Annotated in this window: 103 protein-coding genes (2 of these 103 only partly in view); 55 read left to right on the forward strand and 48 right to left on the reverse strand. The window is 66.3% G+C overall.

The genetic code is table 11. The features are described from left to right. Positions 1–502 carry the beginning of an MFS transporter gene (locus ACI0FO_RS21705; RefSeq protein ID WP_416030034.1) on the reverse strand. 1,031 nt of this gene lie to the left of the window's left edge, so the window shows 502 of its 1,533 coding nt (coding positions 1–502); it begins with the start codon at positions 500–502; its stop codon lies off the left edge, out of view. A gap of 146 nt (positions 503–648) precedes the next feature. On the opposite strand from ACI0FO_RS21705, the gene ACI0FO_RS21710 reads away from it, so the two are divergent. From ACI0FO_RS21710 to ACI0FO_RS21760, 11 genes are all read left to right on the forward strand, one after another. Continuing rightward, positions 649–1,533, forward strand: a complete 885-nt coding sequence (locus ACI0FO_RS21710; RefSeq protein ID WP_416030036.1) for a LysR family transcriptional regulator — start codon at positions 649–651, stop codon at positions 1,531–1,533. A 74-nt stretch (positions 1,534–1,607) separates the two neighbouring features. Continuing rightward, positions 1,608–2,201 (forward strand): TetR/AcrR family transcriptional regulator, encoded by a 594-nt coding sequence (locus tag ACI0FO_RS21715; RefSeq protein ID WP_416030038.1) that lies wholly within the window; start codon positions 1,608–1,610, stop codon positions 2,199–2,201. After that, positions 2,192–2,701, forward strand: coding sequence for a PaaI family thioesterase (locus ACI0FO_RS21720; protein ID WP_416030039.1), 510 nt, complete (start codon positions 2,192–2,194; stop codon positions 2,699–2,701). The genes ACI0FO_RS21715 and ACI0FO_RS21720 overlap by 10 nt, the downstream gene beginning before the upstream one ends. A 162-nt stretch (positions 2,702–2,863) precedes the next feature. Next, positions 2,864–4,345, forward strand: a complete 1,482-nt coding sequence (locus tag ACI0FO_RS21725; protein WP_416030041.1) for an amidase — start codon at positions 2,864–2,866, stop codon at positions 4,343–4,345. 259 nt (positions 4,346–4,604) lie between these two features. After that, positions 4,605–6,224: a methyl-accepting chemotaxis protein gene (locus tag ACI0FO_RS21730; protein WP_416030042.1), complete on the forward strand. Its 1,620-nt coding sequence runs from the start codon at positions 4,605–4,607 to the stop codon at positions 6,222–6,224. An 8-nt stretch (positions 6,225–6,232) separates the two neighbouring features. Further along, positions 6,233–6,775, forward strand: a complete 543-nt coding sequence (locus ACI0FO_RS21735; RefSeq protein WP_416030044.1) for a chemotaxis protein CheW — start codon at positions 6,233–6,235, stop codon at positions 6,773–6,775. Further along, positions 6,772–8,043 (forward strand): CheR family methyltransferase, encoded by a 1,272-nt coding sequence (locus ACI0FO_RS21740; RefSeq protein ID WP_416030046.1) that lies wholly within the window; start codon positions 6,772–6,774, stop codon positions 8,041–8,043. Before ACI0FO_RS21735 ends, ACI0FO_RS21740 begins: the two co-directional genes overlap by 4 nt. Further along, positions 8,036–8,695 (forward strand): chemotaxis protein CheW, encoded by a 660-nt coding sequence (locus ACI0FO_RS21745; RefSeq protein WP_416030048.1) that lies wholly within the window; start codon positions 8,036–8,038, stop codon positions 8,693–8,695. The genes ACI0FO_RS21740 and ACI0FO_RS21745 overlap by 8 nt, the downstream gene beginning before the upstream one ends. Beyond that, a complete protein-coding gene (locus tag ACI0FO_RS21750) occupies positions 8,692–11,010 on the forward strand; it encodes a hybrid sensor histidine kinase/response regulator (protein WP_416030050.1) in 2,319 nt (772 codons plus the stop codon). The genes ACI0FO_RS21745 and ACI0FO_RS21750 overlap by 4 nt, the downstream gene beginning before the upstream one ends. Then, complete coding sequence (locus tag ACI0FO_RS21755) at positions 11,007–12,017, forward strand: chemotaxis response regulator protein-glutamate methylesterase (RefSeq protein ID WP_416030051.1); 1,011 nt, start codon at positions 11,007–11,009, stop codon at positions 12,015–12,017. The genes ACI0FO_RS21750 and ACI0FO_RS21755 overlap by 4 nt, the downstream gene beginning before the upstream one ends. Before the next feature lie 34 nt (positions 12,018–12,051). Next, positions 12,052–13,080, forward strand: coding sequence for a diguanylate cyclase (locus tag ACI0FO_RS21760; RefSeq protein WP_416030053.1), 1,029 nt, complete (start codon positions 12,052–12,054; stop codon positions 13,078–13,080). A gap of 14 nt (positions 13,081–13,094) precedes the next feature. Here ACI0FO_RS21760 and ACI0FO_RS21765 read toward each other — a convergent pair whose 3' ends face one another. Next, positions 13,095–13,574: an Lrp/AsnC family transcriptional regulator gene (locus tag ACI0FO_RS21765; RefSeq protein WP_416030054.1), complete on the reverse strand. Its 480-nt coding sequence runs from the start codon at positions 13,572–13,574 to the stop codon at positions 13,095–13,097. Between the two features lie 179 nt (positions 13,575–13,753). On the opposite strand from ACI0FO_RS21765, the gene ACI0FO_RS21770 reads away from it, so the two are divergent. After that, positions 13,754–15,037, forward strand: coding sequence for a cystathionine gamma-synthase family protein (locus ACI0FO_RS21770; protein WP_416030056.1), 1,284 nt, complete (start codon positions 13,754–13,756; stop codon positions 15,035–15,037). Positions 15,038–15,092: 55 nt separating this feature from the next. Here ACI0FO_RS21770 and ACI0FO_RS21775 read toward each other — a convergent pair whose 3' ends face one another. Next, positions 15,093–16,613, reverse strand: coding sequence for an MFS transporter (locus ACI0FO_RS21775; RefSeq protein ID WP_416030058.1), 1,521 nt, complete (start codon positions 16,611–16,613; stop codon positions 15,093–15,095). 40 nt (positions 16,614–16,653) lie between these two features. Between ACI0FO_RS21775 and ACI0FO_RS21780 the strand changes: the two genes are divergently transcribed. Then, on the forward strand, positions 16,654–16,902 hold the full coding sequence (locus ACI0FO_RS21780; protein ID WP_416030059.1) for a hypothetical protein: 249 nt from the start codon (positions 16,654–16,656) through the stop codon (positions 16,900–16,902). Here the strand turns inward: ACI0FO_RS21780 and ACI0FO_RS21785 are convergent. The 7 genes from ACI0FO_RS21785 to ACI0FO_RS21815 all read right to left on the reverse strand — a co-directional run bounded on the left by ACI0FO_RS21785 (position 16,899) and on the right by ACI0FO_RS21815 (position 26,464). Beyond that, positions 16,899–17,585: a GntR family transcriptional regulator gene (locus tag ACI0FO_RS21785; RefSeq protein WP_416030060.1), complete on the reverse strand. Its 687-nt coding sequence runs from the start codon at positions 17,583–17,585 to the stop codon at positions 16,899–16,901. The two genes, ACI0FO_RS21780 and ACI0FO_RS21785, sit on opposite strands and share 4 nt — an antisense overlap. 180 nt (positions 17,586–17,765) lie before the next feature. Continuing rightward, the gene (locus ACI0FO_RS21790) at positions 17,766–18,752 is read right to left on the reverse strand and encodes a tripartite tricarboxylate transporter substrate binding protein (RefSeq protein ID WP_416030062.1); all 987 of its coding nucleotides are present in this window, start codon (positions 18,750–18,752) and stop codon (positions 17,766–17,768) included. 55 nt (positions 18,753–18,807) lie between these two features. Beyond that, positions 18,808–20,739: an acyl-CoA synthetase gene (locus ACI0FO_RS21795; protein WP_416030063.1), complete on the reverse strand. Its 1,932-nt coding sequence runs from the start codon at positions 20,737–20,739 to the stop codon at positions 18,808–18,810. A gap of 17 nt (positions 20,740–20,756) precedes the next feature. Beyond that, positions 20,757–21,890 carry an acyl-CoA dehydrogenase family protein gene (locus ACI0FO_RS21800; RefSeq protein ID WP_416030064.1) on the reverse strand — a complete coding sequence of 378 codons (1,134 nt, stop codon included), beginning with the start codon at positions 21,888–21,890 and terminating at the stop codon, positions 20,757–20,759. Positions 21,891–21,899: 9 nt separating this feature from the next. Continuing rightward, positions 21,900–23,096, reverse strand: coding sequence for an acyl-CoA dehydrogenase family protein (locus ACI0FO_RS21805; protein ID WP_416030066.1), 1,197 nt, complete (start codon positions 23,094–23,096; stop codon positions 21,900–21,902). A gap of 8 nt (positions 23,097–23,104) precedes the next feature. After that, positions 23,105–24,286 (reverse strand): acetyl-CoA C-acyltransferase, encoded by a 1,182-nt coding sequence (locus ACI0FO_RS21810; protein ID WP_416030068.1) that lies wholly within the window; start codon positions 24,284–24,286, stop codon positions 23,105–23,107. A gap of 54 nt (positions 24,287–24,340) precedes the next feature. Continuing rightward, entirely contained in the window at positions 24,341–26,464 is a 2,124-nt protein-coding gene (locus ACI0FO_RS21815) for a 3-hydroxyacyl-CoA dehydrogenase NAD-binding domain-containing protein (protein WP_416030069.1), read from the reverse strand. A 164-nt stretch (positions 26,465–26,628) separates the two neighbouring features. Here ACI0FO_RS21815 and ACI0FO_RS21820 point away from each other — a divergent pair, with 164 nt between their 5' ends. The 5 genes from ACI0FO_RS21820 (at position 26,629) to sodC (ending at position 32,224) form a co-directional block, all read left to right on the forward strand. Beyond that, positions 26,629–27,558 (forward strand): LysR family transcriptional regulator, encoded by a 930-nt coding sequence (locus ACI0FO_RS21820; protein ID WP_416030071.1) that lies wholly within the window; start codon positions 26,629–26,631, stop codon positions 27,556–27,558. Positions 27,559–27,612: 54 nt separating this feature from the next. Beyond that, positions 27,613–28,830: an AI-2E family transporter gene (locus tag ACI0FO_RS21825; RefSeq protein WP_416030072.1), complete on the forward strand. Its 1,218-nt coding sequence runs from the start codon at positions 27,613–27,615 to the stop codon at positions 28,828–28,830. Between the two features lie 3 nt (positions 28,831–28,833). Further along, positions 28,834–30,180 (forward strand): cation:proton antiporter, encoded by a 1,347-nt coding sequence (locus ACI0FO_RS21830; protein WP_416030074.1) that lies wholly within the window; start codon positions 28,834–28,836, stop codon positions 30,178–30,180. 43 nt (positions 30,181–30,223) lie between these two features. Beyond that, entirely contained in the window at positions 30,224–31,552 is a 1,329-nt protein-coding gene (locus ACI0FO_RS21835) for a DUF445 domain-containing protein (protein WP_416030076.1), read from the forward strand. Positions 31,553–31,699: 147 nt separating this feature from the next. Then, positions 31,700–32,224 carry a superoxide dismutase [Cu-Zn] SodC gene (gene sodC / locus ACI0FO_RS21840; RefSeq protein ID WP_416030078.1) on the forward strand — a complete coding sequence of 175 codons (525 nt, stop codon included), beginning with the start codon at positions 31,700–31,702 and terminating at the stop codon, positions 32,222–32,224. Between the two features lie 46 nt (positions 32,225–32,270). Here sodC and ACI0FO_RS21845 read toward each other — a convergent pair whose 3' ends face one another. From ACI0FO_RS21845 to ACI0FO_RS21880, 8 genes are all read right to left on the reverse strand, one after another. Then, positions 32,271–32,894: a glutathione S-transferase family protein gene (locus ACI0FO_RS21845; protein ID WP_416030080.1), complete on the reverse strand. Its 624-nt coding sequence runs from the start codon at positions 32,892–32,894 to the stop codon at positions 32,271–32,273. Between the two features lie 113 nt (positions 32,895–33,007). Beyond that, positions 33,008–34,228, reverse strand: coding sequence for an MFS transporter (locus tag ACI0FO_RS21850; RefSeq protein ID WP_416030082.1), 1,221 nt, complete (start codon positions 34,226–34,228; stop codon positions 33,008–33,010). A 119-nt stretch (positions 34,229–34,347) separates the two neighbouring features. Continuing rightward, on the reverse strand, positions 34,348–35,139 hold the full coding sequence (gene map / locus ACI0FO_RS21855; RefSeq protein WP_416030084.1) for a type I methionyl aminopeptidase: 792 nt from the start codon (positions 35,137–35,139) through the stop codon (positions 34,348–34,350). Next, on the reverse strand, positions 35,140–35,385 hold the full coding sequence (locus ACI0FO_RS21860) for a ParD-like family protein (RefSeq protein WP_416030086.1): 246 nt from the start codon (positions 35,383–35,385) through the stop codon (positions 35,140–35,142). 100 nt (positions 35,386–35,485) lie between these two features. Beyond that, positions 35,486–36,298, reverse strand: a complete 813-nt coding sequence (locus ACI0FO_RS21865; protein ID WP_416030088.1) for a DUF2894 domain-containing protein — start codon at positions 36,296–36,298, stop codon at positions 35,486–35,488. Then, entirely contained in the window at positions 36,270–36,920 is a 651-nt protein-coding gene (locus ACI0FO_RS21870) for an OmpA family protein (RefSeq protein ID WP_416030090.1), read from the reverse strand. Before ACI0FO_RS21870 ends, ACI0FO_RS21865 begins: the two co-directional genes overlap by 29 nt. Then, a complete protein-coding gene (locus ACI0FO_RS21875; protein WP_416030092.1) occupies positions 36,917–40,519 on the reverse strand; it encodes a DUF802 domain-containing protein in 3,603 nt (1,200 codons plus the stop codon). Before ACI0FO_RS21875 ends, ACI0FO_RS21870 begins: the two co-directional genes overlap by 4 nt. A gap of 10 nt (positions 40,520–40,529) precedes the next feature. Further along, on the reverse strand, positions 40,530–41,333 hold the full coding sequence (locus ACI0FO_RS21880) for a DUF3348 domain-containing protein (protein ID WP_416030094.1): 804 nt from the start codon (positions 41,331–41,333) through the stop codon (positions 40,530–40,532). 203 nt (positions 41,334–41,536) lie between these two features. On the opposite strand from ACI0FO_RS21880, the gene ACI0FO_RS21885 reads away from it, so the two are divergent. The 5 genes from ACI0FO_RS21885 (at position 41,537) to ACI0FO_RS21905 (ending at position 45,530) form a co-directional block, all read left to right on the forward strand. Further along, positions 41,537–42,766 carry a helix-turn-helix domain-containing protein gene (locus ACI0FO_RS21885; protein WP_416030096.1) on the forward strand — a complete coding sequence of 410 codons (1,230 nt, stop codon included), beginning with the start codon at positions 41,537–41,539 and terminating at the stop codon, positions 42,764–42,766. A gap of 31 nt (positions 42,767–42,797) precedes the next feature. Continuing rightward, positions 42,798–43,430: a glutamine cyclotransferase gene (locus ACI0FO_RS21890; RefSeq protein WP_416030098.1), complete on the forward strand. Its 633-nt coding sequence runs from the start codon at positions 42,798–42,800 to the stop codon at positions 43,428–43,430. Positions 43,431–43,500: 70 nt separating this feature from the next. Next, positions 43,501–43,872 (forward strand): hypothetical protein, encoded by a 372-nt coding sequence (locus ACI0FO_RS21895; protein ID WP_416030100.1) that lies wholly within the window; start codon positions 43,501–43,503, stop codon positions 43,870–43,872. Positions 43,873–43,876: 4 nt separating this feature from the next. Continuing rightward, positions 43,877–44,689, forward strand: coding sequence for an AraC family transcriptional regulator (locus ACI0FO_RS21900; RefSeq protein WP_416030102.1), 813 nt, complete (start codon positions 43,877–43,879; stop codon positions 44,687–44,689). A gap of 97 nt (positions 44,690–44,786) precedes the next feature. Continuing rightward, positions 44,787–45,530 carry a dienelactone hydrolase family protein gene (locus tag ACI0FO_RS21905; RefSeq protein ID WP_416030104.1) on the forward strand — a complete coding sequence of 248 codons (744 nt, stop codon included), beginning with the start codon at positions 44,787–44,789 and terminating at the stop codon, positions 45,528–45,530. Here the strand turns inward: ACI0FO_RS21905 and ACI0FO_RS21910 are convergent. Beyond that, positions 45,520–47,298: an NAD(P)H dependent flavin oxidoreductase family protein gene (locus tag ACI0FO_RS21910; RefSeq protein ID WP_416030106.1), complete on the reverse strand. Its 1,779-nt coding sequence runs from the start codon at positions 47,296–47,298 to the stop codon at positions 45,520–45,522. The two genes, ACI0FO_RS21905 and ACI0FO_RS21910, sit on opposite strands and share 11 nt — an antisense overlap. A 131-nt stretch (positions 47,299–47,429) precedes the next feature. Between ACI0FO_RS21910 and ACI0FO_RS21915 the strand changes: the two genes are divergently transcribed. From ACI0FO_RS21915 to ACI0FO_RS21930, 4 genes are all read left to right on the forward strand, one after another. Beyond that, entirely contained in the window at positions 47,430–48,938 is a 1,509-nt protein-coding gene (locus tag ACI0FO_RS21915; RefSeq protein ID WP_416030108.1) for a PLP-dependent aminotransferase family protein, read from the forward strand. Between the two features lie 205 nt (positions 48,939–49,143). Beyond that, positions 49,144–50,268 carry a TRAP transporter substrate-binding protein gene (locus tag ACI0FO_RS21920; RefSeq protein WP_105556745.1) on the forward strand — a complete coding sequence of 375 codons (1,125 nt, stop codon included), beginning with the start codon at positions 49,144–49,146 and terminating at the stop codon, positions 50,266–50,268. Between the two features lie 90 nt (positions 50,269–50,358). Beyond that, positions 50,359–50,982 (forward strand): TRAP transporter small permease subunit, encoded by a 624-nt coding sequence (locus ACI0FO_RS21925; RefSeq protein ID WP_416030111.1) that lies wholly within the window; start codon positions 50,359–50,361, stop codon positions 50,980–50,982. After that, the gene (locus ACI0FO_RS21930; RefSeq protein WP_416030113.1) at positions 50,982–52,943 is read left to right on the forward strand and encodes a TRAP transporter large permease; all 1,962 of its coding nucleotides are present in this window, start codon (positions 50,982–50,984) and stop codon (positions 52,941–52,943) included. The genes ACI0FO_RS21925 and ACI0FO_RS21930 overlap by 1 nt, the downstream gene beginning before the upstream one ends. Before the next feature lie 6 nt (positions 52,944–52,949). Here the strand turns inward: ACI0FO_RS21930 and ACI0FO_RS21935 are convergent, their stop codons facing one another. After that, a complete protein-coding gene (locus ACI0FO_RS21935; protein ID WP_416030115.1) occupies positions 52,950–54,218 on the reverse strand; it encodes a hypothetical protein in 1,269 nt (422 codons plus the stop codon). A gap of 7 nt (positions 54,219–54,225) precedes the next feature. Next, the gene (locus ACI0FO_RS21940; RefSeq protein WP_416030117.1) at positions 54,226–54,723 is read right to left on the reverse strand and encodes a DUF6882 domain-containing protein; all 498 of its coding nucleotides are present in this window, start codon (positions 54,721–54,723) and stop codon (positions 54,226–54,228) included. A 250-nt stretch (positions 54,724–54,973) separates the two neighbouring features. Between ACI0FO_RS21940 and ACI0FO_RS21945 the strand changes: the two genes are divergently transcribed. Both ACI0FO_RS21945 and ACI0FO_RS21950 read left to right on the forward strand, forming a co-directional pair. Continuing rightward, the gene (locus ACI0FO_RS21945; protein ID WP_416030119.1) at positions 54,974–55,486 is read left to right on the forward strand and encodes a MarR family winged helix-turn-helix transcriptional regulator; all 513 of its coding nucleotides are present in this window, start codon (positions 54,974–54,976) and stop codon (positions 55,484–55,486) included. Continuing rightward, positions 55,483–56,268, forward strand: a complete 786-nt coding sequence (locus ACI0FO_RS21950) for a DNA alkylation repair protein (protein ID WP_416030121.1) — start codon at positions 55,483–55,485, stop codon at positions 56,266–56,268. The genes ACI0FO_RS21945 and ACI0FO_RS21950 overlap by 4 nt, the downstream gene beginning before the upstream one ends. 11 nt (positions 56,269–56,279) lie before the next feature. Here ACI0FO_RS21950 and ACI0FO_RS21955 read toward each other — a convergent pair whose 3' ends face one another. After that, on the reverse strand, positions 56,280–57,029 hold the full coding sequence (locus tag ACI0FO_RS21955; protein WP_416030123.1) for an SDR family oxidoreductase: 750 nt from the start codon (positions 57,027–57,029) through the stop codon (positions 56,280–56,282). A 103-nt stretch (positions 57,030–57,132) separates the two neighbouring features. Between ACI0FO_RS21955 and ACI0FO_RS21960 the strand changes: the two genes are divergently transcribed. The 4 genes from ACI0FO_RS21960 to ACI0FO_RS21975 all read left to right on the forward strand — a co-directional run bounded on the left by ACI0FO_RS21960 (position 57,133) and on the right by ACI0FO_RS21975 (position 62,275). Then, positions 57,133–58,050, forward strand: a complete 918-nt coding sequence (locus ACI0FO_RS21960; protein ID WP_416030125.1) for a LysR substrate-binding domain-containing protein — start codon at positions 57,133–57,135, stop codon at positions 58,048–58,050. A gap of 112 nt (positions 58,051–58,162) precedes the next feature. Then, positions 58,163–58,678, forward strand: coding sequence for a sigma-70 family RNA polymerase sigma factor (locus tag ACI0FO_RS21965; protein ID WP_416030127.1), 516 nt, complete (start codon positions 58,163–58,165; stop codon positions 58,676–58,678). A 12-nt stretch (positions 58,679–58,690) separates the two neighbouring features. Further along, positions 58,691–59,677 carry a FecR domain-containing protein gene (locus ACI0FO_RS21970; RefSeq protein WP_416030129.1) on the forward strand — a complete coding sequence of 329 codons (987 nt, stop codon included), beginning with the start codon at positions 58,691–58,693 and terminating at the stop codon, positions 59,675–59,677. 120 nt (positions 59,678–59,797) lie between these two features. After that, positions 59,798–62,275: a TonB-dependent siderophore receptor gene (locus ACI0FO_RS21975; protein WP_416030131.1), complete on the forward strand. Its 2,478-nt coding sequence runs from the start codon at positions 59,798–59,800 to the stop codon at positions 62,273–62,275. Here the strand turns inward: ACI0FO_RS21975 and gstA are convergent. After that, the gene (gstA, locus tag ACI0FO_RS21980; RefSeq protein WP_416030133.1) at positions 62,259–62,873 is read right to left on the reverse strand and encodes a glutathione transferase GstA; all 615 of its coding nucleotides are present in this window, start codon (positions 62,871–62,873) and stop codon (positions 62,259–62,261) included. The two genes, ACI0FO_RS21975 and gstA, sit on opposite strands and share 17 nt — an antisense overlap. 98 nt (positions 62,874–62,971) lie before the next feature. Between gstA and ACI0FO_RS21985 the strand changes: the two genes are divergently transcribed. The 3 genes from ACI0FO_RS21985 (at position 62,972) to ACI0FO_RS21995 (ending at position 65,224) form a co-directional block, all read left to right on the forward strand. After that, a complete protein-coding gene (locus tag ACI0FO_RS21985; RefSeq protein ID WP_416030135.1) occupies positions 62,972–63,850 on the forward strand; it encodes a LysR family transcriptional regulator in 879 nt (292 codons plus the stop codon). 93 nt (positions 63,851–63,943) lie between these two features. Continuing rightward, positions 63,944–64,375 carry a GNAT family N-acetyltransferase gene (locus tag ACI0FO_RS21990; RefSeq protein WP_416030137.1) on the forward strand — a complete coding sequence of 144 codons (432 nt, stop codon included), beginning with the start codon at positions 63,944–63,946 and terminating at the stop codon, positions 64,373–64,375. A 54-nt stretch (positions 64,376–64,429) separates the two neighbouring features. Continuing rightward, positions 64,430–65,224, forward strand: coding sequence for a DUF169 domain-containing protein (locus tag ACI0FO_RS21995; protein ID WP_416030139.1), 795 nt, complete (start codon positions 64,430–64,432; stop codon positions 65,222–65,224). On the opposite strand, the gene ACI0FO_RS22000 is transcribed toward ACI0FO_RS21995, so the two are convergent. Further along, positions 65,221–66,126, reverse strand: coding sequence for a LysR family transcriptional regulator (locus ACI0FO_RS22000; RefSeq protein WP_416030141.1), 906 nt, complete (start codon positions 66,124–66,126; stop codon positions 65,221–65,223). The two genes, ACI0FO_RS21995 and ACI0FO_RS22000, sit on opposite strands and share 4 nt — an antisense overlap. 106 nt (positions 66,127–66,232) lie before the next feature. Here ACI0FO_RS22000 and ACI0FO_RS22005 point away from each other — a divergent pair, with 106 nt between their 5' ends. Further along, complete coding sequence (locus tag ACI0FO_RS22005) at positions 66,233–67,411, forward strand: CynX/NimT family MFS transporter (protein ID WP_416030143.1); 1,179 nt, start codon at positions 66,233–66,235, stop codon at positions 67,409–67,411. 85 nt (positions 67,412–67,496) lie between these two features. Beyond that, positions 67,497–68,165 (forward strand): HAD family hydrolase, encoded by a 669-nt coding sequence (locus ACI0FO_RS22010; protein ID WP_416030144.1) that lies wholly within the window; start codon positions 67,497–67,499, stop codon positions 68,163–68,165. A gap of 27 nt (positions 68,166–68,192) precedes the next feature. Here the strand turns inward: ACI0FO_RS22010 and ACI0FO_RS22015 are convergent, their stop codons facing one another. From ACI0FO_RS22015 to ACI0FO_RS22055, 9 genes are all read right to left on the reverse strand, one after another. Beyond that, a complete protein-coding gene (locus tag ACI0FO_RS22015; RefSeq protein ID WP_416030146.1) occupies positions 68,193–69,152 on the reverse strand; it encodes a DMT family transporter in 960 nt (319 codons plus the stop codon). Positions 69,153–69,231: 79 nt separating this feature from the next. After that, complete coding sequence (locus ACI0FO_RS22020) at positions 69,232–70,101, reverse strand: AraC family transcriptional regulator (protein WP_416030148.1); 870 nt, start codon at positions 70,099–70,101, stop codon at positions 69,232–69,234. Positions 70,102–70,185: 84 nt separating this feature from the next. Further along, positions 70,186–71,484, reverse strand: a complete 1,299-nt coding sequence (locus tag ACI0FO_RS22025) for an RNA polymerase sigma factor (protein WP_416030150.1) — start codon at positions 71,482–71,484, stop codon at positions 70,186–70,188. Then, positions 71,481–71,888 carry a VOC family protein gene (locus ACI0FO_RS22030; protein ID WP_105556763.1) on the reverse strand — a complete coding sequence of 136 codons (408 nt, stop codon included), beginning with the start codon at positions 71,886–71,888 and terminating at the stop codon, positions 71,481–71,483. The genes ACI0FO_RS22025 and ACI0FO_RS22030 overlap by 4 nt, the downstream gene beginning before the upstream one ends. A gap of 19 nt (positions 71,889–71,907) precedes the next feature. After that, positions 71,908–72,318 carry a YciI family protein gene (locus ACI0FO_RS22035; RefSeq protein ID WP_105556764.1) on the reverse strand — a complete coding sequence of 137 codons (411 nt, stop codon included), beginning with the start codon at positions 72,316–72,318 and terminating at the stop codon, positions 71,908–71,910. Positions 72,319–72,792: 474 nt separating this feature from the next. Further along, on the reverse strand, positions 72,793–73,146 hold the full coding sequence (locus ACI0FO_RS22040) for a YciI family protein (RefSeq protein ID WP_416030152.1): 354 nt from the start codon (positions 73,144–73,146) through the stop codon (positions 72,793–72,795). 130 nt (positions 73,147–73,276) lie between these two features. Continuing rightward, the gene (locus ACI0FO_RS22045) at positions 73,277–74,236 is read right to left on the reverse strand and encodes an OmpA/MotB family protein (RefSeq protein WP_416030154.1); all 960 of its coding nucleotides are present in this window, start codon (positions 74,234–74,236) and stop codon (positions 73,277–73,279) included. Then, on the reverse strand, positions 74,233–75,105 hold the full coding sequence (locus ACI0FO_RS22050; protein WP_416030156.1) for a motility protein A: 873 nt from the start codon (positions 75,103–75,105) through the stop codon (positions 74,233–74,235). Before ACI0FO_RS22050 ends, ACI0FO_RS22045 begins: the two co-directional genes overlap by 4 nt. A 179-nt stretch (positions 75,106–75,284) precedes the next feature. Continuing rightward, positions 75,285–75,842, reverse strand: a complete 558-nt coding sequence (locus ACI0FO_RS22055) for a GNAT family N-acetyltransferase (protein WP_416030158.1) — start codon at positions 75,840–75,842, stop codon at positions 75,285–75,287. Between the two features lie 126 nt (positions 75,843–75,968). On the opposite strand from ACI0FO_RS22055, the gene ACI0FO_RS22060 reads away from it, so the two are divergent. Beyond that, positions 75,969–77,792: an NYN domain-containing protein gene (locus tag ACI0FO_RS22060; RefSeq protein ID WP_416030160.1), complete on the forward strand. Its 1,824-nt coding sequence runs from the start codon at positions 75,969–75,971 to the stop codon at positions 77,790–77,792. A 12-nt stretch (positions 77,793–77,804) separates the two neighbouring features. On the opposite strand, the gene ACI0FO_RS22065 is transcribed toward ACI0FO_RS22060, so the two are convergent. Beyond that, positions 77,805–78,599 (reverse strand): AraC family transcriptional regulator, encoded by a 795-nt coding sequence (locus tag ACI0FO_RS22065; protein ID WP_416030162.1) that lies wholly within the window; start codon positions 78,597–78,599, stop codon positions 77,805–77,807. 98 nt (positions 78,600–78,697) lie between these two features. Between ACI0FO_RS22065 and ACI0FO_RS22070 the strand changes: the two genes are divergently transcribed. The 3 genes from ACI0FO_RS22070 to ACI0FO_RS22080 all read left to right on the forward strand — a co-directional run bounded on the left by ACI0FO_RS22070 (position 78,698) and on the right by ACI0FO_RS22080 (position 79,927). Then, on the forward strand, positions 78,698–78,991 hold the full coding sequence (locus ACI0FO_RS22070) for a hypothetical protein (protein ID WP_416030163.1): 294 nt from the start codon (positions 78,698–78,700) through the stop codon (positions 78,989–78,991). 98 nt (positions 78,992–79,089) lie between these two features. Then, positions 79,090–79,596: a DUF523 domain-containing protein gene (locus tag ACI0FO_RS22075; protein ID WP_416030165.1), complete on the forward strand. Its 507-nt coding sequence runs from the start codon at positions 79,090–79,092 to the stop codon at positions 79,594–79,596. Beyond that, entirely contained in the window at positions 79,586–79,927 is a 342-nt protein-coding gene (locus ACI0FO_RS22080) for a hypothetical protein (protein WP_416030167.1), read from the forward strand. Before ACI0FO_RS22075 ends, ACI0FO_RS22080 begins: the two co-directional genes overlap by 11 nt. 63 nt (positions 79,928–79,990) lie before the next feature. On the opposite strand, the gene ACI0FO_RS22085 is transcribed toward ACI0FO_RS22080, so the two are convergent. Both ACI0FO_RS22085 and ACI0FO_RS22090 read right to left on the reverse strand, forming a co-directional pair. Further along, entirely contained in the window at positions 79,991–80,968 is a 978-nt protein-coding gene (locus tag ACI0FO_RS22085) for a Bug family tripartite tricarboxylate transporter substrate binding protein (RefSeq protein WP_416030169.1), read from the reverse strand. A gap of 130 nt (positions 80,969–81,098) precedes the next feature. Then, positions 81,099–81,719 (reverse strand): hypothetical protein, encoded by a 621-nt coding sequence (locus tag ACI0FO_RS22090; RefSeq protein ID WP_416030171.1) that lies wholly within the window; start codon positions 81,717–81,719, stop codon positions 81,099–81,101. Positions 81,720–82,201: 482 nt separating this feature from the next. Between ACI0FO_RS22090 and ACI0FO_RS22095 the strand changes: the two genes are divergently transcribed. After that, complete coding sequence (locus ACI0FO_RS22095) at positions 82,202–82,783, forward strand: TetR/AcrR family transcriptional regulator (RefSeq protein ID WP_416030416.1); 582 nt, start codon at positions 82,202–82,204, stop codon at positions 82,781–82,783. Positions 82,784–82,832: 49 nt separating this feature from the next. Here ACI0FO_RS22095 and ACI0FO_RS22100 read toward each other — a convergent pair whose 3' ends face one another. Continuing rightward, positions 82,833–83,822: a Bug family tripartite tricarboxylate transporter substrate binding protein gene (locus tag ACI0FO_RS22100; RefSeq protein WP_416030173.1), complete on the reverse strand. Its 990-nt coding sequence runs from the start codon at positions 83,820–83,822 to the stop codon at positions 82,833–82,835. A 147-nt stretch (positions 83,823–83,969) separates the two neighbouring features. Beyond that, positions 83,970–84,365 carry a hypothetical protein gene (locus ACI0FO_RS22105; RefSeq protein WP_416030175.1) on the reverse strand — a complete coding sequence of 132 codons (396 nt, stop codon included), beginning with the start codon at positions 84,363–84,365 and terminating at the stop codon, positions 83,970–83,972. A gap of 109 nt (positions 84,366–84,474) precedes the next feature. Between ACI0FO_RS22105 and ACI0FO_RS22110 the strand changes: the two genes are divergently transcribed. Beyond that, a complete protein-coding gene (locus ACI0FO_RS22110; protein ID WP_416030177.1) occupies positions 84,475–85,359 on the forward strand; it encodes a LysR family transcriptional regulator in 885 nt (294 codons plus the stop codon). On the opposite strand, the gene ACI0FO_RS22115 is transcribed toward ACI0FO_RS22110, so the two are convergent. The 7 genes from ACI0FO_RS22115 to ACI0FO_RS22145 form a co-directional block, all read right to left on the reverse strand. Then, positions 85,356–86,750 (reverse strand): M20 family metallopeptidase, encoded by a 1,395-nt coding sequence (locus ACI0FO_RS22115; RefSeq protein WP_416030179.1) that lies wholly within the window; start codon positions 86,748–86,750, stop codon positions 85,356–85,358. The genes ACI0FO_RS22110 and ACI0FO_RS22115 overlap by 4 nt on opposite strands. Next, on the reverse strand, positions 86,747–87,727 hold the full coding sequence (locus ACI0FO_RS22120; protein WP_416030181.1) for an ABC transporter ATP-binding protein: 981 nt from the start codon (positions 87,725–87,727) through the stop codon (positions 86,747–86,749). Before ACI0FO_RS22120 ends, ACI0FO_RS22115 begins: the two co-directional genes overlap by 4 nt. Beyond that, complete coding sequence (locus ACI0FO_RS22125) at positions 87,724–88,713, reverse strand: ABC transporter ATP-binding protein (RefSeq protein WP_416030183.1); 990 nt, start codon at positions 88,711–88,713, stop codon at positions 87,724–87,726. The genes ACI0FO_RS22120 and ACI0FO_RS22125 overlap by 4 nt, the downstream gene beginning before the upstream one ends. Position 88,714: 1 nt before the next feature. Beyond that, a complete protein-coding gene (locus ACI0FO_RS22130) occupies positions 88,715–89,632 on the reverse strand; it encodes an ABC transporter permease (RefSeq protein ID WP_310029089.1) in 918 nt (305 codons plus the stop codon). Between the two features lies 1 nt (position 89,633). Next, positions 89,634–90,551 (reverse strand): ABC transporter permease, encoded by a 918-nt coding sequence (locus tag ACI0FO_RS22135; RefSeq protein ID WP_105556782.1) that lies wholly within the window; start codon positions 90,549–90,551, stop codon positions 89,634–89,636. 63 nt (positions 90,552–90,614) lie between these two features. Beyond that, positions 90,615–92,186 (reverse strand): ABC transporter substrate-binding protein, encoded by a 1,572-nt coding sequence (locus ACI0FO_RS22140; protein WP_416030186.1) that lies wholly within the window; start codon positions 92,184–92,186, stop codon positions 90,615–90,617. 107 nt (positions 92,187–92,293) lie between these two features. Continuing rightward, on the reverse strand, positions 92,294–93,088 hold the full coding sequence (locus tag ACI0FO_RS22145; RefSeq protein WP_416030188.1) for a GntR family transcriptional regulator: 795 nt from the start codon (positions 93,086–93,088) through the stop codon (positions 92,294–92,296). Positions 93,089–93,289: 201 nt separating this feature from the next. On the opposite strand from ACI0FO_RS22145, the gene ACI0FO_RS22150 reads away from it, so the two are divergent. The 3 genes from ACI0FO_RS22150 to ACI0FO_RS22160 all read left to right on the forward strand — a co-directional run bounded on the left by ACI0FO_RS22150 (position 93,290) and on the right by ACI0FO_RS22160 (position 96,922). Continuing rightward, positions 93,290–94,486: a pyridoxal-phosphate-dependent aminotransferase family protein gene (locus ACI0FO_RS22150; RefSeq protein ID WP_416030190.1), complete on the forward strand. Its 1,197-nt coding sequence runs from the start codon at positions 93,290–93,292 to the stop codon at positions 94,484–94,486. A gap of 24 nt (positions 94,487–94,510) precedes the next feature. Further along, positions 94,511–95,575 (forward strand): serine hydrolase domain-containing protein, encoded by a 1,065-nt coding sequence (locus ACI0FO_RS22155; RefSeq protein ID WP_416030192.1) that lies wholly within the window; start codon positions 94,511–94,513, stop codon positions 95,573–95,575. 336 nt (positions 95,576–95,911) lie between these two features. Next, positions 95,912–96,922 carry an aldo/keto reductase gene (locus tag ACI0FO_RS22160; protein WP_416030194.1) on the forward strand — a complete coding sequence of 337 codons (1,011 nt, stop codon included), beginning with the start codon at positions 95,912–95,914 and terminating at the stop codon, positions 96,920–96,922. Positions 96,923–96,945: 23 nt separating this feature from the next. Here the strand turns inward: ACI0FO_RS22160 and ACI0FO_RS22165 are convergent, their stop codons facing one another. Next, positions 96,946–97,518, reverse strand: coding sequence for a TetR/AcrR family transcriptional regulator (locus tag ACI0FO_RS22165; protein WP_416030196.1), 573 nt, complete (start codon positions 97,516–97,518; stop codon positions 96,946–96,948). Between the two features lie 214 nt (positions 97,519–97,732). Between ACI0FO_RS22165 and ACI0FO_RS22170 the strand changes: the two genes are divergently transcribed. From ACI0FO_RS22170 to ACI0FO_RS22190, 5 genes are all read left to right on the forward strand, one after another. After that, positions 97,733–98,911 carry an efflux RND transporter periplasmic adaptor subunit gene (locus ACI0FO_RS22170; protein ID WP_416030198.1) on the forward strand — a complete coding sequence of 393 codons (1,179 nt, stop codon included), beginning with the start codon at positions 97,733–97,735 and terminating at the stop codon, positions 98,909–98,911. A gap of 40 nt (positions 98,912–98,951) precedes the next feature. Next, positions 98,952–102,101: a multidrug efflux RND transporter permease subunit gene (locus ACI0FO_RS22175; protein WP_416030200.1), complete on the forward strand. Its 3,150-nt coding sequence runs from the start codon at positions 98,952–98,954 to the stop codon at positions 102,099–102,101. A gap of 5 nt (positions 102,102–102,106) precedes the next feature. Further along, entirely contained in the window at positions 102,107–103,606 is a 1,500-nt protein-coding gene (locus tag ACI0FO_RS22180) for an efflux transporter outer membrane subunit (RefSeq protein WP_416030201.1), read from the forward strand. A 141-nt stretch (positions 103,607–103,747) separates the two neighbouring features. Further along, a complete protein-coding gene (locus ACI0FO_RS22185; protein WP_416030202.1) occupies positions 103,748–104,821 on the forward strand; it encodes a Bug family tripartite tricarboxylate transporter substrate binding protein in 1,074 nt (357 codons plus the stop codon). 62 nt (positions 104,822–104,883) lie between these two features. Beyond that, positions 104,884–106,083, forward strand: coding sequence for a M20 aminoacylase family protein (locus ACI0FO_RS22190; RefSeq protein WP_416030203.1), 1,200 nt, complete (start codon positions 104,884–104,886; stop codon positions 106,081–106,083). Between the two features lie 76 nt (positions 106,084–106,159). Here the strand turns inward: ACI0FO_RS22190 and ACI0FO_RS22195 are convergent, their stop codons facing one another. Next, on the reverse strand, positions 106,160–107,500 hold the full coding sequence (locus tag ACI0FO_RS22195) for an MFS transporter (RefSeq protein WP_416030205.1): 1,341 nt from the start codon (positions 107,498–107,500) through the stop codon (positions 106,160–106,162). A 75-nt stretch (positions 107,501–107,575) separates the two neighbouring features. Next, positions 107,576–109,213, reverse strand: coding sequence for a GMC family oxidoreductase (locus ACI0FO_RS22200; RefSeq protein ID WP_416030207.1), 1,638 nt, complete (start codon positions 109,211–109,213; stop codon positions 107,576–107,578). 199 nt (positions 109,214–109,412) lie between these two features. On the opposite strand from ACI0FO_RS22200, the gene ACI0FO_RS22205 reads away from it, so the two are divergent. From ACI0FO_RS22205 to ACI0FO_RS22215, 3 genes are all read left to right on the forward strand, one after another. Beyond that, on the forward strand, positions 109,413–110,258 hold the full coding sequence (locus ACI0FO_RS22205; protein ID WP_416030209.1) for an IclR family transcriptional regulator: 846 nt from the start codon (positions 109,413–109,415) through the stop codon (positions 110,256–110,258). An 89-nt stretch (positions 110,259–110,347) separates the two neighbouring features. Then, the gene (locus tag ACI0FO_RS22210; protein WP_416030211.1) at positions 110,348–111,214 is read left to right on the forward strand and encodes a YihY/virulence factor BrkB family protein; all 867 of its coding nucleotides are present in this window, start codon (positions 110,348–110,350) and stop codon (positions 111,212–111,214) included. A 152-nt stretch (positions 111,215–111,366) separates the two neighbouring features. After that, positions 111,367–111,748, forward strand: the 5' portion of a protein-coding gene (locus tag ACI0FO_RS22215) for an alpha/beta hydrolase (RefSeq protein ID WP_416030213.1). 545 nt of this gene lie beyond the right edge of the window; 382 of the gene's 927 nt are visible here — the first part of the coding sequence; the start codon lies at positions 111,367–111,369; its stop codon lies off the right edge, out of view.

Here is a 111,748-nt window from a genome sequence, read left to right on the forward strand (position 1 = left end):
CCCAGCTGGCGGCCTGCACCAGCCAGCCGGATAGCAGCGGCCCGAACGACAGCCCGATGCCGAACGTGGTGCCCAGCAGGCTGAAGGCGCGGGTGCGCGCCACGCCGTGGAACAGCGGGGCCAGCGACGACATCGCGGCGGCGAATGCGGCCGCGCCGCCCATGCCTTGCATCAGGCGTAGCAAGTCGATCCAGCCCGCGGTGGGCATATAAGGAATGGCGAAAGTGGCGGCGCAGAACCCGGTCAGGCCCAGCAGCCAGATCCGGCGCGGGCCGTAGAGGTCGGTCAAACTGCCCGACACCATGATGACGCTGCCATACGCCAGGATGTAGCCGTTGAGGATCCAGTTCAGTTCCACCGGCGTGCCGCCCAGCGCCTGGCTGATCGAGGGCAGGACCACGGCGGGGCCGGTGAAGCACAGCGGAATAAGCAGGGCGGTGAGGCAAGCGGACAGTAGTTGCAGCCAGCGATGGCCGGTGGCGGGGGGTGGGGATAGATGCATGGGCGTGCCGATTGAAACAAGGACGCCGCCCGGCGGGATTGCGGGCGGCGAAGGGTGACGGCAAGCTTATGGGGCCTTGCATAAAAGAAAAATAGGCTAGGATTCCGAATATTCAGGACATAAATGTCCGTAGTGGGGGTGAGGGAATGGATAGCCTGGGAGGCATCGGCATCTTTGTGCTGGTGGCGGAAACACGCAGCTTTTCAGAGGCGGGCCGCGTGCTGGGGGTGTCCCCATCCGCGGTAGGCAAAAGCGTGGCGCGCATGGAAGAGCGCCTGAAGGTGCGGTTGTTTCATCGCAGCACGCGCCATATCGCACTGACGCCCGAGGGCGAGAAATTCCTGGAACGCTGCCGCCGCATTCTGTGCGAAGTCGAAGCGGCCGAGCTGGAACTGTCTGAAGCTGCCGACGCGCCCCGGGGCAAGCTGCGGGTCAGCCTGCCGCGCTACAGCGGGCTATTCGAAACCACCGTCGCCAGCTTCATGCGCCAGTACCCGGACGTGGAGCTGGACCTGGAGTTCACCGACCGCATGGTGGACGTGATTGGCGAAGGCTACGACGCCGTGGTCCGTACCGGCGACATGGACGATTCCGGCCTGAAGCGCCGTCGGCTGGGATCGTTCCGGCGCGTGCTGGCCGCCTCGCCCGATTACCTGCGCCAGCATGGCGCGCCCAAGCGCGCGGTCGATCTGCAACGCCACGCGTGCCTGCACTATCGCTATCCGGCCACGGGCCGGCTTGAGAAATGGCCGCTGAAGGCAGGTCCCGAGGCGCAATCGCCCGATTTGCCGCTGACGCTCGTCTGCAACAGCGTCGAAATGCGGATATCGCTAGCGGTGAGCGGGCAGGGCATTGTCTGCCTGCCGGATTTCACGATCCGCCGTGAACTGGCCGCCGGCCAATTGCAGATCGTGATGGATGAGCGCACGCGCGGCAACGGCACGATGTGGGCATTGTGGCCCGCCAGCCGCCATGCGTCGCCAAAGCTGCGGGTGTTCATCGACCATCTGGCGCACCATCTTTTTCCCTGAACGGGGCGGGTCGTATTTGTGGCATGATGCTCATCATATTAATATGACGATCATCATTTAATGGTGGGCTGGCCGTGCGCTACGACAACGGACACAAGCGGGAAACTCGGATTCGCATTCTGAAAACGGCCGCTGACGCAGTGCGCGCCGAGGGGCCCGACCGGGTCGGCGTGGCGGCGGTGATGCGTCAGGCGGGCATGACGCATGGCGGCTTCTACGCGCATTTTGATTCCAAGGCGGCGCTGGTCGAAGCCTCGATCCACCACATGTTCGACGAGGCCCTGGCGCGCGCCGAAAAACGCCTGGATGGGCGCACGCCGGCCGAAGGCCTTGCCGCTTACGTGGACGGCTACCTGTCGCCCGCCCATTGCGAGGCGCGGGCGCACGGTTGCCCGTTGGTCGCGTTGGCGTCCGATCTGCCGCGCCAGTCCGAGGGCTGCCGTCAGGCTTACGCCACGGGAATGCGCCGCCTGGTGCAAGCCCTGGCGGGCCGGTTGGCCGCGGCGGGCTACCCCGATCCGGAACCGCTGGCCCGTTCGGTCCTGTCCGAACTGGTCGGCACGGTTTCCCTGGCCCGTTGCGAAACCGATGCGCAACGGGCGAATGCCATGCTGGCGGATGCCCGCCGGCTCTTGAAGGCCCGGCTGGGCCTGGAGCAATGCCAATGACATCCCATTCGACCCCCCGCCGCGAACCCAGTCTTGTCGATGAGACCGGCGCGGGCCTGGACGGCCTGGCGCAGCTGCGCGCCTTGCTGGCTTCCGGCCGCAAGCCCGGCATCATGGTGACGCTGGATTTCGATTTCGTGGAAGTGGAAACAGGCCGCGCCGTGTTCGCCGGCACGCCCGGGCCCCAGGCGTACAACCCAATCGGCACGGTACACGGCGGGTACGCGGCCACGCTGCTGGATTCGGCTTGCGGCTGCGCCGCGCATTCGCAGCTGACGGCCGACCAGGCTTACACCACGCTGGAGTTGAAGGTGGCCTATCACAAGGCCATCACGCGCCACAGCGGTCTGCTGCGCGCGGAAGGCCGGGTGTTGTCGATGGGCCAGCGCGTGGCCTACGCCGAAGCCAAATTGACGGACGCGCAGGGCCGTCTGCTGGCGTCCGCCACGTCCACGTTGCTGGTGTTTGCGCGGCCGGCTGCTGCCGTTGCCGCAGGTTGAATAAGGCGCCCCCATGATCACGGCGGTGGCGATAGAACGGGTTAGACCGGGCAGCGGGCCGAGGGTCTTGCCGGGCAGGCGCATCCCGTTCGGTTTGCGTAGTATGTCGGTTGCGCCGGGCGGTTTGCCGCCGGCGTCCAAAACGACCTACCAGGAGACCGCATGCCCCCCGCCACGCCGGCCGCGCCCGCCAGCCTGAACCCCATTGTCGCCATGCCGGCGCACGCCCTGTCGGATGCGATCCGGCGGCGCGAAGTGTCCTGCGTCGAGGTCATGCGCGCCTATCTGGCGCACATCGACCGCGTCAACGCCAAGATCAACGCCATCGTCGCCCGCCGGGACCCGGAGGTCTTGCTGCGCGAGGCCGCCGAGCGCGACGCGCAACTGGACGCGGGCCAATGGCTGGGCTGGATGCACGGCATGCCGCAGGCCCCCAAAGACCTGACGGCGGTGCGCGGCATGGTTACCTCCATGGGGTCGCTGGTCTACAAGGATCTGGTGACGCCGCACGATTCCATCATGGTCGAGCGCATGCGGGCATCGGGCGCGATTTTCATTGGCCGCAGCAACGTGCCGGAATTCGGTCTGGGGTCGCATACCTATAACCAGGTCTACGGCACTACCGGCAACCCCTACGATCCCTCGAAGACGGCAGGCGGCAGCAGCGGTGGCGCGGCCGCCGCGCTGGCCGCCCGCATGTTGCCCGTGGCCGACGGCAGCGATTTCGGCGGATCGTTGCGCAACCCCGCGGCCTTCTGCAACGTCTACGGCATGCGCCCGTCGGCGGGGCGCGTGCCGTTTGGTCCGTCGCCCGAAGTGTTCTTGAAGCAGTTGTCATACGAAGGGCCGATGGGCAGGACGCCGCGCGACGTGGCGTTGCTGCTGTCCGTGATGGCGGGGCACGACAAGCGCTCGCCGCTGTCATTGCGCGACGACCCGGCTCAGTTCGCCGCCCCGTTGGACGCCGATATGCGCGGCAAGCGCATCGGCTGGCTGGGCGACTGGAACGGTTATCTGGCGATGGAGCCGGGCATTCTGGATTTGTGCGTGCAGGGCCTGGCCGCGCTGGGTTCCGCGGGTTGCGACGTCGTCGACTACCGGGTGCCTTTTGCCGGCGACAGGTTGTGGCGTATCTGGCTGGCGCACCGTCATTTGATGGTGGGCGGCCAATTCCATGCGCTGGTTGAAAACCCCGAAACCCGCAAGCTGGTGAAGCCGGCGCTGATCTGGGAAGTCGAGGGGCTGGAAGGCATGACGGCGCGGCAGGTCTATCAAGCCACGGAAGAGCGCAGCGCCTGGTATCAAACCGTTTTGCGCATGTTCGACGACGTGGATTTCCTGGCGGTGCCGTCGGCGCAGGTCTTTCCGTTCGACGCGTCGCTGGATTGGCCCAAGCAGATCGCCGGACGCCCGATGGACACCTATCACCGCTGGATGGAGACGGTGACCCCCTGGACGCTGGCGGGCTGCCCGGTGATCAGCGTGCCGGTGGGCTTCAATGCGCAGGGCTTGCCGATGGGCATGCAACTGGTCGGGCCGCCGCAGGCGGACGGCGATGTGCTGCGCCTGGCGCATGCCTACGAAAAGACCAGCGACTGGGTGCGTGCGCGGCAGCCGGAAACGTTATGGCGCGATGCCGTCTGATCAGGCGCCTTGGTACGCCCTGTCACCGTAAAATACAAGGCCGGGTAAGCAGACTTTGCAAATTTCCGACGAACCGGCCTTTCCAGCCGGTTTCCCTTGCAATTTCGTGGCTGACACGCCAAGCCTTTGCAATAATTGGCGAACTTACCCACATTCCGTCATAGACGGGCGTGGGCGCGCACCGCAGCGCATGCGATGAATCGTTCAGGGGCGTCCTTTGGGGCGTTGACACGTTGAACCAGCACAAAGGGCTCCCGGCATGAAGAATCTGACACTCCGCCAGCGCATCCTGGCCAGCTTCCTGGTCATTCTGGCCATCATGGCGTTGATGGTGGTGGTGGATTACCGGCGCTTGCTGCATATCGAGCAGGAAGTCGCCACGATCAATACCGACGCGGTTCCCGGTATTTACTACAGCACCTCGATCCGGGCTTCGTGGTTCGCGGGATTCGTGGTGGTGCAGGACGCCTACAACTCGGAAACCGAGCCAGACCGCCGTGTCGCGTTGGAAGCGCTGCCTAAGAACGATCAGCAGTTGGAAGAGAACATCGCCATGTACCGCCGCACGATCGCGCGCGAGGACGATCGTAAGATGTTCGAGGACTTCGAAAAGGAACTGGTGGAATACAAGCACATTCGTGCAGAGATTCTGTCAGCCGCCGCGGCGGGCGATGTGGCCCGGGCGCAGACCCGCATCAAGGCCGAGCTTCGGCCGGCTTTCGTCAAGGGCCGCGACATCCTGGCCGGGATGGTGGCCGAAAACAAGAAGCAGGCGGACGAGGCCGCGCTCAGCATCCAGAAGGCCGTGAACACGGCCGAGGCCGGCATGCTGGTTTCCCTGGGGCTGGCGATCGCCGCCGCCATCGTCTGCGGTTTTCTGCTGATGCGGGCCATCGCCAATCCGATGCGCGATATCGTCAAGACGCTGGAGTCCACCGGCGGGGGCGACCTGACCCGCCGCCTGTCGCTGGCGCGCAAGGATGAATTCAACGCCATTGAAACGGGTTTCAACGGCATGGTTGACGAATTGACGGGACTGGTGGGCAAGACCCAGCGATCGGCCGTGCAGGTTGCGACCTCGGTCACTGAAATCGCGGCGACGTCCAAGCAGCAGCAGGCTACGGCCTCTGAGGTGGCGGCCACCACGACCGAGATTGGCGCGACGTCGCGCGAGATCTCCGCGACCTCGCGCGAGTTGGTCCGCACCATGACCGAAGTATCCAGCGCCGCCGAACAGACGGCTTCGCTGGCGGGTAGCGGCCAGGTTGGCCTGGCGCGCATGGAAGACACCATGCGCAATGTGGTGGGCGCGGCCGGTTCGGTCAACGCCAAGCTGGCCATCCTGAACGAGAAGGCCAGCAATATCACGCAAGTGGTCACGACTATCACGAAAGTGGCGGACCAGACCAACCTGCTGTCGCTGAATGCGGCGATCGAAGCCGAGAAGGCGGGCGAGTACGGCCGCGGCTTCGTCGTGGTGGCGACCGAGATCCGCCGCCTGGCCGACCAGACCGCTGTCGCGACCTACGATATCGAGCAAATGGTGCGCGAGATCCAGTCGTCGGTGTCGGCCGGCGTGATGGGCATGGACAAGTTCTCGGAAGAAGTGCGCCGTGGCATGGCGGATATGCAGCAGGTGGGCGAACAGCTGTCGCAGATCATCCAGCAAGTGCAGACGCTGGCGCCGCGCGTGCAGATGGTCAACGAAGGCATGCAGGCGCAGGCGACCGGCGCGGAACAGATCAACCAGGCGTTGCAGCAACTGAGCGACGCCGCCCAGCAGACGGTGGAATCTCTGCGACAGTCCAGTCTGGCCATCGAAGAGTTGACGCTGGTCGCCAACGACCTGCGCAGTGGCGTCTCGCGCTTCAAGGTGTGAGCCCCGCCATGGCAGCGCTTGTCCCTTCTTCGCCCCAGCCGGATGCCGCGCTTGCCGCGGCCAGACGGCTGTACCTGCTGTTTCATATCGGCGAAGACCGCTATGCGCTGGACGTGGCGGACGTGGTCGAGGTGTTGGGTCTGCGCGCGCTGAAGCAGGTGCCCGGCACGCCGCCCTGGGTGGCCGGCATGTTTGACCGGCGCGGCGTGCCTGTGCCGGTGGTCGACATGAGCGCGCTGGCCGGCCGTGGGGGCGCGGTCATGGTCACCAGCACGCGTTTGGCGCTGGTGCGATTTTGCCCGGATACGGGCGGCGAAGGCCGCTTGCTGGGCCTGATCCTGGAGCAGGCGACCGAGACCGTGCATTACGACCCGGCGGCGTTCCGGCCATACGGCCTGGACAACACCGGTGCGCGCTACCTGGGGCCGGTGCTGAACGATGCGCGGGGCATGGTGCAGGCCGTCAATGTAGGCGACCTGTTGCCGGCCCCAGTCCGGGCGCTGCTGTTTCCAGCGGCCGACGGCCGCCATGACGGCGAGGCGTCGCCATGAGCCTGATCGATGAATTCAGCGCCTTGCTCAAGCGCAAGATGGGGCTGGACAGCGGCTCCATCGGCAAGGCTGCGGTCGAGCGCGCGGTGCGGCATCGGATAGGCGCCGTGAACGCGGCGGACGAACGCGACTATCTGATGCGCGTGCAGGCTTCGCCTGCCGAAATGCAGCAATTGATCGAAGCCGTGATCGTGCCGGAAACCTGGTTCTTCCGATATCCGGAATCGCAGGCCGCGATGGCGACGCTGGCAAGCGCGCGCTTGTTCGCGGCCACCGTGCCCGATGACCGCGTGCTGAGAGTTTTGAGCGTGCCGTGTTCCAGCGGCGAAGAGCCGCATTCCATCGCTATGGCGCTGCTGGACGCCGGCGTTCCTGCCAGCCGGTTTCTGGTGGATGCCGTGGACATCAGCGAGCGCATGGTCGAGTTCGCCCGGCGCGGCGTGTATGGCCGCAATTCCTTTCGAGGCGACGATCTGGCTTACCGCGATCGCCACTTCACCGAGACCCCCGACGGCTATCAGTTGTCGACGCTGGCAAGGGAACGGGTGCGGTTCCAGCAGGGCAATCTGTTCGACGCCAATTTGCTGCTGGGCGCCGCCCCTTACGACTTTGTGTTTTGCCGCAACTTGCTGATTTACTTTGATGCGGCTACGCAAGAGCGTGCGGTGCAGGTGCTGCGGCGTTTCACGCGGGGCGATGGCGTGCTCTTCGTGGGGCCCGCCGAGACCAGCCTGATGACGGCGCGCCGCCTGCCGGCCGTGCCGATCGCGCGGTCCTTTGCCTTTTCGGCGCAAGCGATGCCGCCGCCCGCCGAGACCTATTCGCCGCCTAAGCCGATCGTGCATGCCTGGACGCCGCCACGGCGGCCGGTTGCGCAACCGCCGGCAGCGCGGCTGCCGTTGCCGCATGCCGCCATCGCCCCGACCATGGCCGCGCCGGCGCCCGCCGCAGGCAGCGCCGCTTCGGCCTTGCGCAAAATCGAGGCAATGGCGGACCAGGGGCGCGTGAAAGATGCCCTGGCCGAGTGTCGCGCGCACCTTGCCGTCCATGGCGCCAGCGCCGACGGGCTGCATCTGCTGGGCCTGCTGCAAGACGCGGCGGGCGACGCGCGCGAGGCGCAGGCCGCCTATCGCAAGGCGCTGTACCTGGACCCAACCCACCGCGAAGCGCTGCTGCATCTGGCCGCGTTGATCGCGTCGGCAGGCGACGTGGAAGGCGCCCGCCGCCTGCAAGCGCGCGCGGCGCGACAGGAGGCTCGACGTGAGTGAATCCACTGCGCTGCTGTCCGATGTGGACGATTGCTGGAACCGCATAGGGATCCGGGGCGACAAAAGCTGCGAACAGCTGCCCGGGCATGTGCATTGCCGCAATTGTCCGGTGTACGCGATGGCGGCCAAACGCATCCTGGACCGGCTGCCGCCTCAGACGGAGGTGCAGGACCATGAACCGGAATCCGTCCAAAGCGCGCAGTTGTCGTCGCTGCTGGTGTTTCGTCTGGGCCGTGAATGGCTGGGGCTGCCCACCCGGGCGCTGGATGAAGTGGCCGCCACGCGCCCGGTGCTGACGCTGCCGCATCGCCGCGATCCCGCCGTGCTGGGAGTGACCAACGTGCGCGGCACGCTGACTGTCTGTGTCTCGCTGGCGCGCGTGCTGGGTCTTGACGCCGGGGTCGCGGACACGCGTGAGCGGGCCGCCGCCCGCATGCTGATTTTTGGCGGCGCCGGCCGCGCGCTGGTGCTGCCGGTGGATGAAGTGGAAGGCATTCATGCCCTGGACCTTGGGGCGCTGGAACCCTTGCCGGCCACGGTGGAAGGCGCAAGCTTGAAGTATTCGCGGGGCGTGGCGCGCTGCGGCGGCCGCAGCGTGGGCGTATTGGATGAACATCTGCTGATGCAAGCTCTGGAACGGAGTCTGGCGTGAATCCCGACGAGATGCGCGACGCGTCGCTGCTAGAGCTGTTCCAGCTCGAAACCCGCACGCAGGTGCAGGTGCTGAACAACGGCCTGCTCGCGCTGGAACACAACCCGACATCGGCGGCCCATCTGGAAGCCTGCATGCGCGCGGCGCATTCGCTGAAGGGGGCGGCCCGCATCGTGGACCTGCACCCCGCGGTACGCATCGCGCACGCCATGGAGGATTGTCTGGTGGCCGCGCAGGAAGGGCGCTTGCGCTTGCAAGCGACAGACATCGATGCGCTGCTGCTGGGCACGGACTTGCTGCAGCGCGTGGCGACGCCGGGCGTCGAATTGGGCGGCGAGATCGATGAACTGGTCGTCCGCCTGAGCAACGCGCCGAACGCGCCGCCGGCGCCGCCAGTCGTGCCGCCGCGGCCGCCGCGACCATCTGATTTCCTGCCGCCGATTCATCGTCCCGACGAACCGGCGGAGGCGCCGGCCGTGTCGCTTCCGCCGCCGTCGCCTGCGGCCGCGTCCGCGATGCCGACGCAAACGATGGCGCGTCGCAGCTCGGACCAGGGCTTATCCGACGGCGAACGCGTCTTGCGCGTAACGGCGGACACGCTGAATAAATTGTTGGGGCTGTCCAGCGAAACGTTGGTGGAGTCCCACTGGGTTGGACCGTTTGGCGCGTCGATGCTGCGTTTGCGGCGCATGCAGGCGGGCGCGGCGCAAGCGCTTGACGGCGTGCGGGCCGCGCTGGCCGGCCAACCGGTGGACGCGCGCGTCCAGGCCGCGCTGGACGACGCCCAACGCATTGTCGGCGAGTGCCAGCAGGAGCTTGCGCAGCGCACCAGCGAGGTCGATGAATTTGGATGGCGCATGAGCCATCTGGCGCAACGCTTGTACGACACGGCCCTGGCGTGCCGGATGCGGCCTTTCGGCGATGGGCTGGCCGGGATGGCCCGCATGGTGCGGGATCTGGGCCGTTCGCTGGGCAAGCAGGTGCGGCTGGAAATCGAAGGCGACGCGACGCAGGTGGACCGCGATATCCTGGAAAAACTGGACGCGCCGCTGATGCATTTGCTGCGCAACGCCGTGGACCACGGCATCGAAATGCCGATGGACCGCATGGACGCCGGCAAGTCGCCGGAGGGCTTGATCAAGCTGTCGGCGCGCCACGCGGCCGGCATGCTGCTGATCGAACTGAGCGACGACGGCGCGGGTATTTCGCTGGATCGCCTGCGCCTCGAAGTGGTGCAGCGCAAGCTGACGAACGCTGAAACCGCGGCGCGGCTGAGCGAGGCCGAACTGTTGGAGTTCCTGTTCCTGTCGGGTTTCAGCACGCGCGGCGAAGTCACCGAGATCTCGGGCCGGGGGGTGGGCCTGGACGTGGTGCAGACCATGGTGAGGCAGCTGCGCGGCGCCGTGCGCATCCATCAGACGACCGGGCAGGGCACGCGCTTCGTGCTGGAAATGCCCTTGTCGCTGTCGGTCGTGCGCAGTTTGCTGGTGGAGGTGCAGGGCGAGATCTATGCGTTTCCGCTGGCCTATGTCAGCCATGCCTTGCAGGTGCGTTCGGCAGACATCGAGCAACTGGAAGGCCACCAGCATTTTCGTTTCATGGACCGGCAGATCGGCCTGGTGTCGGCGCGTCAGATCCTGCGCGCGGGCGAGCCGGCGCCGTCGGCGGAATCCGTGGCCGTCGTGGTCGTGGGCGACCACGACAAGCTTTACGGCATTGCCGTGGACCGCTACGTCGGCGAGCGCACACTGGTGGTGCAGCCGCTGGACCCGCGCCTGGGCAAGGTGCAGGATGTGATGGCGGGCGCGTTGATGGACGACGGCACGCCGCTATTGATCCTGGACGTCGAAGACATGCTGTTGTCGGTCCAGAAGCTGATAGAAGGCGGACGCCTCACGCGCGTGGATGGCGGCGGGGCGGTTGTTCAGGCGCGCCGCCGCAAGCGCGTGCTGGTGGTGGACGATTCCCTGACGGTGCGCGAGCTGGAACGCAAGCTGCTGCTGAACCGGGGCTTCGAGGTGGCGGTGGCGGTAGATGGCATGGATGGCTGGAACATGCTGCGCGGCGAGGATTTCGACCTGGTCGTGACCGACGTCGACATGCCCCGCATGGACGGCATCGAACTGGTTTCCCGGATCAAGGCGGATCCCAGATTGCAAAGCGTGCCGGTGATGGTGGTGTCATACAAGGACCGGGAAGAAGACCGGCGGCGCGGGCTGGATGCCGGCGCCGACTACTATCTGGCCAAGGGCAGCTTCCATGATGATGCGCTGCTTGATGCCGTCGAAGACTTGATCGGAAAGGCACTCACGTGAGAATCGGGATCGTCAACGACTTGCAAATGGCGGTCGAGACCATGCGGCGCGCGATTGCGCTCGAGCCGGGGCTGGAAGTCGCCTGGGTGGCGTCCGACGGCGAGCAGGCGGTGGCGCAGTGTGCGCGCGATCGGCCCGACGTGGTGCTGATGGACTTGATCATGCCCGTCATGGACGGCGTCGAGGCCACGCGCCGCATCATGGCGGAGTCCCCGTGCGCCATCGTCGTGGTGACGGCCGATGTGGCCCGGCACACCGCGCGCGTGTTCGATGCGATGGGCCACGGCGCGCTGGACGCGGTGGACACGCCGGTGGTGGGCGACGCGGATATGCGCACCGCCGCCGCGCCGCTGCTGCGCAAAATCCGCAATATCGGCTGGTTGATCGGCCGGTACGGCAATCGTCCGGCGCTGACCCCCGTGGAAACGCCGATGCCCAGGCCGACGTCGCAACGGTTACTGGTGATTGGCGCCTCGGCCGGCGGCCCCGCGACGCTGGCGCAATTGCTGCGCGATGTGCCGCTGGATTTCCCTGCGGGGATCGTGCTGGTGCAGCACGTGGACGCGTCGTTCGCGGCGGGCATGGCGGACTGGCTCAACGATCAGGTACTGTTGCCGGTTCGGCTGGTGCGCGAAGGCGAACGGCCGCTGCCCGGGCAGATTCTGCTGGCGGGCACCGACGACCATCTGCATTTGCTGGCCGACGGCACGTTGCGCTACACCGAAGATCCGAAGGAAAGTCTGTACCGGCCGTCTATCGACGTGTTCTTCCATAGCGTGGCGCAACATTGGCGCGGCACCGCGGTCGGGGTGTTGCTGACCGGCATGGGGCAGGATGGCGCGCGCGGCTTGAAAGCGATGCGCGAACGCGGATGCCTCACCATCGCGCAAGACCAGGCCACCAGCGCCGTGTACGGCATGCCAAAGGCGGCGGCCGCCATGCAGGCAGCCGTGGAAATCAGACCATTGAACCAGATCGCTCCCCGCTTGGTCCAGGCGTTTGCCTGAGCGGCCCGATATCGCTAGACATCAAGGATTCACTATGCACCCTCCTATTGACAGCTCGGCCTTCGCGGACCTGAATTCGCATGCAGCCATGGTGCTGCTCGTTGACGACCAGGTGATGGTCGGCGAAGCGATCAGGCGCGCACTGGCCACGGAGGGCAATATTGATTTCCACTATTGCTCGGACCCCTACAAGGCGCTTACGGTGGCGATCCAGACGCGGCCCACCGTCATCCTGCAGGATCTGGTGCTGCCGGGCGTGGACGGCTTGAGCCTGGTACAGGAATACCGCAGCCATCCCGTCACGCGCGATATCCCGATCATTGTGCTGTCGACCAAGGAAGACCCGGCGATCAAGAGCGCGGCCTTCGCGGCAGGCGCCAATGACTATCTGGTGAAGCTGCCCGATTCCATCGAGCTGGTGGCGCGCATCCGCTACCATTCGCGGTCCTATCTGGCGCTGGTGCAGCGTGACGAGGCTTATCAGGCCTTGCGCCAGAGCCAGCAGCAGTTGCTGGAAAGCAATATGGAACTGCGCCGCCTGACAAACTCCGACGGCTTGACCGGCCTGGGCAACCGCCGCTATTTCGACGAATACCTTAACGCGGAATGGCAGCGCGCCCGCCGCGACGTCCGTGAGGTCAGCATGTTGATGATCGACGTGGACCACTTCAAGTCCTACAACGATACCTACGGCCACATCGCGGGCGACGAAGCGCTTAAGCGCGTGGCCAACACCATTTTCGCCAGCTGCGACCGGTCTACCGACCTGGCGGCGCGATTCGGCGGGGAAGAGTTTGCGCTGGTGTTGCCGGGCACGCCGGCCGGCAGCGCCAGGCTGGCCGCCGAGAAACTGCGTCGCGCCGTCGAAGCCATGCAGATTCCGCAGAAGGACGCGGGCTCCGGGCCTTGGCTGACGGTCAGCATCGGCACCGCCACGGCCGTGCCGACGGGGGAGCGGCCGTGCACCGACCTGATTCTGGTGGCCGACCGGGGGCTGTATCAAGCCAAGCGCCAGGGGCGCAACCGGGTCGTGCCGGGCCAGATGCCGCCCGCGACGGAGTAAGCGCCCCGCGCGGTCTACAGATGTAGTTTGGTCGACGACTTCACTTCGTGCATCGACAGCGTGCTTAGCAGTTCTTTCACGCCGGGCAGCGTCCGCAGGCGGTTGCGCACGAACTCGGAATAGGCATCGAAGTCGCGTGCCACGATGTGCAGCAGGTAGTCGTGCTGCCCGGTCGTGTTATGGCAGGCCAGGACTTCAGGCATGGCGGCAACAGAGGCCTCGAACGCGTGGCACAGCTTTTCCGTGTGGTTTTCCAGCGAAATGCTGACGAAGGCCACCACCCCCATCCCCAGCGCGCGACGGTCAAGAATGGCCTGATATCCCCGAATGACGCCCGACGTCTCCAGCCGCTTCAGCCGTTTCCAACACGGCGATGCCGATAGCGAGACGCGCTCGGCCAGCTCCGCGTTGCTGATGCGGCCATCTTCTTGAAGGATTTTCATGATTTTCCAATCGATCGCGTCAAGTTGATGTAACAAAGCAGTGTCTTTCATGAATTCGTTCTAGTGGGAAACAATGTTTCCTATTATCGCGGTCTTGTGATCAAAATGAAAAGAATATTGGGGCAGCCCGCGCTCATACTGCAAGACATCCCGAGGCGGCCGGCGCTATCGTCTTCGAATGCGAAACGCGCCTGCCCGGTCGGCTGGAACTCCAGAGCAAGAGGCACCCCATGACGTATTCGACGTATCACAAGAAAGAACTTTTTGGCCGTCCGCTGCATGCCGAGACGCAGATGATGTCTTACGGCTACGACCCCTTCCTGTCGGAAGGGGCGGTCAAGCCGCCGGTGTTCCTGACGTCCACGTTCGCGTTCCGCTCGGCCGAGGACGGCGCGGCGTTTTTCGATCTGGTGTCCGGACGCAAACCGTTGCCGCAGGGCGAATCGGCCGGGCTGGTGTACAGCAGGTTCAACCATCCCAACCTGGAAATCGTGGAAGACCGGCTGGCCTTGCTGGACGGATCCGAAGACGCCGCCGTGACCTCAAGCGGCATGGCCGCGATCAGCGCGGTGCTGATGGCTTTCCTGCGTCCCGGCGATCAATTGGTGCAGTCGCTGCCGCTGTATGGCGGCACCGAAACCTTGATCGCGAAGATCTTTCCGGAATGGGGCATTGGGTCGCATCCGATCCACGACGGCCTGTCGCCCAAGCACATGCGCGCCGCGCTGGAAGCCGCCGCGGCCAAGGGGCCGGTGCGTGTGTTCTATGTCGAGACGCCCGCCAACCCCACCAATTCCCTGATCGATTTCGAGGCCATGAAGAACGAGCTGGACGCGTTTGAAACGCGCCACGGTTACCGGCCGATCTCGGTATGCGACAACACGCTGCTGGGCCCCATCTTCCAAAAACCCGCCGAGCACGGCGTAGACCTGTGCGTGTATTCGCTGACGAAATACGTGGGCGGTCATAGCGACCTGGTCGCGGGCGCCGTGACGGGCACCAAGGATCTGATCAAAAGGGTGCGCGCGATCCGCAGCGCGTTCGGCTCGCAACTGGATCCGCATTCGTGCTGGATGATTACGCGGTCGATGGAAACGCTGGTGCTGCGCATGAAGCAGGCGGCGCGCACGGCTACCAAGGTAGCGCAGTGGCTGGCGGGCAACCCGTATGAAAAGGTGCGGCTCTTTCATCCCGAGGTGATGGCGGACCGCGCATACCAAGAGGTCTACAAGCGCCAGTGCACCGGGCCAGGGTCGACGTTCGCCTTTGTGTTGGACGGCGGACGCGAGCGTGCCTTCCGCTTCATCAACGCGCTGCACCTGTTCAAATCGGCGGTCAGCCTGGGCGGCACCGAATCGCTGGTCTGCCATCCGGCCTCGACCACGCATTCGGGCGTGCCGGCGGCCGAGCGCGACGCGGCGGGCGTGTCGGAAGGACTGATCCGCGTGTCGATCGGGCTGGAGCACGAAGAGGACCTGATCGCCGACATGGACAACGCCTTCCGCAAGCGCTGACCGGGCCGAGCGCCAGGCCAGGCCTGGCGCGCGCCGTCCGGCAGCCGGAAGACGCCTATGCGGTTTGCGGTGGCCGGCGCGTGCGGTTCAGCAGCACGAAGGCGGCGGTCGCCAGCAGCATCACCGTGGCGGTCGCAATCACCACCGCGTAGCCGGTATCGAAGGCGGACTTGGCCACCTGCGTCAGGGTCGCCGCCAGATCGGCCGGCAGGCCTTCTGCCACCATCAGCGCATCGTCCAGGCTGTCGCGCACGGTTGCGGCCTGTGTCACGCCCGCCGGTACGTCCAGCGTCTGCGCATAGACGCCGCTCAGGATCGAACCCATCAACGTCACGCCCAGCGCGCCGCCCAGTTCGTATGACACCTCTTCGATCGAGGCCGCCATGCCTGCGCGTTCCGGCGTGGCGCTTTGCATGATGGAGCTGGACGCCGCCGTCATGGTGGCGCCAATGCCCACGCCCAGCACGGTCAGGCTGGCCATTTGCGCCAGGAACGATCCGTCATAGCTCAACAGGTAGCCGCCCATGCCGGCGCCCGAGACGGTCAGCGCCAGGAACATCAGGCGGGGGCCGCGCATGTAGGCCAGCAGCCAGCCCGCCAGCGGGCCCGCGACGAAGGCGGCCAAGGGCAGCGGCAGGATGTAGAGCGCGGCCTCGATCGGCGACATGCCCAACACCAGTTGCAGGCGCTGGCTGAACACCAGTTCCATGCCGAACAGGGCGGCGCCCGCGAACAGCGCGGCAGCGACGCCCGAGCTGAACGTGGCGTTGCGGAAAATGGCGAAGTCGATCAGCGGATACGGGCGGCGGCGCTGGCGGCGCACGAACACCGTCAGCATCGCGACGCCCGCGACGCACGCCACGCCGGCGTGCAGCCAGGACGTGGTGGCCTTGCCCAGTTCCTTCAAAGCATAGGCGCAAAGGATCAGCCCGGCCATGACTTGCAACGAACCGGCCAGGTCCCAGGGACGCGCGGCGCTGGGCCGGCTGGCGGGAATGCAGCGCCAGGCCAGCGGCAGCGCCAGCAGCACGATCGGCACGTTGATCAGGAACACCGAACCCCACCAGAAATGCTCCAGCAGCACGCCGCCCACGACGGGGCCCAGCGCCGCGCCGCCCGAGGCGACCGAGGCCCAGATACCGATGGCGACCGCGCGTTCGCGTTCGTTGGCGAAGGTGAGGCGGATGATGGACAGCGTGGCCGGCATCATCATGGCGGCGCCCACCGCCAGCAGCACGCGCGCCGCGATCAACGCGGCGGCGGCGGGCGAGTAAGCGGCGGCCAGCGAGGCCACGCCGAACACGGCCAGGCCCATCATGAACAGGCGCTTGTGTCCCAGGCGATCGCCCAGCGTGCCCATGCCCAGCAGCAGGCCGGACACGACCAACGCATATACGTTCACGATCCACAATTTGGCCGACGCGCTGACGCCCAGGTCATGCGTGAGCCGGGGCAAGGCGGTGTACAGCACGGTCATGTCCACCACGATCAACAGCAAGGCGATGGACACGATGGCCAACACCAGCCAACGGCGGGGACCGGCCGTGGCGACAGCGTTGGAATGAATCCGCTGCATGGTTCTACTCCTGTGAGGCAACTGAAATCCGGGCTGCCACATGACAGCGCCGGTTTTCGAGGTAGGCATTATCCATCTGTATGTAGGGCAGGCCGTTTTCGTGGCGGCGGGGCATCCGCTGGCGGCGTTGGCCGAGGTGACGCGCAGCGATCTGGCGCGCTGCCGACAATTGGTCATGCAGAGGGAAGGCGTGGGCGACGTGGTTTTGAGCCCGGCCGTGTGGCGCACCGGCAGCTTCTATAGCATCGCCGGCATGGGCCAATTGCTGGGGGAACCTGGCGTGGCCTAGCTGAGCAAGGCGGTGACCAGGTCGCTGCCGGGCTGGCCGTCGTCGGTGAAGTTCAGCGCCGTCTGGACGTGTTCCAGGTGTTCGTCCATCAGCGCGCAGGCGCGTTCGGTGTCGCCCGCGCGGGCGGCCTCGATGAAGGCATGGTGTTCTTGCGACGAGCAACTGGCGTCGTGCGAGCTTTGGTACAGCACCGTGATGACGGCGCTGCGCGCGGAGAGTTCGCGCAGCATGCCCGTCAACACCGAATTGCCGACGGTTTCCGCCAGAAGGATATGGAAATGGCCCAGTAAATGGTTGCGCTTTTGCACGTCTCCGCTTTCCAGCGCGCGGCGCTCTTCGGCCAGGTGGGCGTCGATGCGGCGGTAGTCGGCAGCGGTGGCGGTGGCCACGAATTGCTTGGCCAAGGCGGCTTCAAGGATGCGGCGCACGGCGTAGACCTCGCGGGCCTCGTTGGCGTCCGGCTTGCTGACGAAGGCGCCCTTGTCGGGCACGATATTGATCAGCTTGTCTTTGGACAGCATCAGTAGCGCCGCGCGGATTTTGGTGCGGCTGACCTTGTAGACCCGCGCCAGCGCCTCTTCGCGCAGCCGGGTGCCGGGCGGAAGCTTGTGCGCCACGATGGCGGCGGCTACTTCGCGGGCGATGTCGTCGGCGCTGGGGTCTGGCTGAACTTCCTGGGGCATGGGGCGCGGCAACGGCTGCCGGGGGAAAACGATCGGGCACCCAGTCTATCAAAAAGCCGAACAGGAACGGCAGACATTTTTTGCATACAAAAAAGCCATACCGTCCTGCGCGGCAACCGTTATGCCGCCAGACCGCAAGGACGGTGGCCGGGACAGGCAGGCCCGGCCGCGCCCCGCGCTTTAGTTCTTTGCCATCAGCCCCAGGTATTCGATCAGGTCTTTTTCCTTGATGTAGGTGGCCTGGGCCCAGTCCTTGTAGTCCTGGCTATTGCGGTAGGCCGGTTGCTGGTTCAGCTGCTTCATGACTTCCACGCTGGCGGGGTCGAGCAAGGCCTTCTTGAAGGCGTCGTGCAGCGTCTTCACCACCGCCGGGTCCATGCCCTTGGGGCCGGCCAGGCCGTAAGGCGAGGTGGACACGACCTTGTAGCCCAGCTCTTGCGCCGTAGGCACATCGGGCCAGCGGGTGGTGCGTTTTTCGCCGAACGTCACCAGCAGCCGCATTTTGCCGGCATCCACGAACTGGTCCCAGCCCGTGGCGTCGCTTTGCGCCATGACGTGGCCGCCCAGCAGCGCCTGCTGCATGTCGGCATTGCCCTTGAAGGGCACATGGTTCAGCTTCACCTTGGCGTTGATGGCGATTTCTTCAATCAGCAGATGCGGCGACGAACCGATGCCGGTGGAGCCGTAATCGATCTTGCCGGGGTTCTGGCGCGCGGCCTCGATATATTCGTTAAACGTCTTGTATGGCGAATCCGAACGCACCGTGAAGCCGAAGGTGTAGCCCGACAGGCCGATGATGAAGCTGAAGTCGTTGATGGGATCCCAGCTGCTTTTTTGCATGTAGGGCATGCGCAGCATCGCCAGCGTGTAGAGCGTGATTGTGTAGCCGTCGGGTTTGGCGGTGCGGGCCATGGTGGCAGGGCCCAGGGTGCCGCCGGCGCCGGGACGGTTTTCGACGATGACCGGCTGCCCCAGGTACTTCGAGGCATCCTGCGCCACGATGCGCAGGTGGCGGTCGGTGGAGCCGCCGGCGGGGAACGGCACGATCAGCGTGATGGGTTTGCTGGGAAACGCGGATTCCGCGCTGGCGGCAAGCGGCAGCGCGGCGCCAGCGGCGGCGAACAGCAGGGCGCCCAGGCAGGCGCGTCGCAGAGGCTTCTTTAGCATGGGGTTGTCTCCAGTGATGTTGTTATGGCTTGTGATGGCGTGCGTCGGCGTCGGTTCAGTCGCGCAGGGCGACTTTCACCGGTAGCCGCGACAAGGCGTCGCGCAACTGCTCCTTCAGCGGCGCGGGCGTGTCGGGCGCCGCTTCGACAGCGACGTCCGGTTGCGCGTCGGCCAGCACGCGGAAGATCTTGCTGTCTTCCGTCAGGCCAGCCGCTTGCAGGGTGCGCGCCACCACGGCCTCTACCGACACGGCGGTGGCCAGGCGGCGCAAATCGGGTTTGTATATCTTGCCCACGTTGGTCATGGGCATGGCGTCCAGCACGATGACGCGCTTGGGCCGTGCCGGCCCCTCGTCCACATGCGCGGCGGCGTAGGCGACAAGCTCGGCTTCGGCGGCCTGGGCGCCCTCGGCAAGCGTCACGAAGGCCACGGGCAATTCGCCCGCATAGGCGTCCGGCGCCCCGACGGCGGCGCACAGTTGCACGGCGGGGTGGGTGGCCAGCGCGTCTTCGATCGTCTTGGGATCGATGTTGTGGCCGCCACGGATGATCAGGTCTTTGGCGCGGCCCTGTAGATGCAGCCGGCCCTGCTCGTCCATGAAACCCACGTCGCCGCTGATCAGCCAGCCGTCTTCGGTGAAGGCCCGCGCGGTGTCTTCGGCGTCAAGGAAGCCGGGGATCACGTTAGGCGCCTTGAACAGCACCATGCCTGCCACGCCCGTGGGCAGGTCGCGCGCTGCCTGGCCCGACGGGTCGTCCAGGCCAACGATCCGCACCTGCACATAGGGCAACGGGAATCCCACGCAGTTCACGGGAAATTCCGAACCCGGCGGCGTGATGGACGAAATGCCGGCCATTTCGGTCATGCCCAGGCTTTCGTTCACGTGCAGCCCGAACAGACGCTTGAAACGCGCGGCAAGCTCTGCGGGTAGCGGTGCCGCGCCGGTGCGGCAATAGCGCAACGACGAGATGTCGGCGCCGTCCAGCGGCACCTCCGCCAGCGCGGCCAGGATGGTCGGCACGCCTTGCAGTGACGTGGCGCGGTGCTTTTCCACCAGCCGCCAGTAGTTGCGCAGCACGTCGCGGTTGCGTAGCAGCATCGTGGTGGGAATGACGGTTTCCACGCCCGCCGACAACGCGGCCAGCGAAGCCGGCAGCACGCCCGCAACGTGAAATAGCGGGTAGCCGTTGATGACCACATCGCCCGGTCCGGCGTTCTGCAACTGCACGGCGGCCCAGGCCGTAAAGACCTGGTTGGCATGGGTGTGGATGGCGAGCTTGGGCGCGCCGGTGGTGCCGCCCGTGTGGAAGTACGCCGCGACGTCGCTGGCGCGGATCACGCGTTCGCTTACCAGGCGGTCGGCGGGCTGCGCCGACCGGTTGGCGTTGAAGTCCAGCGCATAGTCGGGCAGGGCGGGGCGGGCGGAAACTGGCTCGTCCAGCGGCGCCACGCGCAGCAGCGTTTGCAGCGTGGGGACGCGTTCGCACAGCCGCAGGGCCTTGGACCACGTGCCGCATTCCGCGTCGGAGCCGTAAGCGATCAGCACTTTGGCGCGCGCCGTCGTCATTAGCGACGCCAGTTTGTCTTCCGTCAGCAGCGGATTCAGCGGTTGGACGATGCCGGCGGCCTCGCCGCCCCACAGCGCCAGATGGTATTCCAGGCAACCGGGCAGCATCACGCCGACCGTGTCGCCCGCGCGCACGCCCAAATCATGCAGCAGGTTGGCGGTTTGGTGGATGCCGGCCAGCAGTTCCCGATAGCTCCAGCGCATGGCCTCGTCGTCCGGGTCGGCCGTGCGAAGGAAGGTCAACGCCGTCTTGTCGCCGAAGGCCGCGGCCGAATTGCGGAAGATCTCGTAGGTGCTTTGCACCGTCAGCGTTTCGGCCAGCGGCCGTGCTTGCAGCCGTTGGACGTCGGTGGCGGTACGCACGAGGAAGGGCGCCGCGAAGGGGCGCGACAAGGGCGGGGCGGTAGGGGCCTGCGTCATGTCCTGGCGTCCTCGGTTCAAGCCTGTCCCAGCGCGATATAGCGGCGCAGGTGATGGTCTTCGTCGCCCAACTGGTGGTCGATCATGACCAAACGCTTGGCGTAATGCGCCAGCGGCAGTTCCCAGGTCATGCCGATACCGCCATGCAATTGGATGCTCTCTTCAGCCACCAGCGTGCCGATGCGGCCGATGGTGTACTTGGCGGCCGACAACGCGCGTTCGCGGGTGACGCGGTCAGGGTGGTCGAGCGCGGCGGCGGCATTGATCACGGCCGAGCGCGCCTGCTCGATTTCCAGCAGCACATCCGCCATGCGGTGCTGTAGCGCCTGGAAGCTGCCGATGGGCGTGCCGAACTGGCGGCGCGTGCGCAGGTATTCCAGGGTGGCGTCGCGGGCGCATTCCATGGCGCCCACGGCTTCCGCGCACAGGGCCAGAATGCCGCGTCCCGTGGCGCGTTCCAGCAGCGCATGGCCCGCGCCGGCGTCGCCCAGCAGCGCCTCGGGGGCGAGTTGAACGTTGTCCAGGCTGACATCAGCCGCGCGTCCGCCGTCGATCAGGCCATAGCCGCGCACCGTGATGCCGGGGGTGCCGGCGCTGACCAGGAACAGGCTGATGCCGGCGACGTCGTCGTCCGAGCCCGCCGTGCGGGCCGATACCAGGAACAGGTCAGCGTGTTCGCCCGCGGTCACGACCGCCTTGGCGCCATTGAGCACCCAGCCGTCGGCCGTGCGTTCGGCGCGGGTGCGCACTTGCGCCAAGTCATAGCCGGATTCCGGTTCGGCGTGGGCCAGCGCGGCGGTGATGGCGCCCGCGATCAGGCCGTCCAGGGCCTCGCGTTGCGCCGGCGTGCCGGCTGCGGCGATGGCGCTGCCCACCATCAGCGCGTCCAGGAAGGGTTCCACGACCAGGCCGCGGCCCAGCGCTTCAAAGACCACCGAGATATCGAATCCCGCCCCGCCCAGGCCGCCGTCGGCTTCGGCGAACAACGCGCCAATGGCGCCTAGTTCGGCGTAACGGCGCCAGAAATCCACGCTGTAGCCCTGCGGCGATTGCGCGTGCCGTTCGCGGGTGACGAAGTCGTATTGCTCGGTGACAAAGCGGCGCAGCATGTCGGAAAGCATGCGCCGGTCTTCGGTGTGTTCAAAGTTCATGGCCGGCCCTTACAGTCCCAGGATCATCTTCGAGATGATGTTCTTCTGAATTTCATTGGAGCCGCCGAAGATCGACAGCTTGCGGTTGTTGAAGTACTGCGCCGCTGCGCTGTCCGCGCCTTCCGGGCCGATGGGCGGCGCGTCGTAGCCGTCATGCAACGCCTCGGGCACGAAGGGGCGCGCGTAAGGGCCCATGGCGCGTCGGTTCAACGCCGTGATTTCTTGCCGGATCTGCGTGCCGCGGATCTTCAACATGGAGCTCTCGGCGCCCGGCGCGCCGCCGCCGGCCACGGCTGCCACGACGCGCAGGTTGGTGGTGCGCATATTGGCCAGTTCGATTTCGACGCGCGCCAGGCGCGCCGCGAAATCCGGGTCTTCGGCCAGCGGGCGGCCGTGCTTCTTTTGCCGCGCGGCCAGGGCTTTCAGGCGCGCGAGCGCGGCGGTCGATTGGCCCACGCCGGCGATGTTGGTGCGTTCGTAGGTCAGCAGGTACTTGGCGCAGGTCCAGCCGCGGTTCTCTTCGCCCACCAGGTTTTCGACCGGCACGCGCACGTCCGAGAAGAACACTTCGTTGACTTCGTGTTCGCCGTCCAGCGTGATGATGGGGCGCACTTCCACGCCGGGGCTGTTCATGTCGATGAGCAGGAAGCTGATGCCTTCCTGGCGCCGGCCTTCTTGCGAGGTGCGCACCAGGCAGAAGATCATGTTGGCGTACTGGCCCAACGTGGTCCAGGTTTTCTGGCCGTTGACGATGTAGCTGTCGCCGTCGCGGACGGCGGTCGTCTTGACGGACGCCAGGTCCGAGCCCGCGCCGGGTTCGGAGTAGCCCTGGCACCACCAGTCGCTGCCGTCCAGGATGCGTGGCAGCCAGTAGCGGCGCTGCGCGTCGCTGCCGTACTTGATCAGCACCGGGCCCAGCATGCTTAGCCCGAAGGGCACGATGCGGGGCGCCGCCGCCAACGCGCATTCATTGTCGAAGATGAACTTCTGGGTGGCGCTCCAGCCGGTGCCGCCGTATTCGACCGGCCAGTGGCTGGCCAGCCAGCCTTGCTGGTTCAGGATCGCGTGCCATTCGACCATGTCGGCGCGCGTCAGCAGTTTTCCCTGCCCGACCTTGTCGGACAGGCGCCGGGGCAGCCTGGCTGCCAGGAACGCGCGCACGTCGTCGCGGAAGGCGTTTTCTTCGGGGGTGAATTCCAGGTCCATGTCGGTCCTTAATAGATTTCAAACAGGCCAGCCGCGCCCATGCCGCCGCCGATGCACATCGTGACGACGGCATAGCGGGCGCCGCGACGGCGGCCTTCGATCAGCACATGGCCGGCCAGCCGCGCGCCGGTGACGCCGAAGGGGTGGCCAAGCGCGATGGAGCCGCCGTCCACGTTCAGGCGGTCCATCGGGATGCCCAGTTTTTCCTGGCAGTACAGCGCTTGCGAGGCGAAGGCTTCGTTCAGTTCCCACAGATCGATGTCCTGCACCTTCAGCCCGTGGCGCGCCAGCAGCTTGGGCACGGCATAGACGGGGCCGATGCCCATTTCGTCGGGTTCGCAACCGGCGATGGCCAGGCCGCGGAAGGCGCCCAGGGGGCGGATGCCGGCGCGCTGCGCGTCGCCCGCTTCCATCAGCACGCAGGCCGCCGCGCCGTCGGACAGCTGCGATGCGTTGCCGGCGGTAACGAACTGGCCGTCGCCGCGCACCGGCGCAAGTCCGGCCAGGGCTTCATAGGTAGTGCCGGGGCGGTTGCAGGTGTCCTTGTCCACCGTCACTTCGCGTTCGCTGACGGCGCCGGTGGCGCGGTCGGTGACGGACATGGTGGTGGTGACGGCGATGATCTCTTCGCGGTAGCGGCCAGCGGCTTGGGCGGTTTCGGTGCGCGCCTGGCTTTGCGCGGCAAAGCGGTCCTGGGCTTCGCGGCTGATGCCATAGCGGGCCGCCACGATGTCCGCCGTTTCAATCATGGGCAGGTAGAGCGCGGGCTTGTTGGCCACGATCCAGGGGTCCATGCCGCTGACGCCATCGTCGCGGGTGCGGATCTGCGACACCAACTCCACGCCGCCGGCGATCGCGGCGGGCGCGCCGTCCATCACGATGCGCCCGGCGGCCGAGGCGATGGCTTGCAGGCCGGAGGCGCAATAGCGGTTGACGGTGGCGCCGCCGACGCTCACGGGCAAGCCCGCGCGGATTACGGCCTGGCGGCCGATGTTGCGGCCGGTGGCGCCTTCGGGGTAGCCGCAGCCGATGAAGGCGTCTTCGATCAGGGCGGGGTCGATGCCGGCGCGGTCGACGGCGGCGCGCACCGCGTGGGCGGCCAGCGTGGGGCCGGCGATCAGGTTGAATTCACCGCGCCCCGCCTTGGTGATGGGGGTGCGGGCGGTAGAGACGATAACGGCTTCGCGCATGGGATGTCCTGTGGGATAGGGTCGGATCGAAACTGGGAAAGCGGCGTCCGCGGATCAGTCCGCCTGGTTGAGGCTGGCGAAGTTGCGGCCGGACTCGGCCAACTGCACGAGCAGCGGCGACGGCTTCCAGAATGCGGGGTCTTCGCGGGCGTAGCTGCGGATGTCGGCCAACACCTGGTCCACGCCCACGCTGTCGGCGTAATGCAAGGGGCCGCCGCGGTAGCGCGGGAAGCCGTAGCCGGACAAAAACACCACGTCCACGTCGGAGGGGCGCAGCGCAATGCCCTGGTGCAGCACATTGGCCGCTTCGTTGATCATCGCGGCCAAATAGCGGCGCTGGATGTCTTCGTGCGTGAACGGGCGCGGCGTAACGCCGGCGCGGCGGCGTTCTTCATCGATGATGGCCAGCACTTCCGGGTCGGGCGCGCCGACGCGCGCGCCGTCGGCATACAGGTAGAAGCCGCGCCCCGTCTTCTGGCCGAACCAGCCGCGTTCGCATAGGCGGTCGGGAATCTGCACATAGCGCAGCGCCGGATCGCGCGTGGCGGCGCGGCGCTTGCGGGTGGCCCAGCCGATATCGCCGCCGGCCAGGTCCGCCATTTGGTAGGGACCCATCGGGTAGCCGAATTCGCGCACCGCGGCGTCGATGTCATAAGGCGATGCGCCGTCTTCCATCATCATGTCCGCCGCCTGGCGGTGCACGGCCAGGATCCGGTTGCCGATGAAGCCATCGCATACGCCAGCGCGCACGGGTGTTTTTCGCAGGCGCCGCGCCAGATCGAACCCGGTGGCCACCGTGTCGGCGGCAGTGTGTTCGCCGACCACGATTTCCAGCAGCTTCATGATGTTGGCGGGGGAAAAGAAGTGCAGCCCCAGGACGTTGCCCGGCACGCGCGTGGCGGAGGCGATGCGGTTCACGTCCAGGTAAGAGGTGTTCGTGGCCAGCACGGCGCCCGGCTTGGCCACGCGGTCCAGCTGCGCGAAGACGGCAAGCTTGACGTCCATGTCCTCGAACACGGCTTCGATGATCAGGTCGGCGTCGTTCAGCGCGTCATACGTGGTCGCGCCCGTGAAACGCGCCATCCGGCCGTCGCGTTCGCCGATAGTGATGCGGCCTTTCTTGACCAGCAGGTCGTAGACCTGGGCCACGCGCGCGCGGCCGCGTTCCAGCGCCGCTTCGTCCTGTTCGACCATCACGACGGGCAGGCCGGCGTCCAACACGGACACGGCAATGCCCGCGCCCATCGTGCCGCCGCCCACCACGCCGATCTTCTCCAGCCGGCGGGCGCGTGCTTCTTTCAGTTCAGGGATCTTGGTGGTCTCGCGTTCGGCAAAAAAAGCATGCACCAGGCCGGCCCGCTGCGGGCTTTCCAGGCATTGCAGGAACAGGGCGCGTTCGGTGCGCAGGCCCTCGTCGAAAGGTTGTTCGATGGCCGCGCGCACGGCTTCGACGATCTTCGCGGGCGAGTAAAGGCCGCGCAAGGTCTTGGCGACCTGCTCGGCGGCGGCGGACGCTTCCGCCAATGCCGCGGCCTTGTCGGCCAGCGCGGCGGTGGCATCGCGGCTGCGGCGGGGGCCGGCGCCCTCGGCCAGCAACTGTCGGGTGTAGGCCAGCCCCGCAGTCAAGGCGTCTTCACCTTCGCCGATAACGTCGACCAAGCCGGCCTTCAAGGCGGCGTCGGCGGACAAGTGCTTGCCCGACAGCATCAGATCCAGCGCCGCGCGGGCACCGATCAGGCGGGGCGTGCGCTGCGTGCCGCCCGCGCCCGGCAGCAGGCCCAGATTCACTTCCGGCAGGCCCAGCTTGGCGGTGGGCAGGGCCAGCCGGTAATGCGCGGCCAACGCCACTTCCAGTCCGCCGCCCAGGGCCGCGCCGTGCAGCACGGCCACCACGGGCTTGGCGCTGGCTTCAATCTGGTTGCACACGTCTGGCAGGGCGGGCGGCTTGGGCGGCTTGCCGAATTCACGGATGTCGGCGCCGGCGATGAAATTCTTGCCTGCGCCCACCAGCAGGATGGCGCGCACCTGCGCATCGGACTGGGCGGCCTGGATGCCGGCCGCGAGATCGCGGCGCACATCGGCGCTAAGCGCATTGACCGGGGGGTGATCCAGCGTGATGACCAGGATGTCTTCGTCGCGGCGCGCGTGGGCAGCGCCGGCAGGGCTCTTGTCCGTCATGGGACCTTGTCTCCAGTGGGGCGTCCGCCGTGGCGGCGCCTGGCGGGCCAGGAACGGCTCGTCTCTTATCTCCTTATTCTTTCCCAGTAAAGATGTCTTGACAATGGCATCTGGAATTGACATGGCGGATAATAAAATTTGACAATGACGGGGAAGGAGCTGCTATGGACACCAAATCTCTGACATTGCTGGTTGAAATCCTGGACGCCGGCAACCTTAGCGAGGCCGCGCGCCGCCTGAAAATGACGCGCGCCAACGTCAGCTATCACCTGAACCAGTTAGAGCGTTCGGTGGGCATGCAACTGGTGCGGCGCACCACGCGCCACGTTGAAGCGACCGAAATCGGCCTGAAGCTGTATCAGCATGGCCGCAGCATCCAGGACGAACTGGTGGCCGCCCGCGAGTCCGTTGAAACGCTGGGCAAGACGCCGCAAGGCAAAGTGCGCCTGAGCGTGCCCAGCGGCTATGGGCAGTTCGTGATGACGCCGTGGCTGCTGGAATTCAAGCAGGCGTATCCGGACATCGTGCTGGACGTGCTGTTCGAGAACAGCGTGGACGATCTGTTGCGCGATGAAGTCGATATCGCGGTGCGCATCATGTCGGAGCCGCCGCAAAATCTGGTGGCGCGCGAATTGGGCAAAGTCCGCTATATGGCATGCGCGTCCAAGGCCTACGCTGACTCCCGTGGCTTGCCGCGGCGCCCGGAGGATCTGGCGGGCACGCCGGTGATCAGCGCGGCGGTCATTGGGCGGCCGCTGCGGCTATCGGCCTACTACGGCGGCGAACCGCGTCAACAGGTGGTGCTGGAACCCACCGTGATATCACGCAATTACGCATTCCTGCGCGACGCGATCCGTGCGGGGCTGGGGGTGGGCGTCGTGCCCGACTACGTGGTGCACGAGGATATCGCCCGCGGCGACCTGCTGGCGGCGTTGACCGAATGGCGGCTGAGCATCTTTGGCCGCGGCATGTACATGCTCTATATGCCGAACCGGCACCATCCCCGGGCAATCTCCATGTTGATCGAGTTCATCCTGGAACGGGCCCAGCGGGGCCACGACGGCCAGCCGGGGCTGCTGGCGCCGGCCGGCTGACCCGTCAGGCACGAGACTTGCTGTCCCCGGTCCATTAGCGAATGCGGGGGCAAGATGGAGATTACGACACCGGTGCAGGGGGCGCCGGACGCGGCGGAGCGGGCGGAACCAACGGACGCCGCCGCCGCGGACGCTGCTGCCCCTGCTGCCCCCGATAAGGTGACGGCCCAGGACGCCGGGTTGATCCCGGATTCGCCGCCGGATACGCCGTATGTGTGGGCGCGCGGGGCATGTCTGACCACCTTGACCGTGCTGGCCGTGCTGTTCACGCTAAAGCTTGCGCAGGAATTCATCGTTCCCGTGGTGATGGCGATTGTCATCGCCTATGCGCTGGACCCCATCGTGAGCCTGTTGGCGCGCGCCCGCGTGCCGCGCGTGGTCGGGATTCTGATCCTGATGTTCGCGATCGCCACCGGGCTGGCCGGCCTGGCCTACGTCACGCAGGATCAGGTGGCCTCCATCGTGCAGGCGCTGCCGGAGATTTCCGGCAAGCTGTCGCGTATTTTGGCCGGCGTGTCCAGCGGTGACGGTTCCTTCTTTGAAAAACTGAAAGGCGCGGTCAGCGTGCTGCAGGACAACGGAGGGATCGTGCCCGGCCGGCAAGTGGTCGTGGCCAAGTCCGATTCCGGCCTCAGCGATTTCCTGTTGTGGGGTTCAAAGGGCGTGGCCGCCTTTATCGGGCAGGCGACGATGAGCGCCTTTCTGGTGTTCTTCCTGCTGCTGTCCGGCAATGCCTTCAAGCGCAAATTCGTGAAGGTGGCGGGAAAGACCTTGTCGCAGAAGAAGATCAGCGTGCACATGCTGGACCAGATAAACAGCGCCATTCACCGGTACATGGCAATGATGCTGGTGACGAATCTGGCATTGGGCCTGATGTCGTGGGTCGCATTCCGCCTGCTGGGGCTGGAAAACGCGGCGACCTGGGCGGTGGTGGCCGGCGCCTTGCACATCATCCCTTACTTCGGTCCGTTGCTGACGGCGGTAGGGACAGGCATCGCGGCGCTTATCCAATTTGGCGAGATCGGCCCGGCGCTGGCGGTGGCCGGCAGTTCGGTAGCTATCGCGCTGTTGATCGGCGTGGTGGTCACGACGTGGATGTCGGGCCGCATCGCCAAGATGAACGCCGTGGCGGTGTTCATGCTGCTGTTGTTGTTCACGTGGCTGTGGGGCGTGTGGGGGACGCTGTTGTCGGTGCCGCTTGCCTTCATCGCCAAGGTGGTCGCGGACCACGTCGAAGGGCTGGAGGCCGTGTCGGAGTTCCTGGGCGAATAAGGTATGAATATCGAAGCGGTCTGGTTTCTGCTGATGGGCGCGTTGTTCGTGTTGATGGCCGTGTCAAAGCGGATGATCGACGCGCTGCCCATGACCGGGGCGATGGTGTACTTGGGGGTGGGCTTCCTGATCGGCCCGGCGGGGTTGGGTCTGCTGAACCTGGACCTGTACGGCGATAGTCACTTGTTGCGGCTGGCGGCCGAGGCGGCATTGCCCGTGTCGCTGTTCGCCGTGGGCATGCATTTGCGCGTGGCGTGCGGACACGCGTTGTGGCGCCTGCCGTTGCGTCTGGCCGCGCCGGCCATGTTGCTCACCATCGGATTGATGATGGCGTTCGGGCTGGGTGTCTTGGGGCTGGATATGGGCGCGGCGCTGATCATGGCGGCGGCGTTGGCGCCGACGGACCCGGTGCTGGCCAATGAACTGCGACCGCGCGAGGCGGGCGATGACGAGCCGCTGCGCTTTGCCTTGTCGGGCGAAGGCGGCGCCAATGACGGGGCGGCGTTTCCCTTCGTGGTTCTGGGCATCGCGTTATGCAACGCGGGCCCGACGGGGCTGGCGCAGCCTTGGCCGCTGGCGGCCGCGCTGGTCTGGGGCGTGGCCGGGGCGGTGGCGATCGGCTGGTTGATGGGCACGTTGGGCGAACGGCTGATCGCCCTGCTACGGATCCGTTACGGCAACGCCTTGGGGCTGGACGAATTCCTGGCGCTGGGCTTGATGGCGCTGTGCTACGGGGCGACCGTGCTCGCCCACGGCTACGGCTTTCTTGCGGTCTTCTGTGCCGGGGTGGCCTTGCGCCAGCAGGAATTGCGCGCCACCGGCAGCGCGCGCACGCCCCGGGATGCCTTGCAGGAAGTGACGCTGGCCGAACAAGAAGCAAGCGAACAGGATCCGCGTCTGGCGCATGCGCAACTGGCCGAATCGATGATGGCGACGTCGGTGGGGCTGGAACGGTTCGCGGAGTTGGCGCTGATGCTGATCATCGGTTGCGTGGTGTCGGCGCATTGGCGCGAACTGCTGGGTTGGACGCCGCTGCTGGTGGCTGCCGTGCTCTTCGTGGTGGTGCGGCCGGCCAGCGTCATGCTGGCGCTGGCCGGCTCTACGCTGGATAGGCGGCAGCGTTGGCTGGCAAGCTGGCTGGGCATTCGCGGCGTTGGCACGTTCTACTATCTGCTGTTGGCGGTGGAGCAGGCGCCCGATGGGGTGGCCAAAGCGTTGGCGCCGCTCTTACTGGCCGCCATCGTCGGGTCCGTGTTCATGCATGGCATATCGGCCTCGCCTTTGATGGGGTGGTACGCGGCGCGGCTGTCGGCGCGAATGCGCCGCAGCAAGACATCGCGGCCGCTATAGACCTGGGGTTGGTATGCTGACGCCTTGCTTCGACGGAAACCCTATGCCCGATACGTCCCGATCCCCGACGCCGTCAGCCCCTCATTCCGCCTTGGCGTCCGATGCGCGCCGCACGCAATTGCGGCGTATGAAACTTGCCGCGCTGGCCTTGCTGGTTGCCATGATCAGTGGCTTCATCACCAGCCACGTGATGGGCGGGCAGGGCGTGTGGGCATGGGTGCGGGCATTCTGCGAAGCGGCCACGGTAGGCGCACTGGCGGACTGGTTCGCGGTGGTGGCGCTGTTTCGGCGGCCGATGGGCCTGCCGATCCCGCACACCGCCATCATCCCCAGCAACAAAGACCGCATCGGCGACAACCTGGCCGTATTCGTCCGCGACCATTTCCTGGACCCGGACACCTTGATGGAGAAGCTGCGGGTGTTTGATCCCGCAGCGCGCTTGTCCCGTTGGCTGGTGCGGCCGCGTCAGGCGCATGCGCTGAGCGATGGCGCCCGCCGGGTGGCCTTGCAGACGCTGGACCTGCTGGACGACCAGGCCGTGCGCGGTGTGATCCAGGAATTCGTGGTGAAGAACCTGCGCCGCTGGGACGCGGCGGGAACGGTGGGCGAGATCCTGGGTCTCTTGACCCGCGACGGGCGCCATCAGGAACTGCTGGATGCGGCCATGGAGCGGCTGGGCGGCTACCTGGGCGAAGACGACGTAAAGGAACGCGCGTCGACGCTGCTGGTGAAGTTTGCCCGGAAGGAATGGCCGCGCATCATCGCCGCGGTCGACGTCGTCAAGTCGGTGGACGGCATTGCCGACAATCTGGCCGACCGCCTGGCCCTGGCGCTGGTGCAAGAGGTGCGCGACGTGCTTTCCGAACCGGACCATCCCGTCAGGCGCGACTACGAGGCCTGGGTGTTGAACTACATCGAGCGGCTGAAGTCCGACCCGGCGCTGTCCGCGCAGGTTGAAGACCTGAAGCAGCGGGCCATCGACCATCCCAAAGTGCAGGAGTACGTGCAGGGTCTGTGGGACGACATCCACGCGGCGTTGCGGCGCGACCTGTCGGACGCGGATTCGGCGCTGGCCCGCCATCTGGAAAGCGCCTTGCTGGCGCTGGGCCGCAAACTGGGTGAAGACCCCGGGCTGCGCGACGCCATCAACAATCACGTTCTTGGCAGCGCCCGCCGCCTGACCGGCCGTCTGCGCGTCGGCGTGACGGAGCATATTTCGCGCACCGTGAAGCACTGGGACGAGCGCCACCTGGTTGACGAGCTGGAACTGAGCGTGGGACGCGATCTACAGTACATCCGCTTCAACGGCACCTTGGTCGGCGGGCTGATCGGCGTGGCGCTGCACGCACTGGTGCTGCTGGTCAATCGTTAACAAGCCTGATCGCTTGTATCAGGAATGAAGATTGCTGGCCGGCCGGGCGGCGCCGGTGCTATTGTCATTGGCGCCCAGGCGTGGCCGGCGCCGTCCGCGCCGTGCCGGGCACCCGCACTTCGCGTGCATGATTCCAGGAGGCACTTCATGAAGAAAATCTCGATGCTTGTCGCGGCGTTGGCACTGGCGGGCGCCTCGGGCGCGGCGCTGGCCGAAGACGTCTCGATGTCGTTCCTGACCGCCGACGGCCTAGGCAAGAGCGCCGGCACGATTTCGCTGAAGGACACCAAAGGCGGCTTGGAGATCACGCCCAACTTGACGGGCCTGCCTCCGGGCGAACATGGCTTTCACGTTCATGAAAAAGGTTCGTGCATGCCGGGTCCGGTGAACGGTCAGACGGCGCCCGGCGGCGCGGCCGGCGGCCATCTGGACCCGAAAGGCACCAAGGCCCACAAAGGCCCGATGGCGACCGATGGCCATCAGGGCGACCTGCCTTTCATCGTGGTGGCCGCCGATGGCACCGCGAAGAAAGCGGTCGTGGCGCCCCACTTGAAGTTGGCCGACGTGAAGGCGCGCGCGGTCATGGTGCATGTGGGCGGCGACAACTACAGCGACACGCCCGCGCCGCTGGGCGGCGGAGGCGGCCGTCTGGTTTGCGGCGTGGTGAAGTAGCCAGGGAACGTGCCGGGAGTGCGGCCGTCGTGACGGCGGCTGCCGTTCAGGCCGTGCCGTTGCGGCCGTGCTGGCGGTAGCCTTCCCGGCCGGCCAGCCGGTCGTAATAGGCGGCCACTGCCGGCAGGGCGGGCTTGTCGAAAGGCGTGGCGAACCACCGGTTCACTGATAGCCCCACGGGAATGTCCGCCAGCGAAAACGCATCGCCCGCCACATGGGCACCGGTCTGCGCCAATTGCTGTTCCAGAATGCCCATGAAGCGGGCCCAGTCCTGGCACGACGCCTGGATACGGGCCACGTCGCGGTGGTCGGGTGATTGCCGCGCCAGCGCCATGAAGGCGTAGCTCCAAGACCGATTCAGATCGGTCGCCTGCCAATCCATCCATTGATCCACGCGGGCGCGCAGCCGGGGTTCGGCGGGATACAAGTGCTGCCCGCCGTATTGCGCGGCCAGGTATCGGATGATGCTGTTGGATTCCCACAGCACGAAATCGCCGTCCTGGATCACGGGCACCATGGCATTGGGGTTCAGCGCGAGGAATCGCGGATCGCTGGTCGGCTGAAAGCCCGTGCCCCAATCTTCACGGGTGAAGGGCAGGTTTAGTTCAACGCAAGTCCAAAGCACCTTGCGCACGTTGATGGACGACGCTTTACCCAATATTTTCAGCATCTTGCCGCCTGGCCGGTGTGAAGGAATCCGGGCAGTCTAGCGGCCGCCCAGACCGTTCGCCAGATACAGATCCGCGTTGCGCCCTGCGTAACAGTTCAGGGGCAAGCGTGACGTCAGGCGCCCGCTGCCTGCGGCTGCTGGCGAAGCCGCCGCACGGGCGAGGCGAACAGCACGATAAATTGCACCACGAAGCCCGCCGTGGACACCCACAGGCAGGCGTCCAGCCCAACCCGGGCGGCAAGGGTCGCGCCGATCAGCGCGCCGACGGGACGGGCGCCGAACGTGGCGGTCAGGATCACGGCCGACACGCGTCCCAGCAGCGCGTTGGGCGTGACGGCCTGGCGCAAGGTCGTGGTGGTGATCGTCCATAGGATGGGGCCTGCGCCGAACAGGAAAAAGCCCACCGCCGCCCACACGCCGGATGGAAAGGCCAGTGTCGACAGCAGGATGCCGCTTGCCGCCAACGCCGACAGCGGGCCCGAGGCGATCATCGCGCCGAACGACAGCCGCCGCGCCAGCCACGGGGCGGCCAACGCGCCCGCCAGCATGCCGCCGCCATACACGCCCAGGGTGACGCCCACGCCGGCGGCCGACAAGCCCAGACGTTCGATGGCGTAGACCACATAGACAGCCTGCAGCACGAACCAGGCGGTATTGAAGAACACCGCGGTGGCAAGCACCGGGCGCAATAGCGGATGCGTGCCGACAAAGGCGGCGCCTTCGCGCAATTCGGCCAGCAAGCGGCGGCGGGCGGCAGGCGGGGGGGCGTCGGACGGCAGGCCTGCCAGCAGGGCTGCCGCCAGCAGCGACAGGGTGGTGGCGATCACATACGCGACCGGCGCGCCGATCCAGCCGACCAGCGCGCCGCCCGCCGCCGGGCCGGCTGAAAACGCGCTGCTGCGCGCCAGCTCCAGCCAGCGGTTGGCGCTGGCCAGCTCGCTGGCAGGCACCAGCCGGGGCACCAGCGCTGGCGCGGCCACGTTATAGGCGACCGTGCCGACCGCGCCCAGGAAACCCAGCGCTGCCAGCCAGGCCAGGCTTAGACCGCCCATTGCCAGCAGCGCCAGCAAGCCCAGCAAGCTGGCCGCGCGCACGCATTCGGCGACCGTCATCAGGGCCCGGCGCGACATCCGGTCCGCCAGCACGCCGGCGGGCAGGGACAGCAGCAGGAACGGCAGGGTCTGCGCGGTTTGAAGATAGCCGGTCTGCGCGGCCGTGGCGCCCAGCGCCAGCACGGCGACCAGCGGCGCCGCCGCCAAGGCCATTTGTTCGGAAAACTGGGCGGCCAGGTTCGAGACGGCCAGGCGGCGGAAAGCGGAGGGCAGGGCAGGCATGGGTGACGCCCGTTCGGGGCGCTGTAAACGGCAAGGGCACGATCATGATCGTGCCCTCTGCGGCCTGCACTCCGGTCCTTGCGGCCGGCCTCGCGTTTGCGCGGCCGACGCGCCGGGCGTCAGGGAATCGGCGGATAGTCGCCGTAGCCGTCCGGCCAGGGGGTCAGCACCTCGTACCCGGTTTCGGTCACGACGACCATGTGCTCCCATTGGGCCGACAGCGAGCGGTCTTTGGTGACCACCGTCCAGCCATCCGGCAACTGCTTGGTCGCGGGCTTGCCGGCGTTGATCATGGGCTCGATGGTGAACATCATGCCGGGTTGCAATACCAATCCTTCGCCAGGGCGACCGTAATGCAGCACTTGCGGTTCGTCGTGATAGATCTGGCCGATGCCGTGGCCGCAGTATTCGCGCACGATGCTGAAATGCTCGCGATGCGCGACCGTCTGGATGGCATGGCCGATATCGCCCAGCGTGGCGCCAGGCTTGACGGCCATGATGCCCGCGCGCGTGGCTTCGTAGGTGGTGTTGACCAGGCGGCGCGCCAGCGGGCTGGGCTGTCCCACGTAATACATGCGGCTGGTGTCGCCGAACCAGCCGTCCTTGATGACGGCCACGTCGATGTTCAGGATGTCGCCGTTCTTCAGCACCTTGGCTGACGGGATGCCGTGGCAGATCACATGGTTGACCGAGGCGCAGATCGTCTTGGGAAAGCCGTGATAGCCGACGTTGGCCGGAATCGCCTTCAGTACGTTCACGATGTACTCGTTACAGATGCGGTCCAGTTCATCAGTGGTGACGCCAGGGCGCACGTGTTCGCCGATCATGTGCAGCACTTCCGCCGCCATGGCGCCGGCCTTGCGGGCCATTTCGATGTCGGCGGCGGATTTGATGGAAACCTTCTTCGCCATTTACGCGGCCTCCTGTTGGGCTGCGTCGGGTAAGCGCCGGGATAGCGACGCGATGGTGAAGCCTTCGCCCTGTTCGATGCGGATCAGCAATTGGCAGATGTCCGCGTGGCGCAGGTCGGGGTAGAGTTCCGACAGCATGCCGATGCGCATCCAGTGTTCAGCTTGGGAATTGATCGAGCGGCTGAGCGCGCTGCTGGCGACGCGCAGATTTTCATGCATCTGCTCGGAGATTTTGACGAGGCCCATGGTGGGAATGATCCGTATATGGTTTGTATATGGATCGTATCTTACTGCGCGGCGAAAGCGGGCGCAAATCGGCCCTTGACGGGCAGGTACGCATCGGCCCCTAGCGTGTCTTGGCGCGCGTCGGCTTCTTGGCCGTTGCGGCCTTGGTTGTGCCTGTCTTAGTCGTGCCAGTCTTAGTCGTGCCAGCCTTGGCCGTGCCGGTTTTCGCCGGCGCAGTTTTGCCCGCGCCCGCGCGGCCGGCTTCTTTCGGGGCCGGCGCCGTGGCGACGTGGAGCTGCTCCATCCACATCAGCGCGTCCGTATACGACAGGAATTGCTGCAGATAGCCAGGCGACAGTTCGCGCATCAGCGATAGCGCGCGGTGCACCAGCTGATTAGAATTGAGCGGGCCGGCGTTCTTGTGGACTTGTTCCTGCGACTGCCGTACCTGACGGTCGGCGCTGACCCGCGACCAGACGCTGCGGAAATACTCCAGCATTTGCACATCGGGATAGGCGTCCCGCAGCCCCAAGGCGTCGCGGGTCCAGGCGGCGTCGCCTTCCGGCGCGTCGGGGCTGGCCAGGTAAGCGATCAGGTCCGCGAGGGCGCTGGGGGCTACACCCGGCTCGGCGGCGCCGGCCGCGGGGGTATCGTCGGCATCAACCAAGCATGCCCCCCCGGTTTCAGCCGGGTTGGCGAATGCCGTGTCCAGTTCATGTTCATAAGCCTGAAGCAAGGCCGCCAGCCTGTCGTCCAGCAATTGCCGCGCCGCGCCGTCGCGCGCGGCGGCGCGCCGGGCCATTGCGTCCAGGAACCGGAAGCGCACCGGGTCGACGCGGTCGGCGCCGCTTTCGCGCCAGGCGTTCAGCGTCGCCTGCGCGTCGCGCATGCCGCCAAAGGTGCCGTCACTGCCCACGCGGCTTTTCCGGGTCATTGGACGGCTTGGGGATCGGCGTGATTTCCACACGGCGGTTCTTGGCGCGTCCGGCTTCGTCGGCGTTCGACGCCACCGGCTGTTCGGAGCCGAATGCGGCCGCGAAAACGGTAGAGGCAGGCACGCCTTCGTCGATCAGCGCCCGCGTGACCGTCAGGGCGCGTTGCGCCGACAGATCCCAGTTGTCCGCGAAGCGGCGATTGCCTTCGCGCACCTGCTGGTCATCGGTATAGCCGCTGACCATCAGGATTTCATCGTGCGTCTTCAGATAGGCGGACAGCGGCTCGATCAGGGTTTTCAGAATCTCGCGGCCTTCGGGCTGCAGTTGATCGGAGTTCAGGGCGAACAGCACGCTGCCGCTGATGCCGATGCGCCCGTTGATCAGCGTGACGCGACCGGCCGCCAGCGGGCCCGCCAGTGCCTGCTCCAGCGTTTCGCGGCGTTGTGTTTCTTCCTGGCGCTGCTTGACCTCTTCTTCCAGCTGCGTCGACAGTTGCAGCTGCACGCCGATCACGCTGACCAGGATCAGCACGAAGGCGCCCAGCAGCACCGACATCAGGTCGCCGAAGACGGCCCAGACCGGTGCGGTCGCCTCTACGCCGCCGTCGATGTCCTCGCTCATGCGGCTTCGGCTCCGGCGATGGCGCGCTGGGCTGCCAGTTGCTGTAGATTTTCGATGATCTGCTTTTGCGACATCAGACTCAGGTCAACCACTTCACGGGCCTGCGCCACGTAGTAGGACAGTTGCTCGTCGCCGCGCGCGATGGACTTGTCCAGCGCCGCTTCGATGCGTTGCAGATGGGCCACGAGCTTGTCGTTGGATTCGCCGAACAGTTGCACCGCGACGCCGAACGATTCTCCCAAACTGGCCACTTCCACGGCGCTGCTGGTGACGTGCGCCGCCACGTCCGCCAGCTTGCCGGTTTCGGCTTCGACCCGGTCGGTGAATTGCGTGCCAACGCGCTCAAGCAATTCGGCCGACGAGGCGACCAGCGCGTCCACCGCCGTGCGCTGCTCGGCTGCCGTGTGGTTCACGGCGGTCAGCAAGGTGTCCAGCGTGTCGAGCAGGCGGTTGCGCTCTTCCAGCATATCGTTGTCGCGCACCATGCTGTCGGACAGCTTCTGGCGCAGCTCGCCGATGACGTCGGCGGCCGCCTTGGGCGCTTCCGACGCAGCTTGCACCAGGCGGCCGATCTCGGCGATGGTGTCGGCGGCGTGCGCTTGCGTCTGCGAGGTGATGTCGTGGGCGGTCTGGGCCAGCGTGTCGCAGATCTGCTGCTGTTGGCTCGCGGTGGCGGCGCAGGCCTGTTCCCATTCCTGGCGCAGCGCATCGGCCATGCCGGCCAGCTTGTCGGTCCAGGCGGCCAGGCGCGTTTCGTCGTTGGACGCCAGCGCGGCTTGCAGGTCGGCGTGCGATTGGTCCAAGGCCCGCAGCAGCGACGCGGCGTGCTGCTCGAACGTGGCCGCGGCGGTTTCCAGCGCTTGGCGGTTGCCTGCGGCCAATTGTTCGCCCACCTGTTCCTGGCGCGTCTGCGCATCGGTCCAGGCCCGGGTGACATGGCTTGCCGCCGTTTCCAGGCGCATGGATACGTCTTGCAGCAGGCTGGCCTGCGCCTCGGTCTGCGCGGTGATTTCGCGGGTGGCCTGGGTCAGCGTGTTGCTGAGGGCCTGTTGGCGGTCGGCTGCTTGCACGCCGGCCAGTTCCCATTCCTGGCCCAGCGCATCGGCCATCGCGGCCAGCTTGCCGGTCCAGGCGGACAAGCGTTCTTCGTCCTTCGCGGCCAATGCGGATTGCAGGTCCGCATGCGATTGGTCCAGCGTGCGCAGCAGCGCGGCCGAGTGCTCTCCGAAGGCGGCGGCGGCGCTGGACAGCGCTTGCTGGTTGTTCGCCGCCAACTGTTCGCCGACCTGTTCCTGGCGCGTCTGTGCGTCGGTCCAGGCTTGGGTGACCTCACGCGCGGCCGATTCAAGGCGGGCCGACACCGTGTCCAGCAGACGGGCTTGCGCCTCGTTTCGGGTGGCGACGTCTTCGGCCGTCAAGGCCAGCGTGTCGCTGATTTCCTGTTGGCGGGCGACGGTATGGTCGCCGGCGGCCTTCCATTCCTGGCCCAGCGCCGCGGCCATCGTGGCCAGCGTGCCGGTCCATGCGGACAAGCGTTGTTCGTCCTTCGCGGCCAGCGCGGCTTGCAGGTCCGCCTGTGACTGATCCAGCGTGCGCAAGAGCGACGCCGAGTGCTGCTCGAAGGTGGCCGCGGCAGCGCTCAGCGCTTGCTGGTTGTCGGCGGCCAGCTTTTCGCTGACCTGTTCCTGGCGGGACAACGCGGTGTTCCATTGGTCGGCCACGCGGGTGGCCGCCGTCTCCAGGCGGGTGGACACGCTGTCAAGCAGCAGGGCCTGGGCCTCGGTCTGGGTCGTGACATCCTGGGCTGTGCGGGCAAGCGCATCCGTCCAGGCGGCCAGGCGCTCGTGGTCCTTGGCGGCCAGGGCCGCCTGCAGCTCGGTGTGCGATTGCTCCAGGGTCCGCAAGAGCGACGCCGAATGCTGCTCGAACGCGGCGGCAGCGGTCGTCAGGGCTTGCTGGTTGTCCGTGGCGAGTTTTTCGCCGACCTGTTGTTGGCGGGAAAGCGCGGCTTCCCAGCGGTCGGACACGCCATTCGCGGCGGCTTCCATGCGCGCCGATACGCCTTCCAGCAGGCTGGCTTGCGTAGCCGCCTGAGCGTTGATGTCGCGCACGGCTTGCGCCAGCGCGTCGCTGATGGCCTGCTGGCGGTCGGCGGCTTGCGCGCCGGACTGCTGCCATTCCTGGCGCAGGGTGGCGCCCATTGCGCCCAGCGTTTCGGTCCATGCGGCCAGGCGTTGCTGGTCGCGCGACGCCAGCTCGGATTGCAGCAGCGAGTGCGATTGGTTCAAGGTGCGCAGCAGCGATGCGGAATGCTGCTCGAAGCTGGCGGCGGCGGCAGTCAGGGCTTGCAGGTTGTCGCCCGCCAGCTTTTCACTGACTCGTTCTTGCCGCGACAGCGCGGACGCCCAGGCGTCGGACATGTCGCCCGACGAAGCTTCCAGCCGCGCGGAGACGCCGTCCAGCAGGGCGGATGAGCGTTGTTCAAACGTCTGGGCAAAGCGGTCCAGCGACGCGCGCAGGTCCTGCGCCAGCGCCTCGCTTGCGCGCTGCTGGCCGGCCAGCGCCTGGTTCCAGATGTCGGCCACGGTGGCGGTGGATGCCTGGAAACCCGAGGTCAGGCTGGCCAACTGCTGCTGCACGGCCTGCGTCACCGTGTCTTGCAGGCTGGCGGTCTCGCGTGACAGGCTTTCCATCGTGGCCTGCACCACGGGCTGCAAGGCCACGCCGGCGGAACGCGCGCTTTCCGCCACGCCTTCCTTCATGGACTGTTCCATCACGGCAGCCAGCCGTGCGTAGGCGGCTTCCGCCTTGCCCTGGAACACGTCCTGGCTGGCCAATTGCCGCTCGTTGATGGCGTGGGTCTGCTTTTCCATGCTTTGCATCATGGCTTGCAGGCGGTCGACCAGCGTGGGCATGGCGTCGGCTTGCCGTTGCATCACTTCGGCCTGCCGTTGCAGCAGCTTGAAGGATTCTTCGCGTTGATAGCTTTGCGAATACACCCGCAGCGTCGTCGCGATCTTCGTGTCCAGCAGTTGCGCGGCCTGCACGCGTTCGCGGCGGCACAGCGCGGCCAGCAGGCCCAGCATGGCGGAAGTCGCCACGCCGGCGATGGACGTGCCGAACGCGAAACCCAATCCCTTGACCGGCGCGGCCAGCGACGCGCGGATGGCGCCCAGGTCGGTGGCGCTTTCCAGCGCCATGCCGGTACCGCGCAGGGTCACGACCATGCCCAGGAACGTGCCCAGCATGCCTAGCAATACCAACAGGCCTACCAGATAGGGTGTGAGCGCCGGGCCGGGCAGGCCGACGCGTTCGCCTTCCACCCGCAGCCGCGCCGCGTTGCGCAGGCTGGGATGCAACTGCTCCAGCCAGGAACCCAGGCTGGCCGGCGGTTCCGACAGGCCCGTGGCCGACCGCGCCAGGCTGGCGGTGGCTTGCTGATAGCGCAGCAGCTCCAGCGTGCCCGCCAGATAGCAGACGCCGATCAGCAGCGTCACGGCCAGCGCCAGCGGGTTGGTGCCCGCATAGCCTGCGCCGATCCAGCCCACAACGGCCAGACCGGCCAGGAAAACCACGAAATTAATCAGATACTTGGACATAGTGTCCCGGTTAGCTGGCGCGAAGGGCGGCAAGCAGCCCTTCGACCGGTTGTAAACGAACATCCAATTCGGCAAGCAGCACGCTCCGCATATCCTTGCGGAACACGTCCAGCCATGCGCCCGGTGTTATGGGCGCGGTCGCCGCGTCAGGCGCTTGCGCGCCTTCGGCCTGGGCATCCGCGCCGTCTTCAACTTCCGTCGCGGCGCTGGCCGGGGCCAATGCTGCGGCCTCGGCCAGACGCAGGCGGTCGAAATGGCCGGCAAGCAGCTTCGGGATGACGCCCAGCAGGGCGCGTTCCTTCGGCAGCAGCGCGCGGTCCATGATGGCATCCACCACCGCCAGACGCGTCATTTCGCCGTTTTTGGCCGCGACCATGCCGCGCAAACGACTACGCAAATTGCCCACGCTGGTCTCCATCGTGTGCTGCAACGACTGATAACGCTGCCGGAAATTCGAGTAATCCGCTTCGGCTTCGGCAATGGCCGCCGGCTTCTTGGCCGAGGCTTGCCCGGGAAGAGGCCGCTTGGCGGCCGTGGCCGCCGTATCGCTGGCGATGGCGTCCGCCAGCGTGGTCCGGACGCGGAGGCACTCGCGTTCCTCGGCACTGCTGAACGTCCGCGCGCCGGGGGCGATCACCGGCGGGCGGGTATTCAAGGCCGCGGACAGCGCGATCGCGTCCGTCCAGCCGAGCCACTGGCTCAGATGGTCGGAAAGCGATTGCCGGGATTCCGGAACGTCGACATCCGTCAGGCGAGTCAGCAAGCGAATGAGCGTCGGGCCGCTTAAACCTGTGCGCTGTGGGGCTTGCAACATACCACCAGAGTCAAAAAGGGGGGAGTTTACACGGTGGCGCGGCGGGAAAGGGCGCGCGCCAGGGGCCGTTCGGTAAAAAATGGGGTCGCATCATTGCCGCCGTGCAACAGTGTGACAGCCGGGCCGGCGTCCGCAAGCCCCGCAGTGGTAGATTACTTTCCAGGCCCGGGCCAGCAGGAGAGCAAGCGCATGGCGGCATCCCGATGGATATTCTGATCTTGAACGCGTCACGCGCGTTGGCGGCGGGTGATCCGATCGGCGCGCTGAACCAGGTTGCGTTGCGCGACGACGCGCCGGCACTGGCGTTGCGCGGGATCGCGATGGCGCAGCTGGGGGACTTTGCCCGGGCCAAGGCGCTGCTGCGCCAAGCGACGAAAGCCTTCGGCGCGCAGGACGTCATCGCCCGCGCCCGCTGCGTGGTGGCCGAGGCCGAGGTGGCGCTGGCCTCGCGCGACCTGGCCTGGCCGGAAAAGTCCCTGGCCGCCGCTTGCGCGACGCTGCGCGCGCAAGGCGACACGGTCAATGCCGCGCATGCGGCGCAGCTTCAGGCGCGCCGGCAGCTGCTGGTTGGCCGGCCCGATGACGCCGGCCATACTTTGGACGGCGTGGATGCGACGCGCCTGCCTGCGGCATCCCGGGCAATCCATGAATTGATCCGGGGCGGCATTGCGTTGCGCCGGATCCAGGCGTCGGCCGCAAGCGCGGCATTGAGGCGTGCGGCCGACGCTGCGCGACAGGCAGGCATTCCGGCGTTGTCGGCAGAAGTGGATCGTGCGTTCCGGGCGTTGCATGCGCCGGCCGGCCGCCGCGTGGCGCAGGGGGGGACGCGCGACATGCCGCTAGGCGAGGTCGAAGCGCTGTTGGCGTCAACGGCGTTGATCATCGATGCGTGCCGCAACGTCTTGTGGCGCGAGGGCCAGACCGTGTCGTTGGCCACCCGCCCCGTTTTGTTCGCGCTGGCACGGATGCTGGCCGAGGCGTGGCCGCGGGACGTGTCGCGGGAACAGCTTATCGCCCAAGCTTTTCGGACGGGCTTCCAGGACGAGTCGCATCGGGTGCGGCTGCGCGTGGAGATAGGGCGCTTGCGCGCGGCCATGCGCCCGTTGGCCGGCGTCCACGCGACGAAGCAGGGCTTTGTCCTAAGGCCGGAGGGCGCGCCCGAGGTGGTGGTGCTGGCTCGCCCCGTGGACCTGGCGGACCGCGATCAGGCGGCCGTGCTGGCCTGTTTGGCCGATGGCCAGGCGTGGTCGAGTTCCGCCTTGGCGCTGGCGCTGGGGGCCAGCCAGCGCACGGTGCAGCGGGCGCTGGATGCGTTGGCGGCGGCCGGGCAGGCGCAGCCGTTGGGGCACGGACGGGCGCGCCGCTGGATGACGCCGCCGGTGCCGGGTTTCACGACAAGCTTGTTACTCCCTGCGTTGTTGCCCGATCAGTAGCATGAAGTTTCCTACTAACCAGGATGCAATCATGAAACGAACCCAAGCCCAGATCCTCCGTGAATACGGCCCGTTCCCCGGCGTCGACAACGTGCACGGTGTCACGTTCGACGGCGATCAGGTGTGGATGGCCGTGGGAGAAAAGCTCGTCTCGCTGGATCCCGACACCGGCGTCACGGCGCGCGCGCTGAACGTCGCGGCCAGCGCCGGCACGGCCTTCGACGGCAAGCACTTCTATCAGATCGCTGACGGGCGCATTCAAAAGCTGGACCCCAAGAGCGGCCGCGTGCTGGCGACGATCCCTGCCCCGGGCGGCGGTGGCGATTCCGGCATGGCCTGGGCCGAGGGCTCGCTGTGGGTCGGCCAGTACCCGCAGCGCAAGATCCATCAAGTGGATCCCGAGACCGGCCGCGTGCTGCGCACGATTGATTCCGACCGCTATGTCACGGGCGTGACGTGGGTGGACGGCCAGCTTTGGCACGGCACCTGGGAGAACGACGCGAGCGAACTGCGGCGCCTGGAACCCACGACCGGCGACGTCCTGGAAAGCGTCGAGATGCCTGCGGGCGTGGGCGTGTCCGGCCTGGAGTCGGATGGCGCGGACCGCTTCTTTTGCGGGGGCGGCAATAGCGGCAAGGTCAGGGCGGTGCGGCGGCCCGGGTAGAATCGGAAGGGATCGGGGCTTGTGTCGGCAGGCCCACGGGCCTGGCCCTCGACCTCACACTGGGAAACGCATGAAGCTTGCTGCATTGGGTATTTTCGGAATGGCCGTCATCGGCGTTGCGGCGCACGCCGAGCCGCTGGTCATCCCGACACCGCAGCAGGCCCACGCCGCCGTGGTCACGTTGCTGGGCGACGATCTGCCCGGCATGAAGCAGTCTCAACTGGCCATCGGCACCTGCCTGCCCGCGCCAAATCCGTCGCACAAGGGGCGGGTGTCTTGCACCACGATGCTGCTGATGCCGGCGGGCCGCTCGGAAGCGCCGATGGATTTCTACCAGGACGGCGGCAAATGGGTGGCGTCGCCGCCCACCAACCTGACATTGCCGTTTCCCGACCCCAAGCTGGCAAACCAGCATTGGGTGGAAGGCAAGGGCAAGCCGTAGCGCCATGCTTGTGCTGCCGCCGGATCAGGTGCTTTCCGCGTGGGTGCAAGGCTATTGGTTTGTTCAGGACCTGCCGGGTGAACACGCGGGGCGTCCCATCCGCACCAGTCCGATCCCGCTGGCGGTGCTGTCGGTCAACATGGGCCGGCCGAACGCCGCCGAAGACGGTTCGTTGGTGCCGCAAGCGTCGCTGTTGGGCTTGCAGTCGCGGGCACGCGTCTGGCGTTCGTGGGCGGATACCTACTTTGTGATGGCCATGCTGACGGTGCCCGGCATCATCCGCCTGTTCCCGCACGCGGGCGATGGGTGCGCGGACCGCCTCTTGGACCTGGGCGCGGTCGTGGGCGACGGGTTGGCCGCCTCGCTCTCGGCCGGCGTGGACGCGGCCGCCGGGCCGCGCGCCATTGCCGCGCAGTTGGATCGCTGGCTGATCCGCAGGCTGGGGCAGGCGCCCGCCGTGCCGGAGGCCACGCGCCTTGTCGCGGCGCATCGCGTATTGAGGCAGGGCGGACGCGTCGAGCAGGCAGCCCAAGCCGCGCAAACCGACCGCCGCCAATTGCAGCGGTGGTTTCACCGGCATCTGGGCGTGGGGCCGAAAGACATGGCGGACCTGGAGCGGCTGCACCACAGCCTGCGGGGCATGCAGACCGGGCAGGGCGACCCCGTTGCGGGCTATAGCGATCAAGCGCACCAGATCCGAAGCTGGCGACGGCGTTTGGGGGTGACGCCCGGCGCCTACGCGCGCCAGGCTCGCAGCGAGTTGGCGGCCCAATTCGATATTGCCGGGCGGCAGCACGCGCCCCGGTTCTATCTCTGACACTGACGTGCGGGATTCGGCCCGCTGTCCCAATTGTTCAATACGGACGTCGTCGCGCTGCCTACCATCGGCATTCCCTCAGTTCGGAGAACCCGGAATGCCACATCCCCCATCCGCCGACTTGCGTAAGACTTCCATCGACTACACGGACTCGGACACCGTCTTCGAAGGGTACGCCGTTGCCCCTGCCCACGCATCCGCGCCGTTGCCTTGCATCGTGCTGGCGCATGATTGGAGCGGACTGACCGCGCCCACGATGCGCTTGGCGGAACGCTATGCCGGGCTGGGATATGTGTGCGTGGCGCTGGACGCCTATGGCAAGGGCGTGCGTGGCGATCCGGTGGGCGACAACGCGCTTTTGATGGATCCGCTGATGCGCGATCGGTCGTTGCTGCGCCGGCGCCTGCTGGCCGGTTTCAAGGCGGCCAGCGCGTTCCCGGGCGTGGACCCGGCGCGGATGGCTGTCGTGGGATATTGCTTCGGCGGGCTTTGCGCGCTGGATCTGGCCCGCGCGGCGCCCGTGAACCTGCGCGCGGCGGTCAGCTTCCACGGCGTGCTGCAGCCGCCGGCCGCGCTGGCGCCGGGCCGTATCGGCGCCAGCGTGCTTCTGCTGCACGGCTGGGAAGACCACGTCGCTCCGCCGCCCGACGTACTGGCCGTCGGACGGGAATTGACCGAAGCCGGCGCGGACTGGCAACTGCATGCCTACGGCCATGCGCAGCACGCCTTTACTTTCGAAGGCGCGGCTTTCCCGGAACGTGGCATCGTCTACGACCGGCGCGCCGATGAGCGGTCGTGGGCCGCGATGCGCGCGCATCTGGCCGAAGCGTTCAGGCCGTGAGCGGGCGCAGCAGCACGTCCTCGTAGAACGCGCCGATAGGCAAATGCAGGTCGCGCACCTGGATTTCCAACACCCAGACGCCATCGCCAGGCACGAAATCGGCATTTGCCAACCGATGTTTTCCGTAAAGCGCATGCGGAAAATCCGACACCCGGTGCCCCGCGATATCGCGCACCAGCGCGCAGCCGTATTCGTGGGCGTAGACATCGGCCAGGTCATATAGCGCTTGCCCGGTCAGACCGTCCAGCCAGGCCAGGCGCGCGCGCTGGAAGACGCTGCGGGCCGCTTGCGCGCAGCGCTGCCGGTCGGCGTCGGCCCCGGTGACGAAGGTGTCGCCGTAGTCGCCTTCGTAGCCGTCCCAGACGGGGCCGATGTCCACGACGAAGATATCGTCTTCGCCCAGCGTGCGGCGGCGGTCGGTGGGCTGCACGGCGGGGGATTGGGAGTCGGCGCCGAACCTGACGTAGGTGGGATGCCAGTTGTGCGAGGCGCCCATGTCGTGCAAATGCAGGTCGGCCAAGGCGATGGCGTCGCCGGTGGTGATGCCGGGCGTTATCAGGGCGGCGATCTCGTGCACGGCCTGCATCGAGCGCTGGCGGGCCTGCAGAATACCGTTCAGTGTGAACTTTTCGCCGACGCGTTCCCAAGGGTGCGGGGGCTGGCGCGGCGTCAGGCTCGGGCGGGTGTCGTCGGCAGGCAGGAACGCTTCGGAATGGAACCGGCCTTCCGGCAGGCCCGCCGCCCGCAATCGCGCCTGCGCCGCGCGCACCATGGCGCCATTGCCGCAGGCGTAGACCATCGTGCGCGCCCAGTCATGGCCGGCTTGCGCCGCGACGTCCTGCACATGGCGGCCGGGGGCGGGGCCGCCCGCAGGCCCACCCGCAGGCCCACCCGCAGGCGGATCCGTAGGCACGTCCGAATGCCCACTCGAAGATCCATCCGAAGATCCTGCGGATAGCACGGGATGCCACCGCAACACCTCGTCTTTTCCTTGCAGCGCATTCAGCAGGCCGCTGGCGTAGCAATCCTCGGGCGCGCGTCCGCCCCAATAGAGCGTCACGCTTTGCAGGTTGCGGCTGTTCAGCGCGGCCATCAGGATCGGAAACACGCCGGCAAAGCCCGTGCCGGTTGCCAGCAGCACCAGATGGTCGATGTTGGCGGGGGGCGCGGCGGGCCAGACGCAAGCGCCGTGCGGGCCGTCCAACGACAATGGGTCGCCGGACCGCAGCGCAGGCAGGATTTGATTGGTGAACGTGCCAGCAGGCGTGCGCCGGATGTGGAACGCCAGCCGTTTCGGGCCGGCGCCGCCGGGTACATTGGCAATCGAAAAGCAGCGCTGGCTGCCGTCCGCAAGGTGCACGCGCACATGCTGCCCGGGCTGCCAGTCAAAGGGCTCGGCGCCTTGAATGTCGACGATCAGTTCGGTCACCTGCGCGGTCAACGGCCGGCGCGACACCACGCTTGCGTGCCGGCGCCGAGGCGCGGCGGCGGGGGCGTTCCAATGCGGGAAACGCAGCGTCAGGTTGCTGGCGGCGCGGCATTGGCACATCAACAATTCATCGACGGCCGGCACATAGGCATTCGCGTTCGGCGGCGCGATCCGCGCGTAGCTTCCCGCCAGCACCTGGGCCCGGCAAGAGCCGCATTCTCCGCGCTGGCAGGAGAACGGCACGGGCGCGCCAACGGCCAGCGCGGCATCCAGGATGGACGCCTGGCCGTCTGTCGTGAATTGCGCCGAGGGCAGGGAGATCGTGTAGGGCGGTGTCATGGCAGGTCCGGGGTGGCTGACGGCAAAGAGAAATCCAGACCTGAATTTATCGATAGAATGGCTTATCAAATAGGGCCATATTCGTAAAAATGAGCAAGCCACTTTCAAGCCGTAGGCGATTGGAATCCAGTTTGGATTTGCCGCAAGAGTCCCCCCGCGAGGGCGAATCGAAGCAGTCGTGGGTGTATCGGCAGATTCAGGAGCGGATCTTGAAAGGGGCGTTGGCCTCTGGCGCGCGGCTGCCGTCCACGCGCAGCCTGTCGCAGCGTTGGCGGGTGTCGCGCTCGACCGTCGAGGCGGCCTACGACCAACTGCGCGGTGAAGGCTATACGGCAGGCGCCGTCGGGTCAGGGACCTATGTGTCGGCGGTCATTCCCGACAATTTTTTTCGCCGAGGGTTGCCGTCAGGCCCGGGTTGCCATGCCGCTTCCACTTCCACCTCCACTTCTGCTTCGACTTCGACTTCGACGTCGGCTTCCGCGCCCGTGTCGCCGCCCGTTCGGCCCGGGCGTAGCGACGCGCCGCGGGCCGCGCGCGGGCCCGAACCGCTCTTTGCCGCCAGAACCGCCGACGCGTCGCTGTTTCCCATGGCGACATGGCGCAAGGGCTTGATGGCCAGCGCGCAGCGCGTGACGCCGGGCCAGTTGGCCAACGAGGAGTCCCAGGGCTGGCTACCTTTGCGCGAAGAGATCGCGCGCTATCTGGGCACCGCCCGGGGCATTTCGTGCCAGGCTGGCCAGGTCGTCATCCTGACCGGTATCCGCGACGGGCTGGACCTGAGCGCGCGCATCCTGTTGTCCCCGCATGACAAGGTCCTGGTGGAAGATCCGGGCTATTTGAACGCCATGCCGCTGTTCAGCCAGTTCACCTCTCGCGTCGTGCCCATCCCCATCGACGAACATGGGTTTTCGGTGGCGCGGGCGCGCCGCCACCGCGGCGTGAAGCTGGCGCACGTCACGCCCGCGCATCAGTCGCCCACGGGTGTCACGATGCCGGTTTCGCGGCGCCTGGAACTGCTGGCGTGGGCCGAGCAAGCGGATTGCTGGATTATCGAAGATGATTACGACAGCGAATTCAACTACGACAGCGCGCCGCTGGCGGCGTTGAAAAGCCTGGATACGGCGGACCGGGTCATCCATTGCGGCAGCTTCAACAAGACGATGTTCAATGCGCTGCGGATCGGCTATGCGGTGGTGCCTGAACGATGGGTCGCGGCGTTTGCGCGGGCGCGCCATACAACCGGGCGGTCCAACAGCATGATCGAACAGATGACGCTGGCGGGATTTTTGGAAGACGGCAGCTTTGCGCGCCACGTCCGCAAGGCGCGGGCGGTGTATGCCCAACGGCGCGACTTGGTATTGCGGTTGCTGGCGCAGGCGGCGGGCGCTGAGCCGTTGCGGACCAGCGGCGAGCACGCCGGCTTCCATCTGTTGTGGTGGCTGCCCCCGGGGCAGGATGTGGCCGCGTTGCTGGACCGCGCGCGGGCAAAGGGAGTGGCGTTGCAGCCGGTCTCGGACTATTGCCGGCGCGTGGACCTGCCCGCTGGTCTGGTGATTGGCTACAGCGGGCTGGACGAACCCGAGATCATCCGCCAAGGCGCAGTGCTTCAGGCATTGTTGACGCATGCGAAGGGCGGCTAGACCAACGGCGTAATCCGAAGGTCTAGGGTAATTCCTGACAACAAGCTGATTGTCAGCGCTTAGGCGGAAAGGTCTAATCAGCTCAAAGTTGCAAAGCGGTCGCAGTCCCGGCACCGGGAAGCTCGCAGCAGGCGTTTCTCTCGTGTCCATGCAGGTGCAGTCACTACAAGCTGTTCCATGTAGTCCACCAAGGAGACAACAAGCCATGCAACAACCCACGAAACCCCGCCGCAAGTTCATTTCCGGCGCTGCCGCCGCGGGCGCCGCAGCATTGGGATTTCCCGCCGTCACCCGGGCGCAGAACGCGCCTGTTTCCCTCAGGTTCCAAAGCACCTGGCCCGCCACCGACATCTTCCACGAGTTCGCGCGCGACTATGCGCAGAAGGTCAACGACATGGCCGGCGGCCAGTTGAAGATCGAAGTGCTGCCCGCCGGCGCCGTCGTGAAAGCGTTCGATCTGCTGGACGCGGTGTCGGCCGGCACGCTGGACGGCGGCCACGGGGTGGTGGCCTATTGGTACGGAAAGAACACGGCCGTGGCGCTGTGGGGGTCGGGGCCATCCTTCGGCATGGACGCCAATATGCTGCTGGCGTGGCACGAATATGGCGGCGGCAAGGAATTGCTGGTCGAGATCCAGAAGGCGATGGGCGTGAACGTGGTGTCGCTGATGTATGGGCCGATGCCGACCCAACCCTTTGGCTGGTTCAAGCGTCCCGTGACCAAGGTCGAAGACGTGAAGGGCGTGAAGTTCCGCACCGTGGGGCTGGCGATCGACATGTACACGGCCATGGGCGCGGCGGTGAACGCCCTGCCGGGCGGCGAGATCGTGCCGGCGCTGGACCGCGGCCTGCTGGACGGCGCCGAGTTCAACAACGCGTCGTCCGACCTGGCGCTGGGTTTTCAGGACGTGTCCAAGATCTGCATGCTGCAAAGCTTCCACCAGAGCGCCGAGCAGTTCGAAGTGCTGTTCAACAAGGGCAAGTACGACTCTTTGCCGCCGCACTTGAAGCACGTCTTGAGTTACGCGGCCCAGGCCTGCAGCGCGGACATGTCCTGGAAAGCGGCCAACCGCTATTCGCAGGACTACATCAAGCTGCAGAAGGACCACAACGTCAAGTTCTACAAAACGCCTGATGCGATCCTGCAGGCGCAGTTGAAGATCTGGGACGAGATGATCGCCAAACGGTCGGCCGAGAACCCGCTGTTCAAGAAGGTGCTGGATTCGCAGCGTGCATTCGCCGAGCGGGTGGGGCGCTGGCATGGGGATGTGTCGGTGAACTACCGCATGGCCTACAACCACTACTTCTCGCGCAGCACCAAACCGGCCTGACGCCTGTCTGCCTGGCCGCCCGCTGGCCCCCCGGGGCCAAGCGGGCGGCGTGTGCGCCCACGGCGCCATGCGTCTTGTCCTGGATGCCCGATGATCCGACTTATACGCTTGATTGACCGCATCTCCACTTTCGTCGGGCAGACGTTCGCCTGGTTGATCGTCGTGCTGGCCCTGCATGTGTGCTGGGAAGTGGCGGCGCGCTATGTGTGGAACCAGCCCAGCGCCTGGGCGTTCGATATGCAGATGATGTACTACGGCATCCTGTTCATGATGGCCGGGGCCTACACGCTGGCCAAGAACGGGCACGTGCGCGGCGACATCCTGTACGGCTTCTTGCCGCCGCGAGTGCAGGCTGGCCTGGACCTGACCCTGTTCATCGTGTTCTTTTTCCCTGGCGTCATCGCGCTGGTGTGGGCGGGCTGGTACTACGCCGGCTACTCCATCGCCATCGGCGAACACTCGTCGCTGATGGCGGACGGGCCGCCCATTTATCCCTTCAAGGCGTTCATTCCCGTGGCCGGCGCCGTCCTGTTGCTGCAGGGCGTGGCCGAAGTGCTGCGCTGTGTGCTGTGCCTGCGGCGCGGCGCCTGGCCATCGCGCGAAGAGGACGTCGAGGAAGTCGACGTGGACAAGCTGAAGAAGATGGTCCACGTGAAGGACGAAGACATCGCCCAATTGGACCGCTACGTGACGACGCCCCGGGAGCCGCACTGATGAAAATCCACAAGGCGTTGTGGTTTGGCCTGTCGTGCATCGGAATCGTGCTGCTGATGATCGCTTTCCTGACGCCGTGGGGCGATCTCACCACGGGGCACATCGGGCTGCTGATGTTGGCGCTGATCGTGGTGGCGATCATGCTGGGGTTCCCGACGGCATTCACGCTGATGGGCATGGGGGTGCTGTTCACCTTCCTGGCTTACTACATGCAGAGCGCGGACGCAGGGCGCTCCATCGGGCAGACGCTGGACCTGATGGTGCAGCGCACATACGCCACGATGACCAACGATTCCCTGATCTCGATCCCGCTGTTTGTTTTCATGGGGTATCTGGTCGAACGCGCCAACCTGATCGAAAAATTGTTCCGGTCGATGCACCTGGCGCTGGCGCGCCTGCCCGGCGCGCTGGCGGTGGCCACACTGGCCACCTGCGCGATCTTCGCCACGGCGACCGGCATCGTCGGGGCGGTCGTGACGCTGATGGGGCTGCTGGCGATGCCGGCCATGCTGAAGGCCGGCTACAGCGTGCGGCTGACGGCCGGCGCCATCACGGCGGGCGGCTGCCTGGGCATCCTGCTGCCGCCATCGGTGATGTTGATCGTCTATGGCGCGACGACGGGCGTGTCGGTGGTGCAACTGTATGCGGGTGCGCTGTTTCCGGGGATCATGCTGGCGGGCCTATATATGCTCTACGTGATCCTGGTGGCCAAGCTGCGCCCCGACATGGCGCCGCCGCTGCCGGTGAACGAGCGCGGCGTGCCGCTGCCGCCGGAGACCCGGGCGCTGGCCGCGGCGGGCTACACGCGGGCGTTGTCGGGCATGGTGGCCGCCCTGTTCAAGGGCCGCCGCAACCGTGATGTGTCTGCTGGCTTCCTGTTGCGCAACATGGCGACGGCGCTTGCGCCGCTGGCCGTGACGCTGCTACTGGTGGCGGTCGTGCACCATGGCGTGACGCGGCCGCAGGTGGAATACGAGATCCCTGCGGAACTGCGTCTTGGGTCGGGTGGTTTCGATACGGGCGGGGGCTTGAGCGAGCCGGACGCCGGTGGCCTGGCGGAGCCGCCCTCGGGTGAATTGGCCGAACCGCCGTCTTCGGATGCCGGGGCAACGGGCCTGTCCGAACCGCCGGGCACCCCAGAGGCATCGGGCCCGGCCCCTGGCGCCGCCGTTGCTGTCCCGCCTGCTGCCGCCGCTGCCGAATCCGTCCCGACGCCAAACGGGTTCTGGATATTCGTCGCGGTGTGCGCGGTGATGCTGGTGGTGTTCTACGCGGCGCTGACGTGGGCGCGGCTGGAAATCTTCAAAATGCTGATGGCGTCGTTTTTCCCGCTGGCGGTCATGATCGCGGCGGTGCTGGGTTCGATCGCCTTTGGCCTGGCCACGCCCAGCGAGGCGGCGGCCATGGGAGCGATGGGCGGGGCGTTGCTTGCCCTGGCGTACCGGCGCCTGAACCTGCCAGTGCTACGGGAATCGGTGTTCCTGACCGCCAAGACCAGCGCGATGGTGTGTTGGCTGTTCGTGGGGTCGTCGATCTTCTCGGCGGCGTTCGCGCTGCTGGGAGGCCAGCGCATCATCGAGGACTGGGTGCTGTCGCTGGGCCTCACGCCCATCCAGTTCCTGCTGCTGGCGCAGGCCATCATCTTCCTGTTGGGCTGGCCGCTGGAATGGACCGAGATCATCGTGATCTTCATGCCCATCTTCGTGCCGCTCTTGAACGCGTTCGGCATCGACCCGCTGTTCTTCGGGCTGCTGGTGGCGCTGAACCTGCAAACCGCGTTCTTGTCTCCGCCCGTGGCCATGTCGGCGTTCTACCTGAAAGGCGTGTCGCCGCCGCATGTGACGCTGAACCAGATCTTCCTGGGCATGATGCCGTTCATGGGGATCCAGGTGGTCGCCATTTTCCTGCTGTACATGTTCCCGGGGATCGGGATGTGGCTGCCGACGGTGCTGTATCGGTAGGTTCCGTTACTCGGTGACCAGGTACGCCTGTCCGCCTGGCGCCAGGTAGGGCGCCAGGTCCTTGAAGGGCACCGTCGCATGGGTGCCCAGGCAGACGCCCATCGCATGGCCGATGCCGGAAATCGACAGGGTCAGCACGCCGGGCGATTCCGTGCCCAAGGCCAGATAGCTGGGCCACAGGTCCGCGCAGCTTTCCAGGGAATCATCTTCCGTGTCGGGCTTCGCCTTCCCGGCGGCCAGCGGCGCGCGGGCTTGTTCCATCAGCGCCAGCAGGGTGGGGCTTTCCTTGCGCCAGCCGTCTTCGCCGGGCACGTAGGCGTCGAAGATGCGGTTCCAGTCCAGGTATTCGCCACGCAGCAGGTCGAAGGTGTAGGGTTCGAAGTGGTTGTCGGGGTGCGCGCCGCCGCAGTACAGGCTGCCCGACTCGGTCACGGTCATCAGCGCTTTGGACAGCCATTGGACGGTGACGGCTTCATCGTCGTAGCTGCCCAGCGTGCCGGCGGCCGGGTTGCCATCGGTGTAGGCCGACGCCATGCAGGCCAGCGCCGCCAGGTTCATTTGCCAGTGGCGCTGTTCAAGCAGTTCGTTGACGCGCTTGAGGACTTGCGGGTCAGGGTGCCGGCTTAGCCGCGGGTAGGTGAATTTGGTCCGCGGGTCGCGCCACATCCGGTAGGCGACTGCGCCATCGCCACTGTCTTTGCCGACGGGCACGGCGTGGCCGGTCAGCTTCAAGGTTTCGTAGGGGGCCGTGTGCTCATTGATGCCGACATTTACGTCGATGCCGCTGCCCACGCCGCCGCTGATCGCCGTGGTAACGGCCTGCACGCTGCCGGGTGCGGACGCGTCGGGATCGTATTCGGCCACGCGGCGCAAGATGAAGCTGCGCTGCTTGCCGGTGCGGGCGTCGGTCCAATGGCCTTGGTAGCCGCCGGCGTCGCGTTGTCCCTGCCAGGTGGCCGCGGCAATCGCCGCCGGTTCGTCCGATTCGGGGTCGGTGCCGGCGTCGGCCAACGCCTGAAAGGTCTTCGGTTCAATCAGCGCCAGCGGCGTGCCTTTCAACGGAATGTCGACGCCGTGCTTCGGGTAAAAGTAGCGGCCGGTCAGCGTGCCGTTGTCCGCGGGCTTGCTGTCCAGTTCCATCACCACATCGCCCGCGCCTTGCAGCGTTCCCGTGTAGACGACGCGCGGAGCCGCATGGGCCACGTTGCCCGTATGGGCAAGAAGCGTCAACGCTACCGCGGCAAGAGGCGAACGGGGCAAATGGAAAGAAATCATGGGGGGGTCAGTCTTCGGCTTGGCCGGATGCGGCGGACAACGTGACTTGCCCGAATGTCATCCATACGTGTGCGGTCTCGGACGCCTGCGCCCGATATGTGCCGTTGGCTTCGCCCAGGCGCATCGCCACGGCCGTGAATTCCCAGGCCTGGGCGTCGTCGCACTCGACCTTGCGGTGGGTGTAGGCGGCAAGACCGTGCGCGCGTCCGAATGCCAGCGCCAGTTGCGCGTGTTCGGACAGTTCGGCGGGCACGGAGGGATGGTCCCAGCCCCATAGGAAGCTGCCGTCGGCGCTGTTGGACGTGCCGATGATCTGCACGGGCGCGGTTGCGGTGATGCCGCCGGGCAGTTCAAAGACGATGCTGGCGCTGTCCATGTCCACCGACCATTGCTCGGCGTCGTCCAGATGCCAGGTGGCGCAATGCGCGCTGGTGGCCGCACGCATGCCCTCCACACTCTGGGCGATGAAGGCGTGGACGTCGAAGGGCTGGGCGGTGTCGGACATGCGGGGGGTTCCGTGAAAGGGGGGCGGAATGATAGGGCGCGTGATTGCCCTGCATACGGCGGGGCCCGCGCGAGTCGGGTTGCGCGGCCGGTACCGTGAGGCCGGCCCCGCGCCATCCCGGATGATACCGGTACGCGCAACTACCGGTACGCGCGGCCGTTTGCGTTTAAATAATTAGGCGGCTTACTATGTGGCGATGAACTCAGGAAAAGGAAGATTCTCCATGCCAGACAGGATGCGCACGCCGCCCATGCTTGAACCCAAACATCACGCGCTGCTGGACGAAGCGGCGCGGCGCGGGTTGGCCTCGGCCGATGACATCGGCTTGTGCTTCCAGTTGCTGTCGCTGGCCAACGCCATCGACCGCGATTGCGCGGCCCGCTTGGCGCCAAAGCAGTTGTCGGAAGGCAAGTTCGTCGTGCTGTTCCTGCTGCACGAGCAGGCCGCCGGTCTGTCGCCGCATCAGCTTGCGGACGGGGCTGGCGTGACGCGCGCGACCATCACCGGCCTGGTCGATGGGCTGGAGCGCGACGACTTTGTGCGGCGTGAACCCGGCCCCGGGGACCGCCGCATGGTGATTGTGAAGCTGACCGCCAAGGGAAAATCGGCGGCGGCCAAGCTATTCAAGGAACATACGGACTGGATCGGTTCCCTGTTCGCGGGCCTGGGCGCTGCCGACAAGACCCGCTTGAGCGACCTGCTGGCGCGGGTCTGGCATGGCACCGACACCGGCCGCGCGGCATTTCGGAAGGGGGCGCAATGACCCGGACCGTGCCGCCTGCCGCGAAGGCCTCTGGCCGAGGCGTCAAAGACATTGGGCAAGCCAGGCTGGCGCAGTTGAATGCGGGCGCGCCCGCGAAGACGCTGACGGAATGCCTGGCGGTGGACTTTGCGGCGTTGATGCAGGCCGTGGCGCCGCAAGTGGGCGCCGACGCCATCGCGCAGATGCGCGCGCAGGCGGCCACCGGCATTTCCAAACGCATGGCGGTGGCCGCGCAGATCCTGAGCGCCCATCTGGGCCAGGATGCTGATGCGGCGTTGATGGCGCATGGCTCCGACACGGTGCGCGGCTGGGCCTGCTTCGTGGTCGGCGCGCAGCCGGACTTGCCGTTGCAAGCGCGCCTGGGTCGAATCCGCCCCTTGGCGGACGATGCCCATTTCGGCGTGCGCGAGTGGGCGTGGCTGGCGGTGCGCCTACGCCTGGCTGATGAACTGGAAGCGTCGGTGCAGGCGCTACGGCCCTGGACCCGGGACCCCTCCGAGCGCGTGCGCCGCTTCGCCAGCGAATCGCTGCGTCCGCGCGGCGTCTGGTGCGCCCATATCGCGGCGTTGAAGTCGGACCCGGCGATAGCGCTGCCGCTACTCGAGCCGTTGCGCGCCGATCCGGCGGCCTATGTTCAGGATTCGGTGGCCAACTGGCTGAACGACGCCAGCAAGGATCAGCCTGCGTGGGTGCGCGCCGTGTGCGCGCGTTGGCTGGCCAGTGGGACTTGCGCCGCGACCGAACGCATCTGCAAGCGCGCATTGCGCTCGATCGGGGCCTAGCCGCATCGTCGTCAGAGCTGGCTCATCCCGCCGTCCACGATGATTTCGGTGCCCACGATATAGGCGGATTCGGGCGCCGCCAAGTGCAGCACGGTGGACGCCAGTTCTTGCGGGGTGCCGAAGCGGCCCAGCGGGACCTGCGCCTGAATGCCCGCCGCAGTCTTTTCCAGGGTCTCGGCGTCCAGGCCAAGTTTGTCGTAGATAGGGGTCGAGATCGGGCCCGGGCTGACCACGTTCACGCGGATGCCGCGTGGCAGCAATTCCGCCGACAAGGTCTTGGCCAGTGAGATCAGCGCGGCCTTGCTGGCGCTGTAGATCGAAGACGCCGGCATGCCGATGCGGGCGTTGATCGATCCGTTCAGCACGATCGAGGCGCCGGGGTTCAACAGCGGGACCAACGCCTGCAACTGGAAGAACACGCCTTTGATGTTGGTATCGAACGTTTGGTCCCAAAGCGCTTCGGTGGCCTCGGCCAAGGTGGCGAACTTGGCGATGCCGGCGTTCACGAATACCGCGTCCAACCGGATGCCCGCGGTTTGCAGGGCGTCGGCCAAGGTCGCTGGCGCGCCCACCGCGCCCGTCGTGTTCTGGATGGCCAACGCACGCGTGCCCAGGGTGGCGCGGGCGGTTTCCAGGGTGGCGGCGTCGCGGCCGGTGATGATGACGCGGGCGCCTTCCGCCGCGAAAGCCTGGGCGGCCGCCAAGCCGATGCCGCTGGTGCCGCCGGTGACCAAAACGGTCTTCTGTTCAAAACGGTTCATGGTGATCTCCTTGGGAGTCGTTCGATAAGGTGTAGCCATAGTGCGCCGAAGGCAGCCCTTTGTCGTACGATCTTTTGAACGAACACGTTCGAAGGAATCGCACATGTTGACGGTGAATGAGTTGGCGCTGTTGGAAGCCATACGCGATAGCGGCAGCCTGTCGCGGGCGGCAGTGAAACTGGGGCGCGCGCCGTCTTCGGTATCGCACGCGGCGCGGCAGCTGGAAGAACGGTTCGACGCGCTGCTGTTCGACCGCCGCCGGTACCGCTTGCAATTGACGCCGGCGGGGCAGTTGCTGGCGGACGAGGCCGCCCGGCTGATGCTTGACGTGTCGCGCCTGACGCAACGCGTCAAGCAGGTGGCCAGCGGTTGGGAGGACCGGTTGCATATCGTCAGCGACGAGATCCTGGAATTCGAATTGATGTCGCCCTTGATCCAGGCGTTCGACGCGCTGGATTCGGGTGTGACGCTGCGATTTACACACGAGGTGCTGGGCGGCACCTGGGAAGCGCTGCGGGAAGGCCGGGCCGACCTGATCGTGGGGGCCACGAACGAACCCCAGTCCATACCGAATCTGCAGTGGGCGGCACTGGGCGAAATGGAATGGCTGTTCGCCGTATCGCGCCGCCACCCGCTGGCCAAGGCGAAAGCGCCCTTACGCCAGGACCAGATCCAGCAGCACCGCGCGATCGTGGTGGCGGACACGTCGCGGGGCGTGTCTGCGCGCGGCTATGGCCGGGTGGGCGGCCAGGCGGTGCTGGCCGTGCCCAGCATGCGCGCCAAGATCCTCGCGCAGCGCGAGGGCCTGGGCGTGGGATGGGTGCCGCGTCACCGCGTGGCCGCTTTGCTGGCACGCGGCGAATTGGTGGAAAAGCAGACCGAGACGCCGCGCGAGCCGAACCTGCTGTATTTGGCGTGGCGGGGCGGGCATGAGGGCAGGGCGCTGCAATGGTGGCTGGAGCAACTGCGGCAGCCCAGAATGGCGCATGCGCTGCTGCGCGGGGTCGACGCTTTCCGTTGAGCCCGTGGCGGGGAGTGTTGCAAACGGGGGAATGCCGGGTAGCGGGGCGAGGCGAGCTCGAATAGAATGCGATTAATTCTTGTTATCAAAAACTACGCAACGAGCCCCCGTCGTGTCCGAACCCGTTCCCGCCACCCCCGCGCACGACGCGATCCAGACGCTGTATGTCGAACACCATCGCTGGCTGCTCGGTTTCCTCAGGCGTCGCCTTGGCGGCTCGGACCATGCGGCCGATCTGGCGCACGACACCTTCGAACGCATCATGGGGGTGGATTCGCAGCCCATCCTGGCGCAGCCCCGGGCCTATTTGACGACCGTCGCCAAGCGTCTGTTGTTTCGCCACCATCGCCGCGGCGTCATCGAAGCCGCGTATCTGGATGTGCTGGCCGCGCGTGGCGAACCGTGCGAGCCCTCGGTCGAATCGCGCTTGATCGTGGTTGAAACGCTGGTTGAACTTTGCCGCCTGGTGGACGGCATGGATGCGCGTACCCGCGGGATCTTCCTGCTGGCGCAACTGGAAGGGCTGTCGTATCCGGACGTCGCGCATCGTATGGGCTGCTCGCTGGATATCGTGAAGAAGACCATGTCCAAAGCCTTGCAGCGCTGCTTCAGCGTGATGTACGCGTAGGCGGCCCGGCGCATGTCTTCCCTGTCGACGTCCTCGTTGCCGCGCAGCCGGCCCGCCGTGGTGGCGGCGGCAACGGACTGGCTGATCTGCCTGCAATGCGACCCGACGCCGGCCGACCTTTCGCGCTGGCAAACGTGGCGGGCGGCGAACCCCGATCATGAACTGGCGTGGCAGCGCGTGGCGGCGATGGCACAGGCGCTTGAGGCGCACGCGGCCAAGCTGCCGGGTGCGGCGGCAAGGCAGGTGGTCGAGCAGGTAAGCCGCTCTCAGGCTGGGCGTCGGCGATTGCTTGGCGCGTTGCTCGGCGTATCCGCCACCGGGGGTCTTGTAATGGCCACGGGCGAGCCCGCGCCGTGGCGGTTGTGGACGGCCGCTTACCGTTCAGGCGTTGGCGAACGCCGTCTGCTGACGCTGGAGGACGGCACGCGTCTGATGCTGAATACCCGCAGCGCTGTCGATACGCGCTTTGACACCCGGGCGCGGCGCATCATTCTGGTAGAGGGCGAGATCCAGGTCGAATCCGGCCAGGACGCCTTGGGCAGACCCTTGATCGTCGAGACGCGCAGTGGCTTCATCAGCCCGATCGGCACGCGCTTCACCGTGCGCCAATTGGGTGAAGAAGCGCAGACCCATGTGGCCGTGCTGGAGGGCGCCGTGCGTATCCAGACGCGATCGGGCGGCGCGGAGCTGCGATTGAACCGCGGGGAACGAACGGCGTTCGACCGTGACCGCGTGGACGCGGTGCGACCCAGCCCCGCCAATGCCGACGCCTGGACCAGCGGCATGCTGTTCGCCGACGATTGGCGGTTGCAGGATTTCCTGGCGGAACTGGAACGCTACCGGCGCGGCTTCTTGCGATGCGATCCCGCCGTGGCCGATCTTCGGATTACTGGCGCGTTCCCGGTGCAGGACACTGACAAAGTCCTGAGGCTGATGGAACGGATCCTGCCCGTGCGCGTGCATCGCCGCACCGCGTATTGGGTAACGGTCGGGCCATGACGGCAGTGCACGGTTATTTTGTAACAGGCCGGCACCATTTTGCGATTCGAGCATTAGACAGTGAGACAGCCGCCTCATCGGGCAGGGTTGTCCATCGCTAACGTTCACAAGGATCGCCTCATGCCGCATCATCCCCGCCGTCGCCGCGCGACGCCCACAACGCTGTCGCCCGCGCGCCGATGGTTGTGCCATATCGCATTCGGCCTGCCCGCCGGCGCGCTGCTTGCCGCATTGGCGCCGGCCCAGCCCGCCCACGCCCAGGTGGTGGACGCCAGGCAGCAATACGGCATCGCGGCGGGATCGTTGCGCCAAGTGTTGCTGGAGTTCGGGCGCCGTTCGGGCGTGATGGTGGGGGCGGAACCGGCTATGGTCGCCGATGTGAACAGCCCGGGATTGCGCGGCACGTATGGCGTGCGCGATGGGTTGGCGGCGTTGTTGGCGGGCACGGGCCTGGACGCAGTGGCGGAAGAAAGCGGAGCCTACCGGCTGCGTCGCACGCCTGCCGCGCCGGGCGCCGCCGCCGTGCTGGAACCCGTCCGCGTGCTGGGGCAAGCTGAAAACGCTTGGGGGCCGGTGCCGGGCGTGGCAGCCAAGCGTAGCGCCACGGGGACCAAGACCGATGCCTCCATCCTGGAAATTCCCCAGACCGTGAATGTAGTGACCGCGGCGGAAATCTCGACGCGCGGGGCGACCACGGTTGCCCAGGCGCTGCGTTATACGCCGGGTGTCAACGTCAACGGCTACACCGATGCCAACATGATCGCCGACGAGGTCGACTCGCGCGGCTTCGCCCCGGCGCCGCTGTACCTGGACGGTACGTATCTACCGTATGCGGGCAGCTTGGGGGGCGCGCTGCAGATTGATCCGTATCTGTTGGAACGGGTGGAAGTGCTGAAGGGGCCGGCGTCGGTGCTGTATGGCCAAAACCAGCCCGGCGGCTTGATCAATCTGGTATCCAAACGGCCGTCCGAAGAGCGGCTACGGGAAGTGCGGATGGGTGTGGGCAGCTATGGCCGGGTGGAAAGCAACCTGGACCTGACCGGGCCCGCCAACGAAGATGGTTCGCTGTTGTACCGCGTAACGGCGGTGGCCAATGGTGGCAATGAACAGACCGACTACAAGGAAAGCCGGCGCCTGTTGATCGCGCCCAGCTTGTCGTGGCGGCCCAGCGCCGCGACGTCGCTGACGCTGTACACGCAATTGCAGCGCGACGGCGGCGTGCCGGACTATCAGCCTCTGCCTGCAATCGGCACGGTGTTGGCCGGACCCGACGGCAAGCGGATTGACCGCGACATTTTTACCGGGCAGCCCGGATATAACGATTTCTACCGCCGTCAGTATGTCGTGGGCACGGACCTGTCCCACAAGTTCTCCGAGCAAGCCGCGATTCGTCAGACGATCCGCTTCGTGGATGTGCGCGACAACTACCGTGGCTTCTACCTGAACCGCTTTGTGCAGGATGCCGACGGCAATACCGATTACCGGCAGGCAAGCCGGACCAAACTGGATTGGGGGCAGCACAACAATGTGCTGAGTATTGACAACAATCTGGAACTAAAGGGCAAGACGGGCGCGTTCGACCACACGGTCCTGGTTGGTCTGGACTACCGTCATTTCTCCCGTAAATACACGGGCTACAACAATTACGCGGCGACGCCGCTGAATCTGTACGACCCCGACTACAACGTGGCGCAGCCGGATACCGAGCTGACCACGCAATGGGACAACAGCGTCAGCCAGGTCGGGCTGTACCTGCAAGACCAGATCAAGCTAAACAATTTTGTGCTGACGCTTGGCGGCCGCTACGACTGGGCCAAGATCGACAACCAGGATCTGGTCGCCGGCACCCGCACCCGCCGCAATGACAGCGCGTTCAGCGGGCGCGTGGGCCTGGCCTATGTGGCTGCGAACGGATTGGCGCCCTACATCAGCTATTCGGAATCGTTCCTGCCGGTGGTGGGCACCAATTACGAGGGCGAGTCCTTCAAACCCACCACGGGCAAGCAGGTGGAGGTGGGCGTGAAGTATCAACCCCCGGGCAGCGACACGCTGATCACGCTATCGGCGTTCGAGATCCGGCAGAAGAACATGTCTTCCGAGGACTTCGACCATCCCGGCTACGAAGTGCAGAATGGTGGCGTGCGGTCCAAGGGTGTTGAACTGGAAATCAAGTCGCAGCCGATGGAACGCCTGGATGTGATCGCGGGCTTGACCTATCTGGACCCCCGTTCGACGCCGGGTTCGTACAACGCCGGCAATCGCTTGGCCGCACTGCCGACCTGGGCCGCGAGCCTCTGGACCAACTACCGGCTGCCCGGCGAGGTGCTGGGAGGCATGGAGGTGGGCGCGGGCGTGCGCTGGACGGGCACGGCTTACGGCGATTCGGCCAACACCTTCCGCACGCCGTCCTTCGCGGTGGTGGATGCGTCGCTGCGCTACGACCTGGCGCATCTGTCGCCTTCGTTGCGCGGTCTGGTCGCCAGCCTGACCGTGCAGAATCTGTTCGACAAGACCTACGTGTCCAGCTGCAACTATTCCTTCGGTTGCTATTACGGCAAGGCGCGAAGCATGATGGCCGGCGTCACGTACCGCTGGTAGCGCCTTCGGCCGCCAGCGCCGCCTGCACGCTGGGCCGCTCGCCGATCCGGGTCATATAGACGGCCAGGGATGGCCAGCGGGCCAGGTCGATGTCGAAAAACACCGCCCAGCGCAGCACGGTGTACAGGTAGGCATCGGCGACGCCGAAGCGCTCGTCAAGCAGATACCGCCGCGCGTCCAGTTGGCTCGCCGTATAGTCCAGGCGCTTTTCCAGGCGCGCCTGCCACCAGAGCCTGGCGGCGGCCGGCAGGTCGCGGTTGAACAGCGGACTGAAGCCGCCGTGGATTTCGGTGCTGATGAAGTTCAGCCATTCTTGCAGGCGGCTGCGCGCCCAGCTGCCGTTGGGCGGCGCCAGCCCGGCTTCGGGCTTTTGGTCGGCCAGATACTGGACGATGGCGGGGCCTTCGGTCAGCACCTGCCCGTCGTCGCTTTCCAGCGCGGCGACGTATCCCTTGGGGTTGATCGACAGAAAGTCGCCGCCATCGGCGGTGCGCTTTGTCTGGTTGTCCACGCGCACCAGCGTGAACGGAAGGCCTAGTTCGCGCAGCACGATGTGCGGCGACAGCGAGCAGGTGTGCGGGGCGTAGTACAGCTTCATGGGTCGGCTCTTGGGTCAACGGGACGCCCAGCTTGGGGCCATTCCTGGTATGGGTAAAATTACTTTTCCAGAAATGAGCCATAAGTAAATCTAATTCCATGATGAACCTGATCCATTGGCGGCTGGTGCTGGCGGTCGTGGACGCCGGCAACATCACGCACGCTGCGGCCCAGGTGGGCATGACCCAGTCCGGGGCCAGCCAGGCGATCGCGCAGCTGGAAGACACATTGGGCGCGCCGCTTTTCACGCGGGAGCGCCGACAGACGGTGCCAACGGCGTTGGGCCTGCGGGTGGCGGACGAAGCCCGGACCATGCTGGGCGCGCTGCATCGCATCCAGACGTTGTCGCGCGAGGCACGGGGCGCCGCGGGCGGCACGCTGCGGTTGGCCAGTTTCCCCATGGTGTTCTCGACCGTGCTGCCGCCGGTGTTGCGCCGTTTCCGGCAACTGCATCCCGAGATCGATGTGATATCGCTGGAAGCCACCGACGATGAGGTCGAAACGCTGCTGGCCGCGGGCACCGTGGACGTGGGCGTCGTGCTGAATGCCGCGCCGGGCCGGCAAGTTTGCCCTTTGGGGCAAGACGAATGGATGGCCGTGCTGCCCGCCGCGCATCCGCTGGCGCGCGCGGGCAGCAGCGTTGAACTGGCGAAGCTGGCGGCTCAACCGTTCGTGCTGGCCACCGGCGGATGCAGCGTGCATGCGCAAAGCCTGGCCGCCGAGGCCGGCTTGGCGATCCCGGACGTGCGCGCCTCGGTGCGCGACTGGGCCAGCGCGTTCGCCCTGGTCCGCGACGGCCTGGGCGTGACGCTGGTGCCTGCATTGACCTTGCCGGAAAGCCGCCGCGGCTTGCGGGTGTTGCGGCTGGCGTCGCCGCTGTACCGGTCGTTCAGTCTGGCGGCGTCCACGCAGGTGGCCGACAGCGCGCCGGTGCGGGCGTTGTTCGCCATGCTGCAGCAAGATGACAAGGCGGGGTAGGCCGCGCCGGCGGGCCGGCGCGCTTGTCATGGCGCGGACACGGTGCTGTCATACGCTTGCCCGCTTTCTTGCTGACATCGACTGGAAGCTCTCATGCAGATCCGCACCGCCACGACCGAGGACAGTGCCGCCATCGCGGCATTGCTGACGCAATTGGATTACCCCGGCACGGCGTCCTTTGTGCCGCAGAAGATCGCGCAACTGGCTGCTCACCCCGATGCCTGCCTGCTGGTCGCCGAAGACCGGGCGGGCACCTTGCTGGGCTTCATCGGATTGCATTTCATGATCCAGCTGGCACTGCCCGGCGATTTTTGCCGCATCACGTATTTCTGCGTCGGCGATCAGGCGCGCAGCGCTGGCGTGGGGCGGCAACTGGAAGCGGCGGCCGAAGACCTGGCCCGCGCGCGCGGCTGCGACCGCATCGAAGTGCATTGCCATGAACGTAGAACCGACGCGCACCGGTTTTACTACCGGCAGGGGTACCAGGAATCGCCGAAGTACCTGATGAAGCGGCTGAATACGTAAAATCCCCAAGCATCCAACGCGGCATTGCCGCACAAAACAGTCCAAAGGACGGGAATGGAAGAGACAACGCACGACACGCCCCTTGACTGGGCGTCGCTGGTTGACGACCTGAACAAGCTGCTGCGGCTGAAAACCACGGTCATCGGCATGAAGTTGTTCGAGGATGAAGCCGCCATGGCGGGTGTGCGCGGCTTGCGGCGGCCGCAAGCCACGCACACGACTGACCAGATCGTCGGCATGGCGGCGCGGCTGGGCTGGACGGTAGGCATTACCGGCGACGACCTTGTCGGTTCGCAATGCCGCGCGGTGGTCGGCCTGGGTCCGCAAGACGACGCCTGGAAAAGCGGCAAGGACTACGTCGGCGTCTGGCATGCGACCGAGGCCGACGCGCGGGCGCGCCAAGAGGCGCTGTCCTGTGTACCGGCGGGCAGGTACCGCGGGCTGGTGGTGTCGCCGTTGGCTTCGGGCCGGCTGGATCCGCCGGACATCTGCCTGGTGTACGCCACGCCGGGTCAGATGATCATTCTGATCAACGGCTTGCAGTGGAAGAACTATCGGCGATTTGACTGGAGCGTGGTGGGCGAGACGGCCTGTGCGGATTCCTGGGGCCGCGCGCTGGCAACGGGCGAGCCCAGCCTGTCATTACCCTGTTTCGCCGAGCGCCGCTATGGCGGCGTGCCCGACGAAGAAATGCTGATGGCGCTGCCGCCGCGCTATCTGCCGGTGGCGATCGCGGGCATGAAGGCGTTGGCGGCCAACGGGTTGCGTTATCCGATTGCGCCTTACGGCATTCAGAACGATGTGCGGGCAGGCATGGGCGTGAGCTATGCGCAAGCGCCCAAAACCTAGCCGGCGCCCCTCAACGCCGCCGCCAACGCGCGTGCCGCGGGGCCCAAAGGCAGGTCGACGCGATGCGCCAGATAGGTTTCGGTGGCGATTTGGCTCGCCCGCCCCAGGCTGTCCGTGGGCAGGCGCAGCAGCCGGCCTTCGGCCAGATCGCGTTCCACCAGCCACAACGGCAGGCGGCCCCAACCCACGCCCGCCAGGATCAGCGCATGTTTGGTGTCCTGGCCGCTGACGCGGCACGTTTGCGGCGACAGCACGGCGAAGTCGCGGCCTTCGGTCAGGGTGGACGGGTCCGACTGCACGATCTGCAAGTGGTCGGCCAGTTCGGGCGCGCCCAACGCGGCATCGGCCGGGGGCCGATGAGCCAAGGGGTGGGCGGCGCCGACAACCGCCACCATCTGCACCGAGGACAACGCCTGCACGGCGATGCGGGGGTGGCGGAAATGTTCGCCGGCGATGATGCCCAGCGTGTGGCTGCCGGTCAGCAGGGCATCGATGGGCCCGCCCAGCGGCAGGACGGACACGCGGATGGCGACGGTCGGGTACTTGGCGCGCATCGCATTCAGCGCGGCGCCGACCGTGGCGATGGGAAACAGCGTGTCGACCACCAGCGACAGCGCAAGCTCGACGCCTTCGCCCAGGCCTTGCGCCCGGGCACGCAGCGCATCCACGCGCAGCAGAATGTCGCGGGCATTGGCCAGCAGCGCCTGGCCTTCAGACGTCATGACGGGCCGCTGGCCGCTGCGGTCGAACAGCGTCACGCCCAGTTGTCCTTCCATGGTGGCAATGGCGTGGCTGACCGCCGACTGCACGCGAGACAGGCTGCGCCCGGCGGCGCGAAAGCTGCCGGTATCGGCGACGGCGGCGAACACGCGCAGTTGATCCAGCGTCAGGGCGTCTATCATCGTCTGGCTGATCTATTCAATCGATCGGTCTTATCAAAAGATTATCACTTATCAGGATCGGCGCCGGCAGGCATGCTGTCGGCATCGCATGGGAAGAGAGGTCGGGATGAATCAGCGTGAAACCCGTTGGGCCGGGGTGTTGGCGATCGTGGGCGCGGGGGTGGTGGCGTCGTTGCAGGTGGGCAAGGTCATCATTGCCGCCCCGCTGCTGCGCCAGGACATGGGCCTGGATCTGGCGTCCATCGGCACGCTGACGGCGGTGTTTTCGATATTGGGCGTGATCGGCGGAATTGCGGCGGGCGGCGTGATCGCCCGTTTCGGCGCGCGGCGCATGCTGCTGCTGGGTTTGGCGGCGACGGCGGTGGGCACGGTGGCGGGCGCCATGGCGCCGGGTTACGGCGTCTTGCTGGCTTCCCGCGTAATCGAAGGCTTGGGTTTTCTGATGATCACCGTGGCCGGGCCGGCCGCCTTGCAGCGCATGGTCGCCGCGTCGAACCGGGATTTCGCCTTCGCGCTCTGGAGCTGCTATATGCCCGCGGGCATGGCCGTCGCGATGCTGGCCTCGCAGGCCTTCGACCACTGGCAGGCGTACTGGTGGTGCGCGGGGGCGGCAGTGGGGGTGGCGCTGGCTTGCGTGGCGGTTCTGGCGCCGGCCACGCCCGGCAGCGCGGACTTGTCCTGGCGCGGCTTGCGGCAAGACACCGCCGATACGCTGGGCGCGGCGGGGCCGGCGTTGCTGGCATTGTCGTTCACGCTGTACAGCTTGATGTTCTTTGCGCTGTTCACCTTCCTGCCCGTGCTGCTGATGGAGCAACTGGGGTTGACGCTGGCGCAGGCGGGCCTGTACAGCGCGATCGCCAGCGCCGCCAACATCATCGGCAACCTGGGCGCGGGCATGCTGCTGGCGCGCGGCTGGCGGCGGTCCACGCTGATCGCCGCCGCCAGCGTGACGATGGGCGTGGTGGCGTTGCTGATCTTCCGGTCGGTGTTGCCGGCAATGCCGACCTTCCTGCTGTGCGTGCTGTTTTCCGCGGTGGGCGGCCTGATTCCCGCGACCCTGCTGGGCACAGCGCCGCTGGTGGCGCCGCGCCCCGCGTTGACGGCGGCGTCGGTGGGGCTGGTGATGCAGGGTAGCAACCTGGGGCAGGTCATCGGGCCGGTCACCGTGGGCGGGGTGATCGACCGCTACGGTTGGGCGTCGGCGTCCTACGTCGTGCTGGCGGCGGGCTTGGGCGGCGTGGCCATTGCGGCTTGCTTGCGCAAGGTTCGCGCCGCGCGCTTGTAGCCGGGTTCGCGCCACCCGCCAAAAGGCGGTTGGCGCAGCGTCATGAAGCAGGCCTATCATGAAGGCAGATTCTGTTGGAGCCGCCATGCACACGCCTGCCACCCGCCTTGTGATCTTCGATTGCGACGGCGTACTGATCGATAGCGAAATCATTGCGGCGCGCGCCCAGTCGCGCGCGCTGGCCGAACACGGCATCGCCATTACTCCGGAAGACGCCGCCCGCCGGTTTGCGGGCATTCCCGACGCCGATATGTGGCAGACGCTGCAAGCGGAGAACGCCTGCACCTTGCCCGACGGCTTTGCGCGGCAATATGCCGATCGCCTGGAAACGACATTCCGGCAAGAGTTGCGCACGTTGCCCCACGTGCGCGAGACCCTGGCCACATTGCGGGCGCGCGGGCTGGCGCTTTGCGTGGCCTCTAGCAGCACGCCGCCAAAGCTTGAAGCGGCGTTGAAGCTGGTGGGGTTGTGGGACGCCTTCGCGCCCCATGTGTTCAGCACGGCGCAGGTGGCCAAAGGCAAGCCGGCGCCCGACGTCTTCCTGTTCGCGGCGCGCCAGATGCGCACCGCTATCCTGGACTGCGTGGTGGTGGAAGACAGTGTGCCGGGCGTGCGTGCCGGCCGCGCGGCGCGCATGCGGGTCGTCGGCTTCGTGGGCGCATCGCACAACGGGCCGGACCAGCGCCAGCGCTTGCTGGACGAAGGCGCGTCCGAGGTGATCGACGATCTGAGCCAATTGCCCGATTTGCTGTAGCCTGCCGCGGTGGCCGGGCTGCCGCGATCAGACCGCCACGGGCACCGGTTCGGGCCTGACGCGCACCGCGCGCAGCACGCCAACCATCAGGCACGCGATACCCGCCATCGTCAGCGGTTCCGGCATCGTGCCGCGCAGGATGAAGGCGTAGGCCAGCGCCGCCAGCGTTTCGAACACAATCAACTGGCCGGCCAACGCGGTGGGCAGGCGCTGGCTGGCTTCGTTCCAGCACAGCGTGCCCAACCAGGACGCGAACAGGCCGATGATGATCATCAGGCCCAGGAACACCTCCGGGCGCGGCCCCAATGGCATGGCGAAACCGCTGCCCGTGGCGGCCATTCCGCCCCACAGCAAGGCGTAGCCCGCAAGCGCAAGGGGCAGCGTGGCCACGCCCTGGGCCGTGGCCCAGGTACGAGGGCTGCGGTCGGGATGCGCGCGCAGCCAATCGGCGTTGCGTAGCGGATACCAGGTCCAGCAGGCGACGGCGCCCAGCGCCAGCACGGCGCCGACGGCATAACGCGACAAGTCGGCATCGGCCTCCTGGCGCAGCGCTTGCAGCTCTACTTGATTGACGCAGCCGATGCCCAGGGCGATCAGGGCCAGCGACGGCGCCAGCCGCTTCCACGGTAATTTGCCGTCGCGGCGGGCATTGCGCAGGTTGGCGCAAACGGCGATCACTACCGGCAATGTACCGATGATCATGGTCGGGACGGGGCCGCCTGCCCGCTGGATGGCGCTGGCCAGGCAAAGGTAGTAAAGCAGGTTGCCGATGGCGGCCAGCTTCAGGGCCTCGATCCAGTCGGCGCGGGTCAACAACCGCAGCCGATGGCGGTCAAACCACGCCAGCGGTAGCGCGATCAAGCCGAACGCCAGATAACGCGCCACGGATTGCAGGGCGGCCGGGTATTCGGGCAGCAGCAGGGGCCCGACGAATACCAGCCCCCACATCAGGCCGGCGGCCAGGGCATACAGGGTTCCCGCCCACATAAAGCGCTCCAGATGATCAATGCAGGCAGTCTAGCCACGCCCGGACGGGCGGGTCTTGTACCAGATTGCTGTGGGGCGCTTAAGCGCGGACTTGCTTCTGGTAGCGGGCGGGCGTGACGCCGTAGCGGCGAGAAAAAGCGCGCGTCAGGTGCGCCTGATCGGTCAGGCCCGAGGCCAAGGCCACCTGCGCGGGCGCGACGCCGGCCGCCAGCAGCCGCTTGGCTTCCAATAGCCGCAGCGCCATCAGCATCTGTTGCGGCGTTGCGTGGTGCTGGGCCTGGAAGCGGCGCAGGAAGTGGAACGGGCTCAGGCCTGCCACGGCCGCCAGCTCTTCCAGCGTCAGGCGGCGGGACAGGTGGGCGCGCAGATAGTCGATGACGGGCGCAAAGCGCTGCGCGCCTTCGCCGGGCGTGGCGCGCGGCACTTGCGCGTGGCGGCGGAATTCGCCCAGCAGCAAATACAGGGCGCTGTCGAAGGCCAGCGGTTCGCGCGCTTGCCACAACGTATCCAGCAGGGCGGTGACACGCTGCGCGCCCGCGCTGTCATGGCCGACGGCCAAGTCGAACCACCAGCCCGATTCGCCCGTGACGCGCGCCACCACGTCCGGATCGATATAGGCCATGCGGTAGCGCCAGCCCGTTTCGGTTTCCGCGCGGCCGGTGTGCAGTTCGTCCGGATTCATCAGTACGACCGACCCGGAAGGCGCCAGATGGTCGGCGCCCCGGTAGCGGAACCGTTCGACGCCGGATTCGATGGCGCCCAAGCCATAGGCCTCGTGGGTGTGGGAATCGAAGGCGTGGCGCACGATGTGCGCGCGGTACAACTCTACGCCAGGCTGGTGCGCGGCATGGCGGAATTCGGCACGGTCATTGGGGTGGTCGAACGCCGCCGGCACGCCCGCCAGGACGGGCGCGCCCGGCTTGGAAGTGGCGGCGGAATCGGGACGCATGCCTGTGATTTAAGCATGCCGGGTAGCGCCAGGAAAGGCGGGCGGCTGGCGCCCTTGCGCCTTATTGGTTGCCAAGAACGCGTTTCAGTCTTTGACGGAAGGCGTAGGCTGCGCTTGCATGTCGCGGGCGCGCGCCAGCAGCAGTTCGCGTTCGCGCGCGTTGCGTGTCATGCCGGCGGCACGCTCGAATTCCGCATAGGCCTCGGCGTGGCGGCCAAGCTTGGCCAGGAGGTCGCCGCGCACACTGGGCAGCCAATGGTAGTTGGCCAATGCGGCGTCGGCCGCCAAGGCGTCCACCAATTCCAGCCCCGCCTGGGGGCCGAACGCCATGCCGACGGCCACCGCCCGGTTCAGGGCCACTACCGGCGACGGCGTCACTTGCACCAACGCATCGTAGAGCGCCACGATGCGCGGCCAATCGGTTTCCTGGGGCGTGCGGGCGCGCGCGTGGCACGCGGCCAGCTCTGCTTGCAACGCATAAGCGCCCAGTGCGCCGCCCTGGGCCGCCGACCGCGCCAGCGCCGCCAGCCCGCGCCGGATCAGCAAGGGATCCCAGCGGCCGCGGTCCTGCTCCATCAGCAGTACGGGCCGGCCTTGCGCGTCGGTGCGTGCAGGCAGGCGGGACGCCTGCAGTTCCATCAGCGCCACCAGGCCATGCACTTCGCTTTCACCGGGGGCCAGTTCGGCCAGGATCCGGCCCAGGCGCAGCGCTTCATCGCACAGCGCCGGCCGCATCCAGTCGTCGCCTGACGTCGCCGAATAGCCCTCGTTGAAGATCAGGTAGATAACTTCCAGCACGGAAGCCAGGCGGGGGCCACGGTCTTGTTCCCGGGGAACTTCAAAGGGCACCTTGGCCGCCGTCAAGCTGCGCTTGGCCCGCACGATGCGCTGGGCGATCGTCGATTCCGAGGCGAGGAACGCGCGGGCGATTTCGGCCGTGGACAGCCCGCCCAGCAGCCGCAACGTCAGCGCCACGCGGGCCTCGGTGGACAGCACCGGATGGCAGGCGGTGAAGACCAGCCGCAGCAGGTCGTCGCCGATGTCGTCCTGTCGGGCGGCGTCCAGCGCATCCACGAAATCAGGCTCTACGTCAGCCTGTAATGCCTCCAGCTCGTGGCCGATCTGATCATGCTTGCGGGTGTGCAGCGCGTCCAGGCGCAAGCGATCGCGGGCGCGGTTCTTCGCGGTGGTCATCAGCCACGCTCCCGGGTTGTCCGGCACACCCGTGTCGGGCCAACGTTCAAGGGCGGCCACCAGCGCGTCCTGCGCCAGTTCTTCGGCCAGGCCGACGTCTCGCACCAACCGCGCGACGCCGGCAATGACGCTGGCGGCTTCGATCCGCCAGACCGCCTCGATGGCCCGATGGGTCTCCGTCAGGCTCATGCGCCGGCGGCCTCTTCGGGTTCCATGTACACCAGTTCCCAGATGTGGCCGTCCAGGTCTTCGAAGGCATGGGCGTACATGAAACCATGGTCTTGCGGCGGGCGCGGCGTGGTGGCGCCGGCGGCCAGCGCCCGGGCGATCAGACCATCGACCTCGGCACGGCTCTCGCATGACAGGGCGATCAACACTTCGTTGGCCAGGGCCGCGTCGACCAGCGGCTTGTCGGTGAAGCCCTGGAAAAAGTCCTTGGTCAGCAGCATGGCGTAGATGTTGTCGCCGATGACCATGCAGGCGCCCTGGTCGTTGGTGAATTTCGGATTGAACGTGAAGCCCAGGCTTTTGAAGAAAGCCTGGGACTTCTGCATGTCGTCGATAGCAAGGTTGATGTAGATCTGCTTGTGCATAGTGGTGCTCCGGATGGGATCAGTGGCTGGCGCCGGGAATGTCACGAAAGCGGTCCACGGCTTTGCTGGGCGCGAAATCTTCCAATTCGTACAGCTGGCGCACTTCGATGGCGCAAGGCTGGCCGATGAAAGGCTCGGGAAAGCGTAGCGCCCACTGCATGGCCTCTTCGCGCGAGCGCACCTGGATCATGGTGTAGCCGGCGATCAATTCCTTGGTCTCGGCAAAGGGGCCGTCCACCACGGTGCGCTGGCCACCGTCGTATTGCACGCGCCATCCGTGGGATGAGGGCTTCAATCCGTTGGCGTCCAGCAGCACGCCGGCCTTGGCCAGCGCTTCGTGGTAGGTCGCCATCGAGGCAAGCAGGTCTTCTTCCGGCATCAAGCCGGCTTCGCTGTCGGGCGTGGCGCGGACGATGATCATGAATCGCATCTGAGTTTCTCCTGGGGTCTGGACATCGCAGCCTGGGTTCCGGTTCGGATTTTTGGCTTGTACTGACACGACGAACGGCAAGACGTCAGATCGACATAGAATTTTCAAGCCTAGGGTAAATACCAGGTTCTGGGCCGCGCCGGAACGGCAATGCAGTCTGTTACGAACGGCCGGACCTGGTTGCAGGCGCCTCTCCTAAACTCGCAGCGTCTTTATCCAAGCGAGTATTGATATGAGAATGTTGTGTGGTCTGGCCTTGGCGGCCATTTTGCTTTCTGGCTGTGCCGTGTATACGCCTAGCGGTTCGGTGGTGATCGATCCCCACGATGGCGGCGGGGGCGGCCGCGGCGGATTCTGTCCCCCCGGACAGGCCAAGAAAGGAAACTGCTGACCCGCTAAATCCAGGCCGGCCCGGCATTGTCGGGCGGGTTTCCCCCGGCGTTGCTTCACCGGGCGTTTCGCCGAGCGGGACGCCTACATGAAGCACGGGCCCAGTTCGCGGACCTCTACCGTTGCCCATTGCGCGGCCGGGCATTCAGCTGCCAGGGCCAGCGCCTCTTCGCGGGTGTCGCACGTTAGCAGGAAGAAGCCGCCGATCATTTCTTTCGCCTCGGCATAAGGGCCGTCCACCAGCGAGCGTTCGCCGTCGCGGATTTGCAGGCGGACGCCTTCGGATTCGGATTTCAGGGATTCGGCCTGTTTCAGCAGGCCGCGCGCTTTCAGGCCATCGGCGTAGCGCACCATCTGGGCGTAGGCGTCGCGGCCTTCTTCGGGCGTGCGTTGGGCGCGCTGGCCCACGGGTTCAACGATCAGCAGTAGATAGGACATGGCGCGGGTTCCGGTTCGGCTCACGATGGCGGTTCCGGGAAGCTTACGTCAGTCTTCCTGGAAAATCGATGCGCCGGCAGGGGCGCTGGCACCGGCGGGGCCGTCCATGGCCACCGTCGAACCGCCCCGTTCAGGGCGCTTTGGCAACGGATTTGACCGCGGCTTGCGCTTCCTTGGCAGGGGCGTGTTTCGGCGCGATGTCCATGATCAGCTCGACGCGCCGGTTGGCGGCGCGGCCGGCGGGGGTGTCGTTGGATTCAATGGGCCGGGTTTCGGCGTAGCCCACGGCGCGCAGCCGCTGGGCCGACACGCCGTCGCGCACCAGTTCCCGCAGCACGCTGGTGGCGCGGCTGCTGGACAGTTCCCAGTTGGAGGCGAATTGCCGGGTCTGGATCGGCACCGGATCGCTATGGCCTTCCACCGACACCTGGTATTCGTTCTTGGTCAGGATCGCGGCCAGGCGCTTGATGACATCCAGGCCGGCCGGGCTAAGCGTGGCCTGGCCCGAGGGGAACAGCAGTTCGTTGCTGATGCGGAAGCTGACGGACTGTTCATTAATGATCACGTCGACCGATTTGCCCAGGTCGCCCAGGCCCAGGGACTCCTTGGAAGGCGCCTTCAGCGGCGGCGCGGCGTCGGCCACTTTCACGCCGTCATCGGCGCCCGACGCATCGGCGCCCGACGATTCCGCGGCGCGCGCTTCGGTGGGCGGTTCGGCCCAACTGGCGGGAATCGGCGTGGCGTCGAACTCGGCATATTCGCCGTCGTACTTGGGCAGGCCGCTCGCGGCCAGCGTGCCCACCAGTTCCACCGGCGTATCGGACGCGGCGGGCGCCTGCCCGTGCAAACGGGCCACGGCCAGCATCACGACCAGCATGGCCAGCAGCAGGGTGATCAGGTCCAGGTAGCTCAGCAGCCAGTTCTCGGCATCCTGCTCGACGGTCTCTTCGACGTGCCAGCGGGCGTAGCGGTCCTTGCGGTCGGTCTGGCTGGGCCGCCAGCCGCTGTTGCCCGCCGCTTTCTGGGCGCGCAACTGGGCCTGGCGGGCCCGCTCGATCCGCTGCGCCAGCGAGGGGGAAATCAGGCTCATTGACGCGCGGCGGCCGGACGGGTGATGGAGACGGGCTGAACGGCGGGCTTGACCTGGCCTTCCGCCTTGGGCTTGGGCGGGGTCGCAGCGGCCACGCCGCCGTCGTGGATTTCGTCTTCGACGTGCATGACGAAGGAATTCAGCGTTTCACGCACGACGGCCGGGCCGCGCTTTTCGCACATCATCGAGATGCCTTGCAGCACCATGTTCATCGACTCGATGCGGCGCGCGGTGCGGCGTTCAAGCTTCAAGGCGATCGGCTTGCAGACCAGGTTGGCCAGCAGGATGCCGTAGAACGTCGTCATCAGGCCCACCGCCAGGTGCTGGCCGATCATCGTCATGCTGCCGTCGCCCAGCACCGCCATCAGGTTGATCAGGGCGACCAGCGTGCCCAGCATGCCGAAGGCGGGAGCGAAGGTGGCCATGACGCGGAACATCTGCGCTTCCGCCTGTTCGCGGGCGCGCAAGCGCGCGACACGCCATTGCAGCACTTCGATGATCTGGTCTTCCGGGGTGTTGTCGATGATCAACTGCACGCCAGTGCGCAAGAACGGGTTCGAGACCTTCTTGAGCTCCTGCTCGACCTTGTGAACGTCGGTGTTCATCCACAGCTGCGCCATCGCCACCAGTTCTTCGATGTCGCGTTGCTGATCGTGCTGATCGTTGCGGAACACGGTGCGCACCAGCTTGAAAATCCGCAGCACTTCGGCAAGCGGGTAGGCGATGAATAGCGCGGCGCAGGTGCCGCCGAGGACGATGGCCAAACCCGGCAGGTTGAAGTACATGCTGGCGTCGGTGGCGGACAGCGCGACGACGATAAGCAGGGTAAGCAGGCCGACGACGGCGCCGATGACGGAAGACGGATTCATGGATCTTGCCCGAAAGGGAGGCACTCCGCGCGCGGAATGCTGGATTTTCGGGAAATTCTAGCCAGGGGGCGCCGCAGTCAATCCGTCGGAAAGCAGGGCGAAAGGGCCGGTAAGCGCCGGCTTAACCTGTTGGCCGGCCCCAGCCGTCAGGGGCCGAAAATGGGGGCGGATCGAAGGGGTCAGGCTTGACGCGGACGCCGGGCCAGCCATTCGTCGCGGGTGATCTCCCAGATTTCGGCTGCTTGGCGGCCGCTGACGAAACCGCGTTCTTCAACGCCCACGACGCGCATCCCGCCGCGCTCGGAAATCTTGCGCGAACCGGTGTTGGCGATGGCCTTGGGCGCCCGCAGCAATGGTTTGCCCAGCACCGTGAACCAATAGGCGGTGATGGCTTCGCTGGCCTCGGTCATGTAGCCCTTGCCGTGATGGGCGGGGTCCAGCCAAAAGCCGCGGTTGTTGTGGGAATCGTCGTCCATCAGGCTGACGACGCCGATCAGGTCGCCTGGGGCGTCCAGCCTGCGTACGGTCCAGTGCCACTGTTCGCCCTTGCGGATGGCGGGCAGCGCCACGTGCTGGATGTAGTCGCTGGCGCCGTTGTCCGGATATGGCCACGGCACCTGATCCGCCAGGAAACGCACCACCTCCCATTGGGGAAAGATGCGCTGGATGGCGTCTGCGTCGTCCATGCCAAGCGGCTGCAGCGTCAGGCGGGCGGTGGTCAGGGCGGGGTAGGTCATGGCGGGTGCTGGGCAAGCCGGGGCAGGGGTCTGGAAGGGCGGCTGAAGGGGATACAGCCGGATATGTATATCATGAGCGGTATCTGGCGGTCAGCCGCTATAGCCGCCGCAGCATTGGAGAACCCCATGAATACCCCCAACGAAAACGTCAGCATGGCGCTTTTCTGCGACTTCGAGAACGTAGCGCTGGGTGTGCGCGACACCAAGTACCAGAAGTTCGACATCCGGCCCGTGCTGGAGCGCTTGCTGCTTAAGGGCAGCATCGTCGTCAAGAAGGCTTATTGCGACTGGGAGCGCTATAAGGAATTCAAAGCCCCCATGCACGAAGCCAATTTCGAGCTGATCGAAATTCCGCACGTGCGCCAGTCGGGCAAGAACTCGGCCGATATCCGGCTGGTCGTGGACGCGCTGGACTTTTGCTACACCAAGTCGCACGTCAACACGTTCGTGATCATCAGCGGCGATTCCGATTTTTCGCCGCTGGTGTCCAAGCTGCGCGAAAACAACAAGAAGGTGATCGGCGTGGGCGTGAAGCAATCCACGTCCGATCTGCTGATCGCCAATTGCGACGAATTCATCTTCTATGACGATCTGGCCCGCGAAGGCCAGCGCACCGCCGACGCGCGGCGCGACACCCGGGGCGGCGCCAATGCCGGCCAGCGCCGGACGCCGGACGAAGAGCGCCGCCGCAAGGAAGAACTCGAAGCCCGCAAGACCCAGGCCGTGGAAATGGTCGTCGAGACGTTCGAAGCGCTGATGGCCGAACGCGGCGACAGCGGCAAGATCTGGGCGTCGGCGCTGAAGGACGCGCTTAAACGCCGCAAACCGGATTTCAACGAGTCGTACTACGGCTTTCGCGCCTTCGGCAATTTGCTGGATGAGGCGCAGTCGCGCGGCTTCTTGGAAGTGGGCCGTGAAGAGAAGTCCGGCACCTATGTGTATCGCGATAGCGCCGACAGCGACGACAGCGCGCCCGCCGTGAGCCGTGCAGGCAGCAACGGCGGATCCCGTTCCGGGCGTGGCCGCCAGGCGGCGCCGGTGGAGAACGATGCCGAGATCGACGCCGACGACGCGCAAGCGAACGTGGTGCAAGAGGAAGCCAATCCCCGTCCTTCCCGCCGGTCGCGCGGTGGCCGCAAGTCGGGTCGCGGCGCCAGCCAGTATGTCGAGCAAGGCATTGCCGAACCGGCCGTAGCCGTCGCGTCCGACGCGGCATCGGACGAACCCGTCACGGTGCCGCAGGCGACGCAAGCCGCTGTGGCCACGCCGCCTGCGGCGCCTTCCAGGACGTTCGTTCACGCCGAACAGGCAGAAGCCAACAAACAGGCAGACGCCAAGGCGGAAGCCAACAAACAGGCGGAAGCTGAAAAACAAGCCGAAGCCGACAGGCAAACTGCCCAGGAACTGGAGAAAGAAGTGGCCAAGCTGGAGGCCATGCGCGCGGATGCGCTGGCTCGCGCGCAAGCTCCCAAGCCAGTCCAGGCGTCGCGGCTTCCGCCCATGCCTACGCCGTTGCCCCAGGCACGCCAGCCGATTCCGGCCGTGAATATCGCTGAATGGACCTTTGTGGAGCCTGTGGTGGAAACCCGCCGCGAGCCCACCGGCAAGGCCCCCGCCAAGCAGGCGGATCCGTTTGCCGGCGCCCCGGCCAGACCGGTCGAAGACGCGCCGGCCAGCCCGGCCGTCAAGCGTGCCGCTACCCGTACCCGTAGCGCCACCAAGACGGCTGCGGCCAAGACCGGCGAACGCGAAACGGCCCGGACGTCGAAGGCCGCTGCGGTTGCCGAACCGGCCAAGGCAGGGTCGGCGTCCGCGCCGCAAGCTGAAGCGGCTTCCGAGACCGCCGCCAAGACGGCCACCAAGGCGCCGGCCAAGACGGCCAGCAAGACGGCAGGCAAAACCGCAACGCGTGCGCGCCAGCCGCGCAAGACGGCCGCCTCGGAATCCTGATGCGCGCTCGGTTCAGATCGCCGGGCCGCGGTAGCGGCCCGGCGTGACGCCTAATTCGCGTTTGAACATGGCGATGAACGCGCTGACGTTGTCGTAGCCCAATTCCAGCGCCACGGTGGTGACCGGTGCGCCGGCGGCCAGCATCTCCTGCGCCCGCATCAGCCGCGCTTGCTGACGCCATGCGCCAAGGGTCATGCCGGTTTCCGCCAGGAAACGGCGCGCCAGCGTCCGCGGCGCCATACCGATCACCTTGGCCCAGGCGTCCAGTTGCCGCGTATCGGACGGGTCGTCCGATAGCGCCAACGCCAGGCGCCGCAGCCGGCTATCGCCGGGCAGGACCAGCGCCGCGCCCGCTGGCGGCAAGGTGCGGATTTCTTCCCGGATCAAGGCTTCGATGTGGCGGCGCGCGGTGTCGGGCGCGCCGTCCTCCCACGAGGCGGCGCGGTCCACCGCGGCCACCAGCAGGGCGGAAGCCCGCAGCAGGGTGGGCGACGCCGGCAGGCCGGCGCAGGCGGCCGGACTCAGGTAGGCGCTGTACCCGGCATACGGGCCATGCGACAGCAGGCCATGCGGCTGATCCGGCGGAATCCAGACGGCATGCAGCGACGGAACCACCCATTGCATGTCGCCCGCGTAGACGGTCAGCAAACCCTGATAGGCGCCCAGCAGTTGCCCTCGCGCATGCCGATGCATGGCCGTGTCGCGCTGATCGCCGTTCACGCGGCGGACGGCGATCAGCCGGGGGCCGCGCCGCGACCGGGCTCGTTCGGGCGCAAGCAAGGGCAGGGGGGAAGCCAGGGAAGACATTTGGCAGAAATACCGTATTGATTGTCGAAAACGACGCAGAATTGCCAAGCAGGGACGTCTATCGTAGCGCTTGCGTCCAACACAGTCAGGAGCGACAGATGCAAGCACAAGACGTTTTGCCGGATGGCAAGGATCAAGGGACCTTCAACGGCGTTGCCGTGCGCAAGGGAACGGTGGGCGCCTTTCTGGCGAATGCGCGGGTGTGCCTGGACGCCTCGGCTGCCCCGCAGGCTGTCGCCGAGGCTCGGCGGGATATCCAGGACGCGCTGCCGGCGCTACGCGCGCTGGGCCTGTTCGACATCCTGCAAATCCAGGATGCGGGCCTGCGCGCCTGGGTCCGGGAAGCTGAAGCCGAAAGGAAAGCTGAAGCAGGCCGGCGCCAGGGCGGTTAAGCGCCGGGCAAGCGCGGGCCGGTGGTCTATGATTCGTCGTTTTCCATCGGTGCCGCGGCTTGCGGCCCGCCCCTTGGCGTTTTGCCGCCGGATTTTCCATGCAATACGTACTGATCAGTTCCTGTCTATTGGGCAATCCCGTGCGCTATGACGGACGCGGCGTGCCCCATGGCCACGCCGTGCTGGCCCGGTGGCTGGCCGAAGGCCGCGTCGTGCCTGTGTGTCCCGAAGTGGCGGGCGGCATGCCGATTCCCCGGCCGCCCGCGGAAATCGAACCCGGCAGGATGGCCGCCGACGTGCTGGACGCGGGGGCGCGGGTCGTGGCGGTGACGGGCGAAGACGTCACGCTGCCGTTCGCGCAGGGCGCACAAGCGGCGCTGGCTGCCGCGCAGGAACACGGCATCCATGTGGCGGTGCTGAAAGAAGGTAGCCCTTCCTGCGGCAGCGGCTATGTGTACGACGGCCATTTCGCGGGTCGGCGCCAGCCGGGCGTGGGGGTGACGGCGGAACTGCTGACGCGGGCGGGTATACGGGTCTTCAGCGAAAAACAATGGGACGAGGCTCAGGCCTGTCTGGCGGGATGGGAGGCTTTGCATGTGGATTAGCGCAGGGGCGTTGACGTTGCTGGCGGCAGCGGTGGCCGCGTTCTTCGCCTGGCGAGCGGGCCCGCTTTCCGGCCGGTCCGCTGCTGCTGTCGCGCCCGGTGCGCGCCGGTGGCCGGCGCGTATTGCCGCCGCGCTGCTCCTGCCGTTGTCGGCGTTCTTCTTCTACGCCTGGTACGCGTTCTACTGGAAGTGGGACTTCAATGAACTGGGCCGCTACTACGACCCCGTCGACCAGGTGGTCTACACGTCGTCCGGTTTCGTCTGGGTGGTGCCGGCGGCCCTGCTGCTGGCCGCCGGGCTGCTGTGCGCCTGGCGCGGCTGGCGGCGCTGAACCCATCCTGCGCCGGGTCCATCGTTCGCAGCGCATCGTTCCTAGCGGATCATCCGCAGCGGGTCATTCGCTGCGGATATTCGCCGCTTTGACGATCTTGCCGTTGTCGGCATATTCCCGCCGGACCTGTTGCGCGAACTGCTCCACGCTGCCGGGCGACATGATGTTCAGCGCGTCGGTCAACGGCTTGCTGATGTCGGGCATGGCGGCGACCTTGTTGATCACGGTGTTCATGCGTAGCCGGAAATCCGCGCTGGAGCTGCCCGGCGCGAAGAACCCGAAGGTGGATGTCATGTTTGCCATGGGATAGCCCAGTTCCGCAAACGTCGGCGCGTTGGGCCGTCCGGGCAGGCGGGCCGGTGACCCCACGGCCAGCAGTTTGAGCTTGCCTTCGTCGATCAGCGCGTTGACCGGGGCGGAGGCGTTGACCAGCATCAACGTGAACTGCCCGCCCAGGGCGTCCGGCACCATCTGCGCCATGCCTTTGTACGGGACGTGGGTAATGCGCACCTTGGCTTGGCCATTGATCTGCTCCAGCATCAGGTGCCCCAGCGATCCCACGCCGGCCGTCGCCAGCGACAGCCCGTCGGGGTCGGCGTGGGCCTGGGCCAGCATGTCCTTGAAATCGCTACCCGTGAACTTCGGGCCGCCCACCAGATACACCGGCGAATACATCACGGCGGCCACTGGCGCCAGGTCTTTCAACGGGTCGTACAGCGTCTTCATCACGTGGGGCGACAGCGTCACCGGGCTGACGGCGGTAAAGCCCAGCGTGTTCTCGTCGTGGGCGCGCGCCACGGCATTCATGCCGATCATGCCGCCCGCGCCGCCGCGGTTTTCAACGACGACGGGCCGGCCGAGTTCGACGGCAAGCTTCTGCGCAAAAGCGCGCGCGGTATTGTCCACGATGCCACCCGCGCCATAGGGCACCACAATGGTCAGTGCCGGCGGCTTGGCGTCGGTCTGGGCGTGGACTGCGAATGAGGCGGCGTAGAGCGCGCTGAATGCGCACAGGCCGGCGAACCGCTTGAAGTTGAGCATGGCTTCCCCTTGATGCCCGGCGCCGCATTGGACGGCCGTGCGTTCCGACGGCCGTCCAATGCGGCGCGCCGGCATGCAGTGTGTGCACGCCGGCGCGTTGGGGCAATGGGGAATATCCGGGGTTGCGGCGTCAGTTGGCGCGGTAGCCGCGGCTGGTCATGCAGGAATCCAGGGCGTTATTGTAGGAATCCACCATGATTTGCGTGGTCCATTGCGAGATGGTGGCCGGGTCGTAGCCGCTTTGGTTCATGGCCCAACGTTGGCAATCGGCCGTGGCGTTCGCCTGCGCCTGATTGACCTTCGGCGCGGCCTCGTACTCCACCGGTGCGTATTGCGGCTGTGCCTGCGGTTGCGCATAGGCGACGGGGGGCGCGCTATAGACGGGCGGCGATTCGTAGACGGGCTCGGCATACACGGGCGGGCTGGTATAAGCGACGCCGGGCGAAGCGTAGACGCCTGTCTGCGCATAGGTCGGGCCCGAGTCCGCCGCCAGCAGCAAGCCGACCGCCGCCAGCGCGAAGGCGCCACCGACCCACCATCCGGCAGAACTGCTGCCGCCGCCGCCATGGTGGCGATACCCGCTGCCGCCGTGATAACCGCCGTGGTAACTGCCGCCGTTGTAGCCGCCATAGCCACCGTGGCCGCCGCCGTAGCCGCCGCCCCAACCACCGCGTCCGCCTGCCATCGCAGGCGCGCTTGCCACGGCAAGCGCCAACGCCGCGACGAGCATCCGGCCTGTAAACCGTTTCATGATCTTGCTCCTGGCCGCCTTGCGCACGCACCGTGCATGGCGCAAAGCGATAGCGTTACTTTACTGCGGTGAACGCTCCAAAAGTTGTTGCAAAAGCTACGGGCATTTCAACCCGCTTCAGCGAACAGGGCGGGAACCCGACCCGGCCAGCGGCAACCGGGCCGCCCCGGCTGTCGCCAAATTGCGACGATGCAATGTTCAACCTTTCGTAAGTTCGTAACCGGTTGGCCGATGGCTCCGTTTCGGAAAGCTGATTTCCCGCCGTGCCGCGTGCCGGCTCCGGCCGTGCGCGACGATGCGCGTCGACCGCAATAACTTCGCAACAAGCGTAACGGGCGCGATTTCACCGTACCGGGCAACCGCGCGAAACAGTGGCGAAAAGCCATGAACGGTAGTACTTTCTCGCGATGATTACGGCACGACCCTCTTCTTTATCGCAAGACAAGCGTCTCACGAAAGGTGAACGCACACGGTTACAGCTTCTGGAGGTTGCCGCGGCGGAGTTCGCCGAGCGCGGATTCCAGCAGACGCGGATCAGCGACATCGTTGCCCGCGCCAGCGTGACCCAGCCCGTCTTTTATCAGTACTTCCCAAGTAAGCAAGCCGCCTACGATGAACTGGTGGGCATGTTCGCGCAGCGCTTGCGGCAAGCCATCAGCCAGGCGCGCTTGCCGGCCGGTCTGGGCGGGGCGGCGTTGGCGGACCGTATCCGCCGGGGCGTCCGCGGCCTGCTTGCCATCTTGCAGGAAGACCCCAATCTGACCCGCATCGGCTTCTTTCAGGTGGCGGCGGCTGAAGCGCTGAAGGACGAACTGGTGACGATGATCGCCGACAACGTCCGTGCCGAGCAGCAGGCGGGGCTATTTCGGACGACGATCCCGGCCGACTGGTTCGCGCAATCCCTGATGGGCATCATCGAACGCTTCACGCGCCAAATGCCGGACGCCGCGCAGCAGCAGGCGTTGGCCGAATTCATCACCGACTTGCTGCTGGACGGCATGCGGCAGGCCGAGCCCGAGCCCGACCCTCGTCCCGACCGGCAGCCGCCACGCGAAGCCTCCTAGCCGGAGGCTTTTTTTTTGCCACGCCCGAAGGCAAAAAAGGCGCCCGGTGTTATTCGACGCGCGCCCCTGAGGCCTCGACCAGCTTGCCGGCCGCCTCCCAGTCCGCCTTCAGCAGGGCCTGGAACTGTTCAGGGGTCTTGGCGCTAGTTTCGACGCCCAGGGATGCCAGCCGCGCCTGCACCTTGGGATCGACCAGCACCTTGTTCACCGCCGCGTTGATCTTGTCACGTTCGGCCGACGGCAGCCCGGCGGGCGCCAGCAGGCCCAGCCAGGAATCGAAGGCATAACCGGGCAAGCCGCTTTCGGCGACGGTGGGCAGGTCGGGCGCGAAGCGCGAACGGGTTTTGCCGGTGTAGGCCAGGAAGGTCACGCGCGGGTCCTGCCGATAGGCCGTGACGCCGATGGTGGCCGCCGTGACCGCCTGGACGCGGCCGGCCAGCAATTCCGTGACGGCGTCGCCCGTGGACTTCATGGGAATGTGCTGCATCTGCGCGCCGGCGGCGGTCAGGAACGACGCCATGCCCAGATGCGAGGCGCTGCCGTTGCCGGCCGATGCGTAGTCGTAGGCGCCGGGTTTGGCTTTGACGGCCTGGATGAACTCGGCCGGGTTCTTCACGTTCAAGCTGGCGGACGCCAGGATGATGTAGCCGGTGTCCCCCAGATAGGCCACGCCCGTGAAGTCCTTATACGGATCGTAGCTAAGGTTTTTGTACAGATAGCCAGCGATGTGATGGCTGGCCGCGGCCAGCACCAGGGTGTTGCCGTCCGGCGCGGCGCGCGCGACTTGCGACGTGCCCACGGTGCCGCCCGCGCCCGCGCGGTTCTCCACCACGATGGAGGCGTTCAGCGCCTGGCCCAGCTCGTCGCCGATGGCGCGGGCGATCGTGTCCTGCACGGCGCCGGTGCCGTAAGGGACGACGATGCGGACGACGCGTTGCTCGGCTTGGGCAACGCCGATGCCGGCGACGGCCAGCGTCAGGGCAAGCAGGGTGCTGCGGCGTGCCGCCAGGAATTGGAAGGGCGCGAAGGGCAAGGGCATGAAGGTGGCTCGTATCGAAGACGCGCGCCAGCGGAATGCGGGCGCGACGGGACGGCGTTGGACTCTAATGATTCCCGCCGCTTGCGCCAACGATTTATTCCCCGCTTGCATATAGCCGCAGGGGATATGGACAAAACGCGGCCGGCCTTAGGCCCAGGTTTCGTGCAGATGCGCCCAGAGCGGCCGGGCACCGGCGTCGGCGGTGAACAGGACGGTCGCCCGCCGTTGGGTCGCGCCGTCGCGCCAGGCGTGCCGCTCACGGTAGCTCAACAGCACCGAGGCCGCGTCCGCATGCCGCACCGCCATCTCGTCGATACCAATCTTCAGGCCCGGACGCGCGCCGCGCAGGCCGGCAAACAGGGCCGGCAGCGCGTCGCCCGCCAGACACTGGCCATCGGTGGTGATCATGGTGAAGCCGGGCGCGAAGCCGGACAGCAGTTCCGCCAAGGCGCCGTCGGGCGCATCGGCCTGGCCAATCCATTGCTCGATCAGCGCGTGAGCGTCCAGGGTCAGGCGCAGGCAAGTGGAGGACAGATCGGTCATGGCGGGCTTCATCGGTAAAAGGGAGCGCCATTCTAGGAGGGCGGCGATACCGGAAAAAGACCAGTTGGACAGATATACTGTTCGTGTTTTTTTGACAATGAGGCGCGCGTTGATCAACCTGAATCGCCTTTCGATGTTCGTGGCGGTCGTCGAAGCGGGCTCGTTCACGGCGGCGGCCGATACGCTTGGCGTCACCAAAGCGGTGGTCAGTTTCAATCTTAAGCAGCTGGAACGAGAGCTGGGCGTTGCGCTGCTGACCCGCAGTACGCGGCGGCTGGCCCTGACCGAGGCGGGCGACGGGTTCTATGCCGAATGCGCGCGATTGCTGCGCGAGGCCGAGGCGGCCGTGGACCAGGCGCGATCTGGGCAGGCCGCGCTGTCCGGCAGTTTGCGCGTGACCGCCACGGTGGACTATGGCAATCGGATCGTCGCGCCGGCGCTGGCGGCGTTTGCCCGGCAGCATCCGGGGCTGCGCGTCAGCTACCAGGCCAGCTCGGCGCACGCCGACCTGATCGGCGACCGGCTGGATCTGGCGATCCGCGTGGGTGCCCTGGCGGACTCCAGTTACCGCGCAACGCCCATCGGTGAATTCAAGCTGCTGTTGGTGGCCAGCCCGGCCTTGCTGGCGGCACATGGCACGCCGCGCACGCCGCAGGCCCTGGCCGCCATGCCCTGGCTGGCGAACCGCCCCGGACGCAGCGGCCATTGGCGTTTGACGGACAGCAAGGGGCGCCCGCACACGCTACGCGTTGCGCCCGTTGCGCATGCCGACACGGCATCGGCGCTGCTGGCGTTTGCCGAAGCGGGCTGCGGCGTCGCCGCGTTGCCCGACTGGTTGCTGGAAGAACCATTGGCGCGCGGTGCGTTGCAGCGCGTGTTGCCGTCGTACTCGCTGCCGCCGCAACCGGTGTTCGCGGTCTACCCCGACACCCGCCACATTAGCGCCAAGGTTCGGCGCTTCATCGATTTCCTACGCGCGCCTGAACGGCCTTAGCGTGCCACGGCGGGCGTGCCGCCGGCGCCCAGATCCCAGTACAAACCCGTCATCAAGCCCAGCGCCTGCCGCAGGAGTTCCGGCGGCAGGTGTTCATTGGGCGCATGCTGCGAGCAGCCGGGATACGAATGCGGCACCCAGATCGTGCGCAGGCCCAGCACATCCGTGAAGATGTCGTTGGGCAGCGAGCCGCCCAGGTTGGGCAGCAACGCGGTCTTTTCGCCAGACGTGCGTTCCAGCGAATTCACTGCCCATTGCACCCAATCGTCGTCCGGATCGATACGGGTCGCGCAGAACATGGATTCGCGCGTAAGCGAGATCTTCACCATCGGGAAACCCTGCCGGTCCAGGTGCCGGCGTAGCGCCGGCACCAGGTCGTCCGGGTTCACGCCCACCACGAAGCGCAACTGGCAGCGAGCCCAGGCCTTGGGCGGGATGGCATTGACGGGCGTGTCCGGGTTGCCGGTCTTGTAGGCCAGCACCTCGAAGGAACACCAGCCGAACACGCGTTCGGCCGGCGACAGGCCGGGCTCGCCCCAGTCCGGTTCGATCTCCGGCCCATCGGCGCCGCCGTCCACCTGGCAATCGGCCAGCGCGCGGCGCACGGCGGCCGGCAGTTCGGCCGGCACCCATTCGGGGATGCGGATCTGGCCCGTGGGCGAGACGATCGTGGCGATGGCGTGCGCCAGCTGGATGCCCGGGTTGGAGATCAGCCCGCCCCAGTTGCCGGAATGGTGGCCGCCGGCGCGCGCGTCGATGCTCAGGTCGAAGTTCAGGCTGCCGCGCGCGCCCAGGAAAATGGTGGGGCGCTTGGCGGCCAGGCGTGGGCCGTCGGAAGCAATTAGCAGGTCGGCGGCCAGCATGTCGCGATGTTCGGCGCACAGTTCGCGCAGGCCCATCGAGCCGGTCTCTTCGCCCATCTCGATCAGGTACTTGGCGTTGAAGCCCAGCTTGCCGCGCGTTTCCAGCACCAGCCGCAAGGCTTCCATATTGATGGTGTGCTGGCCTTTGTTGTCGGCGATGCCGCGGCCATACCAGCGGCCTTCGGCTTCGGTCAGCGCCCAGGGCGACAAGCCGTCCTTCCATTCCTTTTCCAGGCCGCGGATGACGTCGCCGTGTCCGTAGCCCAGCACGGTCGGCAGAGCAGGGTCTTCAATGCGCTCGGCATACAAGAAAGGCGCCAGCGCCTTGGGATGGGTCAGCGTGCGGCAGGTGAAGCCCAGGGCTTCGAACGCGGGGCGGATCTCGGATTCCAGATAGTCGGCCAGTACGGCCGCGCGGTCCGGGTTCTGGCTTTCCGTGGGCAGCGCCAGCCGGCGCGCCAGCAGCGCGCGGAAGGCGCCCGAATCAAAACAGTGTTCCGCTTGGGCGATGGCTTGCTCACGAGTCATGATGGTCGGGCTCCGTCGGGATGAGAGGATGAAGTCGGGTACAGGTGACACGCCACCACGGATTCGTCGCGCAGCGCCAATGCCGGCCGGTCGGTCTTGCATTGCGCCATCGCGGACTGGCAGCGCGGATGGAAGGGGCAGCCCGTTGGCGGATGCAAGGGATCGGGAAAAGACAGCCCCAACCCCATGTCCGGGATGCCCAGGCCCGGCTCCGGCGTCAGCACCGACGCCAGCAAGGCCTGCGTGTAAGGATGGCGGGGGGCGTGGAACAGCTGCGCGGTAGGCGAGGACTCCACGACGCGTCCCAGGTACATCACGGCCACGTGCGTGGCGATGTGCTCCACCACCGCCAGGTTGTGGCTGATGAAGACATAGGTCAGGTTGAATTCGCGCCGCAGGTCCATCAGCAGGTTCATGATCTGCGCCTGCACCGACACGTCCAGCGCCGAGGTGGGTTCGTCGCAGATGACGATCTCGGGGTGCATGACCAGCGCGCGGGCGATGGCCACGCGTTGCCGCTGTCCGCCGGATAGTTGGCCCGGCGTGTTGTGCGCCAGGCGCGCGGGCAAGCCCACGCGTTCCAGCATCTCGATGGCCTTGTGCAGCTTGGGGTTCGGAATGCCGTGCACTTCCAGGGGCAGCGACACGATGGACGCGATGGACCGGCGCGGGTTCAAGGACGAATACGGGTCCTGGAAAATCGGTTGCACCCGGCGGGCAAGCGCGCGGCGGTCCATTTGGCGGATATCCTGGCCGTCCAATTTGATCGCGCCCTCGGTGGGCGGCGTCAAGCCCAGCAGCATGCGGGCCAGCGTGGATTTACCGCAGCCGGATTCGCCCACGATGCCCAGCACCGCGCCCCGCTCGACCGCCAAGTCCACGCCATTGACGGCATGCAGCGTGCTGCGCGGCTTGAACATGCCCGCGCGGATCGAAAACTGCCGGCTGACGGCATCGGCTTGCAAGAGCGCGCTCATGCCAGGACTCCTTCTTCTTGGCGGATGCAGCGCCATTGCTGTTCGGGCGGGCGGCCATGAACGGGGATCGTGTCGCGGCACTGCGCTTGCGCGTGGCGGCAGCGGTCGACGAAGGCGCAGCCGCGCAGGTCGCCCACCAGCGACGGCACGACGCCCGGGATGGTGCCCAGCGATTCGCCGGGCGGCGTGCGCCCGGGCACGGGGATACAGCCCAGCAGCCCCTGGGTGTAGGGATGGCGCGGCGTGGCGAAGATGCTTTCAACCGGGCCTTCCTCGACGATCTGGCCCGCATACATCACGGCGACCTGCCGCGCGATGCGCGCCACTACGCCCAGGTCATGGGTAATCAGCACCATGGCGATGCCCAGCTCCGCCTGCAAATCCGCAAGAAGGCGCAGGATCTGCGCCTGGATGGTGACGTCCAGCGCGGTGCTGGGTTCATCGGCGATCAGCAGTTCGGGGCCGCACATCAGCGCCATCGCGATCATTACGCGCTGACGCAGGCCGCCCGACAACTGGTGCGGGTACTGCGTCAGCCGCTGTCCGGCGGACGCGATGCCAACTTTCTCCAGCAATTCAATGGCACGGTCGCGCGCCTGCTGCTTGCTGGCATGGCGATGGTGGATGTAGTGCTCGGTCAGTTGTTCGCCGATGGCGTAGGCGGGATTCAAGGCGGTCATCGGCTCTTGGAAGATCATCGCCATCTTGCTGCCGCGCAGGGCGTTGATGCGGCGGCCGCGCGCGGCGGACAGGTCTTCTCCCAGCACCGACAGCCGGCGCGTGCTGCGCGTGGCGGCCTTGGGCAGCAAGCCCATGATGGCCAGCGACGTCATCGATTTGCCGCAGCCCGATTCGCCCACCAGGCACAGCGTTTCACCGCGCCGGACCTGGAAGGACACGTCGCGTACCGCGTGCAGCGGGCCGCGCGGCGTGGCGATGTCGACGGTCAGCCCCTGCACGTCCAGGACGATTTCCTTGTCGTTCATGTCAGGCCCTCTCTTCAGGCGTCAGCAGTTGGTGCAGCCCGTCGCCGGCCAGGTTGATCGCGAAGATCAGCAGCGCCAGCGCCGACCCCGGGATGGCGATCAGCCAGAACGAGAAGAACATGTAGGCCTTGGCCTCGGAGATCATCAGGCCCCAGGACGGCAGCGGCGGCTGCACGCCCAAGCCCAGGAATGACAGCGAGGCCTCCAGCAGGATGGCGCTGGCGGCTTCCAGCGTGGCGATCACGATCAATTGCGGCACCACGTTGGGCAGGACTTCGCCCCAGACGATGCGCCAGGTCGATGCGCCGGCGGCCTGCGCCGCGGCCACATATTCCAGCGACCGTACCTGCTGGGTAGCGCTGCGCATGACGACGGCGTAGCGGTCCCACTTGAGCAGGCCCAGCACCAGGATCACCACCCACAGCGACCCGCCCACGATGGCCACGGTAGCCAGCGCCACCAGGATGACGGGCATCGACAGCCGGGTCGTTATCAGGAACGACACTGCCATGTCGACCTTGCCGCCGAAGTAGCCGGCGGCCATGCCCATCGCCGTGCCGATCAGCCCGGAAATCAGCGCCACGCTGATGCCGATCAAGAGCGAAATGCGCGCACCGTAGAACAGCCGCGACAGGTAATCGCGACCCAGTTGGTCGGTACCCAGTGGATGCAGCCAGGTGCCTTTGTCATACCAGACGGGCGGCGCCGTGCGGTAGGCCAAGTCCTGGAAGTAGGGGTCGTGCGGAGCGATCCACGGCGCCAGCAGTGCAATCAGCACGATGACGAGCAGGATGCCGCCGCCGGCCAGCAAGGCCTTGTTGCGGCGTAGCCGGCGCCAGCGCAGGGTAGAGGCGGACAGTTCCAGCGGGGCGGGCGCGGGCGCGCCGGGCGCGGCGGGAGTCAGGATAGGCGTGTTCATGTCAGGACACCCGGATGCGCGGATCCAGCCACGCGTTGGCGATATCGGCGGCAAGCGTCAGCAAGACGTACAGCACGGACAACAGCAGCACGATCAACTGCATGACGGGATAGTCCTTGTACGTGATGCTCTGGTAGGCCAGGTAGCCCAGCCCGTCCAGCGCGTAAATGGTTTCGATGACGACCGAGCCGCCCAGCAGGTAGCCCAGTTGCACCGCGGCCAGCGCCACCACCGGCACGATGGCGTTGCGCAGCGCATGCTTGAAGATGATCTTGCGTGCCGGCAGCCCCTTGGCGCGCGCGGTGCGGATATAGTCCGCGCCCAGCACTTCGATCATGCCGGCGCGGATCAGCCGCATGAAAGCGGGCGCCACGTAGTAGCCCAGCGCAATGGCCGGCATCACGAAATGCTGCCAGGTGCCGCTGCCCGACACGGGCAGGATGCGCAGCGAGATCGAGAACAGCATGATCAGGATCAGCGCAAAGAAGAAGTTGGGCAGCGCCTGGCCCAGCACGGCGATGGCCAGGCAGATGCGGTCGATCAGGCTACCTTTATAGAGCGCGGCCAGTACGCCCAGCGGAATGGATATCAGCAGCGCGAAGCCCAGCGCGCCCATGCCCAACAGCAAGGTGGTTTTGAGCTTGGACAGGATCAGCGGGCCCGCTTCCGTCTTGAAATACACCGACGTGCCAAAATCGCCTTGCAAGATATGCCAGAGCCAGTCGGCGTATTGCACGACGAGGGGGCGGTCCAGCCCGTAGGTCTTGCGGATCATGTCGATGTCGGCTTGGCGCGCGCCTTCGCCCGCCAGGGCCAGCGCCGGGTCGCCCGACAGGTGCAGCAGCAGGAATGCCAGGATCGAAACGGTCAGCGCCACCAGCGCCGCCAGGCCCAGGCGCCTGATCGTGAAATAAAGCATAGGACTTCCTCTATCGTTTCACCGCCGCGGGCCGGCGCAAGACCGGCCCGCGGCAACCCCGCGTTACTTCCAGCTCATGTCCCAGAAGCGCACGAGCTCGTCCGAGTAGGGCTTGAAGTTCACGTCCTTGGTGGCGACGTAGTAGGCGGGCAGCGTCCACAGCGGCACCGCGTAGGCCTTCTGCGCGATCAGGTCCAGCGCTTCCTTGTAGGCGGCTTTGCGCGGGGCGGGGTCGATCGTGTGGTCGCCCTTATTGAGCAAGTCGCGCACCTTGGCGTCGCGCGTGACGTCGTCGTTGCCGAAGGCAAAGTACACCGGCGTGGACGCCGACACGTCGTTGACCAGGTTGGAGCCCCAGGTCTGGTGCGTCAGCGATGCCTTGTTGGCGCGGATCATGTCGCGCATGGCGGCGTACTGCAGGTAGTTCAGTTTGGCGCGGATGCCCACCGCCTGCAGGTAGTTGATGATGGCTTCGGTCTGGTTGCGTTCGCGGTAGGCCACGATGTCGATGTCGAAGCCATTGGCATAACCGGCGTCGGCCAGCAGCTTCTTGGCCAGCGCCGGGTCGTACTTGTAGGTGGGCGCGCCGTCTTGCGTGCAGCCCACTTGCGATGGCGTGCAGATGGTGTTGATCAGCCCGCCGCCTTCGCCCACGATGTTCTTCAGCATGGCGTCGCGGTCGATCGCGTGGATGATCGCTTTGCGCACGCGCTCGTCCTTGAGCTGGGGTGCTGGCGTGCCGTCCTGGATGTTCATCTGCATGAACACGATGCGCATCGTGTTGCCCGTGACCATCTGCAGGTTGGGCATCTGGCCCAGTTGTTCCGCCTGGTCCTTGGGCACGCTCATGATCAGGTCTTCGCCGCCCGAGATCACTTCGGCCATCTGGGTCTGGCGGTCGGGGATGAAGCGGATGACCACGCGGCCGATCTTCGGCTGCGCCTTCGGCGAGTCCTTGAAGTAGTCGGCGTTGCGCTCCAGCGTAATGGACTTGCCGGGCTGGTAGTCGGTGACCTTGTAGGGGCCCGAGCCCACCGGCTTGGCGTTCATGCCCTTGGGGCCGGCTTCCTGGTAATACTTGGCCGGGTGGATGGCCGCGGTGGTCGACAGGTATTCCTTGGCGCCGGGGAAGGGCTCCTTGGTGGTCAGGCGCACCTTGTACTTGTCGATCTTCTCGACCTTGTCGATCCAGGCCACGTTTTGCTGCGTGACGGCCTTGTTCTTGGGATCGGCCACGTAGTTCAGCGTATACACGACCGAGTCCGCGTCGAACTCCTCGCCGTTATGGAATTTCACGCCTTCGCGCAGCTCGAATTCCATCGTCTTGTCGTCGACCTGCTTCCAGCTCTTGGCCAACTGGCCCTTGTACTCGTTGGTGACGGGATCGCGGTACAGCAGCGTGTCCCAGACGTTGGCGGCAATGATGACGCCGATCCGCACGTTGTTGAAATACGGGTCCACGCTTTCCGGCGCCTGGTCATAGGCCATGCGCAGCGTGTCGTCCTTCTTGCCGGCCAGCGCGGGCTGGGAGGCAAGCGTGGCGCAGGCCAGCAAGGCGGCGGTCAGCGCGCGAAGGGCAGGGGCGTGGCGGTTGGGCAAGACGGGTGAGACGGGTGTGAAGCGACAATCAGCCATGGTGAAGGCTCCTCTGGAAGGCACTACATGTACTGCGTATCCATCATCTCGCTCCGGGCCGCGCCACCCTGGTTCTTATCGTTATCGTCCGTGCGCCGGGAATCGCTTCAACCGGAATCGGACGACTGCGCGGTCGCGGGGGCCTGCCCAGCGCTCAACGTTTTCAGCGCGGCCTCGCACTTGCGCTGCAAGTGCTGCCGCATGATGCCCGCCAACCGGTCAGCGTCGCGCGCGTTCAGGGCGTCGGCCATTTCGATGTGTTCGCGCATCGCCAGATCCCATTTCTGACGGTTTTCGTTCGACACGAAACGCAGGTTCTGAATGCGTGCGTTCTGGGCGTCGTACAGCTGCTTGAGCAGGCTGTTGTGCGAGGCCAGGCTGATGCGTTCGTGGATTTCGCGATTGGTGCGGAAATACGTGGGCAGGTCGTGGCGGGCGTGGCTGGCCATCATTTCGTAGGTCAGCGCGCGAATTTCCGCAATTTCGACATCCGTCGCCCGTTCGCAGGCCAGCCGGCATGACATGGCTTCCAGTCCACCGATCACCTCGAAGGCTTCGCGGATATTCGCTTCCGACAGCGCCACCACCTGGGCGCCACGGTTCGGTTCGATCTGGACCAGCCCCTCGGCGGCCAGCACGCGGAACGCTTCGCGCATCGGGGTGCGGGACACGCCAAGCAGGTCGCACAGGGCGCGTTCGTTCAGGCGGGAGCCGGGCGGGAATTCGCCCTGGATGATGCGTTCGCGCAGCTGGCCTGCCACCGCGCCGGGCAGCGTGCGCCCGTTGCCGGCGGCGCGGGCCGCCGGGGGCGGGGCCACGGCGGTCGGCGTTGCGTCGGAATCGACGGAACCCGCATGCGCCGGCCCGGCCAGATTCGGCATCAGGCTAGGATTGCTGCTCATTTGTATACCAACTTTTCCCCGTATTTTTCTAGACTATAAACCTGCGGCAAGCGGATCAATCATGGGTGTATACCCTAGGTTATCGATGTAAAAACAATGGGATAGAGTGGCGCATGCCGCAAGTCCGCCTGCGCGGCAAACACCGTTCGCCTGTCGCGCGTCTTTCGCTGGTATACAAAAAATTCCACTCTGGGGCTACGCATGCTTACCCTGAACTCTCATCCGTCCGGCCGGCATTTCCTGCAGATCCCGGGGCCGACGAATGTGCCCGACCGCGTGCTGCGGGCCATTGACCAGCCCACCATCGATCACCGGGGGCCGGAGTTTGGCGCACTGGGGTTGGCGGTGCTGGCCGGGATAAAGCAGGTGTTCCAGACGCAGTCGCCCGTGGTCATCTTCCCGTCGTCGGGCACGGGGGCGTGGGAAGCGGCGCTGGTCAACACGCTGTCACCCGGTGACCGGGTACTGATGGTGGAAACCGGCCATTTCGCCAGCCTGTGGAAGAAGCTGGCCGGACGCCTGGGGCTGGAGGTGGACTACGTGGAAAGCGACTGGCGGCACCCGGTGGACGCCGCCGTGATCGGCGCACGCCTTGCCGCAGACGCGCAACACCGCATCAAGGCCGTGTGCGTGGTGCATAACGAAACCTCGACCGGCGTCACCAGCGACATCGCCGCCGTGCGCGCCGCCATCGATGCCGCGTCGCATCCCGCGTTATTGATGGTGGACACGATTTCGTCGCTGGGGTCGGTCGACTACCGGCACGACGAATGGGGGGTGGACGTGACGGTGGCCGGCTCGCAGAAGGGCCTGATGCTGCCGCCGGGCCTGGCGTTCAACGCGGTCAGCGCACGGGCGCTGGCCGCTGCCGACACGGCGCGCCTGCCGCGCGCCTACTGGGACTGGCGCGACATGCTGGCCGCCAACGCCAAGGGCTATTTTCCTTACACGCCGTCGACCAACCTGCTATACGGGCTGCACGAAGCGCTGGCCATGCTGCAAGCCGAGGGGTTGGCGCGCGTGTTCGCGCGGCACGAACGCCATGCGCGCGCCACGCGCCTGGCCGTGGCGGGCTGGGGGCTGGAACTGCTTAGCCTGGACCCGACGGCGCACAGCCCCGCGCTGACCGCCGTGCTGATGCCGCAAGACCATGGCGCGGATGCGTTGCGCAAAATCATCCTGGACCGCTTCGACATGTCGCTGGGGCAGGGGCTGGGCAAATTGACCGACCGCGTCTTCCGCATCGGCCACCTGGGTCATTTCAATGACCTGACCCTGTGCGGCACGCTGGCCGGGGTCGAGATGGGCCTGACGGCCGCCGGCGTGCCGCATCGCCCCGGCGGCATGCAGGCCGCGATGGAATTCCTGGCCGGGACGCCCGAGGGCGCCGCGGCCTGACACATCACAATAACGAGGGAAACGATGAACGCGCTTATGCAGCAGGCGATCCAATTCGCCAATGAACACGAATCCACCTGGGACCGCAGCGTCAACGGCAATTTTGGCGTGCACCTGAACGATCCGCCGCCCTGGAACCGCCTGTTGGGGCCGATCCACGACCGCGGGCCGGTATCGGGCGTCGTGGTGGTCGACGGCAAGACGGTCGCGTCCTGGGGCGAACCCGATCGCGCCGACCTGACCTTCAGCGTCGCCAAGCTATATCTGGCGATATTGGCGGGCGTAGCGCACGACCGGGGCCTGCTGCCCGACGTCGACGAGCCCGTGGGCAAGCGGGTGCCCGGCATCGGCTTTGATGAAGGGCAGAACGCCGACATCACCTGGCGCCACCTGCTGCAGCAGACAAGCGAATGGGAAGGCGAGCGCTTCGGCGTGTCGGACCAGGCGGATCGCTATCGCGCCGTCACGTTCGGCGTGCCGCCCGACGGCAAGAAGGGCGACGCGCGTCCTTTGCAGCGCCCCGGCACGTACTGGGAATACAACGACGTGCGCATCAACCAGTTGTCCTACGCGTTGCTGCACTTGTTCCGCAAGCCGCTGCCCGACGTGTTTCGCGAAGCCGTCACGCGCCCCATCGGCGCCAGCGAAAACTGGCAATGGGTGGGTTACGACACCGCCTGGGTCGAGATCGACGGGCAACGCATGCCGTCGGTGCCCGGGGGGTCGCACTGGGGCGGCGGCATGTCCGTCAGCGCGCGGGACCAGGCGTTGATCGGCCAGATGCTGCTTGACGACGGCCAGGCCAACGGCAAACAGATCTTGTCGCGCGAGTGGATTCAAGCCATGCGCACGCCGTGCGCCATCGCGCCGTACTACGGTTACCTGATCTGGCTGAACCACGAAGGCCGCGTGTTCCCCAGCGTGCCGGCCACCAGCTTTTTCGGCGTGGGCGCGGGCAGTTCGTTCACCTGGGTGGAGCCGGAACGCAAGATGGTGGTGATCGTGCGCTGGCTGAATTCCGCCCACGCGGACGCCTTGTTCGGCAAGATCCTCGCAGCGGTGGATGCAGGCGCAACTTCACAGGTGTAAATGTGCAGGCGCAATTCACCGGTGTAAATGTGCGGGCGCAATTCACAGGTGTAAATGTGCGGGCGCAAATTCACGGGTGTAAATGTGCGGGCGCAAATTCACAGGTGTAGGATGGGTGGAGCGCGAGAGTTATCGAGCAAGAATATTGCTGGCCAGCGCGCGCAACCCATCAAGCAGCGGTCGTTTTTTTGAGACTCCAGCCACAACGCTACCGCCGCTCGATGGGTTGCGCGCGCTAGGCAGTCGAGTGCTTCGTCAAGGATTCTCGCGCTCCACCCATCCTACGTCGGTGCTGTCGTTGGCGCCGGCCTTTATTGTCTTAGAGGAAATCGTCCCATGAACTACCGCCGACTGGGAACCAGCAATCTGCGCGTGTCGCCGCTATGCCTGGGCACCATGATGTTCGGAGAACAGACGCCTGACGACGAGGCGGCGCGCATTGTCGCGTCGGCACGCGACCATGGCTTGAATTTCATCGATACGGCCGACGTCTACAACGAAGGCCGTTCGGAGCAAGTCGTGGCCAAGCTGTTGCAAGGGCAGCGCCACGACTGGGTGCTGGCCAGCAAGATCGGCAACCCGGTGGGCAAGGGGCCGAATCAGACGCATTACTCGCGCCAATGGCTGATGCGTGGGGTGGAACAAAGCCTGTCGCGCCTGGGCACGGATTTCATGGACATCCTGTACCTGCACCGCGACTATCACGAGGAAAACCTCGAAGAGGCGTTGTGGGCGCTGGGCGACCTGATCCGGTCGGGCAAGTTGCGCAGCTTCGGCTTGTCCAATTTCCGCGGCTGGCGCATCGCCGAAGTCATGCGCCTGTGCGAAAAGATGGGCGTGCCGCAGCCCGTGGTGTGCCAGCCTTACTACAACATGCTGAACCGCGGGCCCGAGGTGGAAATCCTGCCGGCCTGCAAGCATTACGGGCTGGGCGTGGTGCCGTACAGCCCGATCGCGCGGGGCGTACTGACGGGCAAGTACCTGCCCGGCCAGGCGCCGGCCGCCGACACCCGCGCCGGGCGCGGCGACCGCCGCATCCTGGCCACGGAATTTCGCGAAGAATCGCTGCAGATCGCGCAACAGCTGGTGGCGCACAGTGCGGCGCGGGGCGTGCAGCCCGGCCATTTCGCCACCGCCTGGGTGTTGGCCAATCCGATCATCACAAGTGTGATCGCCGGCCCGCGCACGCTGGCGCAGATGGACGACTACTACGCTGCGCTGGATGTGAAAATCACCACTGAAGACGAGGCTGTCGTGGACGGCTGGGTGACGCCGGGCCATGCGTCCACGCATGGCTACAACGACCCGAACTATCCGTTTTACGGGCGGCCCGTCGCGGGCGCATAACACGCCGGATACCGGCGCGCGTTTCAAGCCGGGGCGCGCACCGGCTCGGCGGCGATGCCGTGCAGCATCATCTGCTCGACCACCGACGCGATGCCCAGCCGCGCGACGCGCCCGCGCCGTTCGGCGTCGACCATGCTGGTCAGCACGCCGAACAACATTTCCGTCAACGCCGCCGCCGTCATGTCCACGCGGAAGGCGCCTTCACGCTGCCCCCGCAGGAAAAATGCGTCCATCGATTCCTGGTAGCCCGACCAGCTGTTCATGATGTCGGGCTGTTGCTCGTTGTCGGGCTTCCAGTTGTACATCAGGAAGGCCGTCAATTCCTTGTGCGCCAGGTTCTGATGGATCAGGTTGCGCAACGCCTCGCGTGGCGGCGCCGTATCCAGATGCGAGTCGGCCAGCGCCTTTTTCAGGACATGGGCGCAATGGGTCGTCAGACGCAGCACCAACTGGTCCCGTGTCTGACAGAACCGGTACAGCGTCGCCTTGCTGACGCCCACGGCTTTCGCCAGCTCCTGCAAGGTGGCCCGCGGCTGGTCGACCATTGCCATGGCCAACGCCACCAGTAGCTTCTCGTGCCCCGCTTCGTCAGACATGTCTCGTCCCTGTTCTTTTCTTGAACTTGATAGGCGCTATTGAATCACGGGCGATTCACTTTGTACAAACTTTGGGCAAATTGGCAAGTGAAAACTTGTTAAGTGGATCTGTATTAACTTTACAGAATCATATGAATCATTATTGATTCAAATTCAACTTCAAGGTAGCATAAGCGGCTTATTGAATTCAGGTCGCCGCGGGCGGGGGTTACAGATGTTGAAGAATCAAACCAGGTGGCGGCTGCCCCTGACGGCGCTGTGCGCGTCAATCGTGTTGGCGGGGTGTGGCGGCGATCAGGATGCGCATTCCCAATCCTCAGCGCCGCGCGCGGTGCAAGTCCTGGCGGTGCAACCCGAACGCTACGCGCTGACCAGCGCGCTGCCCGGCCGGGTGGAACCCATGCGGGTGGCTGAAGTGCGCGCCCGCGTGGCGGGCATCGTGCTTAGCCGCAATTTCGAGGAAGGCGCCGACGTGAAGGCAGGCGATGTGCTGTTTCGCATCGACCCGGCGCCATTCAAGGCCGCGTTGTCGCGCGCCCAGGGCGAGCTGGCCAAGGCGGATGCCGCCGTGTCGGACGCCCAGGCCATCGTCAAGCGCTACACGCCGCTGGTCAAGATCGAGGCCGTGAGCCAACAGGATTTCGACACCGCCGTCACGACGCTCAAGAGCGCGCAGGCCGCGCGTCGTTCCGCGCAAGCGGATGTGGAAACCGCCCAATTGAACTTGGACTACGCCACGGTCAAGGCCCCCATTTCGGGCCGTATCGGCCGCGCCCAAGTCACGGAAGGCGCGCTGGTGGGCCAGAACGAGGCCACGATCATGGCGAAGATCCAGCAACTGGATCCGATCTACGTGGACTTTACCCAGCCCGTGGCCGACATGCTGCGCATGCGCGCCGCGTTGCAGAATGGCAGCCTGGGGCAGGGCGAGGGCGCTGATATCTCCCTCACCATCGACGGCACCGACCAGCGTCGCAGCGGCCGCCTGCTGTTCTCGGACATCGCGGTGGACCGGACCACGGGGCAAGTGTCCGTGCGTGGCGAATTCGCCAACCCCGATGTGTTGCTGCTGCCGGGCATGTATGTGCGCGTGCAGACGCGGCAAGGCGTGGACCCCGAAGCCATCCTGGTGCCGCAGCGCGCGGTGTTGCGCAGCACCGATGGCAAGCCGCAGGTCATGGTGGTGGGCAAGGACGAGGTCGTGGAATCGCGGCTGGTGCAAACCGGCACGATGCGCGGCGGCGACTGGCATATCGTCGACGGGCTGCGCCCGGGCGACCGGGTCGTGGTGGGCGGTGTCAACGCCGCCGTGCCCGGCCAGAAGGTCACCGTGATGACTGCGCCGCAGCCCAAGGTCGCCGCCGCCGAGTCCGCCGCTCCTGTCGCGAACTGACCGGCAGCCCGCGCCCCGCATGCCTTCCCAAGGATAGATCATGTCCAAGTTTTTCATTGGCCGCCCCAATTTTGCGTGGGTGGTGGCCATCTTCATTTCGCTGGCCGGCCTGCTGGCGATCCCGTCGCTGCCGGTGTCGCAGTTTCCGGTGGTGGCGCCGCCGCAGGTGACCATCTCGGCCGTGTACCCGGGCGCATCCGCGTCGGTGCTGGTCGACTCGGTAACGAGCGTCATCGAGGAAGAGTTGAACGGCGCCAAGCACATGCTGTATTACGAGTCGTCCAGCAGCTCCAGCGGCAGCGCGGAAATCACCGTGACGTTCGAGCCCGGCACGGACCCCGACCTGGCCCAGGTCGACGTGCAGAACCGTATCAAGAAGGCCGAAGCGCGCCTGCCCTCCGCCGTGACGCAGCAGGGGCTGCAAGTCGAGCAGGCCAGTTCGAACTTCCTGATGATCTACGCCCTGACCTACAAGGGCGATGACGCGCACAAAGACGTGGTGGGCCTGTCCGACTACGCAGCGCGCAACATCAACAACGAGATCCGCCGCGTCGATGGCGTGGGCAAGGTGCAGTTCTTTGGCGCCGAAGCGGCCATGCGGGTGTGGATCGACCCGCAAAAACTGCTGGGCCTGGGCTTGTCGGTGGCCGACGTCAACGCGGCTATCGCCGCCCAGAACGTGCAGGTGCCTGCCGGCAGCTTCGGCAGCCGCCCCGGTTCGCCCGAACAGGAACTGACGGCCACGCTGGCCGTGAAAGGCATGCTGGATTCGCCGGAAGAATTCGGCCGGATCGTGCTGCGCGCCAATGACGACGGTTCCTCCGTGCATTTGGCCGACGTGGCGCGGCTGGAAGTGGGGCGTCAGAGCTACGACTTCGAAACGCGCCTGAACGGCAAAAAGTCGGTCGGCGCCGCCGTGCAGCTGGCGCCGGGCGCCAACGCGATCGATACGGTCAAGGCCGTGAAGGCGCGCTTGCAAGAGCTGTCGGCCTCGTTCCCCGAAGACGTCGCGTTTTCGGTGCCGTTCGACACGTCGCGCTTTGTCAGCGTGGCGATCGAAAAGGTGGTGCACACGCTGCTTGAGGCGATGGTGCTGGTGTTCCTGGTGATGTTCCTGTTCCTGCAGAACATCCGCTACACGCTGATCCCGACGATCGTGGTGCCAGTGTGCCTGCTGGGCACTTTCGCGGTGATGTCCGTGCTGGGCTTTTCGGTGAACATGATGACGATGTTCGGCATGGTGCTGGCCATCGGCATCCTGGTGGACGACGCGATCGTGGTGGTCGAAAACGTGGAACGCATCATGGCTGAAGAGGGCCTGTCGCCGCGCGAAGCCACGATCAAGGCGATGGAGCAGGTGTCGGGCGCCATCGTCGGCATCACGCTGGTGCTCTCCGCCGTGTTCCTGCCGCTAGCCTTCATGAGCGGTTCGGTGGGCGTCATCTACCAGCAGTTTTCGCTGTCGTTGGCGGTGTCGATCCTGTTCTCGGGCTTTCTGGCGCTGACCTTCACGCCGGCGCTGTGCGCCACGTTTCTGAAGCCCATTCCCAAGGGGCACCATGATGAAAAGAAAGGCTTTTTCGGCTGGTTCAATCGTCGCTTCAACCACCTGACCACGCGCTTCGAGGCGCTGAATTCGCGGCTGGTCAAGCGCACGGGCCGCTACATGGTGATCTACGTGGCCATCGTGGCGGTGCTGGGCGTGCTGTACGTGCGCGTGCCGGAATCGTTCGTGCCGCCGGAAGACCAGGGCTATGTCATTGTCGACATGCAGTTGCCGCCGGGCGCCACCCATACCCGCACCGACAAAGTCGTGGCGGACGTCGAGCAGCACCTGATGTCGCTGGACGCCATGGGCGACGCCTTCACGGTGATGGGCTTCAGCTTTTCGGGCACGGGACAGAATGCGGGCATCGCGTTCCCGACGCTGAAGGACTGGTCCGAACGCGGCAAGGGCCAGGCGGCCACCGACGTGGCCAATAGCGTGAACGCGCGGTTTGCCGCTATCGACGACGGCACGATCATGGCGGTCAACCCGCCGCCCATCGACGGTCTGGGCAATTCCGGTGGTTTCGCGTTGCGTTTGCAAGATCGCGGCGGGTTGGGGCGCGCGGCGCTGACCGACGCCCGCAACCAGCTGCTGGCCAAGGCCAACGGTTCGCCCGTGATCGCCTACGCCATGATGGAAGGCCTGGCCGACGCGCCGCAGTTGCGCCTGGACATCGACCGCCAAAAGGCGGAAGCGCTGGGCATCGGCTTCGACACGATCAGCACGGCGATCTCGTCGGCCTACGGGTCCGCCACCATCAACGACTTCGCCAACGCCGGCCGCTTGCAGCGGGTGGTGGTGCAGGCGGACGTGCGCGACCGCATGACGCCGGAAAGCATCCTGATGCTGAACGTGCGCAACAAGTCGGGCGGGATGGTGCCGCTTAGCGCCTTCGTGCAGACGTACTGGGAGACCGGGCCGGTGCAGATCTCGCGCTACAACGGCTATCCGGCGTTCAAGATCGCGGGCGACGCCATGCCCGGCAGCAGTACCGGCGAAGCGATGGCTGAAATCGAGCGCATCGTGTCCGAGCTGCCCGCCGGCATCGGCTATGAATGGACGGGCTTGTCCTATCAGGAGAAGTTCGCGGGGGCCCAGGCGCCGATGCTATTCGCGCTGGCGTTCCTGGTCGTGTTCCTGTTGATGGTGGCTTTGTATGAAAGCTGGGCCATCCCCGCGTCGGTCATGCTTATCGTGCCGATCGGCGCACTGGGTTCCGTCCTGGCCGTGACGGTACTGGGCATGTCGAACGACGTGTATTTCAAGGTCGGGCTGATCACCATCATCGGCCTGGCCGCCAAGAACGCGATCCTGATCGTGGAATTTGCCAAGAGCCTGCGCGAACAAGGCCATTCGTTGATGGATTCCGCCGTCCAGGCCGCCAAGCTGCGCTTTCGCCCCATCGTGATGACATCGCTGGCATTCATCCTGGGGGTGGTGCCGTTGGCATTGGCCAGCGGCGCGGGCGCGGCCAGCCAGCGCGCCTTGGGCGTGGGCGTGATCGGCGGCATGCTGACCGCCACGTTTCTGGGCGTGATATTCGTGCCCATCTTTTTCGTGTGGGTGCTGTCGTTGGTGTCAAAGCAACGCGGCCAACCGGCATCCCACGCCTTGCCGGCCCCGCGCACGGCCCAGGAATGACACTCATGATGCAAACCTCTTTCCCTTTGCGCCTTGGCGCCCTGGCCCTGAGCGCCGTGCTGGCGGGATGCTCGCTGGCGCCGGTCCATCAACGGCCTGACGCGCCCATTCCGGCGCAGTATCCGGCGCCGTTCAACCCATCCGTCGCGCCCGCCACGCCATCGGCGGCCACCACGCTGGACTGGCAATCGTTCGTGACGGATGCGCCGCTGCGCCAATTGGTGGCGCTGGCGCTTGAAAACAACCGGGACTTGCGCCAGGCCGTATTGAACATCGAAGCGGCGCGCGCGCAGTACCGGATCGAGCGCGCGGATCGCCTGCCGGGATTCAACGCCCAGGGCAGCGGCACGCGCCAGCGGGTGCCGGGCGACCTGAGCGGCACCGGCAACGCCGGCGTGCAAAGCACCTATCAAGCCGGCATCGGGTTGACGGCGTTCGAGATCGATCTGTTCGGGCGCGTGCGCAGTCTGTCGGACGCCGCGCTGCAGGAATACCTGGCCACCGAGGAAACCGCCCACAGCACCCGGATCAGCCTGGTCGCAGAAGTGATCCAGGCCTATCTGACGCGCGACAGCGCGCAGCGCCGCCTGCTGGTCACGCGGCAGACACTGGCCAGCCGCGAATCGTCGCTGGAACTGATCGTCAAACGGCGGCAGGCCGGGGCGGCCACGGCGCTGGACTACCAGGAAGCCCTGGGCTTGACCGAACAGGCGCGGGCGGAGCTGGAACGCATGGACCGCGAAGTGCGTCAGGCGGGCAACGCGCTAGCGCTGTTGGTGGGCGTCAACGACCTGGGCCCGTATCTGCCGCAACAATTGGCGGCGTCACCCGTGCTGCTGCAGGAAATCGCGGCGGGCGCGCCGTCCGAACTGCTGGAACGCCGGCCGGACATCCTGGCTGCCGAACACCAGCTGCAGTCGCGCAACGCCAGCATCGGTGCGGCCCGCGCGGCGTTCTTTCCCAGCATTTCGCTGACTGGCCTGTTCGGCTCTTCCAGCGCCGACCTGTCCAACCTGTTCGACGGGGGGCAGCGCGCCTGGTCGTTCGCGCCGCAGATCACGCTGCCGATCTTTGCGGGCGGACGCAATACCGCCAACCTGGACCTGTCCCACGTGCGCAAGGACATCGCGGTGGCGGCGTATGAGAAGACCATCCAGACGGCGTTCAAGGAAGTAGCCGACGCGCTTGCCGCGACCGATACGCTTCGGCGCGAAGAAGCGTCGCGCCGCGCGCTGGCCGAATCCAGCCAGGAAGCCATGCGTCTGTCCGAAGCCCGCTACCGCGGCGGCGTGGATAGCCACCTGCGCTACCTGGACGCCCAACGCAGCGCATTTACCGACCAGTTGAGCTACATCGAGGTCAGCACCCAGCGTCAGATCGCGCTGGCGACCTTGTTCAAGGCGCTGGGCGGCGGATGGCCCGGCGCGCGGCCCGCGGAACAGGTTGCGGAACCGGCTCCGGAACGGGGCGCCGTGCCCATCGCGGATGGCGTGGGGAAGGGGTGATTTAGCCCCATTTTTAAAAATCTCGATAAAAAGTATTGACGTCGAGATTTATGCTGCTTATCGTAGAAAAAAAGCGCCGCCATATCGCCGGCAGCCACTCCCTGGCTTTGCGCCGGCGGCAGGCGCACGAGGAGACAAGCAGTGATACGTCCATGCGACAGCCGGCCTTGCCGGCAGTTATCCCGCGCGGCGTCGCCGCGTGCGGGGCGGATGCCGGCGGCGCGTTCCGGCGCGCTGCGCAGCGGATTGCGCGGGATGTGGGCCGGCTTGATCGCCTGCGCCGCCCTGGCGGCAGGCACGCATGCCCAAGCGGCGGACTGGCCTGCGCGGCCAATCACCATCCTGGTCAACGGCGGACCGGGCAGCTTGCCTGACCTGTTCGCGCGGCCGTTGGCCGAGCGGCTGCACCACGCCTTTGGACAGCCCGTCGTCGTCGAGAACAAACCCGGCGCCGGCGGCCTGCTGGCCATGCAGCAGCTCAGGTCGGCGCCGCCCGATGGGTACACGCTGGCCCTGGTCACCAACGCCCACCTGGTGTGGAACCCCTACATATTTCCCGCGCTGACGTATGACCCGGTCCGCGATCTTGTGCCGGTCAGCCCGCTGGCCGTCATCCCCATGGCGCTGACCGTCAACGACAAGGTGCCCGCGCAGTCGCTGGCGCAGTTGTTCGGGCTGGCCCGCCAGCAGCCGGGCCGGTTGAACTATGCGTCTTCGGGCAACGGCAGCCCGCCCCACGTGCTGTTTGAAATGCTGCGCGAACAGGCGGGCGTCAACATCATGCACGTGCCGTTCAAGACGGGCACCGGCGCGCTGAATTCGGTGCTGGCGGGCGACACGCAGATGTACTTCGCCGGTACCGCCTTGGTCGAGCCCATGGTCAAGGAAGGGCGCCTGCGCGTGCTGGCCATCAGCGACGCCGTGCCCGACGCGGCCTTTGGCCGCGCACCGACGCTGGCGCAGCAGGATTTCCGCGGCTTCGAAGGCGCGGTGTGGCTGGGAGTGGCGGCGCGCGCCGGCACGCCCGACGCTATCGTCCAGCGCCTGAACGCCCAGATCGGCCGCGCGCAGCAGGACGGCGCCATGCGGCAGATGTATGCCAGCCACGGCTCGCTGCCGTACCATCTGGACGCGGCCGTTTTCGCGCAGCGCGTCGCCGATGAGCGCAAGGCGTCCGGCCCGGTGCTGCGCAAGCTGGGCATCAAGCCCGATTGACCTTTCCCTTTTCCCTCGAACCTGGAATCAACGGCGCCGTCCGCGGCGCTGAACCCGCAGCCATGAACCTGATTGAAGAGATTGTTGAACACGCGCCCGCTATTCGAGATATCCGGCGTGATATCCATGCGCACCCTGAACTGGCGTTCGAAGAGAACCGCACGGCGCAACGGGTGGCCGAGTTGCTGGAGGGCTGGGGCATCCCGCTGCAACGCGGTTTCGGCAAGACCGGATTGGTGGGGGTGATCCGCAACGGCACCTCGTCGCGCACGCTGGGTTTGCGCGCCGACATGGACGCGTTGCCAATGCAAGAGGCGAACCAGTTCGCGCACGCCAGCAAACATGCGGGCGTGATGCACGCCTGCGGCCACGACGGCCACACCGCCATGTTGTTGGGCGCCGCCCAGTATCTGGCCCAGCATCGCAATTTCGACGGCACCGTGTACCTGATTTTTCAGCCTGCCGAAGAGCGCGGCGGCGGTGCGCGCGAGATGATGCGCGACGGCCTGTTCGAGAAATTCCCCATGGAGGCCGTGTTCGGCATGCACAACATGCCGGGCATCCCGGCGGGCTGTTTCGCGTCGTCGCCTGGCCCCGTGCTGGCGTCCAATAGCGAATTCCACGTGACGATACGCGGCAAGGGCGGCCATGCCGCCATGCCGCACCTGGCGGTCGATCCGATCCCGGCGGCGGGCCAGATGATCGAGGCGTTCCAGACCATCATCAGCCGCAACAAGAAGCCGTTGGAGACCGCCGTCATTTCCGTGACCACGCTGCGGGCCGGCGAGGCCGTCAACGTCATCCCCGACACCTGCGAACTGGGCGGGACGGTGCGGGCCTACACGGCCGAAACACTGGACCTGATCGAGCGGCGCATGGGCGAAATGGCGCATCACGTGGCGGCGATGTTTGGCGCGGAATGCGATTTCGTCTTCACCCGCCACTATCCGTCGACCATCAACCACGAGGCCGAGACGGCCTTCATGCGGGAGGCGCTGGCGCAGGTGGTCGGCGCCGAGCGCGTGATGGCCCAGACGCCCATCATGGCGGCGGAGGATTTTTCCTTCATGCTGGAAGCCGTGCCCGGCAGCTACTGCTTCATCGGCAACGGCGAGGGCGGCCACCGTGAGCTGGGCCATGGCGAGGGGCCGTGCCTGGTTCACAACACCAGTTATGACTTCAACGACGCGCTGTTGCCCATCGGCGCCAGCGCGTTCGTGAAGCTGGCCGAGGCCTGGTTCGCGCAGCCGCGGCGCGGTTGAGCCGTCGGGGCAGCGACGCTGCGGCGGCCAGGAGCCTTTGGCCGCCGCGCGCTTGATCCGTCGGCGCGGGGCCGCCTCAGGCCTTGCGCAGGCCGGGGCGGGCCAGCGGCGGCGCGGCATGGCTGGCGGGCTCGTCCGCCGGCCGGCCGCGCCCGATCAGCCACGCGCACAGCGCCGATACCAATCCCGCGAACAGCACGTACAGGCAGATCAGCCACGGCTGGCCATTACCGGTCTTGAGCAGCGCGGTGGCGATGATGGGCGTAATGCCGGACGCGAAGATGCCCGAGAACTGGTAGACGAAAGAGATGCCGGTGTATCGCACCTTGGCGTCGAATAGCTCGCAGAAGAGGGCGGCCTCGGGCCCATAGATGGCCGCGTAGAAGATGCCAAAGGGGATGATGATGGCCAGCCAGATCAGCATCACGCTGCCTTCGCTATGCAGCATCAGCCAGAACCCGGGGAACGAGGCCGCGGCCGTGATCAGCGAGCCCCAGAAATAGACGCGCGTGCGGCCGATGCGGTCGGACAGCCGGCCAAAGAACGGGATGAAAAAGCACATCACCAGGGCTGCCGCCATTACGCCCGTCAACGCCTCGGTGCGGGTGATCTGCACGGTCTGGGTCAGGTACGAGATCGAGAACACGCCGAACACGTTGAAGAACACGCCGTCGATATAACGGGCCCCCATGCCCTTGAAGACGTTGCCGGGGTAGCGTTTTAGCATGTCGAAAAACGGAATCCGGCTTTCGGCGTTGCTTGCCTTGACGGCAGTGAACTCCGGGGTTTCCTTGATGTTCAGCCGGATGTACATGCCCACCAGCACCATGGCCGCCGATGCCAGGAAGGCGATGCGCCAGCCCCAGGCCATGAACTGCGCATCCGTCAACAGGGTGGACAGCAGCGCCACGGTGCCGGAGGCCAGGCACAAGCCGATCGCCAGCCCGATTTGCGGAAGCGAGGCATAGAAGCCTTTCTTTCCCGGCGGCGCGTATTCATAGGCCATCAGCACGGCGCCGCCCCATTCGCCGCCCAGGCCGATGCCCTGGAACACGCGCAGCAACAGCAACAGGATGGGCGCCCAGACGCCGATGGTGTCGTAGGTGGGCACCAGGCCGATCAGGAACGTGGACACGCCCATGATCATCAGCGTCATGACCAGCATGCTTTTCCGGCCAATGCGGTCGCCGAAATGGCCAAAGATCAGGCCGCCCAGGGGCCGCGTCACGAAGCCGACCGCGAATGTCGTGTAGGCCAGCATGGTCGAGACCAGCGGGTCGCCGGTGGGAAAGTACAGCTTATTGAATACGATGCCCGCCACGACACCGTAGAGGAAAAAGTCGTACCACTCGATCGTGGCGCCGATCAGCGACGCGGTGACGACACGGCGTACTGCGGCTTCGTTTTGCTTGGCCATTTCAGTCTCCTTTGATGGGGGCGGGGCACTCTGCGTTGCCGTTCGCCTTGCTTTCCTGCGGGGTTTTCTTACGCGTTACGCGGCAACCAGTTCGGCCTGCCGCGGTGTTGCCTTCAGATCCTCCAGCATGAAGCCGGCCGCGCGTTCGGCCAGCATCACGACGGGCGCGTTGGTGTTGCCCGAAACCAGTGTTGGCATGATGGAGCAATCCACCACTCGCAAGCCGGCCACGCCATGCACGCGCAAGCGTTCATCCACCACGGCCATCGGGTCGCTGCGCGGCCCCATCTTGGCGGTGCCCGACGGGTGGAAGATCGTGGCGCCGTATTCCCGGCAGAAGTGCAGGATCTCGTCGTCCGTGCGTACATCGGGCCCCGGTCGAAACTCGCGCTTCATCAGCGCGGCCAGCGGTTCGGTCGCGGCCAACCGGCGCGCGTACTTGACGGCGGCAACCGTCATGCGCCGGTCCAGTTCGGTGGACAGGTAATTAGGCTGCATGGACGGCGCGTCGAACGGGTCGGCGCTGCGCAGGCGCACCTGGCCGCGCGAAGACGGGCGCAACTGGCAGACCGAGTACGTGCAACCAGAAAACGGGTGCACCTTGCCCCCGGCCAAGTCCGCCGACAGGGTGGCGAAGTGAAACTGGGTGTCCGGCGTGCGGCTGGCCGGGTCCACGCGGCAGAACAGCCCGCCCTGATTGATGCCGACGGCCAGCGGCCCGCCGCGGAATAGCAGCCATTGCAGCCCCATGCGGGCGCGCCCGGTCAGCGTGCGTAACTGGTCGTTCGTAGTGATGGGCTGCGTCGTTTCGTAGATCAGCCTTATCTGAAGGTGGTCTTGCAGGTTTTCCCCGACGCCGGGCAGATCCCGCACCACGCCGATGCCGAACTGGCGCAGCAGCGCCGCCGGCCCGACGCCGGACAATTGCAGCAGCTGCGGCGACTGCAGCGCGCCGGCACACAGGACGACCTCGCGCCGTGCCCGCAAGGTGCGGACCTGGCCGTCCTGCCGATACCGCACACCGCAGGCGCGGCCGCCTTCAAATAGCACGGCCATGGCGTGCGCGCCGGTTTCCACACGCAGGTTGGGACGCCCTTCGGCGGGGCGCAGATAGGCGACCGCCGTCGAGCAGCGGCGGCCATTGCGGGTGGTCAGCTGGTAGTAGCCGACGCCTTCCTGATCGCCGGTGTTGAAGTCCGAGACGTGCGGAACGCCGTGGGCGCCGGCCGCCGCGATCATCGCCTCGACCAAAGGATGCGGCGTCTTGATGGACGTGGCGTTCAAGAGACCGTCCACGCCGCGAGTGGGGCTCGCGCCCAGGTCGTTGTTTTCCAGTTTACGGAAGGCGGGCAGGCAATCGTCCCAGCTCCAGCCGGGATTGCCGGCGCGGGCCCAGGCGTCATAGTCCTGCCGCTGGCCGCGGATGTAGATCAGCCCGTTGATCGCGCTGGATCCCCCCAGGGTACGGCCTCGCGGCCAGTAGATGCGCCGGCCCAGCATGTTGGGATCGGGGTCGGTGTAGTAGCCCCAGTTCACGACCTTATGGAACATCGTCTTGCCGTAGCCGATGGGAATGTGGATCCAGGGATAGCGATCCCGGGGGCCCGCTTCCAGCAGGCAGACGGACAGCGCGCCGTCGGTGCTCAGCCGGTTGGCCATCACGCATCCGGCCGAGCCGGCGCCAACCACGATGACATCCACGGTGTCGGACATGTTGCCTTGCCTCCCTGTTGCCGTCCGCCTTCGCCACGTCGGGGGACGGCGCGTTTTCCCTGCTTGCCGCGGCGGGGCGCACTTATATACTGGTCTGGTTCCGGCATCCGTTCGCAACGTGGCGCGCGGGCCGGGGATCTGTGGCGATTCTAGAAAGCTGTCGCGTCGCGCAAAGCACAACACGCGTGGGGGCGGACAAATGGAACGGAACATGCAACTTCGGTTTCAAAATCGCAGTGCAGCATCGGTGCAGGCGTCGGCCGACGCACCCGCCGTGCAGCAGGAAGCCGCGCGTTCGCTGCGCGCCCTGGTGGTGTTGGAGCATCTGGCGCGGGCCCAGCATCCGCCCACACTGGCCCAGTTGGCCCAGCGGCTTGATATGCCAAAGACGACACTCATGCGCTTGCTGGCCGCCATGCAGCGCGCCGGCTTCGTCGCGGCGACACCCACTGAACATGGCTTCGTTCCAGGGCCACAGGCTACGTCGCTGGCGCTGTCCACGTTGCGCGCCTCGGCGTTCACGCGGGCCTGCCGCGCCGTGTTGGCGCAATTGGCCGGTACGCTGGGCGAGACCTGCAACCTGACCGCGCCGGACGGCGACCGCGTGATCTACATGGAACGGGTGGAAACCACCGAACCGCTGCGTCTCTTTTTCGCGGTGGGCAGCCATGTGCCGATGCACTGCACCGCCAGCGGGAAACTGTTCCTGGCGTCCATGAACCGGCTGGAACGCGGCCGCGTGGTGGCGCGCCTGCCCCTGACGCGCAACACGCCGCGCACCTTGACTGATCCGGCCCAACTGGAAGAAGAACTGGAACGGCTGGCGGCGCGCGGCATCGGCATCGACAACGAGGAATTCGTGCGCGGCATGAGCGCGGTGGCAGTGCCGGTCAAGGATGCGGAGGACAGGGTAGTGGCGGCCGTGGCCTGCCATGCGCCCACCGCGCGGGTCATGCTGGACGATCTGTTGCGCGCCGTGCCGGTATTGCAGCGGGCGGCGCAATCACTGCATGAGGTGCTGGCCCAGCACCGGCCGGGGGGGTGAGGGGGGCGGTAGAGCGTCGTCCGACATGGAAGATCGAATTTGCGTGGCACGCCACTTGCTACCTCTCTGCATGCGTGGGGAGTGTGGAAATGGCTATCAAAGGGTTCTATGCGTTAGTCAAGCAAACAGTGACGAACTGGCTGGACGACTATGCCCCCAGTATGGGCGCCGCCATCGCGTTCTACACGGTTTTCTCGCTGGCGCCACTTCTTATTATCGTGATCGGTATCGCGGGGTTCTTTTGGGGCCACGAAGCCGCGCAGGGGCAGTTGTTGGAGCAAGTCAGCGCCTTGGTCGGCGCAGAGGGTGGGAAGGCGGTGGAAAGTGTCGTATTGGGTGCGCAAGAACCCGCGCAGGGCATCGCAGCCACGGTCATCAGCGTCGTGGTGCTGGTGGTCGGGGCGACGACAGTATTTTCGGAACTACAAAGTGCGCTGGACCGCATCTGGAAGGTCAACGCCAAGAAGCAGTCCGGCATTTGGGCCCTGATCCGCGCGCGCCTGCTTTCCTTTGGCCTGATTTTGACATTGGCATTTTTATTGCTCGTCTCGCTAGTCATCAGCACTGTGCTGGCAGCATTGGGCAGTTGGTTGGGCGGCGGCATCCCGGGCTGGGGGATGCTTCTTCAACTGCTCAACGAGGCGATTACGTTAGGCATACTCACCCTGCTTTTTGGGATGATCTACCGATTTATGCCGCAAGTCTCAGTGGCATGGCGAGACGTTTGGACAGGGGCGTTCGTCACCGCCGTTATGTTCGAAATCGGAAAGTTCTTGATCGGCCAGTACATGGCTAAGGCGTCCGTCGCCTCGTCCTACGCAGCGGCGGGGTCGCTGGTGATCGTGCTGATCTGGGTTTATTACGCGGCTCAGGTGTTTCTGCTGGGCGCAGAATTTACCCGCGTTTATGCCGAAGCGCATGGATCCCGCAGAGTCGAGCAGGAAACACGAACGTGACTGGAAATTCAAATTCGCAGGCGGGTCGGTGGGCGCGCGAAGATTGAATCGGCTAGGATATGCGGCCCTACTGCTGCGCAAATATGCCACTCATCATGGGCCCGCGTCATTCCCATGTGCTGGGGGGCGCCGCGTATCCACAAAGAACTCACATGCATCGACGTTTTCCAAATACCCTGCTGATCACCCTTATGATCAGCTTCGGTGCCTTTAACGCTCCGACGCAAGCCCAGGCCCTATCGACGCCAAAAGTGCAATCTGGAAACGGACACCCCTACGAGGTCCCCGATAGCGAGGTGTGGGACGTGCCCGATCCCGTTTCTAAACGGGGCTACCAAGTCTTCGTTGCGTTGCCGCCGTCATATGCCAAGCAGCCGCAGCGGAGCTACCCCGTGCTTTATGTGACAGACGCCGACTACGCTTTCCCGATTATCCGTCAGCTAGCGCGCCGCCTGAATGTTGAAGGTCCCCAGATCGAGGAGTTCATTCTGGTCGGCCTGTCCTATGGCAAAGGCGAGGATGGCGGTATCAGCC

It is taken from the genome of Achromobacter marplatensis (assembly GCF_049060505.1).
Taxonomy (GTDB): domain Bacteria; phylum Pseudomonadota; class Gammaproteobacteria; order Burkholderiales; family Burkholderiaceae_B; genus Achromobacter; species Achromobacter marplatensis_A.

Excerpts from the sequence above, each read along its gene's own strand:
- ACI0FO_RS21740 (WP_416030046.1), top strand. The coding sequence starts at position 6,772 with ATGAGCCTGATCGATGAATTCAGCGCCTTGCTCAAGCGCAAGATGGGG.
- ACI0FO_RS21920 (WP_105556745.1), top strand. The coding sequence starts at position 49,144 with ATGCAACAACCCACGAAACCCCGCCGCAAGTTCATTTCCGGCGCTGCC.
- ACI0FO_RS21820 (WP_416030071.1), top strand. The coding sequence starts at position 26,629 with ATGGACACCAAATCTCTGACATTGCTGGTTGAAATCCTGGACGCCGGC.
- ACI0FO_RS21865 (WP_416030088.1), bottom strand. The coding sequence starts at position 36,298 with ATGACCCGGAAAAGCCGCGTGGGCAGTGACGGCACCTTTGGCGGCATG.
- ACI0FO_RS22165 (WP_416030196.1), bottom strand. The coding sequence starts at position 97,518 with ATGTCTGACGAAGCGGGGCACGAGAAGCTACTGGTGGCGTTGGCCATG.
- ACI0FO_RS21775 (WP_416030058.1), bottom strand. The coding sequence starts at position 16,613 with ATGCAGCGGATTCATTCCAACGCTGTCGCCACGGCCGGTCCCCGCCGT.
- ACI0FO_RS22155 (WP_416030192.1), top strand. The coding sequence starts at position 94,511 with ATGAACGCGCTTATGCAGCAGGCGATCCAATTCGCCAATGAACACGAA.
- ACI0FO_RS21810 (WP_416030068.1), bottom strand. The coding sequence starts at position 24,286 with ATGCGCGAAGCCGTTATCGTCTCTACCGCCCGCACCCCCATCACCAAG.
- ACI0FO_RS21890 (WP_416030098.1), top strand. The coding sequence starts at position 42,798 with ATGAAACGAACCCAAGCCCAGATCCTCCGTGAATACGGCCCGTTCCCC.
- ACI0FO_RS22080 (WP_416030167.1), top strand. The coding sequence starts at position 79,586 with ATGTGGATTAGCGCAGGGGCGTTGACGTTGCTGGCGGCAGCGGTGGCC.
- ACI0FO_RS21815 (WP_416030069.1), bottom strand. The coding sequence starts at position 26,464 with ATGACGGACAAGAGCCCTGCCGGCGCTGCCCACGCGCGCCGCGACGAA.
- ACI0FO_RS21800 (WP_416030064.1), bottom strand. The coding sequence starts at position 21,890 with ATGAACTTTGAACACACCGAAGACCGGCGCATGCTTTCCGACATGCTG.
- ACI0FO_RS22070 (WP_416030163.1), top strand. The coding sequence starts at position 78,698 with ATGCAAGCACAAGACGTTTTGCCGGATGGCAAGGATCAAGGGACCTTC.
- ACI0FO_RS21925 (WP_416030111.1), top strand. The coding sequence starts at position 50,359 with ATGATCCGACTTATACGCTTGATTGACCGCATCTCCACTTTCGTCGGG.
- ACI0FO_RS21875 (WP_416030092.1), bottom strand. The coding sequence starts at position 40,519 with ATGTCCAAGTATCTGATTAATTTCGTGGTTTTCCTGGCCGGTCTGGCC.
- ACI0FO_RS22065 (WP_416030162.1), bottom strand. The coding sequence starts at position 78,599 with ATGTCTTCCCTGGCTTCCCCCCTGCCCTTGCTTGCGCCCGAACGAGCC.
- ACI0FO_RS21995 (WP_416030139.1), top strand. The coding sequence starts at position 64,430 with ATGGAAGAGACAACGCACGACACGCCCCTTGACTGGGCGTCGCTGGTT.
- ACI0FO_RS22180 (WP_416030201.1), top strand. The coding sequence starts at position 102,107 with ATGATGCAAACCTCTTTCCCTTTGCGCCTTGGCGCCCTGGCCCTGAGC.
- ACI0FO_RS21835 (WP_416030076.1), top strand. The coding sequence starts at position 30,224 with ATGCCCGATACGTCCCGATCCCCGACGCCGTCAGCCCCTCATTCCGCC.
- ACI0FO_RS22130 (WP_310029089.1), bottom strand. The coding sequence starts at position 89,632 with ATGAACACGCCTATCCTGACTCCCGCCGCGCCCGGCGCGCCCGCGCCC.
- ACI0FO_RS21950 (WP_416030121.1), top strand. The coding sequence starts at position 55,483 with ATGACCCGGACCGTGCCGCCTGCCGCGAAGGCCTCTGGCCGAGGCGTC.
- ACI0FO_RS21795 (WP_416030063.1), bottom strand. The coding sequence starts at position 20,739 with ATGACGCAGGCCCCTACCGCCCCGCCCTTGTCGCGCCCCTTCGCGGCG.
- ACI0FO_RS21845 (WP_416030080.1), bottom strand. The coding sequence starts at position 32,894 with ATGCTGAAAATATTGGGTAAAGCGTCGTCCATCAACGTGCGCAAGGTG.
- ACI0FO_RS21985 (WP_416030135.1), top strand. The coding sequence starts at position 62,972 with ATGATGAACCTGATCCATTGGCGGCTGGTGCTGGCGGTCGTGGACGCC.
- ACI0FO_RS21900 (WP_416030102.1), top strand. The coding sequence starts at position 43,877 with ATGCTTGTGCTGCCGCCGGATCAGGTGCTTTCCGCGTGGGTGCAAGGC.
- ACI0FO_RS21885 (WP_416030096.1), top strand. The coding sequence starts at position 41,537 with ATGGATATTCTGATCTTGAACGCGTCACGCGCGTTGGCGGCGGGTGAT.
- ACI0FO_RS22135 (WP_105556782.1), bottom strand. The coding sequence starts at position 90,551 with ATGCTTTATTTCACGATCAGGCGCCTGGGCCTGGCGGCGCTGGTGGCG.
- ACI0FO_RS22000 (WP_416030141.1), bottom strand. The coding sequence starts at position 66,126 with ATGATAGACGCCCTGACGCTGGATCAACTGCGCGTGTTCGCCGCCGTC.
- ACI0FO_RS21905 (WP_416030104.1), top strand. The coding sequence starts at position 44,787 with ATGCCACATCCCCCATCCGCCGACTTGCGTAAGACTTCCATCGACTAC.
- ACI0FO_RS21975 (WP_416030131.1), top strand. The coding sequence starts at position 59,798 with ATGCCGCATCATCCCCGCCGTCGCCGCGCGACGCCCACAACGCTGTCG.
- ACI0FO_RS22140 (WP_416030186.1), bottom strand. The coding sequence starts at position 92,186 with ATGGCTGATTGTCGCTTCACACCCGTCTCACCCGTCTTGCCCAACCGC.
- ACI0FO_RS21710 (WP_416030036.1), top strand. The coding sequence starts at position 649 with ATGGATAGCCTGGGAGGCATCGGCATCTTTGTGCTGGTGGCGGAAACA.
- ACI0FO_RS22030 (WP_105556763.1), bottom strand. The coding sequence starts at position 71,888 with ATGCACAAGCAGATCTACATCAACCTTGCTATCGACGACATGCAGAAG.
- ACI0FO_RS21940 (WP_416030117.1), bottom strand. The coding sequence starts at position 54,723 with ATGTCCGACACCGCCCAGCCCTTCGACGTCCACGCCTTCATCGCCCAG.
- ACI0FO_RS21935 (WP_416030115.1), bottom strand. The coding sequence starts at position 54,218 with ATGATTTCTTTCCATTTGCCCCGTTCGCCTCTTGCCGCGGTAGCGTTG.
- ACI0FO_RS22115 (WP_416030179.1), bottom strand. The coding sequence starts at position 86,750 with ATGACTCGTGAGCAAGCCATCGCCCAAGCGGAACACTGTTTTGATTCG.
- ACI0FO_RS22205 (WP_416030209.1), top strand. The coding sequence starts at position 109,413 with ATGGAACGGAACATGCAACTTCGGTTTCAAAATCGCAGTGCAGCATCG.
- ACI0FO_RS22005 (WP_416030143.1), top strand. The coding sequence starts at position 66,233 with ATGAATCAGCGTGAAACCCGTTGGGCCGGGGTGTTGGCGATCGTGGGC.
- ACI0FO_RS21785 (WP_416030060.1), bottom strand. The coding sequence starts at position 17,585 with ATGCCCCAGGAAGTTCAGCCAGACCCCAGCGCCGACGACATCGCCCGC.
- ACI0FO_RS21910 (WP_416030106.1), bottom strand. The coding sequence starts at position 47,298 with ATGACACCGCCCTACACGATCTCCCTGCCCTCGGCGCAATTCACGACA.
- ACI0FO_RS22100 (WP_416030173.1), bottom strand. The coding sequence starts at position 83,822 with ATGCCCTTGCCCTTCGCGCCCTTCCAATTCCTGGCGGCACGCCGCAGC.
- ACI0FO_RS22200 (WP_416030207.1), bottom strand. The coding sequence starts at position 109,213 with ATGTCCGACACCGTGGATGTCATCGTGGTTGGCGCCGGCTCGGCCGGA.
- map (WP_416030084.1), bottom strand. The coding sequence starts at position 35,139 with ATGGCGAAGAAGGTTTCCATCAAATCCGCCGCCGACATCGAAATGGCC.
- ACI0FO_RS21805 (WP_416030066.1), bottom strand. The coding sequence starts at position 23,096 with ATGGACCTGGAATTCACCCCCGAAGAAAACGCCTTCCGCGACGACGTG.
- ACI0FO_RS21895 (WP_416030100.1), top strand. The coding sequence starts at position 43,501 with ATGAAGCTTGCTGCATTGGGTATTTTCGGAATGGCCGTCATCGGCGTT.
- ACI0FO_RS21970 (WP_416030129.1), top strand. The coding sequence starts at position 58,691 with ATGTCTTCCCTGTCGACGTCCTCGTTGCCGCGCAGCCGGCCCGCCGTG.
- ACI0FO_RS21880 (WP_416030094.1), bottom strand. The coding sequence starts at position 41,333 with ATGTTGCAAGCCCCACAGCGCACAGGTTTAAGCGGCCCGACGCTCATT.
- ACI0FO_RS21770 (WP_416030056.1), top strand. The coding sequence starts at position 13,754 with ATGACGTATTCGACGTATCACAAGAAAGAACTTTTTGGCCGTCCGCTG.
- ACI0FO_RS22075 (WP_416030165.1), top strand. The coding sequence starts at position 79,090 with ATGCAATACGTACTGATCAGTTCCTGTCTATTGGGCAATCCCGTGCGC.
- ACI0FO_RS22055 (WP_416030158.1), bottom strand. The coding sequence starts at position 75,842 with ATGACCTACCCCGCCCTGACCACCGCCCGCCTGACGCTGCAGCCGCTT.
- ACI0FO_RS21730 (WP_416030042.1), top strand. The coding sequence starts at position 4,605 with ATGAAGAATCTGACACTCCGCCAGCGCATCCTGGCCAGCTTCCTGGTC.
- ACI0FO_RS21720 (WP_416030039.1), top strand. The coding sequence starts at position 2,192 with ATGCCAATGACATCCCATTCGACCCCCCGCCGCGAACCCAGTCTTGTC.
- ACI0FO_RS22010 (WP_416030144.1), top strand. The coding sequence starts at position 67,497 with ATGCACACGCCTGCCACCCGCCTTGTGATCTTCGATTGCGACGGCGTA.
- ACI0FO_RS21825 (WP_416030072.1), top strand. The coding sequence starts at position 27,613 with ATGGAGATTACGACACCGGTGCAGGGGGCGCCGGACGCGGCGGAGCGG.
- ACI0FO_RS21790 (WP_416030062.1), bottom strand. The coding sequence starts at position 18,752 with ATGCTAAAGAAGCCTCTGCGACGCGCCTGCCTGGGCGCCCTGCTGTTC.
- ACI0FO_RS22210 (WP_416030211.1), top strand. The coding sequence starts at position 110,348 with ATGGCTATCAAAGGGTTCTATGCGTTAGTCAAGCAAACAGTGACGAAC.
- ACI0FO_RS22045 (WP_416030154.1), bottom strand. The coding sequence starts at position 74,236 with ATGAGCCTGATTTCCCCCTCGCTGGCGCAGCGGATCGAGCGGGCCCGC.
- ACI0FO_RS22170 (WP_416030198.1), top strand. The coding sequence starts at position 97,733 with ATGTTGAAGAATCAAACCAGGTGGCGGCTGCCCCTGACGGCGCTGTGC.
- ACI0FO_RS22145 (WP_416030188.1), bottom strand. The coding sequence starts at position 93,088 with ATGAGCAGCAATCCTAGCCTGATGCCGAATCTGGCCGGGCCGGCGCAT.
- ACI0FO_RS22160 (WP_416030194.1), top strand. The coding sequence starts at position 95,912 with ATGAACTACCGCCGACTGGGAACCAGCAATCTGCGCGTGTCGCCGCTA.
- ACI0FO_RS21990 (WP_416030137.1), top strand. The coding sequence starts at position 63,944 with ATGCAGATCCGCACCGCCACGACCGAGGACAGTGCCGCCATCGCGGCA.
- ACI0FO_RS21760 (WP_416030053.1), top strand. The coding sequence starts at position 12,052 with ATGCACCCTCCTATTGACAGCTCGGCCTTCGCGGACCTGAATTCGCAT.
- ACI0FO_RS22015 (WP_416030146.1), bottom strand. The coding sequence starts at position 69,152 with ATGTGGGCGGGAACCCTGTATGCCCTGGCCGCCGGCCTGATGTGGGGG.
- ACI0FO_RS22175 (WP_416030200.1), top strand. The coding sequence starts at position 98,952 with ATGTCCAAGTTTTTCATTGGCCGCCCCAATTTTGCGTGGGTGGTGGCC.
- ACI0FO_RS22060 (WP_416030160.1), top strand. The coding sequence starts at position 75,969 with ATGAATACCCCCAACGAAAACGTCAGCATGGCGCTTTTCTGCGACTTC.
- ACI0FO_RS21780 (WP_416030059.1), top strand. The coding sequence starts at position 16,654 with ATGACAGCGCCGGTTTTCGAGGTAGGCATTATCCATCTGTATGTAGGG.
- ACI0FO_RS22125 (WP_416030183.1), bottom strand. The coding sequence starts at position 88,713 with ATGAACGACAAGGAAATCGTCCTGGACGTGCAGGGGCTGACCGTCGAC.
- gstA (WP_416030133.1), bottom strand. The coding sequence starts at position 62,873 with ATGAAGCTGTACTACGCCCCGCACACCTGCTCGCTGTCGCCGCACATC.
- ACI0FO_RS22050 (WP_416030156.1), bottom strand. The coding sequence starts at position 75,105 with ATGAATCCGTCTTCCGTCATCGGCGCCGTCGTCGGCCTGCTTACCCTG.
- ACI0FO_RS22035 (WP_105556764.1), bottom strand. The coding sequence starts at position 72,318 with ATGCGATTCATGATCATCGTCCGCGCCACGCCCGACAGCGAAGCCGGC.
- ACI0FO_RS22040 (WP_416030152.1), bottom strand. The coding sequence starts at position 73,146 with ATGTCCTATCTACTGCTGATCGTTGAACCCGTGGGCCAGCGCGCCCAA.
- ACI0FO_RS22020 (WP_416030148.1), bottom strand. The coding sequence starts at position 70,101 with ATGCGTCCCGATTCCGCCGCCACTTCCAAGCCGGGCGCGCCCGTCCTG.
- ACI0FO_RS21860 (WP_416030086.1), bottom strand. The coding sequence starts at position 35,385 with ATGGGCCTCGTCAAAATCTCCGAGCAGATGCATGAAAATCTGCGCGTC.
- ACI0FO_RS22190 (WP_416030203.1), top strand. The coding sequence starts at position 104,884 with ATGAACCTGATTGAAGAGATTGTTGAACACGCGCCCGCTATTCGAGAT.
- ACI0FO_RS21735 (WP_416030044.1), top strand. The coding sequence starts at position 6,233 with ATGGCAGCGCTTGTCCCTTCTTCGCCCCAGCCGGATGCCGCGCTTGCC.
- ACI0FO_RS22105 (WP_416030175.1), bottom strand. The coding sequence starts at position 84,365 with ATGACCGATCTGTCCTCCACTTGCCTGCGCCTGACCCTGGACGCTCAC.
- ACI0FO_RS21765 (WP_416030054.1), bottom strand. The coding sequence starts at position 13,574 with ATGAAAGACACTGCTTTGTTACATCAACTTGACGCGATCGATTGGAAA.
- ACI0FO_RS21870 (WP_416030090.1), bottom strand. The coding sequence starts at position 36,920 with ATGAGCGAGGACATCGACGGCGGCGTAGAGGCGACCGCACCGGTCTGG.
- ACI0FO_RS22195 (WP_416030205.1), bottom strand. The coding sequence starts at position 107,500 with ATGGCCAAGCAAAACGAAGCCGCAGTACGCCGTGTCGTCACCGCGTCG.
- sodC (WP_416030078.1), top strand. The coding sequence starts at position 31,700 with ATGAAGAAAATCTCGATGCTTGTCGCGGCGTTGGCACTGGCGGGCGCC.
- ACI0FO_RS21830 (WP_416030074.1), top strand. The coding sequence starts at position 28,834 with ATGAATATCGAAGCGGTCTGGTTTCTGCTGATGGGCGCGTTGTTCGTG.
- ACI0FO_RS22120 (WP_416030181.1), bottom strand. The coding sequence starts at position 87,727 with ATGAGCGCGCTCTTGCAAGCCGATGCCGTCAGCCGGCAGTTTTCGATC.
- ACI0FO_RS22025 (WP_416030150.1), bottom strand. The coding sequence starts at position 71,484 with ATGAGCCTGACGGAGACCCATCGGGCCATCGAGGCGGTCTGGCGGATC.
- ACI0FO_RS22085 (WP_416030169.1), bottom strand. The coding sequence starts at position 80,968 with ATGCTCAACTTCAAGCGGTTCGCCGGCCTGTGCGCATTCAGCGCGCTC.
- ACI0FO_RS21930 (WP_416030113.1), top strand. The coding sequence starts at position 50,982 with ATGAAAATCCACAAGGCGTTGTGGTTTGGCCTGTCGTGCATCGGAATC.
- ACI0FO_RS22150 (WP_416030190.1), top strand. The coding sequence starts at position 93,290 with ATGCTTACCCTGAACTCTCATCCGTCCGGCCGGCATTTCCTGCAGATC.
- ACI0FO_RS21955 (WP_416030123.1), bottom strand. The coding sequence starts at position 57,029 with ATGAACCGTTTTGAACAGAAGACCGTTTTGGTCACCGGCGGCACCAGC.
- ACI0FO_RS22090 (WP_416030171.1), bottom strand. The coding sequence starts at position 81,719 with ATGAAACGGTTTACAGGCCGGATGCTCGTCGCGGCGTTGGCGCTTGCC.
- ACI0FO_RS21850 (WP_416030082.1), bottom strand. The coding sequence starts at position 34,228 with ATGCCTGCCCTGCCCTCCGCTTTCCGCCGCCTGGCCGTCTCGAACCTG.
- ACI0FO_RS21945 (WP_416030119.1), top strand. The coding sequence starts at position 54,974 with ATGCTTGAACCCAAACATCACGCGCTGCTGGACGAAGCGGCGCGGCGC.
- ACI0FO_RS21725 (WP_416030041.1), top strand. The coding sequence starts at position 2,864 with ATGCCCCCCGCCACGCCGGCCGCGCCCGCCAGCCTGAACCCCATTGTC.
- ACI0FO_RS21960 (WP_416030125.1), top strand. The coding sequence starts at position 57,133 with ATGTTGACGGTGAATGAGTTGGCGCTGTTGGAAGCCATACGCGATAGC.